The 115,343-nt window shown below is 32.6% G+C and carries 97 protein-coding genes, 3 pseudogenes, 1 riboswitch and 1 other annotated feature (1 of these 102 running past the window's edge); of the genes and pseudogenes, 18 read left to right on the forward strand and 82 right to left on the reverse strand.

What is annotated here, in order from left to right:
• Positions 1 to 130: 130 nt before the first annotated feature.
• From CN692_RS19335 to CN692_RS19360, 6 genes are all read right to left on the reverse strand, one after another.
• Positions 131 to 1,102 (reverse strand): phosphotransferase enzyme family protein, encoded by a 972-nt coding sequence (locus tag CN692_RS19335; RefSeq protein WP_098120750.1) that lies wholly within the window; start codon positions 1,100 to 1,102, stop codon positions 131 to 133.
• Between the two features lie 266 nt (positions 1,103 to 1,368).
• Entirely contained in the window at positions 1,369 to 1,662 is a 294-nt protein-coding gene (locus tag CN692_RS19340) for an antibiotic biosynthesis monooxygenase family protein (RefSeq protein WP_098120751.1), read from the reverse strand.
• A gap of 143 nt (positions 1,663 to 1,805) precedes the next feature.
• Complete coding sequence (locus CN692_RS19345; protein ID WP_098120752.1) at positions 1,806 to 2,264, reverse strand: DUF5063 domain-containing protein; 459 nt, start codon at positions 2,262 to 2,264, stop codon at positions 1,806 to 1,808.
• A 194-nt stretch (positions 2,265 to 2,458) separates the two neighbouring features.
• Positions 2,459 to 3,511, reverse strand: a complete 1,053-nt coding sequence (locus CN692_RS19350; protein ID WP_098120753.1) for an ABC transporter permease — start codon at positions 3,509 to 3,511, stop codon at positions 2,459 to 2,461.
• The gene (locus tag CN692_RS19355) at positions 3,508 to 4,386 is read right to left on the reverse strand and encodes an ABC transporter permease subunit (RefSeq protein ID WP_098120754.1); all 879 of its coding nucleotides are present in this window, start codon (positions 4,384 to 4,386) and stop codon (positions 3,508 to 3,510) included. Before CN692_RS19355 ends, CN692_RS19350 begins: the two co-directional genes overlap by 4 nt.
• Positions 4,386 to 4,907: a hypothetical protein gene (locus CN692_RS19360; protein WP_098120755.1), complete on the reverse strand. Its 522-nt coding sequence runs from the start codon at positions 4,905 to 4,907 to the stop codon at positions 4,386 to 4,388. Before CN692_RS19360 ends, CN692_RS19355 begins: the two co-directional genes overlap by 1 nt.
• A gap of 220 nt (positions 4,908 to 5,127) precedes the next feature.
• Here CN692_RS19360 and pepF point away from each other — a divergent pair, with 220 nt between their 5' ends.
• Positions 5,128 to 6,939 (forward strand): oligoendopeptidase F, encoded by a 1,812-nt coding sequence (gene pepF, locus CN692_RS19365; RefSeq protein WP_098120756.1) that lies wholly within the window; start codon positions 5,128 to 5,130, stop codon positions 6,937 to 6,939.
• Positions 6,940 to 6,992: 53 nt separating this feature from the next.
• Here pepF and CN692_RS19370 read toward each other — a convergent pair whose 3' ends face one another.
• The 5 genes from CN692_RS19370 to CN692_RS19390 all read right to left on the reverse strand — a co-directional run bounded on the left by CN692_RS19370 (position 6,993) and on the right by CN692_RS19390 (position 15,278).
• Positions 6,993 to 8,381, reverse strand: coding sequence for an APC family permease (locus CN692_RS19370; RefSeq protein ID WP_098120757.1), 1,389 nt, complete (start codon positions 8,379 to 8,381; stop codon positions 6,993 to 6,995).
• Between the two features lie 758 nt (positions 8,382 to 9,139).
• Entirely contained in the window at positions 9,140 to 9,787 is a 648-nt protein-coding gene (locus CN692_RS19375; RefSeq protein ID WP_098120758.1) for a nitroreductase family protein, read from the reverse strand.
• Positions 9,788 to 9,798: 11 nt separating this feature from the next.
• Positions 9,799 to 11,625 (reverse strand): ABC transporter ATP-binding protein, encoded by a 1,827-nt coding sequence (locus tag CN692_RS19380; RefSeq protein ID WP_098120759.1) that lies wholly within the window; start codon positions 11,623 to 11,625, stop codon positions 9,799 to 9,801.
• A complete protein-coding gene (locus CN692_RS19385) occupies positions 11,606 to 13,354 on the reverse strand; it encodes an ABC transporter ATP-binding protein (protein WP_373605047.1) in 1,749 nt (582 codons plus the stop codon). The genes CN692_RS19380 and CN692_RS19385 overlap by 20 nt, the downstream gene beginning before the upstream one ends.
• A 145-nt stretch (positions 13,355 to 13,499) precedes the next feature.
• The gene (locus CN692_RS19390; RefSeq protein ID WP_098120761.1) at positions 13,500 to 15,278 is read right to left on the reverse strand and encodes a M3 family oligoendopeptidase; all 1,779 of its coding nucleotides are present in this window, start codon (positions 15,276 to 15,278) and stop codon (positions 13,500 to 13,502) included.
• A 629-nt stretch (positions 15,279 to 15,907) separates the two neighbouring features.
• On the opposite strand from CN692_RS19390, the gene CN692_RS19395 reads away from it, so the two are divergent.
• Positions 15,908 to 16,462 carry a 3D domain-containing protein gene (locus tag CN692_RS19395; protein ID WP_098120762.1) on the forward strand — a complete coding sequence of 185 codons (555 nt, stop codon included), beginning with the start codon at positions 15,908 to 15,910 and terminating at the stop codon, positions 16,460 to 16,462.
• 12 nt (positions 16,463 to 16,474) lie between these two features.
• On the opposite strand, the gene CN692_RS19400 is transcribed toward CN692_RS19395, so the two are convergent.
• Entirely contained in the window at positions 16,475 to 16,837 is a 363-nt protein-coding gene (locus CN692_RS19400; RefSeq protein WP_098120763.1) for a hypothetical protein, read from the reverse strand.
• 135 nt (positions 16,838 to 16,972) lie between these two features.
• On the opposite strand from CN692_RS19400, the gene CN692_RS26275 reads away from it, so the two are divergent.
• A complete protein-coding gene (locus CN692_RS26275) occupies positions 16,973 to 17,110 on the forward strand; it encodes a hypothetical protein (protein ID WP_098120764.1) in 138 nt (45 codons plus the stop codon).
• 870 nt (positions 17,111 to 17,980) lie between these two features.
• Here the strand turns inward: CN692_RS26275 and thrB are convergent.
• From thrB to CN692_RS19445, 8 genes are all read right to left on the reverse strand, one after another.
• The gene (gene thrB, locus CN692_RS19410) at positions 17,981 to 18,889 is read right to left on the reverse strand and encodes a homoserine kinase (RefSeq protein ID WP_098120765.1); all 909 of its coding nucleotides are present in this window, start codon (positions 18,887 to 18,889) and stop codon (positions 17,981 to 17,983) included.
• Entirely contained in the window at positions 18,886 to 19,944 is a 1,059-nt protein-coding gene (gene thrC, locus CN692_RS19415) for a threonine synthase (protein ID WP_098120766.1), read from the reverse strand. The genes thrB and thrC overlap by 4 nt, the downstream gene beginning before the upstream one ends.
• Before the next feature lies 1 nt (position 19,945).
• Positions 19,946 to 21,241, reverse strand: a complete 1,296-nt coding sequence (locus CN692_RS19420; protein WP_098120767.1) for a homoserine dehydrogenase — start codon at positions 21,239 to 21,241, stop codon at positions 19,946 to 19,948.
• A 132-nt stretch (positions 21,242 to 21,373) separates the two neighbouring features.
• Positions 21,374 to 22,279 (reverse strand): homoserine O-acetyltransferase MetA, encoded by a 906-nt coding sequence (gene metA / locus CN692_RS19425; RefSeq protein ID WP_098120768.1) that lies wholly within the window; start codon positions 22,277 to 22,279, stop codon positions 21,374 to 21,376.
• A gap of 132 nt (positions 22,280 to 22,411) precedes the next feature.
• Positions 22,412 to 25,789, reverse strand: a complete 3,378-nt coding sequence (metH, locus tag CN692_RS19430; protein ID WP_098120769.1) for a methionine synthase — start codon at positions 25,787 to 25,789, stop codon at positions 22,412 to 22,414.
• Entirely contained in the window at positions 25,786 to 27,612 is a 1,827-nt protein-coding gene (locus tag CN692_RS19435; protein ID WP_098120770.1) for a bifunctional homocysteine S-methyltransferase/methylenetetrahydrofolate reductase, read from the reverse strand. The genes metH and CN692_RS19435 overlap by 4 nt, the downstream gene beginning before the upstream one ends.
• 80 nt (positions 27,613 to 27,692) lie before the next feature.
• Positions 27,693 to 27,796: riboswitch (SAM riboswitch) on the reverse strand.
• A 114-nt stretch (positions 27,797 to 27,910) separates the two neighbouring features.
• Complete coding sequence (gene shc, locus CN692_RS19440) at positions 27,911 to 29,776, reverse strand: squalene--hopene cyclase (RefSeq protein WP_098120771.1); 1,866 nt, start codon at positions 29,774 to 29,776, stop codon at positions 27,911 to 27,913.
• A 14-nt stretch (positions 29,777 to 29,790) separates the two neighbouring features.
• Positions 29,791 to 30,078 carry a hypothetical protein gene (locus CN692_RS19445; RefSeq protein ID WP_098120772.1) on the reverse strand — a complete coding sequence of 96 codons (288 nt, stop codon included), beginning with the start codon at positions 30,076 to 30,078 and terminating at the stop codon, positions 29,791 to 29,793.
• A gap of 233 nt (positions 30,079 to 30,311) precedes the next feature.
• On the opposite strand from CN692_RS19445, the gene CN692_RS26825 reads away from it, so the two are divergent.
• Positions 30,312 to 30,776: a hypothetical protein gene (locus CN692_RS26825; protein WP_257144083.1), complete on the forward strand. Its 465-nt coding sequence runs from the start codon at positions 30,312 to 30,314 to the stop codon at positions 30,774 to 30,776.
• Positions 30,777 to 31,103: 327 nt separating this feature from the next.
• On the opposite strand, the gene CN692_RS19460 is transcribed toward CN692_RS26825, so the two are convergent.
• Complete coding sequence (locus tag CN692_RS19460) at positions 31,104 to 31,415, reverse strand: DUF3892 domain-containing protein (RefSeq protein ID WP_098120774.1); 312 nt, start codon at positions 31,413 to 31,415, stop codon at positions 31,104 to 31,106.
• A gap of 312 nt (positions 31,416 to 31,727) precedes the next feature.
• Between CN692_RS19460 and CN692_RS19465 the strand changes: the two genes are divergently transcribed.
• Complete coding sequence (locus CN692_RS19465; RefSeq protein ID WP_098120775.1) at positions 31,728 to 32,798, forward strand: GerAB/ArcD/ProY family transporter; 1,071 nt, start codon at positions 31,728 to 31,730, stop codon at positions 32,796 to 32,798.
• Positions 32,799 to 33,051: 253 nt separating this feature from the next.
• Positions 33,052 to 33,501 (forward strand): DUF1569 domain-containing protein, encoded by a 450-nt coding sequence (locus tag CN692_RS19470; protein WP_098120776.1) that lies wholly within the window; start codon positions 33,052 to 33,054, stop codon positions 33,499 to 33,501.
• A gap of 200 nt (positions 33,502 to 33,701) precedes the next feature.
• On the opposite strand, the gene CN692_RS19475 is transcribed toward CN692_RS19470, so the two are convergent.
• From CN692_RS19475 to CN692_RS19515, 9 genes are all read right to left on the reverse strand, one after another.
• On the reverse strand, positions 33,702 to 35,264 hold the full coding sequence (locus CN692_RS19475) for an MFS transporter (RefSeq protein WP_098120777.1): 1,563 nt from the start codon (positions 35,262 to 35,264) through the stop codon (positions 33,702 to 33,704).
• Between the two features lie 67 nt (positions 35,265 to 35,331).
• A complete protein-coding gene (locus CN692_RS19480) occupies positions 35,332 to 35,661 on the reverse strand; it encodes an ArsR/SmtB family transcription factor (protein ID WP_098120778.1) in 330 nt (109 codons plus the stop codon).
• 212 nt (positions 35,662 to 35,873) lie between these two features.
• On the reverse strand, positions 35,874 to 36,425 hold the full coding sequence (locus tag CN692_RS19485; RefSeq protein ID WP_098120846.1) for a dihydrofolate reductase family protein: 552 nt from the start codon (positions 36,423 to 36,425) through the stop codon (positions 35,874 to 35,876).
• Positions 36,426 to 37,029: 604 nt separating this feature from the next.
• Positions 37,030 to 37,989: a formimidoylglutamase gene (gene hutG / locus CN692_RS19490; RefSeq protein WP_098120779.1), complete on the reverse strand. Its 960-nt coding sequence runs from the start codon at positions 37,987 to 37,989 to the stop codon at positions 37,030 to 37,032.
• Positions 37,970 to 39,193, reverse strand: coding sequence for an imidazolonepropionase (gene hutI, locus CN692_RS19495; protein WP_218923565.1), 1,224 nt, complete (start codon positions 39,191 to 39,193; stop codon positions 37,970 to 37,972). The genes hutG and hutI overlap by 20 nt, the downstream gene beginning before the upstream one ends.
• A 54-nt stretch (positions 39,194 to 39,247) precedes the next feature.
• Positions 39,248 to 40,906, reverse strand: a complete 1,659-nt coding sequence (gene hutU / locus CN692_RS19500; protein ID WP_098120781.1) for a urocanate hydratase — start codon at positions 40,904 to 40,906, stop codon at positions 39,248 to 39,250.
• 17 nt (positions 40,907 to 40,923) lie between these two features.
• Positions 40,924 to 42,432, reverse strand: coding sequence for a histidine ammonia-lyase (gene hutH / locus CN692_RS19505; RefSeq protein ID WP_098120782.1), 1,509 nt, complete (start codon positions 42,430 to 42,432; stop codon positions 40,924 to 40,926).
• 108 nt (positions 42,433 to 42,540) lie between these two features.
• A complete protein-coding gene (gene hutP / locus CN692_RS19510; RefSeq protein WP_098120783.1) occupies positions 42,541 to 42,972 on the reverse strand; it encodes a hut operon transcriptional regulator HutP in 432 nt (143 codons plus the stop codon).
• A 237-nt stretch (positions 42,973 to 43,209) separates the two neighbouring features.
• Positions 43,210 to 43,644: a VOC family protein gene (locus tag CN692_RS19515; protein WP_098120784.1), complete on the reverse strand. Its 435-nt coding sequence runs from the start codon at positions 43,642 to 43,644 to the stop codon at positions 43,210 to 43,212.
• Positions 43,645 to 43,994: 350 nt separating this feature from the next.
• On the opposite strand from CN692_RS19515, the gene CN692_RS19520 reads away from it, so the two are divergent.
• Positions 43,995 to 44,966: a glycine-rich domain-containing protein gene (locus CN692_RS19520; protein WP_098120785.1), complete on the forward strand. Its 972-nt coding sequence runs from the start codon at positions 43,995 to 43,997 to the stop codon at positions 44,964 to 44,966.
• A gap of 128 nt (positions 44,967 to 45,094) precedes the next feature.
• On the opposite strand, the gene CN692_RS19525 is transcribed toward CN692_RS19520, so the two are convergent.
• The 5 genes from CN692_RS19525 to CN692_RS19545 all read right to left on the reverse strand — a co-directional run bounded on the left by CN692_RS19525 (position 45,095) and on the right by CN692_RS19545 (position 48,996).
• A complete protein-coding gene (locus tag CN692_RS19525; RefSeq protein ID WP_098120786.1) occupies positions 45,095 to 45,496 on the reverse strand; it encodes a phosphate-starvation-inducible protein PsiE in 402 nt (133 codons plus the stop codon).
• A 53-nt stretch (positions 45,497 to 45,549) separates the two neighbouring features.
• Entirely contained in the window at positions 45,550 to 45,894 is a 345-nt protein-coding gene (locus tag CN692_RS19530; protein WP_098120787.1) for a DUF2294 domain-containing protein, read from the reverse strand.
• A gap of 481 nt (positions 45,895 to 46,375) precedes the next feature.
• Complete coding sequence (locus CN692_RS19535; RefSeq protein WP_142317553.1) at positions 46,376 to 47,110, reverse strand: SIMPL domain-containing protein; 735 nt, start codon at positions 47,108 to 47,110, stop codon at positions 46,376 to 46,378.
• Positions 47,111 to 47,728: 618 nt separating this feature from the next.
• Positions 47,729 to 48,385: an NAD(P)H-binding protein gene (locus CN692_RS19540; RefSeq protein ID WP_098120789.1), complete on the reverse strand. Its 657-nt coding sequence runs from the start codon at positions 48,383 to 48,385 to the stop codon at positions 47,729 to 47,731.
• Positions 48,386 to 48,429: 44 nt separating this feature from the next.
• A complete protein-coding gene (locus tag CN692_RS19545) occupies positions 48,430 to 48,996 on the reverse strand; it encodes a TetR/AcrR family transcriptional regulator (protein WP_098120790.1) in 567 nt (188 codons plus the stop codon).
• 209 nt (positions 48,997 to 49,205) lie between these two features.
• Between CN692_RS19545 and CN692_RS19550 the strand changes: the two genes are divergently transcribed.
• Positions 49,206 to 50,033 carry an oxidoreductase gene (locus CN692_RS19550; RefSeq protein ID WP_098120791.1) on the forward strand — a complete coding sequence of 276 codons (828 nt, stop codon included), beginning with the start codon at positions 49,206 to 49,208 and terminating at the stop codon, positions 50,031 to 50,033.
• Between the two features lie 118 nt (positions 50,034 to 50,151).
• Here CN692_RS19550 and CN692_RS19555 read toward each other — a convergent pair.
• The 5 genes and pseudogenes from CN692_RS19555 to CN692_RS19575 form a co-directional block, all read right to left on the reverse strand.
• A pseudogene (locus tag CN692_RS19555) lies at positions 50,152 to 51,066 on the reverse strand (IS1595 family transposase); the annotation flags it as partial.
• Positions 51,067 to 51,182: 116 nt separating this feature from the next.
• Positions 51,183 to 52,151 (reverse strand): DUF4822 domain-containing protein, encoded by a 969-nt coding sequence (locus CN692_RS19560; protein WP_098120792.1) that lies wholly within the window; start codon positions 52,149 to 52,151, stop codon positions 51,183 to 51,185.
• 55 nt (positions 52,152 to 52,206) lie between these two features.
• Positions 52,207 to 52,881 carry an ankyrin repeat domain-containing protein gene (locus tag CN692_RS19565; protein WP_098120793.1) on the reverse strand — a complete coding sequence of 225 codons (675 nt, stop codon included), beginning with the start codon at positions 52,879 to 52,881 and terminating at the stop codon, positions 52,207 to 52,209.
• A gap of 302 nt (positions 52,882 to 53,183) precedes the next feature.
• Positions 53,184 to 54,818 (reverse strand): peptide ABC transporter substrate-binding protein, encoded by a 1,635-nt coding sequence (locus tag CN692_RS19570; RefSeq protein ID WP_373605048.1) that lies wholly within the window; start codon positions 54,816 to 54,818, stop codon positions 53,184 to 53,186.
• Positions 54,819 to 54,951: 133 nt separating this feature from the next.
• Positions 54,952 to 56,136, reverse strand: a complete 1,185-nt coding sequence (locus tag CN692_RS19575) for an amidohydrolase (RefSeq protein WP_098120847.1) — start codon at positions 56,134 to 56,136, stop codon at positions 54,952 to 54,954.
• 164 nt (positions 56,137 to 56,300) lie between these two features.
• Here CN692_RS19575 and CN692_RS19580 point away from each other — a divergent pair, with 164 nt between their 5' ends.
• Positions 56,301 to 57,221 carry a S66 peptidase family protein gene (locus CN692_RS19580; RefSeq protein WP_098120795.1) on the forward strand — a complete coding sequence of 307 codons (921 nt, stop codon included), beginning with the start codon at positions 56,301 to 56,303 and terminating at the stop codon, positions 57,219 to 57,221.
• Positions 57,222 to 57,372: 151 nt separating this feature from the next.
• On the opposite strand, the gene CN692_RS19585 is transcribed toward CN692_RS19580, so the two are convergent.
• Complete coding sequence (locus CN692_RS19585; protein WP_098120796.1) at positions 57,373 to 58,059, reverse strand: response regulator transcription factor; 687 nt, start codon at positions 58,057 to 58,059, stop codon at positions 57,373 to 57,375.
• Positions 58,056 to 59,504: a sensor histidine kinase gene (locus CN692_RS19590; RefSeq protein ID WP_098120797.1), complete on the reverse strand. Its 1,449-nt coding sequence runs from the start codon at positions 59,502 to 59,504 to the stop codon at positions 58,056 to 58,058. Before CN692_RS19590 ends, CN692_RS19585 begins: the two co-directional genes overlap by 4 nt.
• Positions 59,505 to 59,825: 321 nt before the next feature.
• Here CN692_RS19590 and CN692_RS19595 point away from each other — a divergent pair, with 321 nt between their 5' ends.
• Complete coding sequence (locus CN692_RS19595; RefSeq protein ID WP_098120798.1) at positions 59,826 to 60,734, forward strand: nuclease-related domain-containing protein; 909 nt, start codon at positions 59,826 to 59,828, stop codon at positions 60,732 to 60,734.
• Between the two features lie 747 nt (positions 60,735 to 61,481).
• Here CN692_RS19595 and CN692_RS19600 read toward each other — a convergent pair.
• Positions 61,482 to 65,642: a S8 family serine peptidase gene (locus tag CN692_RS19600; RefSeq protein ID WP_098120799.1), complete on the reverse strand. Its 4,161-nt coding sequence runs from the start codon at positions 65,640 to 65,642 to the stop codon at positions 61,482 to 61,484.
• Between the two features lie 618 nt (positions 65,643 to 66,260).
• Positions 66,261 to 67,730, reverse strand: a complete 1,470-nt coding sequence (locus tag CN692_RS19605) for a long-chain-fatty-acid--CoA ligase (protein WP_098120800.1) — start codon at positions 67,728 to 67,730, stop codon at positions 66,261 to 66,263.
• Between the two features lie 218 nt (positions 67,731 to 67,948).
• Here CN692_RS19605 and CN692_RS19610 point away from each other — a divergent pair, with 218 nt between their 5' ends.
• Positions 67,949 to 69,028 carry a site-2 protease family protein gene (locus CN692_RS19610; protein ID WP_098120801.1) on the forward strand — a complete coding sequence of 360 codons (1,080 nt, stop codon included), beginning with the start codon at positions 67,949 to 67,951 and terminating at the stop codon, positions 69,026 to 69,028.
• Positions 69,029 to 69,165: 137 nt separating this feature from the next.
• Here the strand turns inward: CN692_RS19610 and CN692_RS19615 are convergent, their stop codons facing one another.
• The 12 genes from CN692_RS19615 to CN692_RS19670 form a co-directional block, all read right to left on the reverse strand.
• Positions 69,166 to 70,074 carry an aminoglycoside phosphotransferase family protein gene (locus tag CN692_RS19615; RefSeq protein WP_098120802.1) on the reverse strand — a complete coding sequence of 303 codons (909 nt, stop codon included), beginning with the start codon at positions 70,072 to 70,074 and terminating at the stop codon, positions 69,166 to 69,168.
• A 153-nt stretch (positions 70,075 to 70,227) separates the two neighbouring features.
• On the reverse strand, positions 70,228 to 70,695 hold the full coding sequence (locus tag CN692_RS19620; RefSeq protein ID WP_098120803.1) for an NUDIX domain-containing protein: 468 nt from the start codon (positions 70,693 to 70,695) through the stop codon (positions 70,228 to 70,230).
• Between the two features lie 152 nt (positions 70,696 to 70,847).
• Positions 70,848 to 72,011 carry an acetylornithine transaminase gene (locus CN692_RS19625; RefSeq protein WP_098120804.1) on the reverse strand — a complete coding sequence of 388 codons (1,164 nt, stop codon included), beginning with the start codon at positions 72,009 to 72,011 and terminating at the stop codon, positions 70,848 to 70,850.
• Positions 72,004 to 72,774 (reverse strand): acetylglutamate kinase, encoded by a 771-nt coding sequence (gene argB, locus CN692_RS19630; RefSeq protein WP_098120805.1) that lies wholly within the window; start codon positions 72,772 to 72,774, stop codon positions 72,004 to 72,006. The genes CN692_RS19625 and argB overlap by 8 nt, the downstream gene beginning before the upstream one ends.
• A gap of 15 nt (positions 72,775 to 72,789) precedes the next feature.
• Positions 72,790 to 74,013, reverse strand: a complete 1,224-nt coding sequence (gene argJ, locus CN692_RS19635) for a bifunctional ornithine acetyltransferase/N-acetylglutamate synthase (RefSeq protein ID WP_098120806.1) — start codon at positions 74,011 to 74,013, stop codon at positions 72,790 to 72,792.
• A gap of 13 nt (positions 74,014 to 74,026) precedes the next feature.
• Positions 74,027 to 75,058 carry an N-acetyl-gamma-glutamyl-phosphate reductase gene (gene argC, locus CN692_RS19640; RefSeq protein WP_098120807.1) on the reverse strand — a complete coding sequence of 344 codons (1,032 nt, stop codon included), beginning with the start codon at positions 75,056 to 75,058 and terminating at the stop codon, positions 74,027 to 74,029.
• A 179-nt stretch (positions 75,059 to 75,237) separates the two neighbouring features.
• Positions 75,238 to 76,458, reverse strand: coding sequence for a phospholipase D-like domain-containing protein (locus CN692_RS19645; protein ID WP_098120808.1), 1,221 nt, complete (start codon positions 76,456 to 76,458; stop codon positions 75,238 to 75,240).
• 1,181 nt (positions 76,459 to 77,639) lie between these two features.
• Entirely contained in the window at positions 77,640 to 78,461 is an 822-nt protein-coding gene (locus CN692_RS19650) for an MBL fold metallo-hydrolase (RefSeq protein WP_098120809.1), read from the reverse strand.
• A 481-nt stretch (positions 78,462 to 78,942) separates the two neighbouring features.
• Positions 78,943 to 79,713 (reverse strand): 3-hydroxyacyl-CoA dehydrogenase, encoded by a 771-nt coding sequence (locus tag CN692_RS19655; protein WP_098120810.1) that lies wholly within the window; start codon positions 79,711 to 79,713, stop codon positions 78,943 to 78,945.
• A gap of 28 nt (positions 79,714 to 79,741) precedes the next feature.
• On the reverse strand, positions 79,742 to 80,893 hold the full coding sequence (locus CN692_RS19660; protein WP_098120811.1) for a thiolase family protein: 1,152 nt from the start codon (positions 80,891 to 80,893) through the stop codon (positions 79,742 to 79,744).
• A 29-nt stretch (positions 80,894 to 80,922) separates the two neighbouring features.
• Positions 80,923 to 82,071 (reverse strand): acyl-CoA dehydrogenase family protein, encoded by a 1,149-nt coding sequence (locus tag CN692_RS19665; protein ID WP_098120812.1) that lies wholly within the window; start codon positions 82,069 to 82,071, stop codon positions 80,923 to 80,925.
• Between the two features lie 185 nt (positions 82,072 to 82,256).
• Positions 82,257 to 83,261 (reverse strand): zinc-dependent alcohol dehydrogenase family protein, encoded by a 1,005-nt coding sequence (locus CN692_RS19670; RefSeq protein ID WP_098120813.1) that lies wholly within the window; start codon positions 83,259 to 83,261, stop codon positions 82,257 to 82,259.
• 1,183 nt (positions 83,262 to 84,444) lie between these two features.
• Here CN692_RS19670 and CN692_RS19675 point away from each other — a divergent pair.
• Entirely contained in the window at positions 84,445 to 84,639 is a 195-nt protein-coding gene (locus tag CN692_RS19675) for a DUF6199 family natural product biosynthesis protein (protein WP_098120814.1), read from the forward strand.
• A 416-nt stretch (positions 84,640 to 85,055) separates the two neighbouring features.
• Here CN692_RS19675 and CN692_RS19680 read toward each other — a convergent pair whose 3' ends face one another.
• Entirely contained in the window at positions 85,056 to 85,904 is an 849-nt protein-coding gene (locus tag CN692_RS19680; RefSeq protein ID WP_179874495.1) for a DegV family protein, read from the reverse strand.
• A 249-nt stretch (positions 85,905 to 86,153) separates the two neighbouring features.
• The gene (locus tag CN692_RS19685) at positions 86,154 to 86,939 is read right to left on the reverse strand and encodes a TrmB family transcriptional regulator (RefSeq protein ID WP_098120848.1); all 786 of its coding nucleotides are present in this window, start codon (positions 86,937 to 86,939) and stop codon (positions 86,154 to 86,156) included.
• A 112-nt stretch (positions 86,940 to 87,051) separates the two neighbouring features.
• Between CN692_RS19685 and CN692_RS19690 the strand changes: the two genes are divergently transcribed.
• A complete protein-coding gene (locus CN692_RS19690; protein WP_373605049.1) occupies positions 87,052 to 87,813 on the forward strand; it encodes a sulfite exporter TauE/SafE family protein in 762 nt (253 codons plus the stop codon).
• Between the two features lie 128 nt (positions 87,814 to 87,941).
• Entirely contained in the window at positions 87,942 to 88,445 is a 504-nt protein-coding gene (locus CN692_RS19695) for an immunoglobulin-like domain-containing protein (protein WP_098120816.1), read from the forward strand.
• A gap of 106 nt (positions 88,446 to 88,551) precedes the next feature.
• Here CN692_RS19695 and leuD read toward each other — a convergent pair whose 3' ends face one another.
• The 9 genes and pseudogenes from leuD to ilvE all read right to left on the reverse strand — a co-directional run bounded on the left by leuD (position 88,552) and on the right by ilvE (position 98,883).
• On the reverse strand, positions 88,552 to 89,127 hold the full coding sequence (leuD, locus tag CN692_RS19700) for a 3-isopropylmalate dehydratase small subunit (RefSeq protein ID WP_098120817.1): 576 nt from the start codon (positions 89,125 to 89,127) through the stop codon (positions 88,552 to 88,554).
• Positions 89,105 to 90,499, reverse strand: a complete 1,395-nt coding sequence (leuC, locus tag CN692_RS19705; protein ID WP_098120818.1) for a 3-isopropylmalate dehydratase large subunit — start codon at positions 90,497 to 90,499, stop codon at positions 89,105 to 89,107. Before leuC ends, leuD begins: the two co-directional genes overlap by 23 nt.
• Positions 90,496 to 91,563: a 3-isopropylmalate dehydrogenase gene (gene leuB, locus CN692_RS19710; protein ID WP_098120819.1), complete on the reverse strand. Its 1,068-nt coding sequence runs from the start codon at positions 91,561 to 91,563 to the stop codon at positions 90,496 to 90,498. Before leuB ends, leuC begins: the two co-directional genes overlap by 4 nt.
• A gap of 41 nt (positions 91,564 to 91,604) precedes the next feature.
• Positions 91,605 to 92,726 (reverse strand): annotated as a pseudogene (locus CN692_RS19715) (2-isopropylmalate synthase); the annotation flags it as partial.
• A 3-nt stretch (positions 92,727 to 92,729) separates the two neighbouring features.
• Positions 92,730 to 93,740, reverse strand: coding sequence for a ketol-acid reductoisomerase (gene ilvC / locus CN692_RS19720; protein ID WP_098120821.1), 1,011 nt, complete (start codon positions 93,738 to 93,740; stop codon positions 92,730 to 92,732).
• A gap of 43 nt (positions 93,741 to 93,783) precedes the next feature.
• On the reverse strand, positions 93,784 to 94,299 hold the full coding sequence (ilvN, locus tag CN692_RS19725) for an acetolactate synthase small subunit (protein ID WP_098120822.1): 516 nt from the start codon (positions 94,297 to 94,299) through the stop codon (positions 93,784 to 93,786).
• Positions 94,299 to 95,987 carry an acetolactate synthase large subunit gene (gene ilvB / locus CN692_RS19730; protein WP_098120850.1) on the reverse strand — a complete coding sequence of 563 codons (1,689 nt, stop codon included), beginning with the start codon at positions 95,985 to 95,987 and terminating at the stop codon, positions 94,299 to 94,301. Before ilvB ends, ilvN begins: the two co-directional genes overlap by 1 nt.
• Before the next feature lie 99 nt (positions 95,988 to 96,086).
• Positions 96,087 to 96,320: a binding site (T-box leader), on the reverse strand.
• Positions 96,319 to 97,986 carry a dihydroxy-acid dehydratase gene (gene ilvD, locus CN692_RS19735; protein ID WP_098120823.1) on the reverse strand — a complete coding sequence of 556 codons (1,668 nt, stop codon included), beginning with the start codon at positions 97,984 to 97,986 and terminating at the stop codon, positions 96,319 to 96,321. Its footprint overlaps the feature before it by 2 nt.
• 6 nt (positions 97,987 to 97,992) lie before the next feature.
• On the reverse strand, positions 97,993 to 98,883 hold the full coding sequence (gene ilvE / locus CN692_RS19740) for a branched-chain-amino-acid transaminase (protein ID WP_098120824.1): 891 nt from the start codon (positions 98,881 to 98,883) through the stop codon (positions 97,993 to 97,995).
• 262 nt (positions 98,884 to 99,145) lie between these two features.
• On the opposite strand from ilvE, the gene CN692_RS19745 reads away from it, so the two are divergent.
• Positions 99,146 to 99,334: a hypothetical protein gene (locus CN692_RS19745; RefSeq protein WP_098120825.1), complete on the forward strand. Its 189-nt coding sequence runs from the start codon at positions 99,146 to 99,148 to the stop codon at positions 99,332 to 99,334.
• Positions 99,335 to 99,532: 198 nt separating this feature from the next.
• Here the strand turns inward: CN692_RS19745 and CN692_RS19750 are convergent, their stop codons facing one another.
• The 3 genes and pseudogenes from CN692_RS19750 to CN692_RS19760 all read right to left on the reverse strand — a co-directional run bounded on the left by CN692_RS19750 (position 99,533) and on the right by CN692_RS19760 (position 103,336).
• Complete coding sequence (locus CN692_RS19750) at positions 99,533 to 101,062, reverse strand: ABC transporter permease/substrate-binding protein (protein WP_098120826.1); 1,530 nt, start codon at positions 101,060 to 101,062, stop codon at positions 99,533 to 99,535.
• Between the two features lie 43 nt (positions 101,063 to 101,105).
• Positions 101,106 to 101,816 (reverse strand): annotated as a pseudogene (locus CN692_RS19755) (ABC transporter ATP-binding protein); the annotation flags it as partial.
• A 362-nt stretch (positions 101,817 to 102,178) separates the two neighbouring features.
• Positions 102,179 to 103,336: an alpha-hydroxy-acid oxidizing protein gene (locus CN692_RS19760; RefSeq protein WP_098120828.1), complete on the reverse strand. Its 1,158-nt coding sequence runs from the start codon at positions 103,334 to 103,336 to the stop codon at positions 102,179 to 102,181.
• A gap of 632 nt (positions 103,337 to 103,968) precedes the next feature.
• On the opposite strand from CN692_RS19760, the gene CN692_RS19765 reads away from it, so the two are divergent.
• Positions 103,969 to 104,445, forward strand: a complete 477-nt coding sequence (locus CN692_RS19765; RefSeq protein WP_098120829.1) for a nucleoside deaminase — start codon at positions 103,969 to 103,971, stop codon at positions 104,443 to 104,445.
• A 69-nt stretch (positions 104,446 to 104,514) separates the two neighbouring features.
• Here CN692_RS19765 and CN692_RS19770 read toward each other — a convergent pair whose 3' ends face one another.
• The 4 genes from CN692_RS19770 to CN692_RS19785 form a co-directional block, all read right to left on the reverse strand.
• Positions 104,515 to 104,970, reverse strand: a complete 456-nt coding sequence (locus CN692_RS19770; RefSeq protein WP_098120830.1) for a YkvA family protein — start codon at positions 104,968 to 104,970, stop codon at positions 104,515 to 104,517.
• 106 nt (positions 104,971 to 105,076) lie between these two features.
• The gene (locus tag CN692_RS19775; protein WP_098120831.1) at positions 105,077 to 106,699 is read right to left on the reverse strand and encodes an ABC-F family ATP-binding cassette domain-containing protein; all 1,623 of its coding nucleotides are present in this window, start codon (positions 106,697 to 106,699) and stop codon (positions 105,077 to 105,079) included.
• A 124-nt stretch (positions 106,700 to 106,823) separates the two neighbouring features.
• Positions 106,824 to 107,462: an SdpI family protein gene (locus tag CN692_RS19780; protein ID WP_098120832.1), complete on the reverse strand. Its 639-nt coding sequence runs from the start codon at positions 107,460 to 107,462 to the stop codon at positions 106,824 to 106,826.
• A 17-nt stretch (positions 107,463 to 107,479) separates the two neighbouring features.
• Positions 107,480 to 107,737 carry an autorepressor SdpR family transcription factor gene (locus tag CN692_RS19785; protein ID WP_098120833.1) on the reverse strand — a complete coding sequence of 86 codons (258 nt, stop codon included), beginning with the start codon at positions 107,735 to 107,737 and terminating at the stop codon, positions 107,480 to 107,482.
• A 158-nt stretch (positions 107,738 to 107,895) separates the two neighbouring features.
• On the opposite strand from CN692_RS19785, the gene CN692_RS19790 reads away from it, so the two are divergent.
• On the forward strand, positions 107,896 to 109,080 hold the full coding sequence (locus CN692_RS19790; RefSeq protein WP_098120834.1) for an alanyl-tRNA editing protein: 1,185 nt from the start codon (positions 107,896 to 107,898) through the stop codon (positions 109,078 to 109,080).
• 130 nt (positions 109,081 to 109,210) lie between these two features.
• The gene (locus CN692_RS19795; protein ID WP_098120835.1) at positions 109,211 to 110,434 is read left to right on the forward strand and encodes an MFS transporter; all 1,224 of its coding nucleotides are present in this window, start codon (positions 109,211 to 109,213) and stop codon (positions 110,432 to 110,434) included.
• 40 nt (positions 110,435 to 110,474) lie between these two features.
• Here CN692_RS19795 and CN692_RS19800 read toward each other — a convergent pair whose 3' ends face one another.
• The 8 genes from CN692_RS19800 to CN692_RS19835 form a co-directional block, all read right to left on the reverse strand.
• Positions 110,475 to 110,774, reverse strand: coding sequence for an SMI1/KNR4 family protein (locus CN692_RS19800; RefSeq protein WP_098120836.1), 300 nt, complete (start codon positions 110,772 to 110,774; stop codon positions 110,475 to 110,477).
• Between the two features lie 230 nt (positions 110,775 to 111,004).
• Complete coding sequence (locus tag CN692_RS19805; RefSeq protein WP_098120837.1) at positions 111,005 to 111,265, reverse strand: DUF1294 domain-containing protein; 261 nt, start codon at positions 111,263 to 111,265, stop codon at positions 111,005 to 111,007.
• A 21-nt stretch (positions 111,266 to 111,286) separates the two neighbouring features.
• Positions 111,287 to 111,763, reverse strand: a complete 477-nt coding sequence (gene ybaK / locus CN692_RS19810; RefSeq protein ID WP_098120838.1) for a Cys-tRNA(Pro) deacylase — start codon at positions 111,761 to 111,763, stop codon at positions 111,287 to 111,289.
• Between the two features lie 30 nt (positions 111,764 to 111,793).
• The gene (gene rarD / locus CN692_RS19815) at positions 111,794 to 112,729 is read right to left on the reverse strand and encodes an EamA family transporter RarD (RefSeq protein ID WP_098120839.1); all 936 of its coding nucleotides are present in this window, start codon (positions 112,727 to 112,729) and stop codon (positions 111,794 to 111,796) included.
• 24 nt (positions 112,730 to 112,753) lie between these two features.
• On the reverse strand, positions 112,754 to 114,193 hold the full coding sequence (locus CN692_RS19820) for an MDR family MFS transporter (RefSeq protein ID WP_098120840.1): 1,440 nt from the start codon (positions 114,191 to 114,193) through the stop codon (positions 112,754 to 112,756).
• A gap of 98 nt (positions 114,194 to 114,291) precedes the next feature.
• Entirely contained in the window at positions 114,292 to 114,810 is a 519-nt protein-coding gene (msrA, locus tag CN692_RS19825; RefSeq protein WP_098120851.1) for a peptide-methionine (S)-S-oxide reductase MsrA, read from the reverse strand.
• 292 nt (positions 114,811 to 115,102) lie between these two features.
• Positions 115,103 to 115,318 (reverse strand): hypothetical protein, encoded by a 216-nt coding sequence (locus CN692_RS19830; RefSeq protein WP_098120841.1) that lies wholly within the window; start codon positions 115,316 to 115,318, stop codon positions 115,103 to 115,105.
• Positions 115,303 to 115,343 carry the 3' portion of a hypothetical protein gene (locus tag CN692_RS19835; RefSeq protein ID WP_098120842.1) on the reverse strand. Its footprint extends 274 nt past the window's final position, so 41 of the gene's 315 nt are visible here — the last part of the coding sequence; its start codon lies off the right edge, out of view; it ends in the stop codon at positions 115,303 to 115,305. Before CN692_RS19835 ends, CN692_RS19830 begins: the two co-directional genes overlap by 16 nt.

Consider the following 115,343-nt stretch of genomic DNA (forward strand, 5'->3'; position numbering starts at 1 on the left):
AACTATTAGCTGGTTTAGTTCAATATCAAATATATTTATTTAGTAATAAAATTATCCCCTGCAAAATGAAATAAATAAAACCTCGGACACTCAATAGGGTTTCCGAGGTTTTTTATGAATATTTTTCAAATTAAATTTCAATAATTGCCTTATCACTAATAATTCTTTGACGAATTTCTTCACATAGTTCAATTATTCTTTGAGTTTTGTCTTCCCCTTCATATTTCATTGTTAATACATAAAACACTGTATGATCTCTTAACTTTAAAAACGCAGATATTCTATTATACCATTCATCCTCTAGTAGAAATTCCGTTTCATATCCTTTTTTAAATACTTCTAGTTGTTTTCGTGCAAATTGTGACTTTTCTTCAATTGAATCCTTACTTACCCAAGCAGAATAATACAATACGATTGCGATATCGGAAATAAAATAATTATAATGTAGATCATCAAAATCAAAAGCCGTAATTTTGCCCTCTTCATTTATAAAGAAGTTCTGAAAATGTAAATCACTATGAATCAAACCATATGAATCATCTTTTCTCTCGTAACCTTGTATTTCTTCCATAAGTCTTTTTGTATATAGACCAAGCTCTTCATGTTTTAGAATTCCATTTACGTACGCATTTTCAGACAAATGTTCTCTGTTTGTTGTTTTTGGGTAATTTACTGTTAAAGCGTGTAGCTTTCCAATTGTCTTCCCCCAAGCATACATCAAATCATCATTCCACTCATTTGGATTCATGCGGTCTACTAATTTTCCTTCTGCGAATTCAAACATTGAAGCAAAGAAGCTCGTCCCATCACTAGCAATGTGCTCTTCAACCAAATTCCCATGTAATGAAACTAATGATCCAGCCACGTTCGCATCGTTTTCACTTACAAATTTTACAAACATTAACTCTGCTTCAATTTCTTCCTTTAAACGATGAGAAGAATGAGTTAAACGTAATACTTTCGGAATTCCGTCCTTTGTATATCCTTTAAATATATAGTTTTCAAAATCACCGAGTGGCTTTTCATCGACGGTTATCCCAAATTGTGAAGCTGCATTTAGTAAAATTTCTTTCTTAAAAACTCGTTCAACAGCTTGCTCCATAATATTATCCTCCGTAAAGTTAATAACATTTTCCATCAATACTTAATTCTATTTCTATACAATCCGTTTAAGTCCTTCATTTTCGAATTGACTTTTCTTTATTCATTTAGTATTTCACACAAAATTAAGTGGACAGGTATATATTACTACTGGTTTTATTCAGATTATTAGATTGCAATCTAAACTGTCATTTAGTGCAAAAACAAATCGACTAAATAGTCGATCAGTCTGTAGAACTAACGCATGCTTTAGTTGAATAAGACTTACTAAAGTTTAACTCTTTTAAAATGTTCGACTGTCGGAAACGGGTCATAAAAATGATGTAATTGCTTTTTCCATTCTTGATACTCGTTAGATTGCCTAAATGCGACTGTATGATCTTCTAATGTTTCCCAATGAACTAGTAGTATATATTTCCCCTTTACTTCCATACAACGCTGTAATTCGTGAGATATGTAACCTTTCATTGAAGAAATTATTTCTGACGCCCCACGAAATGCGTCTTCATAGTCATTTTCCATACCTTCCTTAACTTGTAGCATAACGGCTTCCAATATCATATAAAATCCCCTTTTCATAAGTAAATCAATATTATTTTTTTAAGAGCCCTTTTATTAATCTATACTTCCAGAAAGTGAGAAAGGAACTGATCGTTCAGCCCCTAAGTGTTGTTCAACTAATGCATGCTTTAGTTGAACAAGGATTAATTAAAATTTATGGAATGTAATGCACGTATCGCATCAACAGCGTGCCTACCCCAGTGTGCTTGGAAATGAAATTTCCAATGCCAAATCGCTTCTAATTGTTCATTCTGGTCATATAATAAAATTCCTTCTTTAACATCTTTATAAATATCTAAGATATCGTCGGATAAACTTCCAAATACAGGTTCCTCTATATTGTTTAAATTGTATGGGTTAAAGAGCACCCAGTACCAATCGTATTGTTCAAAGTTTATTTGAGGAAGAAATACATCAAATTCATATGAATCGGCATTTTTAGGTTCAACATCTGGAAGAAGCAGGGCTTTGGAATATAAGTCCAATAGTGAAATAACAAGATTTTTTAATTTGTCATTTTCCTGATTGGAATTAAAATTTTCAACTAAGTTGCAATAGTAAATAGCTGAATTAAAAAAGTTGTCTACTGCTTTATTTTTCATTTTTTCCCCTCTCAGATTTTTAGTGTTACCTATTAAAATTCTACATTTTCCAAACGAAAACCTTATGCAACTAAACTGCCAGTTAGTTGCATAAGAAATCAAAAATATACATTAATAGTACAAAAAAACCCCATTTAGCTAAAAAAAATAAAACCTTTGCTCTAAATTTAGAACAAAGGCTCACGACAAATAAATCATCTACTTACAAGTTGTACACTTTGAGGTACTTTCTCTTTTAAATCAGTTGCTCCAGTTAATTTTTCCTTATTCACAAAATCAAAATCATCTAATTCAGGATAAAAGGATTTCTCTTCAATTGGTTGATTCTTTTTAATAGTAGGTCCCTGGTCCTCCATTAATCGTTCAATCCCTAATTTAATTAGGTTAAAAGCAAAAATTGAGACGATAAAAGCTATACTTGGTCCTACAATTACCCAGGTGTCTATCGATAGTTCTATATAATTGGCACCAATCATTGCTGACCATTCGTTTGCTTTAGACATCGGTCTGTCAACTCCGAGGTCTAGATAAAGAATTTTCACACCACCAATAAATAGTTTAAAAACAGCTAATTGAGTTAGTAAAAATAAAGTTTGAATTGTCTGTTGGACAAATAATAATAAAACACGGCTTCGAAGATATGGTAAGACATGTTTTCTTCTAATCCAGCTATTTCTAGCGCCAATGATTTTAGAGCTCGTTATAAAATCGTTTTTTAAATAGTCTCTTACTTCTTCACCAATTGAATTCATCAATACTGGTATTGAAATTATAATCAATAAAGAAAGTTGGATCGCAATTGTTTTTTCCTTTGTTGCTTCTGAAACATCATTTAACAATACAAAAAAAGGAAATAAAATGATGACTGCAGGAACAAAACGGAAAGCGTTTATAATTGGTTCAATAATTTTTAACCATTTACCATTTACAAAGCCAAAAAATGCCCCTAATATTCCTCCAAATACAACTCTCATTAATCCTACTATAATTGCAATGGATAATGTGTATTTAGCACCGTCAATTACCATCCAAAATACATCTCTTCCAAATCTGTCTACCCCGAAGATATATTTTAAGCTTGGAGGATAACCTGTTGTATCGATTAATCTTCCTTTAGCATTGTATAACAGCGAAGGGGGTGGCTTTAATGTATCTTTTATAAAGTACGTATAAATAAAACTAAAGATAATTAAACCTAATATGATAAAGCTTCCTATTAATATAGGTAAATACTTCTTTATCTTCATACTGCTTCTCCCCCTTTCATTTTATTAACAATTTGTTTAAAGATAATTTCTAATAGAAAGAAAGGGATAAATAGTAAAACTAGCGCCATAAAAAAGATTTCAGGAGAACCAGTATTATTAAATAAAAATGTAAAATAACCTTGCATATTAAAAAATTTTTCTACTATTAATAAATTCGAAATCATTAACCAAAATATTAACTTACTATTACTTAATAATGTAATCGTTACATTTCGTAAAATATGACGAATCATAATCCAAGAATTTGAGAGACCTTTTGCTTTTGCGTACTCTACATAGTCTTTAATTTTTTCTTCTTGAATAGCCAGACATAACATTTGGAATAGTTGAATTGTTGGAATGATTGAGACAAGAAAGATCGGTAATGCATAGGCTTTTGATTCAAAACCGTTTACTGGGTCTACAATTTTAACCCCCGTTTTGTTAAAAATCCATAAAAAGAAAATTTGTAATCCACAAATCATGATAACATCTGGTATTGATTGCATGAAAAATAGTACACTATTTATTATTTTTCTAACTGATTTTGGTCCAATATTAACAGCATAAGATAAAATTAAAGCTGCGATGATGGAAATTAAAAACGCAAAAAAAAGGATCGTAAATGAATACATATAAGGTTCTAAAAATACGGAAGAAAAAGGAACATATTGAAAATCTTTTAAGTATACTTCTAAATGACTGAAATAAAAAAAGCTCCAAAAAAAGATTTGTAGTTGGTTCCAAAACTCCACTAAGCGCTCTCCTTTTGGTAACAATAAAGTAAAAGAAGTCGCGGTAATTAAACCGATTCCAAATATGGTTAAACAAAATTGAAGAAGGTATTTAGAAATAATTCTACTTGTTTGTATCATTATTTTCCCTCCTTTATAGGCTTTATCTTTTCTTTGTAATAAATAATATTTCCTGAATTTCTCAACTTGCCAAATTTCAAGAACGTTCCATATTGCTTAATATACATATACTTTTCGTTATTCTTTTTCCCTACTGAATAACCAATTGCATTCGATCTAATGTTTTCACCATATTTACCAAATTTATCTTGGATTGCTATTGGTTGTTCTTCAGGCTTAAAAAATAATAATCCTGTTAATTTTTTATTGTTTATGTCTAATAAAATTTTCTTATATGCAGAACCCTTTTCGTCTGTTTTAATAGTAGTTTTATAGACTATACTCTTAGATGCATCATCTTGAAAAATTAGACTAAGTTTTGCGTCTTTTGGAAGTGACGAGTCCACTTTGATTCCAATACTTTTTGAATCAAAGCTACCATCTGCATGGATTGCCAAATTTTGTGGAGGCTTTTTAATTGTACATGCTGATAGCGCGACAGTTGCAAAAGCTAGAAAACAAATCATTTTAAATTTTTTCATCAGTTATTAAAAAACCCCTTTCCTAACATATAAAATTTCTTTCCAAGAATTTTTATAAATATTAAAATTTTCAACCAAATTCAATTAATTTTATCAAAATAATGACATCTTGTGCACTTTAATTGTTATAATTTTCAATTTTATCGAATAATTTCACCCTTATTTTGTTTTTATACAGTATAATAGACTCGTACCAACTACTATTAAAGGAGGCAATTTGATGGAAAAAATGTTAGTAAAGCGATTAAATCGTGTTGAAGTACCAACTGAAATGACATGGAAATTAGAGGATTTATATCCAACTCGTGCAGAATGGTTAGATGCTTTAGAGCTTATTGAAAATGATTTAGTTGAGGCAAAGTCATTAAAAGGTTCTGTTTTAAAATCCGCGGAATATTTAAAAAAGACATTATTAACTTATGAATCAATTATGCTTCAATTAATTCGTTGCGGTACTTATGTAAGCTTACGTCAGTCTGGAGATGGGTCTGATCCACAAAACCAATCTGATAGTTTACAGTTCTCAAGCTTAAGTACGAAAGCGAATACAATTTTAACATTTATACAGTCTGAACTATTAAACTTAAATAATGAAATGTTAGAAGCGTTTATAAAAGAAGAAAAAGAAATTGAAGTATTTAAATTATTATTAGAAGACATTATTGCATCTAAGCAACATAAATTACTTCCTGAAACTGAAGAGGCTTTAGCAGCACTTGGAGAAGTCACTTCTGCCCCATATCGAATTTACCAAACAAGTAAATCCGCTGATTTAAAATTCGAAACATTCGAAGATGATAACGGAAAAGAATTAGAAAATTCGTTCGCTATGTTTGAAAATTTATACGAATTCTCTCCAAATCATACAGTCCGTAAAGAAGCTTATCAATCGTTCACTAAAACTCTTAACCAATACAAAAATACATATGCTGCTGTTTATGCAACTCAAGTAAATAAAGAAGTTGCTTTAAGTAAATTACGTAAATATGATTCAGTCACTCACATGCTATTAGAAAATCATAAAGTTTCTTTAGAAATGTATCATAATCAATTAAACATTATTTATAAGGAACTTGCTCCACATATGCGTAAACTAGCAAACTTAAAGAAAAAACAACTTGGACTTGAAACGCTTCATTTCTACGATTTAAAAGCACCTTTAGATCCCGATTTCAATCCAAGTACAACATATGAAGAAGCTAAAGAAACCATCTTAAAATCACTAGAAGTCATGGGACCTGATTACATTTCAGTCATGGAAAAAGCTTTTGATGAGCGCTGGATTGATTATTGCGATAATGTAGGAAAATCAACGGGTGCTTTCTGTTCTAGTCCTTATGGTGTACATCCTTACATTTTAATAAGCTGGCAGGATACGATGCGAAATGCATTTGTACTTGCACATGAGCTTGGTCATGCTGGACATTTTTACTATGCAAATAAATACCAACGTGTTGTCAATACACGTCCTTCAATGTATTTCGTTGAAGCCCCTTCAACATTTAATGAGATGTTATTAGGACAATATTTACTAAAACAGACAAATGATCCACAAATGAAGCGTTGGGTAATCCTTCAATTATTAGGTACTTATTATCATAATTTTGTAACTCATTTACTTGAAGGTGAATTCCAACGAAGAGTTTATGAGCTTGCTGAAAAAGGTACTCCTCTTACAGCGTCAACATTCTGTGAGGTTAAAGGCAATGTTCTGAAGGAATTCTGGGGAGATTCAGTCGAAATCGATGAAGGTGCAAGCTTAACTTGGATGCGCCAGCCACATTATTATATGGGTCTTTATCCATATACTTACTCTGCTGGTTTAACTGCATCTACTGCTATTTCGCGAAGAGTTGCTACAGAGGGACAACCAGTTATCGACGCTTGGATCGAAGTTTTAAAAACAGGTGGATCAAAGAAACCAGTTGAACTTTTAAAAATGGCTGGTGTTGATTTAACGACGAGTGCACCAATTAAAGAAGCTGTAGACTATGTTGGTTCATTAGTAACTGAATTAGAGTCTCTTTTCTAAAGAAATTAAAAAAACACCTAAATTATTTTATTAAATAATTTAGGTGTTTTTTATTAGTTTTTCATTCGGTCTTTCTTACCTTTTGTTCCGTTAGCATATAGGATAAATCCGATACATCCAAATAAAATCGGCCCTAGTACAATTGGTAAATACTCTAATAAAGTTGTATCTGGTGCAGGAATTAGTGTTAATCCGATTGTACCAACTACTGAGATCATCCCTACTACCGCAACAAATATTGCAACTGAAGTTTTTTTAATTTTAAATGGTCTTTCAATTTCTTTGTCAGTCATGCGAAGTTTAATATATGCGCTAATTAAAAATACATATGGTATGAAAAATGCTAATGTTGACATTAAAATCAACATATTCAAAGCTTTAGACACACTAGGCACAAAAGCTGAAAGAATTAAAATTAACGTAACCGCACCCGCTTGACCTAAAACTAAAAATGATGGCATTCCATCTTTATTTTCTTTTAGTAAATTTTTAGGAAGTACATCTTTTGCACTTTCAGCAATCATGACACTTGGATTCAAAATTAAAAATGACAGAGATCCAACAAATGCTAATAGAAAGCAGATTCCTAAAATTTGTGAAAGTGAAAAATTCAATCCGAATTGAGATGTTACTTTATCTGCAAACAAGTAAAGTGCTGTCGCTGTTTGATCAGATGAAATTGTAATAACAAATTGAAATGCTACTGTTGCAAGGATATATACTGCTGCAATAATGATTGAAGTTATAAAAATTGCTCTTGGAAATGTTTTTTGAGGATTTCTTACATTCCCTGCAATTGTTCCAAGCATTTCTGCGCCTGAAAAACCAAACATTAATGTAGACAAAAACATAATTGTTCCAAACGATAGATTATTTGGCATGATTGAACTTTGAGTAAAGTGTGTTGCACTTGGCTCGCCACTAAACATACTATAAAAACCAAAACCAAAGATTAAAATTGCTGGCACTAATACCCCAAGTGGTGCACCGATTGATGCAAGTCTTCCACTCATTTTTGTACCTTTTAATGTTAGTAAAGTAACAATCCAAAATATCACACTAGAAATAATTGCCGTTTTCATCGGATGACTAGCCATTTGTGGCTGGTTAATTCCATATGCAATTGCAATAGTTGTTGTTAATAAAAGTGATGGATAATACGTAAAATTAGCAATCCAGAAAAACCAAGAACATAAAAATGAAGCCTTTTCCCCAAATGCTTTTCGAACCCAAACGCCCATACCGCCTTGATTAGGATAGGTAGTAGATAATTCAGCTACAATTAATCCAATTGGAATAAAATATATTAACGCTGCAACAATCCAATAAAATAACGCGGAAGGACCGATTGTTGAAGCAAAAGCAATATTACGTAATCCTAATATTGCATTAATACTTAAAAATGATAAACCCATTACACCTAATTTTTTTGATGAATCCATGATGATACTACACCTTTCAATATAAAAAATCTTCTACTTTTTAGTCACTTGAGTAATTATACAGATATACTTATATAAATTCAAACGTTATTTTATACTAGTATAATTTTTAGAATAGAAGTAAAATTGCATAATTTAATGTGTTAGCATGATTTTGAAATACGAACAAATTATGTACTTTGATCATAAAGTTGTGAACTTCGTGCATAAAGCAGGAAAATTTGTGCATAAATTGCTTGTTTTTGTTCATATTTCCTCACTTTTAGTTCATAAGACGCTCGACCTTATTTAATGCAGCTACCTGACAAATGAGACGCTATTAAAAACCACGAACACTAAGTGAACTATATTGATAAAGTTGTGAACTTCGTTGATATATTACTGAAAGTCGTTGATAAAGTATTAAAACAGGTTGATATATCACTAGTTCCCGTTGATATATTCGTAATTTCACATTATTCATCACGTTTTCTCTTTGATTTTTCATAATTTCAGGTTGTTCCACACTAATTCTTGTTAATCTTCCGTGATTTTACATTGTATATCACGATTTCTCTTCGATTTTCCATAATTTCAGATTGTTCCCCATGATTTCCCGTTGATTTTCCGTAATTTCACATTGTATATCACGATTTCTCAACAATTTTCCATAATTTCATATTGTTTTCGTTATTCCCCACCCACTTCTTCTTCAAGTTCACGAAAAAACAACAAAAAACCCACAAGGAATTGTATTTCCCTTGTGGGTCGATCAATAATTAATCAACGTAGCGGATAATTTCTGCTACATCTTTACGTGCAAGTTTTTTTGCTGGCTCAGATGGATAGCCAAGTGAGATTACCATGTTGATTTCACGGTTTTCTTGTATATCTAGGTACGTTCTTAGTTTATCTTGTGCTAGTAGGACTGGACCTGTCATTGGGCAAGTTCCTAATCCTAGTGCATGTGCTGCTAACATTAAGTTTTGTGATGCTAGACAGCTACTTTTAATTCCTTCTTCTTTCCAAACTTCATTTTCGACAAATCCGATTGGATCAAAGATTTTTGTTCTGAATTTTGATTCGTAAGGTGTTGCTAAACAAATGATTAAGACTGGTGCTTCTCTAAATGCAGTTGCGTATGGTCCAAAAGAACGAACTAGTAATTTCCCTTCTTTTTCTAGGCCTTTTTCTTTAGCTTTTTCAGCAACTTCATGTAATGAATCCCATGTCATTTCTTCAATTTTTTTAATTTTGTCTGTGTTTTTAATAATGATAAATTCCCAAGTTTGTGAGTTTGTATCACTTGGAGCATAACGTGCGCAGTCGATGATTTCTTCAATCACTTCATTTGAAACTGCTTGATCAGTATATTTTCGAATACTTCTTCTTCCGTGAATAATTTCTTTAAACGAATTGTAATCCATGCTTCCACCCTTTATTGTATATGCTCTTCATTCATCCCCTGATGTTTTACTAATTCATAGTAAAAGCCTTGTTTATCGATTAATTCTTCATGTGAACCTCTCTCAATACACATTCCATTTTTCAAAACAAGTATCTGATTAGCATTTTTAATTGTATTTAGTCGATGCGCAATAACAAAGCTAGTTCGGCCTTGCATTAGTCTTTGTAAAGCTTCTTGAATTTTAATTTCTGTGATTGTATCGATGCTACTTGTTGCTTCATCTAAAATTAAAATTGCTGGATTTGCTAGAATTGCTCTAGCAATTGAGAGAAGTTGCTTTTGACCTTGACTAATTTGCTGATCATCTTGTTGTAAAATTGTATCATATCCTGTCGAAGATTTCATAATAAAACTATGTGCATTAGCTAGTTTAGCCGCTTCTTCTACTTCCTCATCTGTTGCATCTAAACGACCATATCTTATATTTTCTCGAATAGTTCCTTTAAATAAAAATGAATCTTGTAAAACAAATGCCATTTGTTGTCTTAAGTTTTTTCTAGAATATTGATCAATACTTACACCATCTATGAGTATATCACCACTATTGATTTGATAAAAGCGTGAAAGTAAATTTACTACTGTCGTTTTACCCGCTCCTGTAGGTCCAATTAAAGCTACAGTCTCACCTGGTGACGCTTTGAATGAAACATTTGATAAAGTATTTGTATCTTTACCGTATGAGAAGCCAACGTTTTTATATTCAACTTCACCTAAAATTACTTTTTGATCATTTACGATGTGAGATTCGTCGCTTGCTTCAATATCTTCATCAATAATTGAAAATACTCGTTCTGCTCCAGCGATAGCGGATAGTAATGTATTAAATTGATTTGATAAATCATTTAGTGGACGTGTAAATTGTCTTGAATACTCCGTAAATACAACAATTGTACCGATTGAAATATGACCTTTATACGCAAAGTATCCGCCAATCCCTGCAATAATCGCAAAACTTACATTGTTTAAAACGTTCATGAACTTTGGAATCAATCCAGCGAAAATAAATGCCCAAAATCCAGAGTTTTTCAGTTTTTCATTTTTATTTAAAAAATCTCGAATCATTTTATCTTCTTGTGAAAAAGTTTTAATAATTCTTTGCCCAGATACAGTTTCTTCTATAAAACCATTTAATTCCCCTAAATTTCGCTGTTGGATTTTATAAAGCTGACCTGTACGATTTGTAATCCATCTAATCCCGACAATTAAAACTGGTACTATCGAAAGTGTCAGTAAAGTTAAGATTGGACTATACCAAAGCATAACTGAAACAGTCCCGACTAAAGTTAACACACTTGAAAATACTTGGATTACAGATGTATTTAATGTTGAGCTTACATTTTCTAAATCATTCGTAACACGACTCATTAATTCACCGTGTTGTCTCTTTTCAAAAAATGACATTGGCAACTTGTGAAACATATTAAATAATTCTGTTCTCATTTTAGTTACTGTATTTTGAGCAATATCGATCATCCAAAAATTTTGTAAAAATAATGATGCAGAATAACCTACATAGATGAACACTAAAGCGAGTATTAGCCAAGATAGACCACTTAAATTATTTTTTAAAATATAATGGTCGATTGAATATCCAACTAATACAGGTCCTAATAATCCAAGACCAGCACTTGCTAAAACTAAAAAAAGTACGACAACTAGTTTTCCCTTCATTAGCGCTAAATAATTCCAAATTCTTTTGACTGTTGATGAAACGTTGTTTGCACGTTCCTTTTGTTTCTTATTTTTGGTGAGCGCTAATTGTTTATATTGGAAAGGTTTAGTTAGCTCCTTTAACATTTTGAATTTCCTCCTTTCCGTATTGTGAATAGTAGATTGCTTTATAAAGTTTGGAACTTCTTAATAAAGTTTCATGCGTTCCTTTTTCTACTAGTTCACCTTCGTCAATAATTAAAATTTTATCTGCCTTTTTAGCCGTGCTAATTTTTTGAGTAATAATTAAAGTTGTACATTGGTATTCTTTTAAAGCTTCGAGTAAACTAGCTTCAGTTTTTAAATCTAATGCGCTTGTGCTATCGTCGAGTAATAAAATACTTGGCCTTCTAATAATTGCTCTTGCGATTGCAAGTCTTTGTTTTTGACCACCTGAAAGATTAACACCTTTTTGACCGATTAAACTCTCATATCCATTTGGGAAAGACAAAATTGTATCATGAATTTGAGCATGCTTTGCAGCTGAATAAATTTCTTCATCTGTTGCAGTCTCTCTCCCCATTAATAAATTCTCTTTAATCGTCCCAGTAAATAACAATGCTTCTTGAGGTACATACCCTATTTGTCCCCTTAACTGTTTACTATTTATTTTTCTACTATCTTGATCATCAATTAAAATAGTTCCAGAGTTAACATCATATAAACGAGGGATTAATTGAAATAATGATGTTTTCCCGGATCCTGTTGAACCTAATATAGCAATTGTTTGCTCTGGATAAGCAACAAATGAGATATTTTTTAAAACACTCGTTTCATCATTTGGATAACTGAAAGAAACTTGATGAAATTGAATTTTACCTTCTAAACGATTTTCGATTTTGTTTCCTTCGTTCTTTTCTACAAAGTCTTCTTCAATCGTTAAAATTTCATCGATTCGTTCTGAAGAGGCTCTCATTCTTGAGAACGCACTAATAATAAAAGAGAAAACCGAAAAAGATGAAGTGATACGAGAAATATAATTCACGATTGCAACGATATTTCCAATATTTGTTTCATGTGAATGTACTTTACTATTACCAAACCATAATACGATTAAAATACATGCATTCATAAACAGAAGCATAACCGGCATCGTTATTTCCATCGTTCTTAATGCAACTGATGTTTTTTGTTTTAGATTTTGATTTATATGTTGAAAACGTTTATTTTCATAGTTATTTCTTACGAATGCTTTAATTAATTTCATTCCAACTAAATTTTCTCTAAGGACGCTATTTACAACATCTACATTATCTTGAACATTTTTAAATAGTCTTCTACCTTTTTTTACCATCCAGTTTAGAAAGATAAATAAGAACGGCAAAATTAATGAAATTACTAATGATAGTTTCCAATCCAAAATTAATGCCATAACAACACTACCAACTACGATTAGTGGTGCTCTTAAAATGATCCTTAAACTCATAAATACTGCACTTTGTAATTGTGAAACGTCATTTGTAAGACGAGTAATAATTGACGAAGTAGGTAAATAACTGAAAGTCGTAAATGAAAATGATTGTACTTTCTCAAAAAGCGTCTTTCGTAATTTAAAAGAGTAGCTCTGTGCTATATGAGTAGCATAGAAAGTATTTAATACACCACCAATGAAGGCTACGATTGATAACACAATCATGACTAATCCCCATTTAGTAACATAAGACATGTCTTTTTGGACAATCCCGTTGTTGATGATATTCGATAAAATATAAGGTTGAAATAATTCAACAACTAACTCCAAAAATAAAAAAACGATTGCTGCAAAAATTGTAATTTTGTATGGTTTTAAAAACTTAAAACTATTCAATTTAGTCACTCCCCTGACTAAAGAGGTAATGATTAAAAAACCCCTCCATATTTTCTTATCTCTTTTTAATAAATCTTCAAAAATCTTAATAAAAGTACATAAAACAGGAAAAGAACTCGTATTTAAACGAGTCCTCTTCATAAAAAGCTATCATTTAAGTGATCGATAAAAATTCTTCTACGTCTTTAAGAGATAGTTTTACAGCTTTCTCCCAGAAATCACGTTTCGTTAAATCAACACCTAAATGTTTTTGAGCTAATTCTTCTACTGTCATTGAAGCAGTATCTTTTAATAGTGCAATGTATTTCTGTTCATAAGATTTTCCTTCTTCCAACGCTTTTGCATATATTCCTAAAGAGAATAAGTATCCAAATGTGTATGGGAAGTTATAGAACGGTACACCCGTAATATAGAAATGTAATTTTGATGACCAGAAATGTGGATGATACTCATCCAATGCGCCACAATATGCCTCTTTTTGAGCTTCTTCCATTAGTTCATTTATTCGATTTTTGCTTACAACACCATTTTTACGCTCTTCATAAAAACGAGTTTCAAATAAGAAGCGAGCATGGATATTCATGTAAAATGCAACACTTCGTTGGATTTTGTCTTCTAAAAGAGCAAGACGTTCCTCATCTGAATTTGCATTTTTAACTGCTGCATCAGCAACAATCATTTCTGCAAAAGTTGAAGCTGTTTCAGCAACATTCATCGCGTAATGTTTATTAAGTGTATGAACATCCTTCATCGCAAAAGAATGGAAAGCATGCCCTAATTCATGAGCTAATGTTGAAACATTCGATGGTGTTCCTGAATATGTCATAAAAATTCGAGATTGACCACTCTCAGAAAATCCTGTGCAGAATCCACCAGGACGTTTACCAGGGCGATCCTCTGCTTCAATCCAAGAATCTTCGAATGCCATCTTAGTAAAATCTGTTAATTCGTCTCCAAATTGCTTGAACTGATCTAAGATAAATTCTGCACCTTCAGAATATGAAATAGCAGAGTCAGTATCTGCAACAGGTGCATCTAAATCATACCAGCTTAATTTCTCAACGCCTAGTAATTTAGCTTTTCTTTGTAGATATTCAACAAACGGAGCTTTATTGTCAATTATTGCTCCCCACATTGAATCAAGTGTCTCTTGGCTCATACGATTAATTGATAACGGTTCTTTTAATACATTATTCCATCCACGTTGTCCATATACGCTCAAACGGAAACCAGCAAGATGATTTAATATTTTTGCGAAGTAATCTGACTCATTTCCCCATGTTTCTTCCCATTTCTCAAAAATCTCTTTTCGAACATTTCGGTCTTTAGAAGAAAATAGATTTGATGCTTGACCAACTGATAGAATTTTATCATCGTATTCAATTTGCATTTTTCCAACAACAGTGTCATACATTTGACCCCATCCGTGATAGCCATCCACAGAAAGTGCTGTAATTAATGATTCTTGATCAACAGATAATAATTCGCTTGATTTTTGACGTCGCTCATTTAATACAAACGAAATTTCTTTAAACTCATCACTTTCTAAAATAGTATTCCAAACAGAATCTTCTATTTTAGTTAATTCACTATGGAATTTTGTTAAAGAGGTAGAGAATTTTGCATGTAGCTGAGTTAATGTCCCTCTTAATAAATTAGCCTTTTGATCAGCCATGTCTTGAGCTTGCAGGCAACTTACAAATGCACTAGCTTGAGATAGTTTCTTTCCTATTACTTCAATATTACTAATGATATCATTTAATTCCTCAGTATCATCACTGCTTTTTGGAGCAGTAAACATTGAAACTTGTCTCTCTAATCTTTCTACTAAACTAGTTACTTCTATTATGTATGCTGCAAATTCAGGAGACTCACTTCCTCCTTTAAAGAAAACATCTATATCCCACGTAAGTGAATATGTATTCGTTGACATACGACCCCACCTTTTGGTTTGTTAAGTACATTAGTTATTATACATTATTCAAAATATTTAGTCTAATCATACTACTTTTTACCAAAATGAACTGGGACACAAGCTTGTTGAAATAATGTTCAATCAAACATTTTATGCATTTTTTTAAATAAACTTCCGTTTTAATATTAATTTTTTGTGTCCATCTAAATAGAAAAAATTAGTAATGAAATTTAGTAAACTTTACACGAAAATGATCGTCAAATATTACAAAACTCCACTAATTGTTACATTCGTTTTAATTGAACGTTAATAAAAGGGCTCTTTTTTGCTTCATTAACAATAGTTAATCGGTAAAAATAACGATTTTATTAATAAAAAACACTATTAATCCCATTAATTTAAGGAATTATCAGCCGCTTAATATGACAAAATTACACAAAACGGAGCGAAGTCCTTTAGCCTTCACACCTTACTATTACTGGTTTTATAAGCATTTTCTGTCGAATTTAACTGTTGTAAATAGATAGAATTGATAGAATATTATAAAAAAAGGTAATATATTTGTAACATAAAATAAAGTTACTGAAATCTTACTGTCATATTTCCATGGTAAAGTAGACACATAGAAATCGACAGGAGAGAGAAATATGAAAAAACTAATAACATGTTTTGTTACTACTGTTGTTCTAACAATGGGAATTACGACAAATACATATGCTGCAACTTACAAAGTAAAATCTGGTGATACTTTATCTGCAATTGCAAAAAAGCAAAAGGTAACAGTTTCTCAAATTAAAGTTTGGAATCATTTAAAATCTGATCTTATAAAAGTAAATCAAGTATTACAAATTAAACCTACAACTAAGAAAAAAACAACTAAAAAAACAACAGCTAAATCTGCTACTCCATACAAAGTAATTAAAATGAAAGCTACTGCTTACACTGGTAGTTGTAAAGGATGTAGTGGAAAAACAGCTACTGGAATAGATTTAAAAAAGAATCCTAAAGTAAAAGTTATCTCGGTTGACCCAAAAGTTATTCCTTTAGGATCTAAAGTATATGTAGAAGGCTATGGTTATGCTATTGCTGGTGATACTGGCGGATCGCTAAAAGGTAATAAAATTGATGTATTTATCCCAAGTCAGAAAAATGCCCTAAAATGGGGAGTTAAAACAGTAACTGTAAAAGTTTATAAGAAATAAAAAAAGCGAGCCTTAATTGAGGCTCGTTTTTCGATTTGAATTTAAATCAAATAATCGACGATCTAGTTCATTTAAAAATTCAATTCTTTTTTCTTCACTTGATAATATTTCATGCATATTTACTTTCAAAATTAACTTTTGAATACTTTTTCTTTGTGTTATTTCAAGAAAATATACTTCGTATGGTTTAAACCACTTTTCTTTCTTCAATAATTCCATTCGCTCTTGAATCAATTCAGTTTCTTTCTCATAAAACGAATAGCCAAAAAACTTTTGTGGCAAATATTCGATAAAAAAGGAAACGATTACTTGAGTAACAAGCCATGACAATATCCGAAAAACAAAACCTAATAGTCCAAATAAGATTTCATGCATTGTTTTATCTCCTACCTTTTTATTACCATTTATTTTAACATTTTTTGGATATTAATTTGTAGTTCTTTAAGAGCATATTTTCCATTTAACTAATAAACAATATTATTAAAGATTTTATTTTGGAGATGAAAACAAATGAAAGATAAACGATTTACTATAACAGGAACTGATATTACTGAAGTAAAGAGAAAAAATGCAGATTCTGGGTTAACTTATAATCAAGTTAAGCAATTGCTTGCTGAGAAATATATGAAGGAAAAAAGAAATAGATAAACTAAAAGTTATATTTACGACGAAGCTTGATCAATTTTAGTCTCCACTATAATTGAGATGGTATTTTCAAGATTTTTTTCAAAGTAAAGGAAGCTGTAAGTTGCTGATTTTCGCTAGAGGACTCTCGCTTTCCATGGGGTGAGATTCTTATGCCTCCTCGGCGCTCCTGCTGGTTCTCAGGTTTCCCCCATATACATAGGAGTCGAGAGCTATCCGCTCCTCTTCCCCTACTTAGACAAGTAAAATACTCGGCGATTTTGCTAATATTGTATATCAAATTTTTATATTCTGAAAAAGAGCAATCAATAAAGATTATTGTGATCCCACCAACAAATTATCTATTAAAATAAATAGCATCATCAAAAGATTAAAAATTTACCACCAAATAGATCTCTAACATATTAATAATTGACTATTTTATATTTCAACACTCCGAAAAAAAGTAATTTTTTGCTTTGAACTGTCTGACACTACTCATTTTTTTGTTATTTCTTACGATTTCCGCTTAATTTATTCATGATAAAATGACTTATTTGCAATTTTACTGAATTTAATTGCAGTTTGGAAAATTTTAATTGCAGTTTTGCTATTTTTATTTGCAGTTTTAGTCTTTTTATTTGCACTTACACTGATTTATTTGCAGTTTTATATTTTTTATTTGCACTCGCACTGATTTATTTGCAGTATCCACCGCTTTAATTGCATTTTACTTCTTTACTGGACTTTCAGTTTTAATAGCCCTTTTCAGCTTTTATTTGCACTCTACACTAGGTTATTTACTGTTTTAGCCTTATTATTTACACGCATTTTACTTTTTATCTGTACAAGAAAGAAACCACTCAACTTCAAAAAGAGTTGAGTGGTTTTCTTCTAATTAGAATGAATTGAGTGTTTAACTTTTGCACCCTCATTTTCAATTTTAATCTCACTTACTTCACAATTTGGAAATAAGTTTTTGAAATATGTAGTGGCTACTGAGCAACTTTCTATGGAAACAAAAGCTAGTACAGTAGGACCAGCACCGCTAAGCACAAAACCGTGTACAAATTCAGGTAATTTCAGTTTCTTAAGAGTATCTAATTCGTTTACGATTTTGCTGCGATATGGTTCATGAAATAAGTCTCTTTTCATCATATCGCCTGCTAATTTCCAGTCTTCCTTTAGTAGTGCTGTAATCAATAGATTGCTAAAACTACTAGATAGAATAGCATCCTTATACGGAATTGTTGCGGGCAAAATATTTCTTGCATGAATTGTTTCTAATTCGTATGTAGGGATTATTGCTACTACTGATACTTTATTTATAGTTGATTGTTGAATATAAGCTTTTCCGTCGATATAAGTCCCTATAACTAGCCCACCATAAAGTGAGGCACCAACATTGTCCATATGACCTTCTAATGCGGTTGCTATTTGTAGTTGTTCTTCTAATGATAAATTTAAATGGCAAAGTTCATTTGCTAATATAATGCCTCCGACTATTGCAGAAGCACTACTTCCTAAACCTCTTGTAAGCGGAATATCACTTTCAAGCTTTAGATGACAAGATGGCAATGTTTTGTTATTTGCTTTGGCAACTTCAATAGCTGTTTGAAAGATTAAATTTGTTTGATCTAGCGGTATATTTTTTAAATAATCACTAAATCCCTCGCAACTGTATTTATCATTTTCGAATACTTCAATTGTTAAATACCGATTAAATGCAATACCAATTGAATCAAATCCTGGCCCTACGTTTGCAGTGCTTGCAGGAACGGTTATTTGGAAAAGCTTTTTCATATAGAAACCACACCTTGTAAATGTTCTAATACAATCTTTTCTTCATTTGGTAATAAAATGGGTTCGATTTTACTTGACTCAATTGCGATATCAGGATCTTTTAATCCATTGCCTGTTAAAATGGCTACTACTTTAGTGCCTTTTTTAATTACACCAGACTGAACTTGTTTATAGACCCCGGCAATACTTGCACATGAACCTGGTTCTGCAAATACTCCCTCTTTTGATGCAATCCATTTATAAGCTTGTAAAATTTCGTCATCTGTTACACTATCGATTGCACCATCTGATTGCTGTATGGCATTTACTGCATATTCCCAGCTTGCAGGGTTTCCGATTCGAATAGCCGTTGCAATTGTTTCTGGATTTTCAATCTTTTTATTATTTACAATCGGTGCAGCACCCGCTGCTTGGAAACCATGCATTTTAGGTAATTTAATACCATGTTTTAATTGATATTCGTTAAACCCTTTCCAATAAGCTGTAATATTTCCAGCATTACCAACCGGGATTGCTAGTATTTCAGGTGCTTCCTCCAATTGTTCACATATTTCAAAAGCAGCTGTTTTCTGGCCTTCAATTCGATATGGATTAACTGAATTTACTAACGTAATTGGTTCAGATTCACTAATTTTTCTTACCATTTGAAGCGCGTGATCAAAATTCCCATCGATACTTATGATATGTGCGCCATACATTACAGCCTGCGCGAGTTTGCCGTATGCAATTTTTCCGTTTGGAATAATCACGAAACATTTCATACCAGCTCTAGCTGCATAAGCGGCAGCCGCAGCAGAAGTATTTCCTGTCGATGCACAAATAATTGCTGTACTGCCCTCTTCTTTAGCTTTAGCAACTGCCATAACCATACCACGATCTTTAAATGAACCAGTTGGATTTAAACCTTCTAGTTTTACATATAATTCGATACCCCACTCCTGTGACAAACGTGATAAATAAAGTAATGGAGTATTCCCTTCATTTAATGTTAATTGTGGCGTTTCTTCATTAATAGGTAAGTACGTTGAGTATTTTTCAATTAAACCCTTATACATCTCATTCTTCACCTGCAATTCGATAATAGCTACGAACTTCATCGACTACATCAGATGTTTCTAAACTTTCAATTACTTTTTTATAAGACGAGTATGAGGCATTGTGAGTTACTAAGATAATTTCAGCTAGCCCTTTATGCTTTAAAGGAACTTGAATAATTTTCTCAAAACTAATATCTGACTCTGTAAATAGAGAAGTAATTTTAGCAAACGATCCTAATTGATCTTTTACAGTAAATCGGAAGAATGACTTGAAATAAATTTCATCATCTTCTTTTAATTCTTTTGGATACTGAGGTAAGATAGCACTTGTTCCGTTTACACCTAAACGCATATTTTTCATCACTGCAACTAAGTCAGACACGATTGCAGTTGCTGTTGGCAAACTGCCTGCACCTGGTCCATAAAACATCGTTTCACCTACAGCTTCACCATATACATACACTGCATTAAATTCATTGCTTACAGATGCTAATGGATGATTGTGCGCAATTAAAGTCGGTCCAACACTAACTTCAATACGATTATCATTTCTCTTTGCATAGCCGATTAATTTCATTGTATATCCAAAGTATTTAGCGTAATCTATGTCCTCTGAAGAAACTGAGCTGATCCCACGTACTTGAACATCTTCAAGTTCAACATCCATTGAAAATCCTAATTTTGCTAAAATCGTCATTTTTCTAGCAGCATCCAATCCTTCAACATCAGATGTTGGGTCTGCTTCAGCAAATCCTAACTCTTGTGCTTCTTTTAAGACATCTTCATAAGCTTTTCCTTCATTGCTCATCTTTGTAAGGATGAAATTTGTCGTTCCATTGACAATTCCCATCAGCTTGTTTACACGATCAGATGCTAAACCATCTACTAAACTACGAATAATCGGTATTCCACCTGCAACGCTAGCTTCGTAGAATAAATCGCATTTATTTTCATTTGCTACACGGAGTAGTTCTGTACCATATAATGCCATTAAATCTTTATTTGCTGTTACGACATGTTTTTTATTTCGAAGAGCATGTAGTATATAATGTCTTGCATCTTCAATTCCACCCATTACCTCTACTACAACATCTATTTCAGCATCATCTAATATTTCGTATGCTTCTGTTGTTAGTAAATCCTTCTGAATCGAAACAGAACGCTCCTTTTCAAGGTCTTTTACTAAAACCTTTTTTACTTTTACAGAACAACCGATTTGATGAGCTAGTCTGTCTTGATGATCTTCAACAATTTTTACAACACCACTTCCAACAGTTCCAAGTCCTAATAGGCCAATTGAAATACAGTCCTTCATATGATCTCCTCCGTTAAAATTTGATATTATTTCCATTATGGGAATAGTTTATGGAAATAGCAAACATTTTTTTAAATTTTCCAATTATTATTATCTAAAATATTACAAAATTATGAACCTAAAATGATAAAATCATAAATTGTAAGGGGTTTCTTGGTAAACATAGTAATTTAACCAATTCGAAAATAATAGATTTCCATGACTTCTCCAGCGTACAATCGGTGACTTTTCTGGGTTATCATTTTTGAAATAGTTTTTTGGTATATCAATTTCCACGCCTCTTTGTACATCTCTTTCGTATTCAGATTTTAACGTATCAATACAATATTCATGATGACCTGTCGCAAAAATCTGTTTTCCGTCCTCACTCATAACAAGATGGACGCCTGCATCTTCAGATAAACTTAAAATCTTTAATTCTCCTACACTTTCAATATCTTCTTTTCGAACTTCAGTATGTCTCGAATGTGGAACATAGTACTCATCATCAAATCCACGTACGAGGTTTATAAATCGATCTTCTACTGTATGCGGAAATACGCCGAACATTTTTTTAGTTAATGGATATTTAGGCACACCATAATGATGGAAAAGTCCAGCTTGTGCCCCCCAACAAATATGAAGTGTAGACGTTACATTTTCTTTTGTGAATTCCATAATCTCTTTTAACTCTGACCAATATTCAACTTCCTCAAACTCTAATGTTTCTACTGGAGCACCCGTTATAATAAAGCCATCATATTTTGTATCTTGAATTTGTGAAATTGTTTTATAAAAGCTGGAAACATGTTCTTCAGACACATTTTTAGGCTTGTATGATTCAGTACCAATTAAATCAATATCCACTTGTAATGGAGAGTTTGCAATTAAACGTAATATTTGCGTTTCAGTTTCAATTTTAGTAGGCATTAAGTTTAATATACCTATTTGTAGCGGTCGAATATCTTGAGTCTCCGCTCGTTCTTTCGTCATATAAAAAACGTTTTCATTCGTTAATATTTCCGTAGCAGGTAGATCTTTGTTGATAATTACTGGCATTTTACTTCCACTCCTCTTTTTTCTTAGAAAAAAGGCAGTAGAATGATAAGTTAATTAATTACTACTACCTTATTAATTTTTAAAAACTAAAATTTAGATTTATTGATAACAATGAATAATTATTCTTTCTTTTTAAACTGAAAAATATCTTCCATCTTTATGCGAGAATACCATTGCAGTTACAGATGCTTCAGGAAGCATCATGAACCCTTCTGTCAATTTAATTCCAATATCGTTTGGGTTAATTAACTTAAATAGTTTTTCTTGGTCCTCGAGATTTGGACACGCTGGATAACCAAATGATACCCTGACGCCTTGGTATTTAGCTTTAAATCGTTCAGACATTGTAAAATCTGGTTGATCTGGGAATCCCCATTTTTCTCTCATTAACATGTGAGTTTTTTCAGCTAAACCTTCTGCTAATTCTAACGCTAGGGAGAATAGTACATGACTCTTTAAATACTCCCCTTCTTCTTTCAATCTTTCAGCAATATTTCTAACTCGTGGTCCTGAAGTTACTGAAAAGAATCCGACATAATCCATTTCTTCGCCAACTGGATTTAAGAAGTCGCTAATACATAGATTAGGTTCCTTTCTTTGTCTAGGAAATTGAAAGCGTTCAATCGGTTTAAGAGTTTCATGGTCATAGATAATAACATCATTTCCATCACTTTGAGCTGGGAAAAAATGATAGATAACTTGGCAATCAAAATATTCATTTCCGTCTCTTAAGAATGCTTGAACTAACTCGTATAATTCTTGACCTCGCTCTTGGTTTTCCCATTTACCCTTTACACCCAAATGATGTCCGATTAACATTTGATAATTAATAAAAGGTGCCACTTGAGCTACTGGTATATTCTTTAAGACAGTTTTAGTTAATGAAGAAGGTACTAGACAATCTGACTTTTGAATTGCTGATCTAGTAGTACTAATTTCAGGAACGGGCAATTCGATGACGTTATCAACTTTTTTTATTGCTTTTTTCTTTTCTTGTAGCACTTGTAATTCATTTGGATTAACAATTTTATTCGCTAAATCTAAACCCGTCATCGCATCATTTGAATAAGCAACTAGCCCGTCATATATTGGCTGAATGCGATTTTCTGTAAACTTTCTAGTTAATGCTGCTCCACCTACTAAAATTGGTGTATCGATCCCGGCATTTTTTAAATCGCCAGCAGTAATTACCATTTGTTGTGCTGATTTTACTAGTAAGCCTGATAATCCGATAATGTCTGGTTTATTTTCACGAATTTTTGTAATTAAATCGTCTGGTCGAATATTAATGCCTAAATTTACAACATCAAATCCATTATTCGTTAAAATAATATCAACTAAGTTCTTACCAATATCATGAACATCACCTTTTACAGTCGCCAATATGACTTTTCCTTTTCGAGAGCTCTCAGTTTTCTCCATAAATTGTTCTAAAAAGGTTACTGATGCTTTCATAACTTCTGCGCTTTGTAGTACTTCAGCAACAATTAGTTCATTATTATTGAAAAGTCTTCCAACTTCATCCATACCTGTCATAAGAGGACCATTTATAATATTTAAAGGTATGTCTCCGCGTTCGATACAAGTTTGTAAGTCTTCTATTAGTCCTTGCTTCGAGCCTTCAATCACACATGCTGCTAATCTTTCTTCAATTGGAAGCTGTTCTTTTGGTTTTTCTTCTTTTTTTACTGAATTTCTAAAATGCTCTACAAACTTATCTAATGTTTCTTGTGAAGTATGGAATAATAATTCCTCAGCAAGCTCACGTTCTTTTGCTGGGATAGAAGCAAATCGTTCTAGTTTCTCAGTATTCACGATTGCGTAATCTAGTCCCGCCTTTGTTGAATGGTATAAGAAAACTGCATTTAACACTTCGCGACCAGTATTTGGTAAACCAAACGAAATATTACTTAAGCCTAAAATCGTTAAACACTCTGGAAATTCATCTTTTATTAATTTAATGCCATCAATTGTTGCTTTTGCAGATCCAATATATTGTGTATCACCTGTTCCAACAGGAAAAACTAGTGGATCAAAGATAATGTCAGTAGCACGAATTTTATATTTTTCTGTTAATAATTGATAACTTCTTTTTGCAATTTCTAATTTTCGTTCAGCCGATACAGCCATTCCATCTTCATCAATCGTACCGACTACGACAGCAGCACCATATTTATGGATGAAAGGTAAGATTTTCTCAAATCGCTCTTCTCCATCTTCAAGATTGATCGAATTAATGATCGCTTTCCCTTGAATATAAGTAAGTGCTAATTCAATTACATTTTCATCAGTCGAATCAATCATGATTGGTACTTTCACTTTATTAACCAATTGCTTTACAAAATTCTCCATGTCTTCAACTTCATCACGGTCTGGATCTGCCATACATACGTCGATGACATGTGCTCCTTTTTTCACTTGAGCTCTAGCGATTTCTGAAGCTTCCTCAAATTTTCCGTCGGCTATTAATTTTTTAAATTTACGTGATCCGATTACGTTTGTTCTTTCACCTACAAATAGTGGTCTCATACTATCGTCATATTGAAGTGACTCTAATCCACTAACTGCGTGGTCCAATCTTTTTTTAGGCTGACGAGGGCTAATTCCAGATACTGCCTCTTTCATTGCTCTAATATGCTCAGGAGTCGTACCACAACAACCTCCAATAATATTAATCCAACCTTGCTCAGCAAAATCACGTACTTTTTTCGCTAATGATTCAGGAGATTCATGATAATGTCCATCTTCATCTGGTAAGCCAGCATTAGGATAACAAGATACAAATGTCTCAGAAAGATCCGACAATGAGCGTACATGATCCCTCATAAACTCAGGCCCTGTTGCACAGTTTAATCCAACTGAAATCGGAGAAATATGCTCAATTGCTAAATAAAAAGCATCAATCGTTTGACCTGCTAAAGTCGTCCCCATCGGTTCGATTGTTCCTGAGATCATAACTGGTAATTTTATATTTAATTCTGTAAAGGCATTACTAATTCCAATGCAAGCAGCCTTAACATTTCGCATATCTTGACAAGTTTCAACTAGTAAAATATCTACGCCACCATTGATTAATCCAGTTGCTTGACGATTGTATGAGGTAATCAATTCATCAAATGTTACGCCTCCTGTAACACTAATTGCTTTTGTTGTAGGCCCCATCGCACCTGCTACAAAAACATCTTTACCAGATGCTTCAACTGCTTGCTTTGCAATTTTTGCTGCTATTTCATTCAATTCAATATCTAAATGCTGTAAATTATAATCAGATAAAACAATATTTGTGGCCCCAAAAGTATTCGTTTCGATAATGTCAGATCCTGCGTTTATATACTCCTCATGAATCTCTTGAATAACATCTGGTCTAGTTACAACTAAATATTCATTACAGCCTTCATAATCTTCCCCACCAAAATCATCTGCAGTTAAATCACGTTGCTGAATCATCGTTCCCATTGCACCATCAAGAAGTAATATTTTCTCTTTTAAAACTATATCTAATTGTTTCATAGTTGTATCCCCTCTTTATTGCTGCTTTTAGTAAAATGAATTAAGTCTTCTGTTATTTCATACTTCAAAAATGGTGTAATTAAATAAATGCCATTAAATTTATCTTTTGCATAATTAATAAGTTCTTTTGCAATTTTTTTCCCTTCATCGATTGCCTTTTCTGGTTCAACTGATGAAATTCGGTTCCTTACTTCATCTGATAAAGTTATTCCAGGAACTTCATAATGAATAAAGTCGGCATTTCTTTTACTAACTAATGGCATAATGCCGATAAAAATTGGTTGCTTAATATGACGTGTCGCCTCGTATAACTTATCAATTGTTTCAAAATCATATATAGGCTGAGTTAAGAAATAATCCGCTCCTGCTTCAACCTTTTTCTCAAGTCTTTTGATTGCCGCATCAAATTTTCGAATATTTGGGTTAAAAGCAGCTGCGACTGAAAATCTCGTTCCATTTCCTAAGCTTTTACCTGAATAAAGTCTGCCTTCATTCATTTCTTTAATCATTCGAATAAGATCAAGTGATGCTACATCATAAACTGAAGTTGCGCCAGGAAAATCTCCGACTCTAGCTGGGTCTCCTGTAATCGCAAGAATTTCGTTTAAACCTAAAGTCGATAACCCCATTAAATGAGATTGAAGTCCAATCATATTGCGATCACGACAAGTCAAATGAGTTAAGACTGGAACGTCTAATCTTTGTAACAGCGAAGCCATTGCCACATTCGAAATTCTCGGTGAAGCTAGTGGATTATCTGCTAACGTAATCGCATCAGCTCCTGCAGAATGTAACGCTCTTGCTCCTTCAAAAAACTTTCTCGTTTGTAAAGTTTTCGGAGGATCAAGTTCAGCGATAATCGTCGTTTTCTGTTTTGCTTTTTCTGGCAAAGTCTCATCCTTTTGTTCTACTTGCTTTGGGATTGTAATTTTAATCGTTCTGCTCTTCACTTCTTTTTTTGTAACGGGTTGTAAAGTATCAATCTTTTTTCGTAAAGCCGCAATATGTGCTGGTGTAGTACCACAGCACCCACCGATTAGTCTTACACCTTGTTCGATAAATGGTTTAGCCATATCTTCAAAATATTCTGGATTCGATTTGTATTCGTATTTCCCCTCTGCATACAATGGTAAGCCTGAATTTGGAAATGCTGATAAGTAACCATTTGTTGGTAATGATACTGTATTTAGCGATTCTAGCATATGTAGTGGTCCTAAATGACAATTGATACCGACTACATCCGCCCCCAAATCCACTAATCTAGGAAGTATTTTCTCAATATATTGGCCACTTTGCATAATCCCAATTTCTTGTAGCGTTACTTGAGAAATAATCGGTAAATCCGTTCTTCCTCTTAGTAGATTTACAGCATCGTATAATTCATTTTCATCATAAAATGTTTCAAGCATGATTCCATCTACGCCTTCTTCTAGAAGTGCTGAAGCTTGCTCAAGCAACATCATTTCCCGTTCTAAAGGAGTTGTAAACGTAGATCCAACATATTTCATTCCACCAATACCACCAATAACTAAGGCTCTTCCCTTCGAAGCAGCTCTAGCATTTCTTACAGCCATTTGGTTGATTTGTTTTACTAACTTCTCTAACCCATATTGTCTTAGCTTTCCAGCATTTGCACCGTACGAATTTGTTTGAATTACTTCTGCACCAGCATCTATATATTGTTCATGAATATGAATGATTCGATCCCGTTCAGTAATATTGAGTTCTTCAAAGCAACTGTGTAGCCCTCCTGAATACAAAAGTGTACCCATTGCACCATCACCTAAAACAATTCCATTACTTAACTTTTCCAACAAGCCCATTTCATCACTTCCTGTTTATATAAAATAAAAAACGCCATTCTCTCAAAAAATGAAAGAATGACGTTAAAGTTTAATTTTACGCCTTATCTCTCATGTTTTAAACATGCTGGATTTAGCACTTTTTAGCATAAGCTAAAGTTGCCGGGTTTCAAAGGGCCAGTCCCTCCACCACTCTCGATAAGGATTATTTAGTTTTTTTATTCAATGAAGATAGTTTACTATATTTATATGATAAAAGAAAGCCATTTATTGAAAAATTTCCAAAAATAAATTTATTCACTTTACATAATGTTATTATTTAACTATTTTTAAAGTGTGCTAATGCAAGTAAAGGGTAGATTTCATTATAGCTATGATAATTAATATAAAACTGACCTGGTAGTCCAAGTCCTGTAGGATATGATAGCGCCTTATTAGAAATTTCATTTTGAGAGACTAAATAGTTAATCCCTCTTCTAATCACTTCATCATCTTTATTTCGAATTGTCAGTAAGGCATCAATTACCCAACCAGTTTGACTAGGTGTACTATACTTTAATGGAATATAAGAACCTTTAACCGTTGAAAATCCTGATTCTCCCCAACCTCCGTCCTCATTTTGAATCGAAACTAACCATTTCTCGGCTTTTTTAATTGCTTCATGATTTTTAGAAACCCCCACAGCTCTTAAACCAGTAATTGTTGCCCACGTACCATATAAATAACAAATTCCCCATCTACCATACCAACTACCATTTGATTTCTGGTTTTTAAACAACCAATCAACTGCTTTTTTAACAATTCGGTCATCATTAGAAATTGATGTATAGTTGCCAATAAACTCCAATATACGCCCTGTTAAATCAGGAGTAGAAGGATCAATAATCGCATCTTTTGCATTTTCAATCGGTAAATGAGTAAGCCACTTATTCGTTACGTTTTTTTCGAATGCTCCCCAACCACCATCGTCATTTTGCAATCCAAGTAAAAAATGAACGCCTTTTAACCAACTTTCTTGAAAGTTTGGTTGATCCATTGCACTTCTTGATAGTGCCCTCAACACGGCACCGGTATCATCATTATCTGGTATAAATGAATTCACATCAGAAAATCCCCAGCCACCAGGGCTTAAATTTTTAGCATGTACAGACCAGTCACCAATCAAATCTTGTTGTTTAGAAAGTAAGTAATGAATAGATTTTGAAATAATCGGATCATTATTTGAATAACCCGCTTCTTGAATTGCATATGACAATAAAGCTGTATCCCAAACTTTTGATGGCGAATTTTGAATATGAAGTCCAGCATCTGTATTCGTCGCATATGAAAGGAGTCCTTGTAGTGCATCTTGAATGACGGAAGATGAAACTTTATATCCTAAAGCCATCAAAGCATAAACCATATAAAATGTAGAACTAGCATAGCTATAAAAGGTTCCATTTGTTTCAATCCGATCTAAAATAAATCGTTCAGCCTTTTCATAGCCTTTTTGATGAAAATATAAAGGATAGGAAGCAAGCTTCTTCCCTTCTTCAAGAATAAATTGATAAAATGTCCCCCGCTCTTCGTTAAACCATTCCATTTCACTGTCTTCTAAAAGATTATCAATATTTAGATCATCTTCTAATTTCACTTTAAAACGTTTATTAATACATAGAATCATAGGTACTAAATGAACCCTAGCATAATTACTTAAATCAAATAAACTTAATGGCATTTTATCAGGCAATAAAAAATAGCTCATTGGAAAGTAAAACAACTTTGGATAGGCAATTAAACCGTGAATGGCAAGAATCATTTTAAGCATAAAATGTGTTTTTTTTATTCCACCATTTTCTCGAATGAATTTTTCAGCTTTCTTCATACTCGAATGATCTTTTGTATACTTTTTTGAGACTAATAAAGCTATGTAAGCTTGTACGGTTGCGTTTAAGTTACCATTTTTTTCATCCTCATATAATTTCCACGCCCCATTCGGATGTTGAAGATTGATAATACGATCAATAATTCCATCAATTAACTGATTGTTTTCGTAACCTAGATCCTTCATAAGTAAAATCATAAAGCTATCTGTTAATAAAGCTCCTTCAAACACAAATTCCCATGAACCATTTTCTTCTTGTCTATTTCTCAAACGTTTGATTCGCTCTTCAATATTTTGAATAACAATATTATCGAGGTCCATTAAACCACCTCAGTTCAATTATTTTCTGGCTGATGATATTTTTCCATTCTTGATGAATGCTCACTATTTATTTCTTCTACAAGTTCCGGTACATCTTCTTCCTCTTTTTTACTAAAATAAACAATCGAAATTACAAAAGCCAGGATGCTAAATGGTAAAACAATAATTTGAAATCCAAACCAAGTAAACGAATGCAAAACTTGAAAAATACTACCCATTACTAAACAAAATGTTAGTAAAAACAAGTCAAGGACAATCGTGCCAATAAATGATTTTAAAATGTTAATTAAAAAATGTTTCAACAATATCACACTCCATTACTAATCTATGATTTAAATATGAAATAATGAATATTCGATGTGATTAGTTATGTTTCAAAAAAAAGAATTCTACAATTATGAAGATTACTCCCATTAGTTTAAATGCGTATTTTTACCATTTTTCTGTAAAATTTCTTTAAAACTATTAAAAGTCTAATCAGAAACTACTAAATATGAATATAGTGAAAGTACAAATAAAAAAGGGGTTTTACAATATGGCAGCAGATTTTGAAGATTTCAAAGCTTTAAAAGATGAAATACAAGAGTTAATAGAAAGTAGTGCAAATGACTCAATCAACTTCAATTTTATCAATATTGAAATTAAAGAGAACCGCATCCAAGTTGAACAAAGAGCAGAAGGTGGCGGTCAGATTAATAGAAATGTTGGTATGAACGCAAACCAAGGCGGTCAAAATGCTAGAAACAACAGCCATACTGCAAATACAAAATCACAATTTGCAGATGGAAATGGCAGAAGTGGTATTGCTGGAAAAGATAACGATGAATTAGGTGGACAACAAGGAATTAAAATCAGAGATAGTAAAATAAAAGAAAGTAAAATCAGAACAGATTCTGAACACAACGAAGGCGCACAAGTTGACGAAGAAAACGCTGAACAATTCCAATTACCAAGATTAAATAGACTTAATAGAACAGATATAACGGATATAACTGAATAATCAAATAACGATTCACGTTCTAGTCTATGAGTCATGTATCTTTTTAAAATGTGGACAAGTTATTGAAATTTTTATAAAGTGGATGACTCAATCTATTATTAAAAAATGCGAACAAAAAGTGAACTATATTGATAAAGTTGTGAACTTCATTGATATATGGCTATTCTTCGTTGATAAATTACCAATTCTCGTTGATATATCGCTATTCTTCGTTGATATATCACTATTCTCCGTTGATATATTAATAATTGAACGTACTCATAGAAAAAATCCACAAGGAATATTAATTTCCGAGTGGATTTTCTTCATTATAATACTTTTTTTAGTTTAAAATTCCGGCAGATTACTTAAATTGTTTTCTGCAATGCCGTCCGGTTCACTTCTAAGAATGTCTCTGCCATATTTATGGATTACATCTACATGTGCTAAATTTCCATTTTTTGCTTCGCTTAATGCTTGAATGTAATCTAATTCTCGGTTAAGACTTGTTCTGAAGCCAATTAAATCGCCATCATCATTTTTACGAACTGCAACAATATGTTCCTTATCTTGATTTACAGTATCATCTTCCCTACCTCGTTGAATTTCACTTTGATTTCTATACTGATCATAGGCTTCCTCAAATCGATCTTGTGTCATTTTAATCTCCTCCTTTTTTATTTAGTCTTGCCATTGATGGATTATGTATAACTATTTGGACTGAGATGTATGAAAACGTTAATCTATCATAAATAAGTCTTTTCTGTTTTTAAAGTAAGATTTTTGCACTAGTTAAATCACTAAAATTTTTCAGTTTTTTTTAGTTTCCACTTCCTATAAACTATAACAAATTCTAGATGCCAAGGAATTTCCATACATATCCAATTCAGTTCAGGAGATACTATATTAAGCTTGGGGGATTCTTTAAGGAGTTGGTTTTAACTGGAAAGAAATGCAAAAAACTCAATCCAAATGATTAATAATAAACACCTCTTCTATTTAATGATTTTTACACAATTTGGTTCAGGTATGATCGGTATGCCTAATAATATTTATAATATAGCTGGTCACGATGGATGGATTTCATGCCTAATTGGAGGCGTGTTTGTTCAAATCCTTTTATTTCTTTATTATCGTTTATATAAAAAATTCCCTTCAAAAAGCTTTACTGACTATACAAAAATTATTACAAATCCATTCATTGGGACATGTATCAACATTTGCTATTATCTTTATTTTGTATATGTCGTGATTGTCGTATCATTGAGGTTTTCAGATATTATCACAATTTGGATTTTTCCAAAAAGTCCTTCTTGGTTAATTCTGATTCTATTTTTACTAACAGCGTACCAAATAGCGAATAAAGATCTCCAAACGATTGCTAGAACATATATACTATGCTCTTTTATCTTAATCTTTTATATTCTACTTCTTATATATGCATACAAAGACATTCATTTTGGCAGTGTTTTACCGATTGGTCAATCTTCCATTTCAAAGATTGGTTCTGGGTCTTATTGGTCTTTTATAGAAATGTTAGGTTTTGAAATCTTTTTATTTATAACACCAAGCTTTCAGAACTCTAATAAAAAAATTATGACTTTGACTTTCGCAAATATTTTCAACACTTTACTTTGCACTTTTACTATTTTTACTTCTTACATAAGGTTAAGCAATAAAGAAAATAGTTATATCATCGATCCGATTCTATATATCTTTAAAACATACCACTCAAAAATGGTTGAAAGTTTAGATACAATTTATTTAAGCCTGTGTACAATACAAATTTGCGCTACAATAGTTACTTATCTTTATATCATTAGTGAGAGTGTTCATAAGCGTTTATTTGTAATTGTAAAAAGCAGAAATAGTATTTTATTCACCATTATTTTAATTGTATTTGCATTTTACCCACTCATATCATTACGTGTGATAAAAAGAGAAGATATCGTTCATTTTGGAAATTATTTGGATCCTGTTTTTATTATCATGATTCCATTTCTGCTATTGCTAATACATAAAGTTAGGGCTTTAATTAAATAAACTTTCAAGAAATACGTTCATTCACAAAAAGGCACAAGTAAATCACACTTGTGCTTCTTTTTTATTTAATTTTACAAAGAACAAAACAGTGTTTTTACTCTCCCATATTTAAAAATTTATATCAATATGCAATTTTTTAATCTAAAAAAATATCATTTTACTTGCTAGAATTGTTATTCCACCAAGTTGAAGAAGGATTAAGTGTATTTTAAAATGAATATAATGATAGTTAACATATAAAGGGGAATTAACGATGAAAAATATTTTTAATCAATTGCATACAGAGGAAATTTTAAACCGTATAGACAACTTAACCCCAAATTCACAACCGCGATGGGGAAAAATGGATGTTGCCCAAATGCTAGCTCATTGCTCAGCATTCCAAGATATAGCAATGGGAAATTCTTTTCCCCCAAGAAGTTTGTTAGGTCGGCTAGTAGGTAGATTTGCGAAACCAATTTTTTCAAATGACAAACAAGTACCTCGTAATATGTCCACTATTCCAACCATTTTGATTACTGATCAAAAAGAATTCGAATTAGAAAAAGAGAAACTAAAGCAAAAAATTATTACATTTCAAAAAGATGGTCCAGAGAAATGTACAATTCATCCACATCCTTTTTTCGGTAAATTTAGCTCAAAGGAATGGGGAATTGGAATTTATAAACATCTTGATCATCATTTAAGACAGTTTGGGGTTTAGTCGTCTATATCTTAATTTTATAATTCCATATAACTAGGATACTCGAAATAACGTACAACCTTTTATTAACGCACTAATCTGATAAAAACAAAAAGGAGTCAATCATCGACTCCTTTTTTGTTCAACTAGATATGTTAAATTTTTCTTATTTTATAACTCATGGCCTTCATCAATACAATACCTTATTTTGATTAGAGCTTTTACTTATTATCCTTAATTGTTCTTTTCTCTTTTATTAGTAAAGTTGCTGCTAGTGACCCAATAAGTAAAAGGATCGCAATGGACAAATTTACATCTTTTATTCCAGCGTTGAAAGCACTATAAACAATATGTTTAATGTTTTCAAAGGCTGGCATTTGTTTGAATACTTCAGCCTGTTTGCTATCAAAAATTAGCGAGCCAGCAAAAGCTCCTGCATGATGAAAAACATTGAGCATTTGACTTTTAAATTCAGTATTAATAGATTGCATTTTCATAAAATGTTTATTCAATGAACTGTTATAACCTTCTGTCAATTTAATCCCTAGCATTACCACACCAAATGAAATACCAACTTGACGAAATACGTTTAAAATTCCTGAAGCCATACCAACCTGTTTTTTATCAACAGAACTCATAGCTGCATTAGCGATTGGTGGATTTACCAAAGCATTACTAATTCCTAAAAGTACAAAACCAGGCATTAGATAGCTCCATTCAAAAGGAACTTTGATCATATGGCGAATAAGCATGATGCCAATTGCTCCAATAAATAATGCACCACTAATCAACCAACGATTACCTATTTTCCCAGAAATAATCCCCGCTAACGGGCCCAAAATTATCGTAAACCCACTTATTAGTAGCATTTTAACGCCAGTTTCAAAAGCTGTATATCCCATATAATTTTGCATAAGGATTGTTAAATATGTGAATCCACCATATAAACCTGCACCTAAAACAAACGCCGAAATATTAGCGCCATTAAATGACCAATTTCTAAAAATTGATAATTCGATCATAGGTTGTTTTACAATTCTTTCAGTTATAATAAACGCAACTAATAATAAGATCGATAAAACTAATAGACTCAAAATATGCCAATCGGTCCACAAATAATTTTCATGTATTTCTTTTTGAATTAAAGCTAAAACCATCGTAAAAATGAATGCTGTACTTAAAACAAACCCTAAAAAATCGATTTTTTCATCACTTTTTCTTTCGCTTTCCTGAATGAAGAAAATTCCTAACAGTATTGCCACTATGCCAATAGGGATATTAACCAAAAAGATTGATCGCCATCCAAAACTGTCAACTAAGGCACCGCCAATAAGTGGACCAGCGGAAATTGCAAGCCCAACTACACTACTCCAAATTCCTAATGCTAGCCCTCTTTGTTTTTCAGGAAATGAAGCTGTAACAATCGTTAATGATAAAGACATCATTGCTGCTCCGCCAATTCCTTGGAAACCTCTAAAAATATTCAGCCAAAGATCACTACTTGATATACCACTTGTTAAGGAGCCAATGACAAAAAATCCTAACCCGAATAGAAACACCTTTTTACGCCCGATGATATCTCCTAATTTAGAAACTGGCAATAACATCGCAGCATAAACTAAAGTATAAGCATTCAATACCCATTGTAAATTTGAAAAATCAGATGAAAAATCTTTTTGAATCTTAGGTAGTGCTACATTCACAATCGTAATATCAAGCATTGCCATAAATACAGCTAAACTAACTGTGATTAAAACCCACCATTTTCTAATTGTATTTTCCAAAATAATATCCCCTCTCATGTTTACGTGCACACAAATGCACGTATTATATAAAATGAAAAGCACCCTTCTATTCCAAACTCATGAGTGCTTTCATATTATTTGCTGTCTCTTCAAAGATATCGACAATAAATTTTTTATTTGCTTTGTAGTAAATTCCCCGACCTTCTTTTCTTCTTTGTACTATATTAAATCGATTCATAAAATCCAGATGACGAGAAATCACTGAACGATTTTGAGGAAAATTCTCTGCTATCTCTCCAATAGTCATTTCCCCATTAATAGCAAGGAAGATCAACAGTTCAGTTCGAACTGGGTCTAAAATCGCTCTAAAAAATTCAATATTTATATTATCTTCAATCATTTGTTTACATTTATTTGGATCATGATTAATTCCCATCATCTCACCGCCTAATTTATATTATATGCATATGTGCGCACGTGTCAACGAATTAATTTTCTACTCAAAGGGATTTTTCTTATAATAGCAAAAAGCCATTCTGCAATATAAGTAATTTAACTATGTAAAAAATTTCTTAATAACTCGATTAATTTCTACTAATTGTAATGAAACTATATACTACTTTCAAGCAAAAAAATAATCAAATTCACTTACAACTCCCTTTGATAAATCACTTGTACAACGCCAGAAGAAAATGTTTTCGTGTTAATCAATTTTAAATTCATTCTCTGTTTTAAATCAATAAACAAAGGTTTACCTTCACCTAAAATGACAGGATGAATAGATAATCTAAATTCATCAACTAACCCCAAATTGATAAATGATGTAATAAGACTTGCACCACCGTATAACCAGATATCTTTACCCGACTGCTCTTTTAATTTATTTACTACTTCTGATATATTTTCATTTATATAAATTGCTTTATGCTCGTCATTAGTTTGAGTTCTGGAAAATACATATTTTTCTTTACTATGTACTAATTTCCACATTTCCTTATCGGCTTCAGATTCATCTATTCCTGGCGTATAATTTCCCCATAAATCGTAGCTTTTTCGACCATATAAAATAGTATCTATTTGATCAAGGAAATTAGTGAAATCCATTTCCGGATCCATTATGCACCAATCAATTTCTCCGTTCTTTCCTTCAATAAAGCCATCTAAAGTAACTGCTAAATCCAAGATTACTTTTCTCTTCATATCGACTTTGGTCAAAACACTTCCTCCTTTTTTATAGAAATCATCTCGAATCGAATGTTTGTTCTTATTTTTATTATAACAAGCTCTCTTGCCGTTATCAAATACATATTGGCCGTATCTAGGACTATACGAACAGTATGTGAACTTTATTGATAAAGTTGTGAACTTCGTTGATATATTGCCTATTTTCGTTGATAAACAGTCATTTCTCGTTGATATATCGTCGATCATAGTATTATTTCACTCAATTTCGTTGATAAACAGTCAGTCCTCGTTGATATATAGTCGATCTTCGTATTATTTCCCTCAATTTCGTTGATTAACAGTCCATTCTCCTTGATAAATCGTCGATCCTCGTTATATTTCCCTCAATTTCATTGAATAACAGTCCATTCACTTTGATAAATCGTCAATACTCGTTATATATCCCCCAATTTTCCTAAATCTGCATTTTTTATTTACACTTTGACTAATTTTGTTACGCTAAAGCATTATTATTTAAACTCCGACACTAATTTGACGATTCATCATCTTCCAACTCATCATACACCACTCTTCGAAAACAAAAAAACTCGCAAACAACTAAGTTTACGAGTTTTCCAATTTACTTATTTAACAATTTAACTTTCTCAACAAGGAAGTTTAAAATAACATGTGCTGCGATTCGGCTTGTCATGTCACGGAAGTCAATTGTTGGGTCGAGCTCAACAATATCCATTCCACAAACTTTTGGATGTGCTGCAAGATAACAGATGCCGTCTAATAGTGTTTGACTGTCCATTCCACCTGGGCCAATTGCTGGGCAACCTGGTGCGAAGGCTTGGTCTAGTACGTCCATATCAAGGCTAATGTATATTGCATCTACTTTGTCTGCTAAATGATTGATACTGTCATTAATAATTTTTGAGATTCCTAGTTCGCGAACATCACGCATTGTGTGGATCGTTACTCCGTTATTTACTCCGAATTCTGTGTATGGAGCACTATTTGAGAAGTTTCTGATTCCGATTTGAACTAAATGTTCACCTTTTAGAATACCAGCATCGATTAAGCTGCGGAAAGGTGTACCGTTTGAGCGTCCACCGTCTTCAGTATTTCTTAAGTCATGATGAGCATCAAATTGGATAACTCCTACTGTTCCTCGTTCTTTTGCAAATGCTGAAATGCTTGGAAAACTAATGCCATGATCCCCACCTAAAATGATTGGCATCGTTTCTTTATATTGGCCTAGCAATTCAGAGATTGTTGATCTAATACGATTTCTAGACTCTTCAAGATCTGTCACATGCATCGTGATATCACCAAAATCAGTTACTTTGAAATCTTTTAAATCAATATGGTCTTCAATATGATAAGTACTGTAGCTACTTAGCATTTTTCGAATTGACGCAGGCGCAAAGCTTGCACCTGAGTGACTTATTGATGTTTTAGATAAAGGTACACCGATAATTGAGAAATTTGATGCTTCTGTTCCATTCCATGTAGAGATGATTTCATTTGCTTTTGTAACTTTTGAATCTATGAAAATTGCATCTCCTGCTTTTTTAAGATGTGATAGCGACATCGTGTTCACCCCTACTTACTACTAATTTACCATTCTTAAATACTGATTCTACATGATTTACACCAAAATGGTAAGATACATAAGTATAGTTTGGTACATTCCAAATTACTACATCTGCCCTACGACCTACTAGTAGTTTACCTGCTTGGTCTCCACGATTAATCGCGTGTGATGAATTAATCGTAACGGCATTCCAAATTTCTTCAGGAGTCATTTTTAGCTTAAGCATTGCGATTGTCATAATTAATTGTAAGTTTTCAGTTGGACAGCTTCCTGGGTTGAAGTCAGTAGCAAGTGAAACTGCAACATTATTTTCAATCATTGCTCTTGCAGGTGCAAATTCTGGTTTATTTAAGTAAAACGTTGTTCCAGGTAAAATTACCCCAATCGTATTGCTCTTACCAAGCATTTCTACACCTTTTTCAGATGCTCCACATAAATGGTCAGCGGAAATAGCACCAATTTCAGCTGCCATTTCAGTGCCACCAAGAGGATCAATTTCATCAGCATGAATTTTAACTTTAAAGCCTTGTTCTTGAGCTTTTAATAAAAATTCTCTTGATTGTTCAACTGAGAATACACCTGTTTCAGCGAATACGTCTACGAATTCTGCTAGTTCTTCTTCTTTAATTACATCTAGTAAAGAAAGCATCTTTTCTAAGAAAGCTTCTTCGTTTCCTTTATACTCTTTCGGTACAGCATGTGCACCTAAGAAAGTTGAAACTAAATCAATCTCATGCTCTGCTTGTAATTCCTTAGCAATTCGAAGTTGTTTTAATTCCGTTTCTTCATCAAGTCCATAACCACTTTTTGCTTCAACTGTTGTTACACCAAATGAAAGCATCCTATTTAAGTGATGAACAGTTTTCTTTTTTAAGTCTTCAAATGAAGCTAATTTCGTTTGACTTACAGTTGAATGGATTCCTCCACCCATTTCTAGTATTTCTAAATAAGAAGCACCTTGTAATTTCAAACTAACTTCATGCTCACGTGATCCTCCAAAGACCACGTGAGTATGAGGATCAACTAATCCTGGAGTGACTAGTTTACCTTTACAATCAATTACTTCTTTTGCATCAATTTTTTCTACGTTCATTTGTCCGATATAAATAATTTCCCCATCTTTCCATGCGATTTCTGCATTTTCAAGAACTGGTAGATTGCTCATATCTTTTCCATGAATTGGACCATCACCATGATCCATCGTTAATAATTGACCTATATTTGTTAAAAGAATATCTGCTTTCAATTCTAACACCTACTTCATCATTGGGATGTTAACGCCTTTTGCTTTCGCAGTTTCAACAGCTAAATCATAACCTGCGTCAACGTGACGAACAACACCCATTCCTGGATCTGAAGTTAATACTCTTTCAATACGTTTTGCAGCTGCATCTGTACCGTCAGCAACGATAACCATACCAGCATGTAAAGAATAACCCATTCCAACTCCACCACCGTGGTGTACACTTACCCAACTTGCGCCATTTACACCGTTAATTAGTGCATTTAGAATTGGCCAGTCAGCTACTGCATCGCTTCCGTCTTTCATGCTTTCTGTTTCACGGTTTGGAGATGCTACAGAACCGCAGTCTAAGTGGTCACGACCAATTACGATTGGTGCTTTTAATTCGCCATTTTTAACCATTTCGTTAATGATTTTACCGAATTTAGCACGCTCACCATAACCTAACCAACAAATACGTGATGGTAACCCTTGGAATGCAACCTTTTCACGAGCCATACGGATCCAGTTACATAAATGTTCGTTATCTGCAAATTCACGTAAAATTACTTCGTCTGTTTTGTAGATATCCTCTGGATCACCAGAAAGTGCTACCCAACGGAAAGGACCTTTACCTTCACAGAATAATGGGCGAATAAATGCTGGTACGAAACCTGGGAAATCAAATGCATTTTTTACACCTTCATCTAATGCCACTTGACGAATGTTATTACCGTAGTCAAATGCAAGTGCTCCACGTTGTTGCATTGCTAAAATTGCTTCAACATGTACAGCCATACTATGTTTTGCACGTTTAATTACTTCATCAGGATTTTCTACACGAAGTTTCTTTCCTTCTTCCATTGTCATTCCGATTGGTAAATAACCATTTAATGGATCATGAGCTGAAGTTTGGTCAGTAATTAAGTCTGGTACAAAATTACGTTCTACTAATTGAGGTAAGATTTCAGCTGCATTACCTACTAATCCGATTGCTAAAGCTTTACCTTCGTTTTTAGCTTCAGTTGCAAGTTTTAATGCTTCTTCTAAATCGTGCGTTAATACGTCACAATATCTAGTGTCAATACGACGTTGAATTCTTGTTTCATCTACGTCAATTCCGATTACAACTCCACCATTCATTGTTACAGCTAATGGTTGAGCTCCACCCATACCGCCAAGACCTGCAGTGATTGTGATTGTACCTTTTAAGCTTCCACCGAAATGTTGCTTAGCTGCTTCTCCAAATGTTTCATAAGTACCTTGTAAAATACCTTGTGTTCCAATGTAAATCCAGCTACCAGCTGTCATTTGACCGTACATCATTAAGCCTTTTTCATCTAATTCACGGAAGTGCTCCCAAGTTGCCCATTTTGGAACTAAGTTAGAGTTAGCTAATAAAACGCGTGGTGCATCTTCATGAGATTTAAATACTGCTACAGGCTTACCTGATTGAACTAATAATGTTTCATCGCTCTCTAATTTCTTTAATGATTCAATAATTGCATCAAAGCTTTCCCAGTTTCTTGCAGCTTTACCGATTCCACCATAAACGACTAAGTCTTCTGGTCTTTCTGCTACTTCTTCATCTAAGTTGTTTAATAACATACGAAGTGCTGCTTCTTGAACCCAACCTTTTGTGTTTAGCTCAGTACCTCTTGGCGCTTTTAATGATCCTTTTGTGATTTCCATTATAATTCCACCCCTACTTAAATTTGTGTTTGCTTTGTATAGTTTCTAGCAATGAAATTTTCTTTTAAATAAGTAGTTAATTTTTCAATGTCTTTAGAGAACACGCGATCTCTAGTAATTGATGGAACTGTTTTACGAGCATCTTCCATAAATTTTCTAGTTGTTTCAGACATTTTTTCGATTCCTTTATATTCAACACCTTGCATTGCACAAATACATTCAATTGCTAAAACTCGTCTAGCATTTTGTAGAATTTGGTATGCGTGACGTGCACCGATTGTTCCCATACTTACATGGTCTTCTTGGTTTGCAGAAGACGGAATTGAGTCAACGCTCGCTGGATGTGCTAATGTTTTGTTTTCAGAAACTAAAGCCGCTGCCACATATTGCATAATCATTGCCCCAGATTGTAATCCTGGTTCTGGACTTAAAAATGGTGGTAAATCATTTAATTGTGGGTTAACTAAACGCTCGATACGTCTTTCTGAAATATTTGCTAGCTCAGCAACACCTAATTTAAAGAAGTCCATCGCAAATGCAATTGGTTGACCATGGAAGTTACCACCAGAGAATACATCATCACCAAATAATAATGGATTATCAGTTGCAGCATTCATTTCGATTTCTAATTTCTCTTTTGCGTAGTTCAGAACTTGCCAGCTAGCGCCGTGAACTTGAGGAATACATCTTAATGTATAAGCATCTTGTACTCTGATTTCACCTTGTCTAGTTGTTAATTGACTTGTTGCTAAAATATTGCGGTAACGCTCAGCTACTTCAATTTGTTCTTTATATCCACGAGCAATATGAATTCTTTCATCAAATACATCTGTAATACCATTTAATGCTTCAAATGTAATAGAAGAAATTAATTCACTTTGATAAGCTAGCTCTTCACCTTCAAGGTAAGTAAGAATACCCATTGCAGTCATTGCTTGAGTACCGTTAATTAAAGCTAAGCCTTCTTTTGCTTCTAGAGTGATTGGTAAAATTCCTTCTTTTGCTAAAGCTTCAGCTGTTTCCATACGTTTTCCTTTATAGAAAACTTCACCTTCACCAAGTAAAACTAAAGCTAAGTGAGATAATGGAGCTAAGTCTCCACTTGCACCTAATGAACCTTGAGATGGGATCACTGGGTGAATTTGAGCATTAATTAATGAAAGTAATTTTTCAACGACTACTAAACGAACACCAGAGTGACCTTTTAACATCGTATTTGCACGAAGTACTAACATTGCTCTTGAAACTAATTCAGGGAATGGTTCACCAACGCCACATGCATGAGAAGCAATTAAGTTATATTGAAGTGTTGAAACATTTTCTTTTTCAATTAATACATCACTAAATTTTCCGAATCCTGTAGTAATACCATAAACAACTTTGCCATTATTTACGATTTCTTCTACCTTTTCTCTACATGCTTTTACTGCAACTAAGCTATCTTCACTTGCTTTTACATATGCCATTTCGAATAAAATACTTTTCATTTGTTCCATTGTTAAGCTATTACCAGTTAAAGTTACCATTAATAAAACACCTCCGAATTTTGTAAAAAAACACAGAAGGAGGCTATGAGACGTAAAAATTTAATCTTACGAATCATAGCCCCCTATCATCTAATAAACTATGGGCAATTATATGTGATTAATACCTAGTCCTGCCGATTCATGCTCTGATCCTTTAATAGGAGCACCAATCGTACCGTAGAGTGCAACTGCAATCCAGTCACCCTCGTTCACGTTTTTATACGGTTTACCTCTAACAACAGCAAATCTAAGTCCTACTGTTCTAAGAACATCACCTAATTGAACGTGACCTCTTGTTACGCCTTGAATTGCTTCAAGAGTTGCATGATATAAAGAATGAACTTCTCTATAAAGAGCTCCATTAATTACACCATTTTGTTTGGCAGCGGTTTCAATCGCAGCAACAACTTTTTGTGAATCCATTGTACCGACTTTACCTACACACCAAACTACGTTTTCATTTTTCATTAATTCTTCTTCATGTTCAGTCAACGCAAGCATCATTGCTGTTCGACCAATTCGTTGATTTTGCTCTGCCATACGCTAATACCTCTTAGTTAATTCTCTAATAAACTAGTATCTGATTACATTATATGCCAACAATTAGTAAACTTCAATATTTTCAGATTATTATTTTTAAAAAATATTTTTTTATTAATTCTTGTTAGAACATTCAAAATATTCATCGGGAAATTATTATTTAAGAAACCTTGTTCATTTTTCTTCAATTAACAATAGAATTATTTGGTGATTAAACAAAATAGGATCGCCGTTTGTTTAAGATTTTTTTCTTAACACTAGCTGCCAAGTAACACCAAAACAATCAGTAACCCAGGTAACCTTACTAAAGTCATTCATTTCTACTGGTCCCATAAGTACTTTCCCATCACTCTTCAAGCCGTCAAAAATTAAATCGAACTCTGCATCGTTTTTACATTCTAAATAAAAGGAAACAGCCCAAGTAAAATCTGGGCAAGATTCTTTATCCATATCCAAGACCATAAAAGTCTGCCCTAAAATTTCAATGATGCCATTCATGATTTTTCCCTCTACACCACGGTCTTCTTTTGTAAATCTTCGAAGAGAAACGAGTTTTGAATCCGGAAAAGTACGAATATAATAATTCATCGCTTCCTCCGCATTGCCACTAAACGTAAGAAATGGAATAATCCTTTGCCCTGATACAGCTGGTATTACTTGTTCCTTTGTCATCTCACTAAAACCTCCAAACAATTTGTAATTACCACATTTTAGAACTACTAAAACAAACCAGTTCAAAATCATCTATTTCCGCTGGAGAAAAGCCTTTTAATATATAGATTGTACCATATTTTAACATATCAAAAAACTTCGCAGTTAATTGAAATAAAAACGAAGCTAAAATAGGCTGATCATACGATTAATGAAGTATTTTTCTGCCTAATGAATCCCTTTCCCAACCCATAAACTGATCTTATGCAACCTTTTTTAATATCCACAGTATTTCCTTATCTTAACAATTTTCTTCTTTTGTTTATTTATTATTATATAATTGTATTAAAAATAGATTAAAGGAGGTTTATATGAAAAAATTTTTCGGAAGATTTTTTAAAAAGAATTTAAAAAATGATAATGCATTTTATATCAATCTTTATGATCAGTTTTATACAAGTAACTTAATGGTAAATTCGAGCTTTGCTAATTTATCGTTAGTTTCTAGACTAGAAAACGCATGGAAAATGGAATTCCTAGCTAATGTTAAAGAAAGAGTTATGGAAAAAGAAGATTGGAGCAATGCAAAGTATACCTTTGTTGAGACAGAATTAAAACGCTTTTTCTTAATGGCAGCAATCTTTGAAAACGTTCCAATGTATAGTCAGGATGTTGATAAAATCTGGCATGAAATGATTCTATTTACGAAAAGTTATCAAAGTTTCTGCAAGTCTTTTACTGGTGAAATGATACACCATGAACCAAATATTATTAAAGTTCAAGTAGCTAAGACTGATGGCACTGATGTAAGAGCTGTTTACAATTTGTTGTATAATACTTTGTTTGAACCAACATCTGTAAATACTTATATTTTAGGAAATTTAGTTGTTAATTATAAAAATGCTAGTGTTATAGAATATTTATCGAGCAAAACAGTTCAAACCTTAAGTTTCGTTTCTCATATTAGCTCAGAAGCTAAATATAATTTTTTAAATGAGTTTGCTAGAATTCAAAAAATTTTAGTTGATAAAGATAAGGAAAAAGCCAGAACTAAAGCACTTAGAAAAACAGAAGAAATCACTAAACACCACTCACAAAAATCTAGCCAAAGTTCAGCTACTCGTTCAACCTCTAGCAAAAAATCAGATGAAGGGCATATTAATTCATCAATTTTAACTACAAGTTCTTTGTTTGCATTAAATGAAAGCTCAAATGATTGTTCAAGCAAGGGTGATAGTCATCATCAAAACTCGCACTCTTCATGCTCTAGTTCATCACATACTTCATGTTCTAGTAGTTCTCACTCTTCGTGTTCTAGTTCAAGTTGCTCAAGTTCAAGTTGATCTATTACTATTAATACTGACATCCAAGTATAATTACATTAACTCAACCTTAAGGTTGGGTTAATATCCAGTTTATAATCCACTGCTTTAATAAAAAAAAGATTTTTCCGCTCTTATATAAGATAATTTCAACCATTTCTCGTTTCCCCAAAAGGTAAAATGATATAACTAATTGTCAGTACTAAAATAATAATTGCTAACCAAAAATTATGGGCCGATTCTCCATTATTTACAATAATAAAACGAATAGTAGCTGTTATCCCAATATAAAGAAGATATCGTATTGGAAAATGATAGTTTTCTTTGAAATATTGAACAATAATTGAAATGAATCCAAAATATAAGAAAAAGATCAGAACCTTCCCAAAAATTTGATGAACATTTTTATTACTTAATAAAACATCATTAAAAATATAATAAAGCTCTCGAAAAAGAAAAAATGCAAGAATCAAGCTAAGTAGTAGTAATGATATATTTAACAAAGTTTGATGAAGCCTGATTAGCATTTTTCTATTTTTTAACCAACTCATTAAATCATTTCACTCCTCTTTTTTCTCCCTAATAACATCTAAAACCACTATTTCTATATAATATCTCGGTCAAATACAAAAACCGAAATGGCTATATTCTCTTCAACTTTCATATCTGAAAATAAATGAACTAATTTCGCTCCGACAAGTTCTTCTAAACCTTCGGGTGGTTGATTTAAGTATAGATCCTGAATCATTTTTGTTCGTGCAGTATGAACCATTTCAGCACCGTTCATTGTACCGGAAATAAATTTTTCAGTAGGAGTCAAATTACCATATAATGTTGAAACGGCCATGTTTTCAACAAAAACCGTATGAATTCGTTCCGGTCCTTTTCCAAACAAATCCTTTCGAAGTTTCCTCATCAGATCATTAAATTCATGTACTTTTTTCGTCATTTCTAATTCCCTCATTTTCAATAGTAAAAATGCTATACCTATATCTTTGCACCGATTTCAACAACCTATTTATATTTCTGTGAATAAAATGTAAGTACTATTCCATTAATTAACTTACTACCCTCTTTCCATTTTTTGAAAAAAAAAATTCCACCAAGGTGACAATTAGCCAATCTGGTGGCTTTTAAGTCATCTTAGTGGAATAGTTAATTAGCAAAAATTTACTAAAATACCAATCCAATTTAATTTAAATGAAAATAATAGACACATAACAATTACATTATTATGCTTCCATATCTTTCGAATTCATTATATCTCTAACTTTTTAATTAAACAATCATAATGTTAATATTAAATATTTCTAAATATTGATCCATTTAAAGATTAGATTAATTAACAATCATAACCAAAACTCAGGTGGCCGCTTCATCTAAATTAAAATCATCCTATAATCTATTTCTTCAACTAAATGTTTATTCAATTAATAACCTATATAATTAAACATCGCCTGTACAGATGCAGTAATTTTTATTTGCCCCTCTTGGATCGGCGTAGTTGGTCCGCTGAATGCCGCAGCAGTCATTGTTAGTGAGGATAGTGGACGGACAATTTGAATCCCTTCTTCAGCAATCCAAATCGGAATGCTATTGATTGATAAGCCTAGTGATTTTGCTATATTTTCTGCATTAGTTTTCGCATTCAAAGTAGCCTTTTGTAATGCCTCTTGATAATATGGATCAGGGTTTGACAGTTCAAAACTTAGATTTCTTACTTCATTTGCTCCATTTTCAACTGCAACATCAATAACTTTACCAACGTTTGCAAGATCTTTTACAATTACTTTAAAAATATGACTTACACGATATCCTTTAAAAATTTGCTGAGAATCTTGATATTCAACAATTCGGTCTATTGTATATGAATTCGTTTCAATTTCGTCTTGTTTAATGCCTATGCTTTTTAATGCATCGATCATTTTATTCGAAATAATCGCGTTCTGTGACTGAGCGTTTTGTACTCTCAAATCTTCAACTACAGCACCTAGTAAGACAGACGATTGGTCTGGCTTTACAGATACCTCTCCTTTTCCAGTTGCTTTAATCGTATAATTACGATTACTATTTCTTGTCATGAAGCCACTTTGATATTGTGGAGCTATATAATCAGATCGAATACCCGTTAAGTTATTACTATATACTGGATAAATCTCAATCACATCCTTTTAAGATGAAAAAATTTTATATTAATGCCCATTTATTGTATGTATTGAGCCCTCTTATCGTGAAAAAATCTAAGTTAGCTCGTATTTGAGAGTTCGTTTTAAGTAATCACATTTTTCCTGTCAAAAAAGCCTGTAAACTAGGAACTCCCACTAGTCTACAAGCTTTAACAAACTAAATTTATTCAAAAATGTTTTTTCACGTCAATCATTTAAGTTCTTTTTCATCAAAGTTTTCGTCAAATTGGTCAGCTTGCTTCCCAATTTCTAAAGGTACTTCGTATTCTGGTGCACTACAATTGTTTTGCATATAATTCCCCTTTTAAACAATAGTTTGTCAGTTATTAATTACTATAATTAAACTAGATAATTTATCTATTTACTATTGGGGGAATTTAATAATAATTAGGGGCCTATATCTTTTTATCGCAAAAGGAAAATTCGGTAAATGAAATTGCCTTTATAAAAAAGGCTCTGTTAAACTAAAATGTTGATATTTAATATTTCAAAAAGAACTGTCAATTTAGACAGTCCTTCTACGATCTTATTCAACTAATGCTTGAGTTAGTTGTATATAGATATAATAATTCCACCTAAGATATCTAATTAAAAAATTTATTCATAATTAACTTTAGCACATTCCCAAATTGCTTTACCCTCAAGTTTAAAAACTCCACCTTCTTTAGTTTTAGCAGAATTTATCATGGCTTGAGCCAATATATCTGTCGCAAGAGGTTTTTGAGAACGAAAAATTCCTATTTTATTTACAAACTGTATTACTTTAAAACTTACAGCTTCCATTGGTCGATCGGTATTTTGTCGTATTAATAAAGGTGGATTAAAGATTGTCAACTTTGGAAATCTTAATGCTTTTATAGCTTCTTCTAACTGTCCCTTCATCCTTGTATAAAAGAATCGAGAATTTGATGAAGAATAACCAGAAGATACTAATACATAATTATCAACACCATTTTCTCTAGCAAATTTAGCAAACTGGTATTGATATTCGTAATCAACTTTCCATTGAGCTTCTTTACTCCCTGCCACTTTAAGTGTAGTACCTAAACATGAAAACAAAACATCTCCCTTCACTAAATGTTTCCATAGCTCTTGTTTATCAAAGTCAATTACATGGACCTTTAATTTATTATGTTTGATATTAAGAGCACGTCTAACAAAAATATCTACATTATGAAAAGAATCATCATTTAATAATAATTCCAGTAAGTCTTTACCTGTGGCTCCCGTTGCTCCAATTACTAATGCTTTCATTTCCTTCCCCTCACATTCTCTTTTAATCTCCATTAAATCTTAATTTATTTCTTTAAATGTGGTTTATTTAAAGAAATATCGGCATAAATTCTGGCTAATTGTTCCGGTGTTTCTTTTGTGCCACTTTCAACCCATTTTCCAAGCATGTGCCAAATTCCAGCAGAATGAAATTCTGTATAATACTTTAAAAATGTTTCATCGAAATTTCTCATAGTATCAGCTTTGAATTTCACAAAAATGGTCGGTGCGTATTCTTGCAGTTGTTTAAGCAAGATTATAAATAAGTCATTTTTATGAAGAAGATTCAAAAACGGAACATGTTCTTTCCAAAATTCGAAATATATTAATGTCATTGTGTATGGTAAAAGCGATTCTAAAGATTCAAATTTTTTTTCAGCCTCCTGCATTAATTCACTAATATGTTCATACAGAACTTCTTCTTTAGATTGGAAATTACGATAAAATGTTTTTCGTACCAATCCTGCATCGTCCGTAATTTCCTTAATTGCTATCTTTTGAAATGGCTTTTCGTCCATTAGTTTTAGCAGTGATTGTATGATCCATTGTCTCGAACGGATTGATATCGGATTATTGCTTTTTTCATTTTGCATAACATGTAACTCCTTTTTTAACAAATGTCCCTTTCAAATGTCCCTTTTTCTCATATCTGTATCACTTACGCTCATCATCTTGACTTCAATTTCTATTTATCATTATAATTCAGTAGAACAAGTGACACAAGTGTGTATCGAGACACAATTGTATAATTAGATACAAATGGTACTATCAAAATATAGATTATAAATAAGGAGTGAAGAATATGAATGGGTTGGGTAAAGGAGTCGTACTAATAACTGGAGCATCTGCGGGAATGGGTAAAGCCACAGCAGAACTTCTACTAGAAAAAGGTTATGTGGTTTATGCAGCTGCAAGACGCATAGAAAATATGAAAGACCTAGAATTAAAGGGTGCTAAAATTTTAACCATGGATGTTACAGATGAACAATCCATGGTTTATGGTGTAAACCGTATTATTCAAGAACAAGGAAAAATCGATATATTATTTAATAATGCAGGATATGGCTCTTATGGTTCTGTTGAAGATGTTCCTTTAGAAGAAGCAAGAAGACAGTTTGAAGTAAATCTTTTTGGTCTAAGTCGTTTAACGCAATTAGTTATACCACATATGAGAAAACAAAAATCAGGGAAAATTATTAATAATTCATCGATGGGTGGAAAAGTGTATACACCATTAGGTGCATGGTATCATGCTACAAAACACGCACTTGAAGGATATTCTGATTGTCTCCGATTTGAAGTTGCTCAATTTAATATAGATGTAATCGTTATTGAACCAGGATCAATTGAGAGTGAATGGAACGATATTACTTTAAATAACCTTCAGAAAACATCTGCACATACAGTATATGCTAATATGACAAAAGCCTTTGTAGAGATGTCAAAAAAAGCACCAAAACCAACTTCTCCTAAAGTCATAGCAGAAATCGTTTTAAAGGCGATTGAATCTAAGAAACCAAAAACTCGATATGTAGCTGGACAATTTGCAAAACCTATGATGCTATTAAGAAAATTAGTCTCTGATCGAATGTACGATCGTATTCTCTATAAAATGTTTAAAATGAAATAAAGTTTAATTTCTAAAAAACACGTGACCTTTTGAAAAGGAAAACGTGTTTTTTACTTTGCGAAGAAATTTACTTAAACTAAACTGCCTATATGTTGAATAAGGAAGTGAAGATTCTTAATTAAATGATTAACCTCGATTGACGAATACCTTCATTTGTTAAATGATGGTCACAATGACTTGTTCGTACAAATACCTCTTTAATATTTGATGTGGTAGCATCGAATCCTTTCATTTCAAGGAACTGAAACCATGCCAAATAATGATCGAGATATTTGGTCACGACTCCTTTAAAACGATCCATCCATTGGCTTAAACGAGCGTGATAGCCATTGACATTTTGAATATAATAAATACCTTTAATGACATGCCCAGTCGTTTTTGAGTTGATTCGATAATGTTCTATGTTTTTTTCTTTTACATAAGTCATGTAAGCACGCCATGCATCAGTACAAAGGATGCTATCAGGTTGTAACAAATGTCCAATCGTTTCTTCGACTTTCGGTTTCACGATTCTGCCTAAACATGCAACCTTAGCTACGGTTTGTTTAGTTCGATCACGAGCTACTAATACGCAGACTTGCTCCTTGCTAATCCCACGATAAATAGACACTCCGCTACGCTTACGAGCTTGACGACCAGTAATTCCATTTTTTCCTTTTTCAGAGTAAAGGAAATACGTTTCATCCATTTCAACAATCCCGTCGAATCCATCAATTTTCATAACCTTTAATGCATTGAGAATCTTATGTCTCCAATAGAATAAACTAACCCATGAAACTCCAAGAATTTGTTCACATTTACGCAGAGAAATCCCTTGAAACATAAGTTTAATAAATTCACACCAATAACGAGGAAACCGAGTACCATGCATTGGCGTATTTGTCAGATCGTTAAATGTTTTCCGACAAGCCTTGCAACGATACCTTTGACGACCTTTATATTTACCAAAACGGACGATATGCTCACATGTGCAATGCGGACAGATGAATCCCTCTGCAAATCGAGTTTCACGAATCTCCTTCACAAGTGTGCCTGGTTGAACAACAGGAAATAGTGTGTTTTTCAATGTCCAAAAAAGTATCAACAATCTTTTTTAACAGAGCCATAAAAAAAAGAATGGATTTCTCCATTCTTTTTGATGAATCGTTTTTAGAAACTAAACATTGGTTTAAAATCACCTTTATAAGGTTCATGTTCTACGAATACTGTTATATCCTTACCATCTTTGTCCTTACCAGTTCTTTTATAAGTAAATTTCTTATTATTAAGTTCAGTTAGCTCAAGTACAGCACCATATTTATTCGTTCCAATCGAAACATGTGCTCTAATTTTATTTTCGTGGGCAATATCGAAGTAACCATAGTCACCGCGGCTTACGCCTGTATCAAGATTGAAAAACTCATATTTATTCGTTTTTTCATCAAATTTTGCTAAACTAATGAAATTCGTATTAAATTTAGTCACATCATTACCTTGTTCATCAACTACTTTTGTACCATTCCATAGTGTTCTACCTAAAATTTTATCTCCATCAACTTTTTTTACAATATCTCCTGTTGTTGAATTTAACTGCTTATCTGGATCGGTAAAGGCAAGCTTCTTTCCTTTAAATGGAACATGTTCTACAAATACTTCTACATCGTTACCTTTAGAATCTTTACCCATTCTTTTATAAGTAAATACATTTTTATTTATTTTCTCCATATCAACTACAGCTTGATAATTCATTGATTCTGAAATAAGAATTCTCTTTTTACCATCATTTGTAATAAAAAATGTCCCTTTATCCCCACGACTTTGTCCCGTTTTAGCATCAAAAAATTCATATCTACCAGATTTCGCATCGTATTTAGCAAGTCCAATAAAATTTGCGTTCTCTTTCGTTAAATCGTGATGATTCTTATCATATACCCTTGTACCTTGCCAATCTGTGCTGCTTAAAATTGCAGACATTTCTTGTCCTTTAGTTAATTTGTTTACTTTTTTAGGTATTTTATATGCCTTTTCGTGCTTCTGTTTGTTCTGTTCAACTTGTGCATTTGCTGCTGTATTGCAACCTGTTAATACTAATGTGACTCCAAGTAGTACTGATGAAATTGTTTTTGTTTTTTTGTTCATATTATTTTTCTCCTTTTTATAAGTTCTCCTATTTAATGGGGCTATTGAACTTTGTTTATTTTGCTCCAGCATTTATTAAAATCGCTTCGATCTCTTTAAATCCTTTTTCACGTGCATGTTGTAAAGGTGTGACATTTTCATGATCAGATATATTTACATCTGCTCCGTAATCTATTAAGGTTTGTACTATTTGCTGTTGTGTTTGATTTCCATTGTTTAAAATTATCGCTTCTAACAGGGCCGTCCAGCCAAGATTATTAACGTGATTAATATTAATCTTAGTATTTGTAAGAAGTTCTTTTACGACATTTATATACCCATGTTCTGAAGCGGGAATCAATGCAGTTCCATCATAGCGGTTTGTAATTGTTGGATCTGCACCTGCTTTAATTGTAAGCTTTAGAATATCGATTAATCCTTCTGCACCAGCATATAAAAAGGGATTGTTTTTCATCTGGTCTTGAATATTGACATCTGCACCTGCCTCAATTAGTACTTTTGCAGTTTTAACGTCATTGTTGTAAGTTGCAATCATTGTAGCAGTTCGACCATTTGAATCCTGTGCATTAATGTTCGCACCATCCTCAATAAGTTTTCTAACAGTATCTGCTTCTCCTAACTTTGCTGCTTGAAATAGTTGCTCATTCAATGTTTTTTCCCCCTTTTCAAATAAGGCACAACCTTGTAGCAAAAGTGTACAGCCTATTACAACTGCGATTAACTTCCACATAAAGTACAGTGTCCTCCTTTTGCAATTACATACCATCATGTAAAATTATCAATTATTCCTGGGAAATTTCACTCCATTCAATTTTCATTTTTTAGACCTTCGTTCGTCTGAAACCTATATTAAACCTCAAATAAAAACTCCTACTAAACAAATTCTTAACAAAGTATAAATTTTTTAATAATATTTATTTATAGCTAGGTTTTGCTTAAATAGTTGTTTATGAACAAAAAAATCGACTGTCTAATTAGACAGCCGAGATGAACTCAAAGACAACTAAAGCATATTTCCTTCAATTAAAGCATTTATTTTTTTATGTAAGCCCATTTATAGGAATTTTTCACCCCATATGGGTGATTGTATACATTTTTCACATAAGATTTTTCCAAATAAGCCACACCATTCTGATACATTGGTGAAATAGCTGCATCCTTTTCTAACAATTGCTTTTCAGCCTCTGCTAAAGCTTTCCATCGCGATTTTGGATCCTGAAGAAGAGTCGTTTTTGCTTTTGTGATCAATTCGTCATACTTAGGATTTGAATACGCTATGTTATTGTTTGTTATCCATTTATCCAAAAATGTCATCGGATCTGGATAATCAGGTCCCCATCCTGCAAGAGACATATCGTACTGAAGATTATCTTCGAGTGCAAATTTAGGTTGTGCAGGTTGCATCTTGATATTCACTGTTAAACCAGGAAGATTTTTTTCAAGTTCAAACTTCAAATATTGAGAAATTTTCTTATTACTATCGTCTTCTGCGATCAAAAGCTCTATAGCAACAGTTTGTTTACCAAGCTCCTGTTTTGCCTTTTCCCAATATTCCTTTGCTTTTTCAATATTCGTTTTATTGAAATCTCCTGTTGTATCATCGAAATCTTGCCCATCCGGACCATATGCCAAATTTTTAGCGACAAAGTAGTAAGCTGGTGTTGAACCGTTATTTAAGAGTACGTCTGTAATCTCTTTTTTGTTGTAGCCCATATCAATAGCTTTACGCGCATTCACATTTTTTAAAATAGCATTTTGGTTATTTAGCTTTAAATAAATAAGTCTTCCTTCTTGCGCTGTTTTAAATTCTTTATCGCTTTTATACTTGTCCACAAATTCAGCAGTTAGACTTACCCGATCAATTGCTCCTGTCTGATATAGATTGATAGCTGTGGCACTATCTTTCGCAATATTAAAATTGATTTCATCTAGTTTTACTGTATTTTTATCCCAATATTCTGGGTTTTTCACAAGTTTAAAGCTTTGTTCATGCTTCCATTCACTCATTTTGAATGGGCCGTCATAAACGACTGAGTTTGCTTCCATACCGTAATTCTTGCCCTGCTGCTCTACAACTTTTTCATCCTGAGGCATGAATGGGGCAAGTGTTGTCAAACTCAGAAAATACGGAACTGGATTATCAAGTTGTACTTCTAGCGTATGATCATCGATCGCCTTTACGCCCAATTGGTCTACAGGAAGTTGCTTTTCATTTATCTTCTTTGCGTTCTTTACATCATACATGATGTAGGCATATTGTGAAGCAGTTGCTGGATCTAATGTGCGTTTCCATCCATATTCAAAGTCATGCGCTGTCACTGGATCCCCGTTCGACCATAATGCATCTCGCAGTTTAAATACATATGTCTTTTTGTCTTTACTTACCGTATAGGATTTTGCAATTCCTTGTACTGGTTGGCTGTCTTTTCCTTGTCTGAATAAGCCCTCCATCACATTGTTTAGCACACTAAGAGTAGTAGAGTCTTCCACAAGGGAGGAATCCATTGATGAAAGCTCAGATGTTTCAACTAAACGAAGCGCTTGTTTATCATGTGATTTACTTAAGCTCTCGACCGTTGTTGCCTTATCTTTTTGAGTTGCACATCCAGAAAGTACAATACCCATGCTAAGTAGTATAGCTGTTAACTGTTTGGTTTGTTGATTCACTGAAAACTTCCTCCTTACATCCATATAATATTCTGTATAATTATTATAATATTCTGTATATTGAACGTATTACCTCTTTAAATATTCAATTTATCGAACAAATCGAACGAAGTGCCTACTCAAGATTCTGCAACTAGTTATTACTCAAAAGATTACAAGCTGCTTGCAGGAACATGTTAACGCCAATAACAAGAGATTCTTCATCAATAGTAAATCTTGGATGATGATGTGGATACGTACTTTCACTTTCCTCTGCTCCTGAACCAATTTTAAAGAAACACCCATCTGCTTTTTGTAAAAATGCAGAAAAGTCTTCTCCACCCATAGATGGTTTGATATATTCAACAGACTCACTTCCGTATACCTCAATTGCTGTTTGTTCCAGTACTTTTGTGACTGCATCGTGATTTATAACCGGTCTGTACCCATATCGGTAATGACAGGAATAATTTGCTCCATGGGCTTCGCAAATCCCTTTTACAATTTGCTCAATTCGTTCTTTGGCATCGTGTCGCAATTTTTCGTCAAAGCAACGCACTGTACCAACAATTTCAGCAGTATCAGGTATGATATTATCAGCTGTTCCTGCATGAAATTGAGTAACAGACAGGACCCTTTGTGAAAATGCATCTGTTGTCCGCGAAACAATATGCTGCAAATTTGTTATAATTTGCGCACCAATTGCGATGCTGTCCACAGTATCTTCAGGATGCGCGGCATGTCCACCTTTGCCTTTGATTATGATATGAAACGCATCAGGGGCTGCCATCATCGGACCGTATACGATCCCGATTTTCCCGACTTCCAAGCCAGACATGAGATGCAAGCCAATTACGAAATCAACACCATTCATTACTCCAGCTTGCACCATTTCCTCGCCTCCACCTGGAAATTGTTCTTCAGCATGTTGGAAGAGGAAACGAATTTCTCCATTAATTTCATTTTTATGTTTTGCCAAAATTTCAGCCGCTCCAAGTAAAATCGCCGTATGACCATCATGACCACAGGCATGCATTACGCCAGGTACAGTAGAAGCAAAATCAAAGCTGTTTTCTTCAACAATCGGCAGAGCATCCATATCGGCACGAATTGCCAGCGTTTTACCTGGCTTTCCACCGACTAGTCTGGCCATTACGCTATATTCGGTCGGACGCGAAATCTCTAAATTCCCGAATGAACTCAACGTATCGAATACAAATTGTGAGGTTTTTTCTTCTTGAAACGAAAGCTCTGGATATTTATGCAGGTGTCTTCTCCATTGCACTAGCTTATCTTTTGAAATCTCAGTTTTAAATATTACATTTTCTAAGGATTTCACTTCAACATCTCCCTTGCTTATTTTCAATTGTTAAATTCTATTTCGTACAGATAATCCCCTCCTAATATATATATTATATTTCTTAATAAAAACTAACTTAGATGAGGAAATTGCTACTAAAGATAGAATATATATAAGGTGGCATTCAAATTGGAGGGAAAAAAATGCGAAAACCGAATGGATTGAATTTAGGTGATACAGTGATGATTATTGCTCCATCAAGCCCGCCGAATATTGACAATGTGATGAAGATGAAGTCAAAAATAGAAAAAGCAGGCCTGCATGTTTTGATTGGTAAAGGAGTGAAAGAAAAGCGCGGCTATCTAGCCGGAAGTGATGAAAACAAAGTATCGGACTTACATGTTGCCTTTTCCAACGCCGAAGTTAAAGCTGTGCTTTGCGCAACCGGAGGATATGGAAGCGGCAGATTACTACAAGACATAGACTTTGGACTCATTAAAAACAACCCTAAAATCTTTTGGGGTTACAGTGACATTACAGCCCTGCATATTGCTTTTCAACAAAAAGCTAATTTAGTGACGTTCCACGGACCTATGATACAAGAATGCGGCGCAGATCATGTTCTTGCAGAGACAATCGCTTCTTTTAAGCAATTATTAGAACCTCTTTGTTTCACCTTCACAGCTTCTGAAAAAAATACATACCCTGCTTTTTCACATTCTGTCACTGCCCAGATGACTGGTGGCAATCTAACGGTTTTAACAAGCACGATCGGTACACCGTATGAAGTGGACACAAAAGGAAAGATTTTATTTATTGAAGACATACAAGAAGAACCTTACCGAATTGATCGCATGATTAATCAATTGCGTTTGGCAAAGAAGTTTGATGATTGTGTTGGAGTTATCTTTGGAGACTTTAATGATTGTGGACCGCAAAAACGCCAAGCATCCCTTACGATACCGGAAATAGTGTATGATCATATTGTCCCGCTTGGATTGCCAATTCTTAGTGGATTCCCTATTGGTCACTGTTCTCCAAATTACGGTGTACCATTTGGAGTCCCTGTTACAATGAACGGAGCGGACCAAACTTTATCATTTGAACCTGGAATACAGAAATAGAGATTGTATGTAACAATATTTACTATTCAATTATTGTCCTATTCTTATAGAACTGATTTCTAGATCAACAGCTGCTGATAGAAAGAAATTTTCAAATTCAATAATCTTCTAAATAAAAAACCGTCACTTAGTGGCGGTTTTAAACTGTTCGTTATACATTAAATCGATACCCCGCTCCCCAAACTGTCTCTAAGAACTTTGGGTTTGCAGGGTCTCTTTCTATTTTTTCACGTAATCTACTAATATGAACCGTCACAGTTGAAACGTCTGCTGCTGACTCGAGCCCCCAAACCTTTTCATAAAGCTGTTCTTTGCTTAATACTTGATTAGGGTTCATCACAAAAAACACCATCAAATCAAATTCCTTTGTCGTAAATGGTACTTCTTTTTCGTTAATAAAAATTTTACGAGCTGAGCGGTCAATTGATATACCATGAACAAAAATTATTTTTGAAACATTATTGTTTCCTGCAAGTCGATCATATCGTGATAAATGCGCTTTTACTCTTGCAACTAATTCACTTGGACTAAACGGCTTTGTTATATAATCGTCCGCTCCTAAACCAAGCCCTCTAATTTTATCAATATCCTCTTTCTTAGCAGAGACAAATAGTATAGGAATATTTTTTACTGCACGTATTTCTTTGCAAATTTCAAAACCATTTTTTCCTGGAAGCATAATATCCAAGATGATTAAATCATAATTTCCGTTTAGAGCATGCTGGAGACCTTCATCTCCATTATGCTGAATATCTACACGAAAATCATTTATTTCTAAATAATCTCTTTGCAATTCCGCAATACTTACATCATCTTCAATTAGTAATATGTCTTTCACTTTTTCTCACCTTTCTTTAAGGAGAAGAATATACTTGTCCCTTTACCAAACTCACTTGAAGCCCAGATTTTTCCTCCATGCTCTTCAATAATCTGTTTTGCGATTGCAAGTCCTAAACCGCTACCGCCAGTTTGAGAATTTCTTGATTGTTCTGCACGGTAAAAACGTTCAAAAATAAATGGTAATGCATCCGAATCGATTCCTTGGCCATTATCTGTAACTTTTACAATCACTTCATTCAATTCTTCCTCAAGTAAAATTGAAATTTTCTTTTCTTCTTTGTTCATATATTTCACACAATTACTGATTAAGTTTGACAATACTCTTTTTAATTTCTCTCGGTCTGCTGTCACATTAATTGATTTATTCAAAAGAATGAATTCTATATTGATACCTTGATGAAATAAATCCAAATAAATTTCATCTACGTAGTTTCCTAAATATTTATTAATCTCGACAGTTTCAAAATGAAACGGTTCTTTTTTTAGATCCAGTTTAGAAAATAAGAATAATTCATCAATCAATGAATCCATATCCTTCGCTTTCGAATAGACAGTCGATAAATACTTATCCATTTTCTCAGGTGTATTTGCAACACCATCCTTAATCCCTTCCACATATCCAATAATTGAAGTTATCGGTGTTTTTAAATCATGTGAAATATTCGACAAAAGCTCCTTGCGATTTTCCTCATATTGAATTTGGAGATTGATTGACTCTTTTAATTTTATTCTCATTTCCTCAAACGCCTTATTTAATTCACCAATTTCATCAGTAGAATTCGTAACAATTTCAAAATTCAAATCACCAATTTTAATTTTTTTCGCACCTTTTTTAAGTTTAGAGATTGGTTTAATGATGCTTCGGGAAACTAAATAATTTAACATACCTATAATGATGATAAATAATAAAAGCAATAACCCTATTAATATTGGAAACAAATTTCGTATAACCTCTGTATATGAACTTGCCTTCTTTAAGACGAAAATGCTCCCTTGACTTTGATCTGGGAAATAAAAATCAAATTTGACATAAGTAAAAAATACATCATTTATTTTTATCGTATCGCGAGTATTAATATTCGTCTCCTCAAACCCAGGCAGAGCTTGTACCAACCTTTTTTCATCAAGCGATTGTGAAGCATACTCAATATTTTTTCCTTTTCGAACAACAATACCGATATTTTTATGCTCAATCCTCTTAATCTCTTGCTTATTTAGTAATTGATTTGGATTATGTTTAGCAAGAAGCTTCAAATCAAGAAACACACTTTCTTCAACTGTAGTCAAAGGTTTTTGAACATAAGTCTTTTTGTAAAGTCCTTCTACTGACTTTACATCCCCTGTTATCGCAAAAATAATTAAAAAACCTGCTGCCAATAATAATGTGAACGAAAAAAGGATCACCCCAACATATGACAACAGAAACCTCATTTTAATTGACATTTCTTTCACTCACTTGGTATTAAAATTTTATAGCGATCATTGTTTATTCTTAGCATAACATTTAGCTTCGTAAACTCCTCAATTTAGAATAAATGATCAATTTCTTTAGAAATTAAGTGAACTATATCATATAAATCTTAAAAAAGTGTAACATTTTTATGAAATAAGTCTAAACAAATCCTTTAAGTAAAGTTTAGTTAAATCGAAAAGAGATTACCTTATTTAAAATAGCCCTTTTCTAACCTTGGACAGAAAAAGTCATCAAACCTTCAAATTATTAGGATTATTAATATGTAATAATAGATTGAAAGGACGTGAAATATGAAAAATTTAAAAGAACGAATTGAATCAAATCATTTGAGGATTTACAGGAGTTTGCATGTTAGGAATGGGCTATCAGATGAGGATATCACATACTTATCCTTTTTAGAAAAAGGGTACGAAGGTGAAAAGAAATTTGATGCATGGACGTCTGAATTGTCAGATAATTGGCTTTTTTTAAATGATTTATCATTCGAATGTAACAAATCAGAATTCCAAATTGATTCGATGGGAATAACTGGAGATTCGATCTATTTATTTGAAGTAAAGAATTACATTGGAGATTATTTTATAGATGAAGATAGATGGTATACAAACCCAAAGTCCGAAATAAAAAACCCCTACGACCAACTTAAAAGAACCGAATCCATGTTTCAAAAATTACTATCTGACCACAAGATTCATTTCAAAATTAAACCATATCTAGTTTTTGTTAACCCCGAATTCTTTTTATATCATGCCCCTATGAATCTACCTATTATTTTCCCATCACAATTAAACCGCTTCATAAACCAATTAAAAATGCAACATTTCAACTTAAATGCGAATCATTTTAGAGTGGCCGAATTATTATTATCACTACATAAAACGGAGTCGAAGTACACGCACTATCCGGATTATTATTATGATCGGCTGGTGAAGGGGATTATTTGTGTTAAATGTAGTACTTTTTACACAGAGGTAATTAATGGTAAACTAACCTGTCAGTACTGTGGCTATGATGAAAAACTATGCAATGGTCTATTAAAGAGCATTGGCGAACTTAAATTCCTCTTTCCAGAAAGAAAAATTACAACTAATTCTGTTTATGAGTGGTGTAATATTTATAAATCAAAGAAAGGTATTTGGAAAATCCTTCGTAAAAATTTCAAAAAGAATGGACATGGGAAATATAGTTATTTTGATTAAGTGTATTAGCTTTGATACCATTGCAATGCTATAATTTTTGCTTGTCTTCCTACTTATGAATACTTTATAAGTAGGTTTTTTTATTTTTTTGATTACTGATGAGGGTGTTACTAGTTAGTTATTTATTATTTGCTTTTTTATTTACACTAGAAGCCCTTATGAGTAACTCTTTTTCTGTTTTGGGCGTTTCTACTTACTCATGAGCCCTTTATGAGTAACTCTTTTTCTTTTTTTGGCGTTTCTACTTACTCATGAAGCCTTTATGAGTAACACTTTTTCTGATTTTTGCGTTTCTACTTACTCATGAACTATTTATGAGTAATACTTTTTCTGTTTTGGGCGTTTCTACTTACTCATGAACACTTTATGAGTAACACTTTTTCTTTTTTTTGCGTTTCTGCTTACTCATGAAGTCCTTATGAGTAACACTTTTTTATTTTTTAACGATTCTGCTTACTCATGAGCTCTTTATGAGTAACACTTTTTCTTTTTTAGCCGTTTCTACTTACTCATGAAGCCTTTATGAGTAACTCTTTTTCTTTTTTGGCCGTTTCTGCTTACTCATGAAACCTCTATGAGTAATATTTTCTCAAATTTTTGTGCATCTACTTACTCAATATCCTTTTAAGAATACAAATATACTCCTTCCGACCACTCCCCCTCAAAATCCACTAAATCCCCCTAAAACAACACAAAAAAACCACCAGCATAAAGCCGGCGGCCAATTCAAATCCATCTAAACAAAATTCACCCTAATGGTTTAATATAATCGTCAATCGTTTTCCCTTTGTATTTTGTAACGGGTTTGATAATTTCTGTTGAATCAGGGTTTACAATTAGATAGTTTCTTTTTACATAATCAAGATCTTTGTAATCTACGATGCCGTCGAAATTGATGTCTGCACTACGTTTGTTTGTTCCTAAATATGTTTCAATATAAATCACATCCATCAGGTCAATTACATTATCTTGATTTACATCTCCAGCTCTCATTGTAGCGTAGTAGAAATATTTTAATTTTCCGGCATCCATTAAATCATATGAATCTACTAATTCGTCAACTTTTATATGTCTAACGAAATGTCCAGGTATTTTGATATAGATTTCATATGGTTGATCAATTAATGGAAGATTTGGTACGGAGAATCTAGCTGCGCTGTTGATGGTTGCATCATAACGTTTTCCGTCTTTGCCTCCGATGAGATACACTTCTGCACCGACTTTTGAATAATCTTTATTTGGATCTAACCAAATTGAATTGCTAGGAACAAAACCGTCTGGTAGGAAGCCGCCTTCAAGAATTGAATATGATGGAATAATGTTAACGCCTTGTCCAAATTTATTGTTAATTGTCATTTGTGGTTGACCTAATATATTAGCTTTTGCCGTTTGGAAGCCTAATTGTTGAATCCATTTTGTGTATACGCTTGGTTTATCTTTTACTTTTAACGTAATGGTAGCTACTGGCATATTCGAGTTGATTCCAGCTACAGGTGTAGGTCCATCTAAGGTTGTTGTTAATTTAAGCCAATTGTTTGACGTATCAGTTTTTTGATCTTGAGCAGTTAGATTAGCAGTTAGCCCCATAGCCTTTGCAGCATTTACGTATTCGCTACTTAATTCAGTTCCTTGGTATTCAAATACATCTTTAGGATAAGTAAGTGTAAATTCCCCACCCATTAAGTTTTTTATGTTATGTTCACTTAATGTTACCTTTACAGTATCACCGTATTTTGCGTCAAACTTGTCAGTTACTAACTTAATGTAAGGTTGTCCTTTTTTAACCAATGTGTATGTTTGGTTTGGATGATTTTGTATACCGTTTGTAGCTATATCTTGTCCAAGTAGAGTCATAGTTGAGAAATTTTTCTCTGCTTGAATTGTTCTTGTGTATTGAAAGTTCCCTTTACTATCAACAACTAATGGTACATTACCAATAGGATTTTGAGCACCAGTTACTTTTACTGTATTTTGTGATTGGTCAATGTTACCACCGTTTTTGTTAATTTGATCAATGCTTGCATCTGAAATATTTCCACTAATTTTTAGACCACTATCATCAACCTCGTAAACTCCACCAGGTATATTCATTTTCATTGTTGGTAGTGTATTATCAATAACAATTTGCTCCGACTTTTTGAATACGCTTCCTTTTTCGTTGATTCCTACAATTTCTATTTCATATCTTCCTGGTGATGCAAGTGCTCTCGTAATATGAACAGGTTGCTTTGCATTTCCTGTAAACGGGAAGTAAAGTCCATTAAATCCGCCATCTAAACCATATGTCATACCTTCATTAAATCCACCATCAAATGCATCGATCAGTCCTAATTCTTCACCAGTATCTGCATTCTTTAATACTACGTCTACTGTTTCCATACGACTGTTTAAATTAAATGCAATTCCAGTAGAGCCAGAGATTGGAAATGGTAAATCTCTTCTTGTATTAAAGGCTTTTGTTGTAAGTAAAACTTCATTAATTCCTTGCTTCATTTTATTTAATCCAAAAGGAATTTGGTATACTTCACTGCTATCTTCTTTATTTGTAAAAGTAATATACCCTTCATAAATTCCTAATTCAGCTGTTTGTGGAACAGTAAGAATAGGTTTAATTTTTGAAATATCATTCGCTTTTGCTTTTACTTTGGTTGGCAAATCTAGTGAGATTCCGTTCTTTGTTGCATCCTTATCATAACTATCAATATTATTAAATTGAACGTTTACATCAAATACTTTATCTTTGTTTGAATGATTTGTAATTTCAATCGTCTTTTTATCTGTATAATCTTCGTCAGTTGAAATAATCGCTCCATAGCTTAAATCACCAGCGTTTTCTTGGATCATCATTTTTTTACCATTTTCATCAAGCGTTGGAGCCTTATCTTTCACATCAATTTGAATTGAGGAATGTACTGCCTCATCTGCATCAATTCTTCCTGATCCTTCTTCAAATACACTATATGATCCATTTAAAGGATCTGCCGTATTCATTAAAGCAAGCTTAACTTGTTCAGGAGTATAGTCAGGATGTGCTTGTAATATTAAAGCAGCAGATCCTGTAACATGTGGTGCAGCCATTGAGGTTCCATCAAAACGTGCATATGCATGTTCATAGTCATCTTTATGTGCTACTCCATTATAATAAGCAGGGATTGAAGAAAATACTGCCACACCCGGTGCGGTCACTTCAGGTTTTATATCATAGTATCTTCTCGCTGGTCCTCTTGAACTAAAGTCAGCCAATTTATCCCCTTCAGTATCATAAGATCCAAAATCATTCATTGTTAGATTTACTTCACCTTTTGATAACATACTAACAAGTTTTGTACCTTGATCATTTGGAATACTAAAAGTTGGGATAAAGTCAAAATTATTTCCAAAGTAATAAGGAATATAAGTTTCACCATTAATATTATTGAACATGATCACAGCCTTGGCACCTTTTGCTTTTGCATTTTGAATTTTTACATTTAACGTTAAATCGCCACGCTCCATTAAAACAATCTTGTCCTTCACATTTTTACCAGTATAATCTGCAACTTGACCCTTACCAACAAAAACAACAGGAAGGCTAGTCCCTTTCAAAGTATTTAAATTAGAATAATCTGTACCCATCAATCTCATATTATCTAATTTAGTTGTTTCAGTTGTTGAAGTTGCGACTGCATTACTAGTTTGGACTGTTATTGGAGAACTGTTTGCGCCAACTGTAATACCAAGTGCTGATGAAGCAGGGCTACCAATCGTATATTGATTAGGTCCAGCATTTCCTGCAGCAAGTACACAAACTGTTCCAGCTAAAGTTGCATTATTGATTGCAACGGCTAAAGGATCCAGCGGGTTGGCAACAGGGGCACCTAATGAAAGATTAATGACATCCATCTTATCTTCTACAGCTTTTTCGATTCCGGCCAGAATTGTATCTGTTGATCCACTACCATATGGTCCAAGAACTTTATAACCATAAAGTTCAACTTCTGGAGCTACACCAGTTATAGCGTAATCTGATTTATTTTTACCCGTTCCAGCGATAATTCCAGATACGTGAGTACCATGGGCTGTATACCAAGGTTCACCTGAAGTTGGATTTAATTCGGGTTGGCCTGATTTTTTCCAGTCATCATATGTAGATTCCATCGGGTCTGAATCGTTATTTACAAAATCATAACCACCCTTATAAACATCTTTTAGGTCAGGGTGAGTATAATCGATACCTGTATCAATGACGCCTACTTTAATACCTTTTCCAGTAATTCCTTCTTTGTGAAGCTTCTCCGCACCAATTTGTTCGATATTATTTAATTTTATCGATGAATTATTAGTTGGTTCACCATTTTGTTCTACAAATGGTTCAACTGTAACATTCTTATCTTCATAAACTGCATTTACCGTATCTAATGTTAATAGCTCTTTTACTTCATTAGCTGGTAACGTCATTGCAACACCATTAAAAATACTTTTGTATTCTCTATTAACACCAATATTTTTTAATTTTTTATTATCTTTTAACTGTTGTTTGAATTTTAAATGTGATTCCTCTACTTTATCCCTTGATTCATTAATAGAAGCTTTAAGTCCGCTATTTTGATTGATTTTAAAATCAATTTCCGATGGAGCTTGTTTAAACTGAACAATTACTTTTAAAGGAGTATCCGCATTTAAATCTACATCAGGTGAGATTTTTAGACCTTCTGAATTATTATTCTCTTGCATGCTGTGAATCATTTCCCGATCAGAGTTTGAAATATTCTTAATGTAACTATCAATATCTTTTATGCTAGTGTTTGAACTTGTTCCGTTTGACACAGCGAATATTTTGTGTCCAGGAATACTAGCGGAAAATAAACTTGAGGTAATTACCCCAGCAGTCATTACTTTGACAATTTTTATATTACTACTCTTCTTCATCAGCTTTCCCCTTTTTCTTATAATTCTGAAAAATCTTACAATTATTATTATAATCAGACAAATTCCTTAAGTGTATTGGGGGAATTTCAGGAAAAAATAATCTTCATTTTTCAACAAAAATTACAATTGTTACCAACTGTTTTTGTTATAACTGAAAGTAAATCTCCCAAATTAAGCATATTTCAAAAGTCGAAAATTAACCTTTTATACTAATCTATTTAGCAACTAGTTTAAGTTTTCAACTAAGTTTTATTTATCTACTAATTGGCTATATAAAAAAACAAAAAAGCAAAACAACATCACAAAAAGAAGTTTTTTGTTGTTTTTTGTAAGATTTTTTAAGGTTAAAAATAGTAGAATTCTAGGGATTCAATTCAAAATTCAGGATTTTTTGGTAAAATTATTTTCTTATTTTTAATAATTCATAGGATTCTCCCAACCAACAAGAATTAATAAAAACAAAAAACCACCAGAAATGCATCTGGTGGTAAAAATATCAAACTTTATTAAGATTCAACTCATTCAACAGCAATTTGGCAATTGAAAATTGATTTAGTTGGAACAAAAAAAGAAAGTTCAATTATTTAAAATTGATCTTTCTTTCACACAGCTAAAAAATTACTTAAGTAATCTTTTTAAAATTTTCCCAGTACTATTTTTAGGCAGTTCTTTTATAAAACAAATCTGCTTAGGTACTTTGTAATATACTAATGATTTTCTACAAAAATCAATAATCTCCGCTTCTGATACCGAATCATTTGAAACGACTAAATAAGCGCAAACACTTTCACCAATTAGCTGATCAGGTTTTCCGACTACCGCTGCTTCAATGATACAAGGATGTTCATATAGACGTTCTTCGATTTCTCTAGGGTAAACATTATATCCATTCGTAATAATGACATCTTTTTTTCGGTCCAATAAGAATAGATAGCCGTCCTCATCTTTTTTACCAAGATCACCTGTTTTAAACCATCCGTTAATAAATGCTTTTTCAGTTGCTTCTATATTATTTAAATAACCGCTCATTACATTTGGGCCGGTGGCAACAACTTCTCCAACTTCACCGGTTGGAACTTCTTCACCATTTTCATTAAATATTTTTGTCTCAACACTTGGTAAATCAAGTCCTACGGAACCAGGTTTACAAATTCCACGATACGGATTGAATGTTAGTACTGGTGCAGTTTCAGAAAGCCCATAGCCTTCTACTATTAATAGATTGTATTTTTCTTGAATAGATTGTAATAACTCGATTGGTATCGATGCCCCACCAGATATACAGGCTCTCAAACAACTAAAGTCATTTGAAGTAGCCGTTTTTAATTGATGTAAATAATTATAAATCGTTGGTACTGCAGCAATTAAGGTAGCTTTTTCTTTTTTTATTACTTCAACTAATTCAGTTGGATTAAATTTTGGAATAATGATTGTTGATGCGCCATTTAATAAAATCATATTGACACACAAAGTTAAGCAAAATGAATGAAACATAGGAAGGACGGCAACCATTTGATCATTTTCTCTTAATTCAATTAACTTAGAAAAATCATTAGCATTTTCAATTAAGTTAACGTGTGACAACATTGCCCCTTTTGGATTTCCGGTTGTTCCTGACGTATATAAAATAACAGCCGTATCGTCTTGTTGAATTTCAATTTCTTCAATTTTATTTTTTATTTTCTGAAGTGATTGTATTTCATCGATTAATAAAATATTTAATAATGTAGTACAGTCATTTATAAGATTTTTTAGTTTTTCCTTCTGTTCGCTAGTAGCAATCACTAGTTTAGTCGAAGAATCGTTTAATATATATTTAATTTCACTTTCCGTAAAGGCTGGATTTAATGGAATAACAATCGCACCTAGCTTTAATATTGCTAAATACGTTTGAATAAACTCAGGTGAATTTCCTAGTAATATTGCAATTTTATCTCCCTTTTCAATCTTATTCTCAAGTAAAATTTGAGCTAGATTTTCGCAAGATGAAATGAGATCTTCGTAATTCGTTTTATTTCCATTGTAGCTATAAGCTAAGTTTTTGCTTTTATTGTTCGCTACATCTTTAATTAGCCCAAATATATTCATTCTTTATCAATCCTCAGTTACTTTCATGTAATTATTCTTATAAAATACAAAAGGTAGAAAGAAAACTTTCTAACCTATCGTAAATTTTTTCATTTGATTTAAGTGAAAGTACCGACTTTAGTCCCGATTTCACTATTAGTCTATCAAACAAATTAATCTTAATGATATAATTTTAATACTACATCATAATATCATAATTTGCGAGAAGGTGATAATGAATGGCACAACCTATTATTAATAGTAAAACGAAAAAGTCGTTAACAAGAGTTGGTGTTGTAATCGCATTAATTGGCACTAAATTAAAGCTAATTTTACCACTATTAAAAGCTGCAAAATTTTTATCATTTTTAAGCATGATTTTGTATCTATTTGTTTATGGATTTACATTTGGATGGTATTTTGCATTCGCCCTTCTTTATTTATTAATTTGTCACGAAGGTGGGCATTTAATTGCTGCAAAACAAAAGGGGCTTCCAACTTCACCAGCATTTTTTATTCCATTTGTTGGAGCTGTCATCTCACTAAAAGAGATGCCAAAAGATGCTGTTACAGAATCTTACGTAGCATTCGGTGGGCCGTTTTTAGGATTAATTTCAGTACTTCCAGCAATTCCACTATATCATTACACACATAATGAGTTTTTTGGTTTAGTCATTGCCTTAGGCTGTCTATTAAATTTATTTAACTTAGTTCCGATTTCTCCTTTAGACGGTGGCAGAATATTAAGCGTATTACCTCCAATCTTTTGGTTTATCGGTATTATGATGATGTTAGTCTATATATTTTATCAGCCTAATTTCATCGCTTTTTATATTATCATTTTAGGTATTAGTACCTTTATCAAAAGAATTAGAGAAGCTTATCAGTTAAAGGTCATTAAAGAAAAAATAAAACTATATGAACATACGATTAAACAGTTTCAATTTCGCATTTTAAATGATTACACTGATCGTACATATACAAAACGATTCTTTATCCCATTTTTTGAGGATCAAAAGAAACTAGAGTTAGAAATTCATAAAGAACGCTTGGAAATTAATTATATCATTCGTACAGTTCGAGCACGTTTATTTGAACAAGACTTAGACGTTCGAAGCTATCTCGAAGAAAAGATACAAGAAATTAGACAAAGAAAAATTGCACCTTTATTAAAACAACAAGAAACATTAGAAACTTACTATGTTTCTAGCAATCGAAAAAAGTGGCAAATTTTCATTGCTTATATCGTTTTAGCAGGCAGTTTAGCTTTACTTGGATTTTGGAGTTTTGGATTAATTGAGCATGTTTTAGGAAAATAAAAGAAGAACCTATTTTGAATTTTTCAAGATAGGTTCTTCTTTTTCTATAGGATAATTTTTTCTTTCTTATTTTGTGACATAACTTTGAAGAGAATCCCAGAATTCCAGAGGAAGTGTTTAATTTAGTTACATTTATGTTAATAAAATTCCCTATGTAATTGTTTAAAAATATTTATAGCATTAAAAAAGTTTTCATTATAAGTTCCCTCATCTTCTAAACTCCAGCATGTTGATAATACCGCATGTGAATAGCCCCAATGTAGCAATCTTTCTTTATTTAGATTCAATTCGCTTACGAGTAGTTCAATACGTTTTTCTAGAGTTGTTGAAATATCTTTTCCTTCTAAGTTGTTCAATAAAAACTGGATGAGGTCATATTCTCTTTCCCCAATTAAACCTTTTGGGTCGATTACTTTCCATGAATCTTCTCCAGCATTTAATAGATTGTAGTGGTGTAAGTCTCCATGAAGTAAATATTGAGTTGATTGAGATCTATACATTTCTTTAAAAGTCGAAAATGCCTCTAATAGCAATTCTTTTGAAATAGGGCCTAAGCCATTAGGAAATTTCTCAACAATTCGACTAAAACTTTTTTCTCTGTTGAAAATCGTAGGTAGTTTACTAGATGTAGATGGTTTTTTCCAAAGATTTTTCATCACTTTAACTGCTATTTGCATTTCTAATTCTTCATTTTCGATCGAAGCAAGTGTATTGCCAGGCAGTAGTCTTTCTAAAATTAAGATTCCTTCTTTAAGATCGTAATCAATGACTTTTACAAAATCAGCGTCTTTAAATTCATATAACGCTTCGATTTCATCGTTAAATTCTTCATTTGGGACTGCTAACTTGATTACTGCATTTTTATTCCCTTCGATGATAATAGGAGCGACAAAATTATAAGATAATGCAAAGGGAGATAAAATTTTCATATTCCATCGATTTTCACATTTATGACATAAGTCTCCGAAATTCTCTAACCATATTTCCCCTTTTTCCTTATGAATATCTTTAATCGTTTTGATAAACTGCTCTGGTAACGTTATCAACTAATCACTCTTTTCTAAAAATTATAGTTTTTAATAATTATAGTTGTGTGAACAGAGTACAATTTGGATCTAGAAAAGCAAAAAAAGTTGAGTCCTCTACTCTTTTCTAGTTTTACTTGAGGGACCTCAACTTTTATTATATAAAAAATAACATTAAATAAATTGTTCTTTTAGTTTGTGCTCTTCAATTAAACGATTATTTTGATACTCACCTTTAACATATTGAATAATTTCTTCTTTAATATTTGGAAATAAAACAATATTTTCTAATTCATTAATTGGAATCCACAATACATCTGTTTGATTTGGATCTGGGTTAATTGGTAAAGTTGGAACTGAACCTTCTTTAATATGACAGCGGAACATTAAACTTAATCCGTGAACTCTATGCCCAGTCATATGCGGAGCATTTTCAGATACAAATACTAAATCTCCAACTTCTACTTCTACGCCTGCTTCTTCAAAAGCCTCTCTTTTTACTGCTTCTATAATTGTCTCACCAGGTTCAGTACCACCGGCAGGTAAATTGTAATGAATCCCGTCCTCATCCGTAAATTGAATTAATAAAACTGAATCATTTTCAACGATTAATGCACAAGCTCTTACTCGAATATGGTACATAAGCCTTCCTCCAATCATAGTGATTATTCAATTATGTTAAAATTTAATTAAACTTTCAATCTATTTTTGCGAATCACTTAAAAAGACCTACGCGATAAAGAGGCATCATGGAATAAGTCCATTGATGCCTCCTAGTTATTACTTACTTCTTATTATTTAACATGGCTATTTAGAAAATAGGAAGAAAGTACTTGCTTCATAATTTGAATTGCTTCATCTATTTCTTCGTAAGATAAATTAATTGGTGGTAATAACCTTAAAACATTAGCTCCCGCTGTACCCACGATTAAACCATTCTTTAAAAATTGTTCCACAAGTTGATCAACTGGCCCAGTTAACTCAATACCGACCATTAGGCCTTTACCGCGTATTTCTAAAATTTGTGGAAACTCCTTTTTTATGTCGGTTAATTTATCAAATATATAGCTTCCTTTTTCTTTTACTTCATTTAAAAACACACCATCGTTTATAATGTTGATTGTTTCAAAAGCTGCCGCCATTGCTAAATAATTTCCTCCAAATGTGGAACCATGAGCACCTGCTGAGAATGTACTCGCTAATTTATTTTTACCAAGCATTGCCCCTACAGGAAAACCATTCCCTAACCCTTTTGCTAGCGTAATAATATCTGGATTTAATGGAGTTTGTTCATAGGCAAACATTGTTCCTGTTCGGCCCACTCCGGTTTGTACTTCATCAACAATGAGTAATAATTCATGTTTTTTACAAAGAGCTTGAACCCCTTCAAAAAAATCATTATTACCAACGATTACACCACCTTCGCCTTGAATTACCTCCAAAATGATTGCTCCAGTATTTTCATTAATTTCATTTTGTAAAGCATTTAAATCATTGTATGGTACATATGTAAAACCATTTAACATTTCACCGTATCCTTCATGAATTTTTGGCTGACCTGTTGCTGCCATTGATCCAAATGTACGACCATGAAAGCTTTGTTTAAAACTAATGATATGAGATTTACTAGTATGTTTTTTTGCTAATTTTATTGCTGCTTCGTTTGCTTCTGTCCCGCTATTACAAAAGAAAGCTAATCCGTTTTTGAAGCTTTTTACTAAAAGTTCTGCAAGTTCCTCTTGTTTTTTTATTGTGAATAAGTTCGAAATATGCCAAATCGAATCAACTTGTTCTTTTAATGCATTTGACACTTTCGGATGACAGTGACCTAAATTACAAACAGCAATTCCACTTAAAAAATCTAAGTACTTGTTATTTTCGTCATCAAACAGATAAGTACCTTTTCCATTAAGAAAATTTATTGGTTTTTTATTATAAGTAGGAAATAATTTACTCACTTAACACAACTCCTTTTGTAAAAACTGTACCGTTAATCATTCCATATTCATTTAAGAAATTTTCACCAACAATAGCAACTGAATTTACATCATTTAATGCATTTATAGCACTCGTAACTTTCGGAATCATACCTCCATAAATTGTTTTATCCTCAATTAACTTTTCAACTTCACTTGCCGTAATTTGCTCAATCAATTTATTTTCTTGATCTAATACTCCTTTTGTATTTGTGATAAAACAAAGTACTTCCGCATTCATTACTTTAGCGATGCTTTTTGCTGCTTCGTCTGCATTAATATTGTATTTTTGACCAATTTTATCGACGCCAACAGGTGAAATAACTGGTATATAATCATTAGTAAGTAATAAATCTAGCAGATTCGTATTAACACTTTCGATTTCTCCAACCCAACCTAGTTTTCCTTTCTTAAATAATGAGGCTTCTAATAATAGATTGTCACATCCGGAGAGACCAATTGATTTAAGATTAAATTGATTGCAAATAATTGTTAAATCCTTATTTATTTTGCCATTCAGAACATACTCTACGATTTCTAAAACTTCTGTTGAAGTCTTGCGAATCCCGTTTACCATTTCAACTGGGATTGAAAACTTTAATAATAAATTATTGATGAGTGGTCCACCACCGTGAACTAAAATAACCTTTTTTCCACTCATTTTTAATTGATTTATATTTTCAAAGAATGTATTCGATAAGTTATGGATTAAACTACCACCAAGTTTTATGACTACAGTTTCCATTGATCATCCTCCCCTTTATGAGCGATAGCTTGCGTTAATTTTCACATAATCATAAGTTAAGTCGCATCCCCATGCTGTACCAACCGCATCTCCACTGTGTAAATGAACATCAATATATACAATTTCATTTTTTAAAGCTGCTTTTGCTTCTTCTTCATCAAATTCAACTGGTTTGCTACCAAATAATACAGTTACACCATTAATCGAAATGTCAATTTGATTAAATTCTCCTTCAATCCCACTATATCCAATAGCACCGATTATTCTTCCCCAGTTAGCATCTTCGCCATAAACCGCTGTTTTCACTAAATTTGATCCGACAATCGTTTTAGCGATTTTATTAGCGTCTTTTTTATTTGTTGCTCCGTTTACATTTACTTCGATTAGCTTAGTTGCCCCTTCACCATCTCTTGCAATCTTTTTAGCTAAATCCTCACAAACTAGTTGAAATGCTATTGCAAAATTTGCCCAATCTGGATGACTTTTAGTTAATTCTTCATGCTCCACTGCCCCATTTGCCATTACTAAAACCATATCATTTGTTGAAGTATCCCCATCAACTGTAATTTGATTAAATGTTTTATCGGTCACTTCTTTTAGTAAATCCTGTAATTGCACTGAATTAATCGTAGCGTCAGTTGTTACAAAACCAAGCATTGTTGCCATATTCGGGTGAATCATACCAGAGCCCTTAGCAGCTCCCGCAATCGTAACAACCTTTCCGTCAATCATAACTTCATAACAAGTAGTTTTAATGACCGTATCTGTTGTTAAAATGGCATGACCGAAATCTTCACCATCTCCTAACGTGTTACCAAGCGTTAATTGATCAATGCCACTTTTTAATCGATCCATTTTTAAATATTCACCAATTACTCCAGTCGATGCGATTGCGACTAAGTGCTCTGGTAAATTAAGATGCTCTGCACACCAAGCTCTCATTAAATAGGCATCGTCCTCTCCTTTTTTACCTGTACACGCATTTGCACAACCACTATTTACTAAAACAGCTTGAAGCTTATTACTATTTGTAATGCTTTTTTTCGTAACACTTATTGGTGCAGCTGGAAATAAATTCAATGTATATACTGCAGCAACTGATGCTGGTTTCTCTGAATAAATTAAACCTAAATCTTTACGTTTATAACGTAAGCCTGCGTGAACTCCGCTCGCATAAAAACCGTTTGGTGAAGTAATTGTTCCATTAATTTTTTTTATATTTTTTTCTTTAGTAATCAATTTTTATCTCTCCTCAAGGAAATAGTGGTGTAAATTGTAAGCCGGTTTCATCTGGCAAATCTAGCATAATATTCATATTTTGAATCGCTTGACCTGCCGCACCTTTTACTAAGTTATCAATGACTGAAACGATCGTAATTCGATTTGTACGCTCATCATAAGTCGCATAAATATCGCAAAAATTTGAACCATAAACATCTTTTGTACAAGGTATCCCGTCTCTTACTCTTACAAAATAGGAATCTTCATAGTTTTGGTTATATAAATCTTTTAATTCTTCGTTACTAATTTCACGAGTTGATTCAACATAAATTGTAGACAATATGCCTCTTGTCATTGGAACAAGGTGTGGTGTAAACGAAATAAAATTTTGTGTTGAATCGAGTGTTCCAATAAATTGTTCGATTTCAGGTATATGTTGATGCTCAGTTATTTTATAAGCAGTTAAATTCTCGTTTCGATTCATAAATTGAGTAATTTGATTAGCATTTTTACCAGCTCCAGAAATACCCGATTTAGCATCTACTATGATTGTATTTTTTTTTACAATTCCAGCTTTTAATAATGGTGCAACTCCTAAAAGTGTTGCCGTTGGATAACATCCAGGGTTTGCTATGTTCGTTGATTTTTTTATTGCTTCTCGATTTAGTTCAGATAGACCGTATGTAAATTCATTTGTTTTTGGAAAACAAGGATGTGTATGTTTATACCATTTTTTGTATTGTTCTTCTTTCTTTAATCGAAAATCCCCTGAAAGGTCAATTAATTTCGTTTTCGAATAATCGAGATCTCCTATTAATTCACTACTTACTCCATGGGGTGTTGCAAAAAATAAAATATCATTTTCTGAAACAGATCTATTTTTATCCCACTTTTTTATTGGCCCACTAGTATTCGTAGCCAAATGTGGATAATACGCAGACAAATCATCAGTATAATCTGATGTTGAATAAAAATTCATACCACTAATTTCCGGATGCATTGATAGCAGCCTAATTAGTTCAAGACCACCATAACCGGTTGCTCCCATAATACCGACTTTCATTTTAATATCCCCTTTAACAAAATTATATTACTCATTATAAATATGAATAATTATAAAATCAATTGTATTTTTATAAATATTTGAAAATAAAAAAAGATTAACCATTTTCCATGATTAATCTTTGATTATTTTGTTATTGTATTCTTCCGATATAAAAAAAGTACAACTAGATACTTTGTTTATAAATAAAACTCAAATACTTTTGCTATTTTTTCTTTTACTCGATCTTTAAAAGGTAATTTCTTTATATAACTAGGCGTAATTTCAAATGCTTCGTTAAATACATCAGCTAATTCTGGCTCAACTTGTTTTATAAATTTTTGATCATATATATAACAATTCAATTCATCTGTTAAATGAAATGAGCGTGAGTCAAAATTCGTTGTCCCAATCATTAGTACCCGATCATCTATTTTCAGTACTTTCCCATGAAAAATACCTTTTTTAAATCCATATACTTTAATATTGTTTTTCCAAGCCTGTTTTATATATGGTATGGCTGCTTGTTCTACTAATAGCGCATCAGACTTATGTGAATATAATATTTTCACATCAATGCCACTGTTAGCAGCATCTATTAAAGTATTCCATATTACTTTATTATTCGGGATAAAGTATGGAGAGTAGATTGTAATGGAATGCTTTGCTTGTTTAAATAATTTGCTATACTCTTGTTCGATTCCTATTTTAGTATAAGAAACAAATTGATGTTGGCTTTTCCCAATTTTTTTACTAATTACCATCGGAGTAATTTTTTGATCGGAATTTTTTCTCCAATCATATACAAATTGTTTTTCTAATCCTTCCACACCGCTTCCTTCTAATCTAAGTTGAACATCTTTCCACGGCTTTAATTCTTTTTTTTCATCAATATATTTTTTTCCAATATTGAATCCACCAATATAGCCAATTTCACCATCAATAATCGTCATTCGTCGATGATTTCTATGATTTATTGAAGCAAAAAAGTAAGATAATTGAGGTTTATTAAAATACGTAAAATGTACTCCATGATCAATTAAAGATTTTCGTTCTTTTCGTTCTAATAATATTCCACCAAGTCGATCTACTGCATAATAAACTGGTATTCCTTCATCACTTTTCTTTTTTAAAACATCTAAAAATTCATGAGATATTTGGTCATTAGAAACTGAAAAAAAGTAGATATGTACTTCTTTTTTGGCATTGCTTATATCTTTAAATAACTGTTCGTCAAGCTTTTTCCCATTCGTATAAATCGATAAATCACTTTTCCCGATTGGATACGTAATCGGTTTATAAGCAAAAATATTTCTTTTTTGAGCATGTTCCATTTCAATCTCATTTAAAGCAAATAATATAACCAATAATGAAAAGATCAGTACTAAAGCTTTAAATATGAATTTTATTATTTTTTTCATAGTTTCCTCTTACGAATTTGGCATAAGAGTATTTTTTGAAAAAAATGCCTTAAATATCCATATTTATTTTAATTGTGGATAAACTTTTATTAAACTCATACACTTCATAAGTTCAATCAGGGTATTTTTAATTAGTTAATTGAATGTAACCAATTCTGCACTTATTGCTACAAAATGTGACAACTAACAGACAGAGTTTTAATTTTAGTAAGATAAATAATTTTAATGGGTAAAATATAAAGGATTGTTAGAAAAATGATAAGAAAGGACGGATAGGATGGAAAATTCAAAAGACAATTCCCAAAAAACGAGCAGTAATTGTCCAAACTGTAATTCAATGAATGATGGCGAATATTCAAATACTAGCAAGGTAATTCAAGATCATTATGAGTATGAGTGCCCAAATTGTGGAAAACCAGACCTTTTTTATAATAAAAAATAATTTAAAACGACTCTTATGAGTCGTTTTCATGTTGTTGAAAAATGAGTTTGTCAATCAAGGAGTAATTTGTATCAATGTAAAGAAAGCTGAATGATGTTGATTTCCACTACAGGATTCTCGCTTTCCATGGGGCGAGACCTGAGCCTCCTCGGCTTGGCTTGCCTGCGGGGTCTCAGCCTTCCCGCATCTCCCATAGGAGTCGAGAACCCCTCCGTTCCAATCAACTTCTTCAAAATAAAAAAGCAAAAATCTTATTGATTATCTTTACTTAGAGAAAAATAGAAATTAAATTCTCGATTATACTGCTAATATCGGTAAATCGTCTACTTATAAACTAGTAATTGAATTTCTTCTTCAAACAATTAACATTTCAATATTTTTTATTCTGAAAAAGATTCATGACTAAGTTTATTGGTATTGCACATACAAATTATCTATTAAAACAAATAAATAATATCATCAAAAAATTACAAATCTACCTCAAATAGTTCGTCTAATAACATTTTAATTATTGACTATTTTATATTTCAAAACTCTGAATACTGAGTCGTTTTTCCTAAATAAACATGGAAAAAGAATTGCTATTTCAGTCCTATTACCGATTAAGAATATATGAAATCATTTATTGAATTAAATATTAAGTGTGGTGTAACTGTAATTTAAAATTTTCAAAGAATTAACGTGTTTCACTTTTGGCAATCGTTAGTTGTTAAAGAAAATCATCATAAATCAAACCGACTTATAAATCGAGTTTATTTTCATTTATGATCGATGTGATAATATGAAGTGAATCCCATTCTCCGCTTGAAAATTTTATAATTGGGTATTTTTTTGGAAATAGTTTATTTCGGATAACTTCAGCTGAATTCCCTTCTTTTTGTAAACTTAATACTTTGTGTTTAATAGATAATAAATAGTCTAGTTTTCGTTCAAGCGCTACGCGACCATCTTCTACAAACCCTGCATGATTACAAAATACATCTTGAAAATCATACGATAATACTCTCTCTAATGAGTGAATAATTGTAGGTATACTTTCTTCTGCTAATACGACTTTTGTCCTGTCACTTACAAATAAATCTCCCGTAAATAATTGACCTGTTTCCTGATTTAATAAAGCTTTATGATCTAAAGCATGACCAGGTGTATCAATTACTTTCCATGTTGCATTTCTGGATGTAAACGTTTCAGGGATAGCCTTAGCACGAAACGGCTTTCTTCTCCCCCAAAAGAGTTGCCTATATAAAGGATAATCTGCCCGTAGTGCGCAATAATCAATTGTTTTTTCATTTAAATAAATTGGCAGTTTCTTTGTTTTTTCAATATAAGCTGCACAACCTGAATGATCTTCATGAGAATGAGTTATCATTACTTGATCAAAATCTGCTTCATCAATAAAAGATTCGAAATATCTATGTAAGGACTGCGATCCCGTATCAATTAATACACCATCCACTAAATAACTGTAAACATTTAATGAAACACTTAGAAATTTAACTTCTCCATTCAAGTATGAGACGCCATTTTTCTCTCCTAAGTATGATTTTTTCTTTAAATACATCGGCTTTCATCTCCTAACTATTAAATCAAAAATCATTTTCAACTAGTTATCTATAGTAACGATTTATAATACGTATAAAATTCCGACCACAGTTATCTCATCGTATTTTATTTTTAAAATATTCTGTATTTTCACTTTATCATAAAAATGAATGAATAACCACTCATTTTTTATTTAAAACTGCCTAATACTCAAATAAAAAAAGTCGCATAAACTGCTTCTCATCTTATTGAACTAATACGCTAGGTTAGTGGCTTAAATACATTTTTAGAATGAAACCAACTCAGGGCTTAGTGCTATAAAATGTGGTAACCAAATTCGTGTATTTCTTTTTCAATTAACCTTCTAAATTAGTAAAATAAAAAATCAACAATCTCCTTTAACAGCTATCATTTAAATACTAATTCAGAATCTAAACAAATAAAAAAGCAGGAGAGCAAGATCAATCCCTGCTTCTCCAGCTTTTATAGTTAGTACTAAATCACTTTGGTTGCATACGAATTGCACCATCTAAGCGGATTACTTCACCGTTTAACATTGGATTTTCAACGATGCTTTTCGCTAAATGTGCGTATTCTGATGGCTTACCTAGACGTGATGGGAATGGAACCATGTTTCCTAATGATTCTCTAGCTTTTTCTGGTAATACATCAAACATTGGTGTTTCAAATATACCAGGAGCGATGCTCATTACTCTGATGCCATATCTTGATAAGTCCCTAGCAATTGGTAATGTCATACCAGCTACAGCGCTCTTTGATGCACCGTAAGCTGCTTGCCCCATTTGGCCATCAAATGCTGCAACTGAAGCAGTGTTAATAATAACACCTCTTTCACCAAATTCATTTGGTTCGTTGTTAATCATTTGTTCAGCTGCTAAACGAATAACGTTAAATGTACCAACTAGGTTTACATTTATGATTTTTTGGAATGATTCTAATGAATGAATTCCTTCTCTTTTAATTACTTTTTCAGCTAAAACAATACCTGCACAGTTTACTACTGTATTGATTGAACCATATTTAGTTAAAACATTCTTAAGTGAGTTTTTTACGCTTTCCTCTGATGATACATCCGTTTTTTCAAAACAAACATTCTCTTCACCCAATTCAGCTATTAAGCTAGTAGCTCGCTCTTCATTTAAATCGAAAATAGCAGCTTTACCACCATTTTCTACGATCATTCTAACTGTTCCCGCACCTAAACCTGATGCTCCACCTGTAACGATTGCGATACTTTCACGAATGTTCATTATAAAATCCCCCAATGTTTTGTTAAAATTAATTTAATCTCTCGATAATTGTTGCATTTGCCATACCATGACCTTCACAAATCGCTTGTAATCCATAGCGGCCGCCTGTTTTTTCTAAGGCGTTACACAATGTCACCATAACCCTTGCACCACTAGCACCAAGAGGGTGACCTAATGCGATCGCTCCACCAAAAATATTTAATTTTTCAAAAGGTACCCCTAGTTCTTTTTGCCATGCTAAAGGTACAGTTGCAAATGCCTCATTTATTTCAAACAAATCGATTTGATCAATTGTTAAACCACATTTTTGCAGAACTTTTTGTGTAGCTTGAATTGGCCCTGTAAGCATTAATTTAGGGTCTGATCCGATCACAGTTCTCCCTATAATTCTAAACTTTGGCTTAAATCCTAATTGATGAGCTTTTTCTTTACTCATTAAAAGTAGTCCTGCTGCACCGTCACTAATTTGACTTGCATTTCCAGCAGTAACCGAACCAGTTTCGATAAATACTGGTTTTAAAGTAGTTAATTTTTCAATTGATGAGTTTTCTCTCGGTCCTTCATCCTTTGTCACTTTAACAAGTTCACCATCTTGATTATGAACAGAAACCGCAACAATTTCGTCTTCAAAGTAGCCTTGCTTCATCGCTTTTAATGCTTTTTGATGGCTATTATAAGCAAATTCATCTTGCTCTTGTCGAGAGATGTTCCACTTTTCATTAATTCGTTCTGCAGAGATTCCTTGATTAAAGTCACCAAACATACTTGTTAACTTCTCATTCCACTTTGATCCTTTTAAATTTGAAAACATTGGTACTCTTGTCATGCTTTCCACTCCTGCTGCAATGACAATGTCCATATCTCCACTTAAAATTGCTTGCGATGCAAAATGAACAGATTGTTGACTTGAACCACATTGACGGTCAATGGTTACACCGGGCACTTCAATTGGTAGACCCGCTAATAAAGCTGCAATTCTACCAACATCACCTGCCTGTTCACCAACTTGCGTAACACAGCCCATAATCACATCATCTATTTCTTTCGGATCAAATTCATTTCGACTTACTAATTCCTTTAGTACAATCGCAGCTAAGTCATCAGGTCTTGTTTCGCTAAAGCTGCCACCTCTTTTACCAATCGGTGTTCTTAAAGCATCCACAATAACTACTTCTCTCATAAATATGATCCTCCAAATTTAAGTTAGGATTAATTCAAATCTAATTGTTTCGCAATAATTGTCTTCATGATTTCATTTGTACCTGCATAAATTGACATGATTTGAATATCTCTGAAACGTCTAGCAATCTCGTATTCTTCCATATATCCATATCCACCATGTAATTGAAGACACTCAGAAGCCACTTTTTTACCTAAATCAGTAATCCACCATTTTGCCATCGAAACTTGTTTAACAACATTTATGCCTTCCATATGCTTATAAATTAAATCTTCAATGAAAGTGCGACCAATTTCAATTTCAGTTGCTAATTCTACAAGCTTAAATTGAGTATTTTGGAAACCTGCAATTGATTTTCCAAATGCTTTTCTACTTTTCACATATTCAGTTGTCACTTTTAGCATTGCTTCAGCTGAAACTAATGCTTCTAAAGAAACGACTAATCGTTCTTGTTGTAGTTTTTCCATTAAGTAGTAGAAGCCTTTTCCTTCATCACCTAGCAAATTCTTTACAGGCACTTTCGCATCTTGGAAAATTAATTCAGCCGTATCTTGACTGTGTAGTCCTACTTTATTTAATTTCTTCCCTCTAGAAAACCCAACTGTATCTTTTTCGACAACTAATAAGCTAATTCCTTTATGTGCAGGTCGAATTGTCGAATCTGTTTTCACTGCAATAATAATTAGGTCTGAATGGATTCCATTTGTAATAAACGTTTTTTCACCATTTACAATATAGTAATCTCCTTGTTTTACTGCAGTCGTCTTAATATTAGCTAAGTCTGATCCTGCGCCTGGTTCAGTCATAGCAACTGCTGTAATATACTCACCAGAGATACATTTTGGTAGCCATTCCATTTTTTGCTCTTCATTTCCATATGCAGTCAAATAAGGTACAACAATATCATTGTGTAATGCTACACCTACAAAACTTGATCCAACCTTTTCAAGCTCCTCTATAATAATGACAGAATAGCCGAAATCAACACCTAATCCGCCATATTTCTCATCAACATATGGACATAAAAATCCTTCGTTGCCTAATTTATCCCAAAATTCTCTCGGAATCATTTTATTTTGTTCCCACTCTTCATAGAATGGTACAGCTTCTTTTTGTAAAAATTTTCTAAGAGCCGTGCGGAAAATTTCATGTTCTCTCGTTAAGTAAGAATGTTTCATAATAAGCCCCCCTAAAAAAATATCACACCATTAAAACGCTTACAAAATTCAAAATACTAAATTTTATAAATATTACATTTGTAATAATCATATGATGTTAAATATAATTTATCAAGGAGCAAAATAAAAAAGAACTGGCTAACCAGTTCTTTTGATAGGAGACAAACTCTTAAAAATAAATCGAATTACCCAATTTTAATCGTAATTTTTCCAAAATTATTACCTTCACCCATTTTTTGTAGCGCACTAATTACATCCACAAATTCAAATGATTGATCTAAAATTGGTTTAATTTTATGTTGTTCAAAGAAAGCTACCATTTGTTCAAACTCTCTTGGACTTCCCATCGTCGTCCCTCTAATATCCATATTTTTAAAGAATACTTTAGGTAAAACTGTTTGAGGAACAGGACCATTCGTTGCACCATATGATACAATTCTTCCGCCTTGCGCAGTTAATTCAATTAAACGATTAAATGACTCACCACCAACTCCATCGATTGTCAGATTAACTAAACCGAATTCCTTACGGAGTTTCTTATACCAATCATTTTCTCGGTAATTAAAACCGGCAATTGCACCTAACTCGATTGCTTTTGCAATTTTTTCCTCACTACTTGAAGTCACGATTACTTTTGCTCCAAATGCAACAGCAATTTGTAATGCGTATAACGCGACTCCGCTTCCAATTCCAGGAATTAATACCACGTCATTTTTCTGTAATTGACCACGGGTAATTAATGATCTGTAAGCAGTAAGTGCCGCTAATGGAATTGCTGCCGCTTCTTCCCATGACAGATATACTGGTTTTTTATAAACATTTTCAACTGGTAGTTTAAGATATTCAGCAAATGTGCCATTTGAAGGCATACCAAGTACAGTAAATTCCTCTGAATTGATATCGTCACGATCTCCCCAGTTTAAGCTCGGGTTCATAATCACTTCATCACCAACAGAAAAACCCTTTACCGCTTCTCCAACTGCCTCTATAACTCCAGCCCCATCTGAACCTAAAATTGCATCTAATTTCATCCCTGGATACATACCATGAGTAATAAAATAGTCACGTCTGTTTAATGATGCTGCTTTTATTTTGACTACTACTTCATTTCGGTCTAATGTACCAATCTCGACATTTTCCAATTTTAGCGACTCTGGTCCTTTTGTGTCTCTTAAAATATAAGCTTTCAAATCAAATCACTCCTTTTAATAATTTTAAATAAGTCGTAATACCCTTTTTATGTAAATTAAATCTTATTCAATTTTTATTTTACCAAAAAAAGTTAAAATAAGTTTATTTAATGAATTGAGTATGAATAATGGTAATATGAAAATGGATTGATATAGACATAATCGGCACTTTGCTTGGAAAATTTAATCGTTTTGCTTATTTTTTTTGAATTATGTAGATTCAGCTAACTTCGGTACGTGAAATTCCCATAAATTATAATGATGGATTTTTCGAGTCTCGGCCATAATGTGTACCTTGATCAATATATTTAATAAAAACTGGCTAAAAGTTTTGCTAACAGCTTATATTTTTGCTAGATTTGAATTTTTTTTGGAGATTAGCTTGTTTTTATGCTTATTTAACTAATTTTCCATTGATGGGAAGGGCTTATTTGCAGTTTTATATTTTTTAATTGCAGATTAGCTAGTTTTATTTGCAGTTTCATGATTTTTGTTTGCACTTTTAACGATTTTATTTGCAGGTCACGAAATTTAATTGCACTTTCAACAAATTTAATTGCAGTTTCACGATTTTTATTTGCACTTTTGACGTTTTTATTTGCACCAATTTTATTGCTCCTACTATGTTAATTTTAAACTCCTCAAAATACAGCAAGTTAATCTCTAAAATAAATAGCTGTTATTACCCATCTCTATCCTAATATATTAACAAACCATATGTATGAAACTCTCTCTTAGATATATTTTCACTATTAAGAATTAAAACACTGTAAAATTTTTCCAATCGTTGATATAATCTAATTGTAATTAATTATTAGAACTTTCTAATCACTAAGAGTCTTCTCTAGTCAAAGAGGATCTTAACGTTATTTTGTTCTGAGATTGATATCTTAATTGATCAATTGGAGAGTATAGAGTAACAAAATCGAGGGAGTTAGGAGATGAACTGGTAATAGACTAATGTGAAGGTCTATTAAAAAGTCACTAGCATCACAACTATCAAATTTAGGTGTTTCTGAGTTAAATGAGTGTAAGTAAATTGTTTAGTGATTCTAATACTCGAAATCCTAATGTTGTGATTCTGAATATTTCAACTCCCACCTAGTAAAAATGCTGTAAAATGGTACATTAGCCCTTAAATCCCATCTCAAATTAATTAAAATTATTAAGGAGGTATTCAAATATGATTATGGGGATTATTCTTCTTTTGTTTGGCGGATTACTAATAGCAAATCCTAAATTAATATGGTTTATTACAGAAAGTTGGAAAACGGAAAATTCAACTGATCCATCTAGTTTCTATACTGTTACTACACGTATCGGAGGAATATTGTTAGCACTATTCGCAATATTTACAATCTATGTTTCAACATGGTGATTAGGGGCATTAGATAGAACAATATAAGTAAAACAAATCATTTTTTCAATCCGTCAATTCACCCAATTCAATAAACTTTTCACTCTAGTTTTTCACAAGTTCTTTCCTGTTGAAAGAATAGTTACTTAAACTTCTATCCTACTAAAATTAATTTCCACAGGAATAATCTACTTAATTTGAATTAGTACCCTAACTTTATTAAATCACTGCTATTTTCCTACTAATTTAATATCTCATCTTGTCAAAATCTGTTTGATTATTACTAAACATGTCTTTTAGTAGTAGTGAAATAGATGTTTGTTATTTCCTTTATTTCCTCATAAACTATTTATTGTTATTACGATATACTTTCTAAATCTATTAATTTAATATAAATAAAAAAACTCTCACCACTTTGAGAGTCGAAATCAGTTTTCTTATTTTGATAAGAAAAAGATGCCAAGTGCGCTAGGGCCAGTATGGACACCGACTGCTGCTCCAACTGAATTTTCAATGATGTTTTCACTGCCTAGAATCTCCTGTAGCTTTTTTATAAATTGTTCAGTAGAATCGTCTTTTACTCCATACACAACTCCAACAGTTCGTTTAAGTTCATCTTTTCTAATTTTCATTAATTCAAGCATGCGATTTATTGCCTTTTTTCGACCCCGTACTTTTTCAAGTGGTTTAAACTTCCCTTCACTTACTTCCATAATCGGATTTATATTTAACATTCCTCCGAGGAATCCAGCAAATTTACCGACCCGCCCTCCCCGTATTAAATATTGGAGATCTTCTATTGTAAAAATATGTTGTATCTTATTTATATTGTTGTTTAATTCATTGAGTAGATTTTCAAATGGTTCTTCATTATTTATGCTTTCGATTAATTCCATTACTAATACTCCAATTCCAAGTGATACTGATCTAGTATCGATTATTTGAATTGAAGCATTTGGATTGTTTTCCATTATATCTAGTTTAACTAATTGCGCGAAATTATAAGTTCCTGATAAATCCCCTGAGCATGTTAGATATACACAGTTTTGCTCTGCGCTACTTGCGACTAAAGTCTGATAAATTGCATCGTAAGAAGGTAAAGATGAAGTGAAATTCTCTCCATTTTTCATTCTTTCCATTAACTCATGGGCTTTTAAATTTACACCATCCAAATATTCCTTTTCAAATTGGTCATAAACTCTTAAAGGGATTACTGAAATATCGTATTTCTTCAATATTTCAGTTGGAAGATCAGCAGAGCTATCTACAATTAATTTAAGTTTCAATTTAATCACCTCTTCCTAAATTAATCATGTATTTTTAATCTTATTAAATATTATTCTAAATATTCAATTAATTATTTTTCATTTAAATTTATTTTTATCGACAAATTTAAGTTAAATGAATTTGAATTTAGTTGAGAAAGAATAGTTCATTTTGTTACACGGTAATTTGAGTAAACTCCATTAATCAAAATAAAACATAAGCGCATTAAGTGCCTTATGCTTTATTTTTTTGTTCTATAAATAAGCTTCTTATTTTTCCATAAAAAAGGCTTTTCGTTCAGCAGTAATCCATTTCTCTAAATCGTCCTGACTACGTCGCACAAGCCTATTCACTAACACATCGTGCCATACATAGTCCTCTAATAAGTAAATATGAACAGGGTCATCTGTATAAAATGCAATACTTCGCTCATTGGTTGATGGTCCATAAATCATTTCTTTAGAATCTATGGACAAAATAAACCAATGTTCTGTGGACTTTGTTTCGGTAAAAGGTGTAATGCGATGGATTTCTAGATTTTCAATTGGATCTTCCACGTGTAAAGTAATACCTTGAATGGTTACTGTTTCACTCGCCTCAATTAGTTCCTTTTTCAAAACCTCATACATTTCGTCCCACATCGAAATAACTATACGTTTTTCTGCTTTTTTAATCAATGTCACGCAATAGTTAATAATCGTTTTATAGTCTTTTAAAGAAATCACACGGTTGTCCATTTTTTCACTAGAGTTTTCTAGACTTTTTAAGGAATCGCTTATTTCTGAATACGTTGATTGCCACTCAGATTGGGCCTTTTGCAAAAAGATTTCAACAGGCAGTGGCGAATATCGAGTCGTGTCATTTATTTCTTCCCGCAATACAATACCTTTTTCAACAAGATTACTTAACACATCATAAATTCGTGCTCTTGGTATTCCTGAGTCCTTGCTAACTTGGTAAGCTGTAACCGGACCTTGTTTAACGAGAGATAGATATGATTTAGATTCATACTCGTTAAAACCTAGTTTTTTGAGTTGTTGCACTATATTGTCCACTTTCATCACCTTCCTATTATTTTCTTATGTAATAAATTTACAATAACTATTTACAGATAGCAATTAGTTAGTTACTATTTCAGTAGTAACTAAAGTTGAAAGGTTGATAGAAATGCATTTAGACTCATCATTATTAATTATTTTAATTGTTTTTGGATTTTTAGCTTCATTTATTGACTCTGTTGTAGGAGGTGGTGGACTAATTACATTACCAACATTATTATTTACAGGGTTGAATCCCGCTGTGGCAGTAGCTACTAACAAATTAGCATCGACTATTGGCTCCTTAACAAGTACATTTATGTTTTATCGTTCAGGTAAGCTCGATCTAAAATCAGTGTTTAAATTTTTTCCCCTCACGTTTATTGGTTCATTATTAGGTGCATACACCGTTCATTTGCTAAATCCTGAATTGCTTAAGCCATTGATGCTAATCATGCTGGCAGTAGTAGCTATTTTTACTATTTTTAAGAAAGATTGGGGAAGCCTTTCATCTCCAAAAAAGTTGCCCACCTATCAGTTCATTATTTTTCTAGTTACCATATTTGCGATTGGCTTCTATGATGGATTCATTGGCCCTGGAACAGGATCATTTTTAATTTTCTCTTTTTTACTGATTGGTTTTGATTTTTTAAAGGCTGCTGGGAATGCAAAGTTTTTAAACTTCTGTAGTAATATCGCTGGTTTAATGATGTTTATGTTTTTAGGTCAAGTAAACTACACTTATGGAATAATTATGGGAATTGCACAAATTGCTGGTGCGATTTGCGGTTCAAAATTTGCGATAAAAAAAGGAAGTGGATACGTTCGTACACTGTTTATTTCAGTGACATGTTTATTGTTAGCGAAGAATGTTTATGATTATTTTCAATAAGCTTACTACCCGCAATTGGTATTATATTTTATTTATACTAATAGAAAGGTGATTCATTCGTCTGCATTAACTTATAAAAAGGAACTTCTTCTATTCTGTTGAATTTTCTTTTAAGAGGTGAAAATGAAATGAAAAAAGGCTTATTTCTCAGTGTTTTTGTATTATTATGTTTACTGACCGCTTGTTCAACGAATTCAAATGAACATGTCTTTAGTCGGCAAATTTATCTATCTTTTGTTGGTTCGCCGCATAATACGATTCCAGACACAGTTCATGATGGTACAATTCAAGTATCAATGAATCTTGATGGACAATATTACTCGAAAGGCACTAAAACCATTAAACTGTCTATAGCCAATAATGGAGAACAGCTATTTTATGGAACACCGTATTCGATCGAGCGATTTGATGAAAAAACAGAAACGTGGAAAGAGGTACCCTTTCGAAAAGATTCCCAGTTTAAGCAAATTGGTCTGGTTATTAACCAATCAGAAATAAAAGATGAAACGATTACAATTAGTTCAGCACGTCTTTCAAAACTACTTGAACCAGGTTTTTATCGAGTGATCAAGTCGTTTTCACTAAATGCAGACAAATACGTTAAACTATCTTCTATTTTTCAAATAATTTAATAGGCGTTTGAAACCTTACATATTCTAATCATTCATTCAAAACATGGATGTGGAAATAAAAAAAGAAGTGTCTTATAAATTCACATATAAGACACTTCTTTTTTATTTATGCATTTAACTTTTCGTATTTTCCTATCTCATTTTCATATTTCATCGTAATGGCAATATCATCTAAACCATTTAGTAATTTCTCTTTCCAAACTGGATCGATTGAAAATTCATAGTTTCCAAATATTGTTTTTACTTCTTGTTTTTCTAAGTCTACTTCAATTTCTTGCGTTCCATTTAATGTGGATAATTGAGCGCGAATCTCATCATTTAAGACGATTGGCAACATGCCATTTTTGATACAGTTATTGTAAAAGATATCTGCGAAGCTACCCGCAATAACAATGGTAAAGCCATAATCATTTAATGCCCAAGGTGCGTGTTCCCTGGACGAGCCGCAACCAAAATTATTTCCACTGATTAAGATAGAAGCGTTTTTTCGCTCTTCGTAATTTAAAGCAAATGTTTTATTTGGTGAGCGATCGTCATGATATCGCCATTCATCAAATAAGAATTCTCCAAAACCAGTTCGCTCGATTCGTTTTAAATATTGTTTTGGAATAATTTGGTCTGTGTCGATATTGTCTAACATGATTGATACTGTTGTACCTTTATGCGTACGTAACGGTTTCATTTGCTTGCTCCTTTCGAATGTCAATAAAATGACCATGAACTGCAGCAGCCGCTGCCATTACTGGACTTACTAGATGTGTTCGTGCTCCCTTACCTTGTCTTCCTTCAAAGTTTCGATTAGATGTAGATGCACAATGTTCTCCAGCTGGTACTTGATCCGGATTCATTGCTAGGCACATCGAACAACCGGCTTCTCTCCATTCAAATCCTGCTTCAATAAATATTTTATGTAGTCCTTTTTCCATTGCTAGATTTCGGACTTTTTTAGAGCCTGGAACAACTAATGCTCGCACGTCTGATTTTACTTTCTTCCCTTTAAGATAATTTGCTGCTTCCTCTAAATCTGATAATCTAGAATTTGTACAAGAACCGATAAATACATGTTGGACAGGAATTTCGTTAGGTGTAATTTCAGGTTTTAATCCCATATATTCATAGGCACGTTCGTAGTTTTCATCTTTAGCTTTTGGAAGAACTTCGTCAATTCTTACGCCCATTCCAGGATTTGTTCCCCAAGTTACATATGGTGCAAGTGTTGTCACGTCAACTTCGATTGACTTGTCATATACTGCGCCTTCTTCTGTATATAATTTCTTCCATTCTATCAATTTTTGATCATATGAATTTACTGTAAATTTTCGACCTTTTAAATAATCAAATGTTTTTTGGTCAGGTGCAATCAATCCTGCTTTAGCTCCACCTTCAATCGCCATATTGCAAAGTGTCATACGTTCTTCCATTGTCATATTGCTAACTGCCTCACCGTAAAACTCAATGACATGACCTGTTCCCATTGAAACACCGTAAGTTGCTAATAAATGCAGAATGATATCTTTTGCATATACACCTTTTGGCAGCTTACCATCAAGTTTTACACCCATTGATTTCGGTTTAACTTGCCATAATGTTTGTGTTGCTAATACGTGTTCAACTTCACTTGTTCCTATTCCAAATGCTAATGCTCCAAATGCACCATGTGTAGATGTATGACTATCTCCACAAACAATTGTTTTTCCGGGTTGTGTTAAACCTAGCTCAGGACCAATTACATGGACAATACCTTGTTCTTCATCAGTTATATCGGCTAAAGGAATATTGAATTCATGACAATTATTTCTTAACGTATCCATCTGTTGTTTTGCGATTAAATCTGTAATCACTAATTGATTTACGGTAGGGACATTATGATCCATTGTCGCAAAAGTTAATTCTGGTCTTCTTACATTCCGATTAGATAATCTTAATCCTTCAAATGCTTGTGGTGAAGTTACTTCATGAACTAAATGTAAATCGATATACAAAAGCTGAGGTTTACCTACTTCACCAGTTACGACATGATTTTGCCAAAGCTTATCAAACAATGTTTGTTTCATCGAATTGTACCTCCAACCGTTTGAAATTGTAACTCTTTTAATACTTGATCAGTAAATTCAGTCGTTGAACTTTTTCCGCCTAAGTCACCTGTTAAGTTGCCGTTATTTATTGTATTAACAATCGCATTTTCAATAGAATTTGCTTCATCGACTAAATTAAAATCACGTAGCATCATCGCAACAGACCTTAACATCGCAATAGGATTCGCTTTATTTTGTCCTGCTATATCTGGAGCAGAGCCATGAATAGGTTCATACAATGAAGGTCCATTTCCTGACTTACTTGTCGAAGGTAGCATACCTAGTGAACCTGTAATCATGGAAGCTTCATCACTTAAAATATCACCAAATAAATTTTCAGTAACGATTACATCAAATCTTCTTGGGTTTCTAATTAATTCCATTGCAGCTGCATCGACAAGAATATGCTCAACTTCCACTTCTGGGTAATTTGAACTTAATTCATTGACAATTTTTCTCCAAAGCTTACTAGATTCTAATACATTTGCTTTATCAACTGATGTAAGTTTTCCTTTTCTCGTTTTTGCTAATTCAAACCCATAAGTTACAATTCGTTCAATTTCCGCTCTAGTATAGGAAAGTGTATCTGTCGCTTCATTTTCATTATGAAAACGTGGTTCTGAGAAATAAATTCCGCCTGTCAATTCACGAACAACAACAAAGCTTACATTTCTAACTTGTTCTGATTTTAAAGGCGAATGATTGACTAACTCATCGTATACATCGACTGGACGAATGTTAGCATATAAATTAAGTGACTTTCTTAATCGTAATAAACCACTCTCCGGCCGTTCAACACCTTGATCCCATTTCGGTCCACCAACTGCCGCTAATAACACGGCATCCGAATTTAAACAATTTTCTAATGTTTCTTTCGGTAAAGAAGTACCTGTTTCATCAATAGCATGACCACCAAATAAATTTGTAGAAAAAGTAAAGTTATGTTGATATGATTGTGCAATTTGTTCTAAAACTTGCACAGCTGAACTCATAATTTCTGGTCCGATTCCGTCTCCTGGAAGACATGCGATATTTAATTTCATTTTAGAACCTCCTTTTCGCTCCACTTACTAATAATGTTTAATAAATCTGCATCTGTAATGTCTTTCTTTGTATCTGTTAAAGTCTTAAATTGACTAAAAGCCTCGTTAATAATTTCTTTTGAAAAGTCAAATCCAAGTTCTTTTAGTTTGTCGGAAAAAGCATGACGGCCTGAGTGCTTACCTAATACTAATGAATTAGTAGAAAGCCCAATTAATGATGGCGGAATAATTTCATATGTTGTAGGCTCTTTTAAAACGCCATCTTGATGAATTCCTGATTCATGAGCGAATGCATTTGTACCAACAATCGCTTTATTCTTCTGGACAACCATACCGGTTAGACGACTAACAAGTTCACTTGTTTTCGTAATTTCATGTAATCGTAAATTCGTATTTTTACGATATACATCTTCTCTAATATGTAGTGCAACTGCAATTTCTTCTAGTGCTGCATTCCCTGCTCTTTCGCCAATTCCATTAACTGTACACTCTACTTGATTTGCTCCAGCCTGTATTGCTGCTAATGAGTTTGCTACTGCCATACCTAGATCATCATGACAATGACAAGAAAAAATCGCTTTATGGTAAGAAGGAACATGTTCTTGTAAATATTTAAATAAATCGTAGTATTCAGTAGGACTTGTATACCCTACTGTATCAGGTATATTGATAACATCTGCACCGGCTTTAATCGCAGTCTCTGCAAATTCTGCAAGAAATGCCCGATCAGTGCGACATGCATCTTCAGCTGAAATTTGTACTTTTGGAAAAAAAGATTTAGCTAATGAAACACAATGTTTAGCAGTTTCCAAAACTTCTAATCTCGTCATATTTAACTTGTATTTCATATGGATATCACTTGTCGCTAAGAAAATATGAAGTCTCGGTTCTGCTGCATTTTTTAACGCATCCCATGCTGTTTTAATATCTGAATCTTTTGCGCGAGAAAGGCTAGAGACAGAGACAGAACGAATCTGTCTCGCAATCTCTTGAACACCTAAAAAGTCACCTTCTGAGGAAGCGGCAAAACCAGCTTCAATGATATCAACACCTAAAGACTCTAGTTGTCTTGCAATTTCGAGTTTTTCAAATCGATTTAAATTAACCCCTGGAGATTGTTCGCCATCACGTAATGTTGTATCAAGAAACTGAATTTTACTCATTTTTTATTTCACCTCGACCTTTTCTTTTCTTTGGATAAATGGCATCATTGCACGAAGTTTTTCGCCTACTTCTTCTAATTGATGTTGTTTTTCACTTTCGTTAATTTCATTGAATACAGGACGACCATTTTTATTTTCGTTAATCCAGCCTTTTGCAAATGTACCATCTTGAATTTCTGCTAAAATATCTTTCATCGCTAATTTTGATTCATTAGCAACGACTCTTGGACCAGAAACGAAATCGCCCCACTGAGCAGTATCAGAGATCGAATATCTCATGTAGCTCATTCCACCTTCGTACATTAAATCAACGATCAGCTTTAATTCATGTAAACATTCAAAATATGCTACTTCTGGTTGGTATCCTGCTTCTACTAACGTTTCAAATCCTGATTTTACTAATGATGTTACACCACCACATAATACCGCTTGCTCTCCAAATAGATCTGTTTCAGTTTCTTCTTTAAATGTTGTTTCAAGTACTCCTGCTCTTGTAGAACCAATTCCTTCAGCGTAAGAAAGAGCTACGTTTTTTGCTTCACCAGTTACATCTTGGTATACAGCAAATAATGCTGGAACTGCTGCACCATCTACAAAAGTACGTCTTACAAGATGTCCTGGTCCTTTTGGAGCTACTAAAAATACATCTACATTTGCTGGAGGAACAATTTGATCAAAATGAACATTAAATCCGTGTGCAAACGCAAGCGCATTACCATTTTCTAAGTAAGGTTCGATTTCATTTTTATATACATTTGGTTGATGCTCATCTGGTAATAAAATCATTACTACATCTGCCGCCTTTGAAGCCTCTGCAACAGTAGTTACGTGTAAACCATCACCTGCAGCTGCATCCCATGATTTTCCAGGTCGACAACCAACTACAACCTTATGTCCATTGTCATGTAGATTTAAAGCGTGTGCGTGACCTTGTGATCCATACCCAATTACTGCAATCGTTTTCCCTACTAATACGTTTTCCAACACATCTGTACCATAATAAACTTTAGCCATTTTTAAATTCCTCCAATTTTTTTGTTTGTTTTATTTTTTTATTTTAATAAGAGAGTAGCTTTTGAGCATGCTCCTTATGTTTAGCAGATCTAGTAAATGCAGTTACACCTGTACGAGCTATTTCTTTTAGTTCGAAAGGTCTTAATAATTCAATCAAAGCCTCAACTTTATCAGAGGTACCAGTTACTTGAACGACAATCTGATCTCGACTTACATCAATAACGGATGCTCGAAATGGTTCAATTAAGCTGTAAATTTCATTTCTAGTAGTAGCATTTGTACTTACTTTTATTAATGCTAGTTCTCTAGCAATAACTGAATCTTCAGTTATATCAGCTACTTTTATGACATCAATTTGCTTATGAAGCTGTTTAATCAATTGTTCAACTTGTTGAAGATCATCTACATGAACGACAAACGTAATTCTCGAAATATGATCTTGTTCTGTATGACCTACAGAAATACTTTCAATATTAAATCGCCTTCTGGAAATAACCCCTGTAATTCTATTAAGTACGCCACTGTTATTTAATACAGTCGATGTAATGACTCGTTTCATTATTTCACCCCTTCCATTTCGTGAATCCCTTTACCTGGTGGAACCATTGGTGTAACGATTTCAGCTTGATGTACTCTACAATCAATTAATACTGGTCCATCAAATTCAATAGCTTCTCTTAATTGATTTTCAACTAAATTTGGATCTGATATCGTTATTCCTTTAATGCCATATGCTTCTGCAAGTTTAGTAAAACTAGGTTGGCAGTCTAATAGAGAACTAGAGAAGCGGTCATTATAAAACGCTGATTGCCACTGTCTTACCATTCCTAGAGCAGCATTGTTTAAAATTAAAATTTTGACTGGTAAATTATGTTCCTTAATCATGCTCATTTCTTGCAATGTCATTTGAAATCCAGCATCACCAACGATTGCTACAACTAGTTCATCGGGTTTTGCAAATTGTGCACCAATTGCTGAAGGTAATCCAAATCCCATCGTTCCAAGTCCACCAGATGTGATCCATTTATGTGGTTCTTTAAATGGATAATACTGAGCAGCCCACATTTGATGTTGACCTACATCTGTAGAAATAGTAGCTTTCCCCTTTGTAATTGAGTGGAGTAAAGTTAAGACCGTTTGTGGTTTAATCACCTCACTACTTGCTTCATACTGTAAAGGAAAGTCTTCTTTACGATTTTTAAGGATCTCAAGCCATTCACTATGATTCTGTTTATCTACCTCTTGTTTTAACAAAACCTTTAGTACTTCTTTAGCACAACCAACGATTGGAATATTTGTTGGAATAACCTTGTTTATTTCCGCTGGATCGATATCGATATGTGCTACGACTGCATTTTTAGCAAAGTGTACTAAATTGCCCGTTAATCGATCATCAAATCTTGCTCCAATATTAATAAGCAAATCACTTTCGTACATTGCCATATTTGCTGTATAAGTACCGTGCATCCCACCCATTCCAAGGAATAATTCCTCATTTGCTGGAAATCCACCTAAGCCTAACAATGTATTAACTACTGGGAGATTAAACTTTTTTATAAATTCAGTAAACTCTTCTGCCGCTTTTGCATGTAAAATGCCTGCACCTGCTAAGACAACTGGTTTTTTTGCTTTTTCAATCGCTGCTACGAGCTTTGTAATTTGAATAAAATTTGGTTCATATGTCGGTTGATAACCTGGTAATTGAACTTCTACTTCGTCTTTTTTCACTCCTTTTTCAGCCATCATATTTTTAGGTAGATCAATTACAACTGGACCTTGTCGGCCGGTTGAAGCAATATGAAATGCTTCTTTTACGATTTGTGGAACATCTTCTACATTTCGAACTTGGTAGTTGTGTTTTGTAACTGGCATTGTTATTCCAATAACATCTGCTTCTTGAAAGGCATCAGTACCAATTACATTTGTAGCAACCTGGCCAGTGAAAACAACTAAAGGTAGGGAATCCATCATCGCATCTGCTAGACCTGTTACCACATTTGTTGCCCCAGGACCACTCGTAGCAATTACTACACCTGGTCGACCAGTTACTCTTGCATATCCTTCTGCCGCATGGATTGCACCCTGTTCATGTCTTGATAGAATGTGGGGAATATCAGCATCATAAAGTGCATCATATAATGGTAATACTGCCCCTCCAGGGTAACCAAAAATCATTTCAACATTTTCTTCTTTCAAAGCATCAATTAATAAATTTGCACCTGACTTCTGTTTTGACAGAGTTCTCATCGAATGATGACTCATTTCTAAATTTCCCTCCATTTTCGGATAAAATTTATCCATTTATTCGCAATAAAAAAAGCCATGACTCCACACTTCAGCAGATGCTGAAGGGGCGAAAGACTTTTCGCGGTACCACCCTTCTTCTTAGGTTAATAACCTAACTTTGGGATTTTGGATAACCAAAATCTAGCTATAACGTCGCCAACGTTCAGGCCTACAAATAATTTTTCAGCCTGACACTCAAGAGTGAGTTTCATTAATCAAGGCCATCGGTTCACACCATCCACCGACTCTCTGAAGATCCTTTTCATAACTACTTTTCTCTTTCAATGCTTTTTCATATTTTTAAAATTCCACCTGTATTAGCAGAAGTAACTAATTTTGCATATCTTGCTAAATAACCTGTTTTTACTTTCGGTTCATGCAATTCAACTGATTGTTTTCGAGTTTCTAAAACTTCATTTGAAACTGATAATGTAATACTTCTTGATAAAAGATCGATAATAATTTCATCACCGTCTTCAATATATGCGATTGGTCCACCTTCAGCTGCCTCTGGAGAAATATGTCCTATCGCAATTCCTCGGGTAGCACCTGAAAAACGACCATCTGTAATTAAAGCAACCTTTGTTCCTAGTCCTCTACCAACAATTGATGATGTTGGTGCGAGCATTTCAGGCATTCCAGGTCCTCCTTTTGGACCTTCATATCGAATTACAACGACATGCCCTTCTTTTACGAGCCCTCCATCAATTGCTTCAACCGCTTCATCATGTGAGTTAAAACAAATTGCTTCGCCTATAAATGTTTGAATTGAAGGGTCAACAGCACCTACTTTAATAACTGATCCATCTGGCGCAAGATTACCATGTAATATTGATAATCCTCCTGTCTCAGAATAAGGATTTTCTTTTTTACGAATTACTTCACTATTTGAGATTGTAGCTTCTTGCACATTCTCGAATAAAGTTTTTCCTGTAATCGTAATGCGATCACTATTAATTGCTCCTGGTATTGTAGTAAGTTCTTTAATTATTGCTGGAACTCCGCCTGCTAAATGCACATCATGCATTGAGTAATGCGAAGCGGGACTAATTTTTGATAAGTAAGGTACTCTTCTCGCTACGTCATTAATATCTTTTAAGTCGTATTCAATTCCTGCTTCGTTTGCAATTGCCATTAAGTGTAAAACTGTGTTTGTCGAACCACCCATTGCCATATCTAATGCAAACGCGTCATCAATTGCCTCTTTTGTAATAATGTCTCTTGGCTTAATATCTTTTTCAATACAGTCCATTAAATGATTGGCTGCATCACGAATTAATTTATGTCTGTCTTTACTAGTTGCAAGGATTGTTCCGTTGTATGGTAGTGCTACACCAAGCATTTCCATAATGCAATTCATTGAATTTGCAGTAAACATTCCTGAACATGATCCACATGTTGGACATGCCGATTTTTCAATATCGAGTAATTCTTCAACACTCATTTTTCCTGATTTAAAAGCTCCAACCCCTTCAAATACTGAAACAAGAGATAAAGCCTTTCCGTCTTTAGAAAGCCCACCAGCCATTGGTCCACCAGATACGAAAACCGCTGGTACATTTGTACGAACAGATGCCATCAGCATACCCGGTGTGATTTTATCACAATTTGGCATATAGAATACTCCATCAAACCAATGTGCATTAACGACTGTTTCAGCAGCATCAGCAATAATTTCCCTACTAGGGAGAGAGTACCTCATTCCAATATGCCCCATTGCGATTCCATCATCGACACCAATCGTATTAAACTCAAATGGTACTCCACCTGCATCTCGAATCGCTTGTTTTACTACATCGGCCATTTCTCTTAAATGAATATGACCTGGTACTATATCAATATATGAATTACAAACTGCAATAAACGGTTTATGAAAATCTTCTTCTTTGACGCCTGCCGCTAATAATAAACTACGATGCGGCGCTCGATCGATTCCTTTTTTTATCATGTCACTTCGCACAATTCATCACCCTTGTTTTACGTAAATTTTTTCTCCGTCTTCTACTACTAATTGACGAAATGCTTGTAATAAACGCTGTGTATTTGGACCAGGTTTACCATTACCAATCACTCGACCATCTACTTTAGATACACCAATTACTTCGGCTGCTGTTCCTGTTAAGAAAACTTCATCTGCAATATAAACATCATGTCTAGTAAATAATTTTTCTTCTACCTCATAACCTAATGTGTCGCCTAGTTCCATAATTGCATTTCTTGTAATTCCTTCTAATGCACCTGCTGAACTTGGTGGAGTTATTAACCTATTTCCTTTTACTAAGAAAACATTATCTCCTGACCCTTCAGCTACGAAGCCTTGATCATTTAGCATTAGCGCTTCTTGAACACCTGCTAATTTAGCTTCAATTTTTACTAATATATTATTTAAGTAATTTAAAGACTTAATTTGTGGATTTAATACATCACTTCGATTTCTTCTCGTTGCTACTGTTACAATTTCCATCCCATTGTCATATAGTTCTTGTGGAAAAAGTGCTAGTTGTTCTGCAATGACAACTACATTTGCTCTTAAACATGAAGCTGGATCTAATCCTAAATTTCCTTCACCTCTTGAGACTACGAGTCGAATATAACCACTATGTAAGTTATTACGATTGACTGTTTCAACAACAATTTGAGTTAATTCTTCCAAAGAATAAGGAATCGTTAATAAAATTGATTTTGCTGATTCGTATAATCGAATTAGATGTTCTTTTAAGCGAAATACATTACCTTCATATACGCGAATTCCTTCGAATACTCCATCTCCATATAGATATCCATGATCATATACAGAAACTTTAGCATCCTGCTTTTGAACGAATTCACCATTTAGAAAAATCTGCTGGGCTGTCACGGTTAATCCTCCTCAAGAGTTAAAATATTTGTACTTACTTTATTCCAATCTCAGAAATTAATCAACAAGTTTTTAGAAAATTTAAAATTCACAATTTATTCAAAAACAGTTTAAATATTGATAAATCAACAATGAAAACCTTTACATTTTTTCAAAATAATTTTTCGACAAAATTTTTCACTTGAAACATTTTTTCAAAAGGATTATCATATGGTTAATTTAAACAGAATTTTCTGTAAATTAAAAATCGGAGGCGAGTAAAATGGCTACTTTACAAATTAATGGAACTGTTAACGAAATCAATGAAGTGTTGAAGGTAATGAGTAATCATTTTGACATTCAGATTAGAGACGAAAAATCCGATCAGGAGTATTCAGTCGATTTCTTAAACGAAGAATGGGAAAATGATTCTTTTGTAAGCGAGATGTTAACTGGAGCTTATAACGATTAAACAGCAATTATTTTATCGTATAATAAAAAAATGAGGGATCCCAAAAATTAAGGGAACCCTCTTTTTTATTAGTTTAAAAGAAATAGAAACTAATAGTACATTTGAACTATCTGAATAATAGAAAACTAACTTTCTCCATTCAAAAAAGGGAACCCTCATAGATCAGTTCCGCTGACTTATGAGAATCCCCATCTAAAATCATTTTTTCAACAAGCCTTCATCCTTCAAAAACTCCTTGGCAACATTTTCAGCAGACTTTCCTTCAACATTTACTTTGTAATTCATTGCTCTCATTTCATCATCTGTTATTTTATTGTTTAATTTATTTAGTATTTTTTCCACTTTAGGATATTTTTCAAGTGTTTCTTGTCTTAAGAGTGGAGCACATTGATATGGTGGAAATAAGTTTTTATCATCTTCTAACACTTTCATGTTATAACTTTGAAGTTCACTATCAGTAGAATACGCGTCGATTATTGAAAGATCACCTCTCTGTATGGCCTCATATCTTAATTTTGGCTCCATCGTTTTTAAATTTTGAAACTTCAGTCCATATAGTTTTTGCAAACCTAAATATCCATCTTCACGATCTGTAAATTCTAAAGTGAACCCTGCCTTTAATTGATTTTCAACTCGGGTTGCATCTGATATCGTTTTAATACCCAATTGTTTTGAAATGTTTTCTGGTACTGCTAATGCATATGTGTCATTAAATTTCATAGGTTCTAAATAAGTTAAATTATACTTTTTCGCTAAACCTTTGGCAGCTTGTTCATACACTGCTTTTGCATCATTACTTACGGCCTTTTCTTTTAAAAATGTAGAAACGACAGTACCTGTGTATTCTGGATAAATATCAATATCGCCTTTTTTTAATGCATTAAAAACAAATGTCGTTTTACCAAAATTAGGCTTAACTTCAACATTTAAATTTGTTTCGTTCTCAATCATTAATTTATACATATTCATAATAATTTCTGGTTCAGCACCTAATTTCCCAGCGATAACAAGATCTGTTTTATTCCAAGATTTAATGGTTAATGGGGAAAATAATAATGCTAATAAAATAAAGCAAATCGTAATTATTCTCAAAGAAAAACTCTTAAAACTCGATTTCTCAATTAATCTTAAAATAAAATCAAATAAAATTGCTAAAAGTGCTGATGGAATTGCCCCTAAAATAATTAGATTCATATCATTTCGGTCAATTCCAAGTAATATTAAGCTTCCTAAGCCCCCAGCTCCAATTAGTGCTGCGATTGTGGCAGTTCCAATAATAATTACCATTGCAGTACGAATTCCTGCCATCATAACTGGCAAAGCTAACGGTAATTCTACTTTAAAAAGCCTCTGCCTACTATTCATTCCCAATCCGGTAGCTGCTTCTAATAAAATTGGATCAATCTCCTTAATACCGGTATATGTATTTCTCAAGATCGGCAATAATGCATATACACTTAACGCGATTACCGCTGGAATTTTTCCAATACCGACTAATGGAATTAATATGCCTAACAATGCCAACGAAGGGATTGTTTGGATAACCGCTGTAGTTCCGATTACAAATTCTGCGAGACCCTTTTTCTTCGTTAAGTAAATTCCAATCGGTACAGCTAAAAGAATTGCAATGATTAAAGCAAATACTGAAATTTGAATATGCTCTAACAAAGCTGTTAATAATTGTTCTTTTCTATTTGCAAGAGTCGTTGTAAATGAAGAGAGAATCATCTTAAATCCCCTCCTTCAATACAGCTTTACTACGATAGTTGTATATAAATTGTTCAACGAATGGGTTAATTGGATTATTTAACACTTCATCCTTCGTACCTACTTGAACTAATTCACCTCCGTGCATAATCCCTATCCGATCTCCTAAATAAAATGCTTCATCCAAATCATGTGTAACGAATAGGATTGTTTTATTTATCTTAGTTTTTAATAGATTCAAATCTTTTTGTAATTGCAATCTTGTAATTGGATCTAATGCACTAAACGGCTCATCCATTAGTAATAGGTTTGGATTTCCTGCTAAAGCTCTCGCTACACCTACACGCTGTTGCTGCCCACCTGATAATTCCGAAACTGATCTTTTACTATATTCCAGCGGATTTAGTTTTACTAAATCAAGTAATTCTGCAACTCGAGCTTTAATCTGTGCTTTACTCCATTTTTTCAATTCAGGCACGATCGAAATATTTTCTTCAACATTCAAATGTGGGAATAAAGCAATTTGTTGAAGTACATATCCAAAATCTCGCCTCAACTTATGTTCATCATAATCTTTAATATTTTTATCATTATAAAAAATTTCTCCATCTGTCGGCTTAATTAATCTATTTATTAATTTAATGGTTGACGTTTTTCCACATCCACTTGGTCCAATCAAAACAAAACATTCACCTGCTTGAATTGAAAATGATAAATCTTGAACTGCATAATTTCCATTTGAAAACTTAAAAGATACGTCATGAAATTGAATCATTCTAGTCCTCCCTTTTTAAGATACTTATTAATATATATAGTTAGAGGACAAGTTTTCTTATGCTTTAAGTAGAAAAAATTAGGACATATGAAATTTGTGAGGATTATTTTATTTTGTAGTCGTGCAGTTCAATGGCTGGAATTTATAGTTTAATAGTTACTAATTCAAATTTTTTAAATAATGGTCTAATTGATTTTCGTCAATCAAACCTCTGCAAAGTAAAGGATTATGTTGGGTAATTCTTGTTTTATAATGGGGAATATTAGATATGCTGATATAAAAGGCGCATCTTAAATTATATATTCTAAAATAAAGAGCGGCTCAAAAGTCAAACTACTTTTGAGAACGCTCTTTTTAATTTTTTAAAACTGCTTAACTAATATAGAAGGTTTCAACTCACTTATATTTTTTTGTCCTGATAAAGCCATCGTTAGATCAAAATCAGCTAAAATATTTTTCATTACTTGCACTACTCCATTTTTACCCGCAAGTGCTAAGCCATACATATATGGTCTGCCAATTAAAACTGCATCAGCACCAATTGCTAATGCTTTATATATATCTGATCCTCTTCTAATGCCACTATCCATTAAAATTGGTAATCTACCTTTTAACTCACTACATATATTTTCTAATGCATCTAAAGTACTAATCGTTCCATCAACCTGTCTTCCACCATGGTTCGAAACGACAATGCCATCCATACCAAATTCAAGCGCAAGCATCGCATCATCCTTGTGTAAAATTCCCTTTAATAAAATAGGTAATTTCGTTTGACTTCGTAAAAATGATAAATCATCCCACGTTAATGAAGGATTACCAAATAATTTTGTCCATAATAGAATGGCAGATTGTGGATCCTCCTCAGGTGTACTATTTAATCTTGAGCGAAACACAGGATCTTCTAAATAGTTACCAATACCTTGTCCTTGTAAAAATGGTAAATAGGCATTTTCAATATCTTTCTCTCTCCAACCCATGATTGAAGTATCAAGTGTAATAACAATTGCTTCGTACCCATTTGCTTCGGCACGTTTAATCATACTTGCTGCAATTTCCATATCACTACTACAATATAATTGATACCATTTCGGAGCATCTCCTAATACATTTGACACCTTTTCCAATGAATAAGTTGATGCTGTACTAGTTATATAAGGAATTTGCAATTCAGCTGCTGCTCTAGCAGCTTCAAGTTCTCCCTCTGGATGTGCAATAGACTGCACCCCAATTGGAGCAAATAAAACAGGCGAATTATATGTTTTACCAAATAAATTTATACTAATATCACGCTCTGCTACATTTCGTAGCATTCTCGGTACAATTTTCCACTTATCGAATGCTAATCGATTATCATTCATCGATCGCTCATTACCCGCGCCACCCGCTATATAATAAAAAGGCTCCTCTGCTAATGTCTCTTTAGCTAACCTCTCTAAATCTTCGAATCTAACAGGAATCTCACTTTTCTTCCCACTACTATATACTTGCAATTGAATATTATTTCCGAAATTATTCATTCGAAACACATCCTTAAAAAATATTGTAACCGTTTACGTATTCTAATTTATATCTGATAATTCCTTTAATTTTCATAATAAACCATTCGACATTTTATGTAATTTGTAAAATAGCTCTTTAATCGGTTTGTTTAGGATCACTTGAAGCACTATTTTTTTCTCATTACAAATCTTCAAAACTTGCATTAATCCTTTAATTTACAATTTTATATAAAATAAGTATACATGCGTCATTTTAGGGCTATTATCTTTTTTCATTTCAAGAGTGAATAAAGGTAAAAGATCTTTGCCATAAAACAGATGTTTTAATTTGTTCTTTAAGCAGTTTAATTACAATCAGCCTATATTCACCTCTCCATCTCTTAGCAAAGTAAAAAATAATCACAAATTCCATTTAATTAAGAAGTATTTTCTTACGCTTGAAAGATTAATTTGTTCTTAAATATTGTAAATTCGTGTACAAATAGAATAAGTTAATTTTTTTAACATATAAGGATCTTGGAATGATTGTGGTTTATCAATACATTTTATAAGAGTTCTTATTTAATAGGAGAGATTGTGGAGAGATTTTAATAAATAACAATCAAACCTTTTTATTTTTTAGGATATAAAAATACTAAGGTGGTGTTAGTTTGAAGCACTCCGATTGGATAAAACTAAGTGTTAGACTAGCTTACGAAAATTTATTAAATCAAAATGGTGGGCCATTTGGGGCAGTAATTGTAAAAGATGGGAAAGTAATTGGTGCCGGTGTTAATGGCGTAACAACTTTAAATGATCCAACTGCACATGCTGAGGTGCAAGCCATTCGAAATGCATGTCAGAATTTAGGAACATTTTCCTTAAAGGATGCTGTTTTATATACTAGCTGTGAACCATGTCCAATGTGTCTAAGTGCTGCTTACTGGTCTAGAATTTCAAAAATATATTATTTTTTCACTAAAAATGATGCTGCGAAAATTGGATTTGATGATGCACATATTTACAACGAACTTTCGCTGCCTTATGAAGATCGAACGATTCCAAGTGAACAAATAATAATTAGTGTAAAAGATGATGAAAACCCTTTCAAAGTTTGGGCTAATGATGATATCCATGTGAATTATTAAATAAAATTCAAAAAGGTTGCCTATTAGCATTTAATGGCAACCTTTTTGGTTTATGAAATTATGCAAATATTAGTCTAATTTTTGGTCTTGATCTGTCGGTTCAATTTCCACTAAATTTACAGAATCCACTTTTTCCTTCTCAATCTCTTTCCAAATTTTATACTTTTCAATATCTTTATTTAATTGTTTAAAAGTATACGCTAAAATTGTTGCATCATCTAAAAAACCTAACCCTACTATAAAATCAGGTATTAAATCAAACGGACTTACAAAATAGATTAATGCACCTATTACAGTTAAAATTGATTTCGTTGAAATATCTCGATAGCTGCCGTTAATATATGCTTTAAATAAATCAATAAACAAATTGACTTTTTCCCAAGCTTCACCAAGTGCTCCTTTTTTAGTAGGTGCTAACTTTGCTGCCTTTTTCAATAAATGTGTAGATTTTTCTTTATTCCCTAAATAGGAAGAAGCCTTCTTTAAGTATTTTTGAAAAAATTTATTTTTATTTAACTCAGACATTCTTTCTCCTCCCTTTTTTCTATTTTATCAAATATGAAAAGAAGATAAAAGTCCGAAAAAAACCACTAATCTAATGATTAGTGGTTTCAGTTATTAAAATTCGTAATTACATTTTGTATAAAGATTCTACTTGCTTTTGTAAATCTTTATTTTCTAAGAACTCATCATACGTACACTCTTTATCAACTAAACCGTTTGGTGTTACTTCAATGATACGGTTTGCAATTGTTTGAATGAACTGATGGTCATGTGATGTAAATAATGCAGTACCTTTGAATGCAATTAAACCATTATTTAATGCTGTAATTGACTCTAAGTCTAAGTGGTTTGTAGGATCATCTAATACTAATACGTTCGCTCCACTTAACATCATTTTTGAAAGCATACAACGAACTTTTTCTCCCCCAGAAAGTACAGAAGCTTTTTTCATTACTTCTTCTCCTGAGAATAGCATGCGTCCTAAAAATCCTCGTAAGAAGCTTTCAGACTCATCTTGCGGAGAGAATTGACGTAACCATTCGATTAAGTTCATATCACTTTTTTCAAAGAACTCAGAGTTATCTTTAGGGAAGAATGCTTGTGAAGTTGTTACACCCCATTTAAATGAACCAGAATCTGGCTCAATTTCACCCATTAAAATTTTAAATAAAGTTGAAATTGCAACATCGTTTTTACCAACGAAAGCAATTTTATCACCTTTATTTACTGTAAAACGCACATTATCTAATACTTTTTCACCATCAACTGTTTTTGTAATTCCATCAACAGTTAATAAATCATTTCCAACTTCTCTCTCAGGCGTAAATCCAACGAATGGATAACGACGAGATGAAGGTCTGATGTCATCAAGAGTAATTTTATCTAAAAGTTTTTTACGTGAAGTAGCCTGTTTTGCTTTTGAAGCATTTGAGCTAAATCGTGCAATGAATCCTTGAAGTTCTTTAATTTTCTCTTCTTTTTTCTTATTAGCATCAGACATTAATCTTTGAGCTAATTGACTTGATTCATACCAGAAATCATAGTTACCAACATAAAGTTGAATTTTACCGAAATCTAAATCAGCCATATGCGTACAAACTTGATTTAAGAAGTGACGGTCATGGGATACTACGATAACTGTGTTTTCAAAGTTAATTAAGAAGTTTTCTAACCATTGAACAGCTTTAAGATCTAAGTTATTCGTAGGCTCATCTAGTAAAAGAATATCTGGTTGACCAAATAATGCTTGAGCAAGTAAAACTTTTACTTTTTCTCCAGCTTGTAATTCGCCCATTTTTTTATAATGTAAGTCTTCAGTAATACCAAGACCCTTTAATAAAATGGCAGCTTCTGATTCAGCTTCCCAACCATTTAATTCTGCAAACTCACCTTCAAGTTCTGCAGCTTTCATGCCGTCTTCTTCAGTGAAGTCTTCCTTCATGTAGATTGCATCTTTTTCTTTCATTACTTCGAATAAACGAGTATGACCCATAATAACAGTTTGAAGAACTTCAAACTCTTCATACTCAAATTGGTTTTGTTTTAATACTGCAAGACGCTCACCTGGTGTTACAATTACATCGCCTGTTGAAGGCTCGATATCACCAGATAAAATTTTAATAAACGTCGATTTACCCGCACCATTTGCACCAATTAAACCGTAACAGTTACCTGGTGTAAATTTTATATTAACATCATCAAATAATTTTCTGTCCGCAAAACGCAAACTAACATTAGAAACAGTAATCATATTTATTTTATTCCTCCAACTCTTTTGCTCTACTCTTTACAATACCATATTTTAATAAGAAATTAAATTTTTTCTAAAATAATTTCAAAAACAATATCCATTTTTTACAAAAATCATACATTTATTAGTTTTTCATCTCTTTCTTAAAAGCGATATATGAATAAATTGTCGGAACCGCGACTAATAAAATAATCAATGGAATCACAACCATTCCCTTATTGCTCACCGGAATCACATAAAGCAATAAGAAACATAGTCCAATGACCATAAATAATCTTCCACTAACGCGATGTGTTTTTTTCCAAACATTTTCGCTACTTAATGTCCACGGTGTACGGACGCCTATAAAATAATTCGAACGAACATGTGGCATATAATTTCCAAGAAACATAAACAAAAATCCAATAAATAAAAAACTCATCTGCCCAATATGAATGTTATAACCTAAACCATAAAATAAAACACTCATATTAATTAAAAAGAAAATAAATAAGATTCCTGTTGCCATAAAGGATAAGCTTTTTTGGAAAAATTTATAATTCTCTTTTCTAGGATCAATCTTTGGTGTAAAAACTGGTAATAAATAAACAAATATCATAATGACATGCAACTCAATAAATGTTTGTATTTTCGAATCGTAATTATTAACATGACCTGAAAAATCCCAATGAACAGGAAGTTGACTTGGTAGATCATGAAAGTTAATGATCCATAATACTAGTGAACAAATAAATAGTAAAATTGCTATTATATGTTTTTTCAAGATAAGTCCCCTCCCACTTATTTTTCTTTAAAACTATATGCCCAACTAATAATTTCTTGAAAAACTGTCATATTTAAAGAATAGATAATAAACTGCCCTTTCTTTTCATCTTGTATTAACTGGGCTGACTTTAAAATTTTAAGATGTTGAGAAATACTTGGTTTTGACATATCGAATTGTTCTGAGATTTCTCCGGCAGTTAAATCGTTCTCTTTTAATAAATCTAAAATTTTCCTTCGTGTTGGATCCGAAAGTGCTTTAAATAGTTCATTCACATTTCACACCTCAAATAAGATTTAGTATTTAGTTAATTAACTAAATACTAAAATCTATTTATGCAATTGTCAATTATGCTAAAATTAGAACTATATTATTTTTAGTTTTTAAATAGTTTCTATATAAAATAAGAAATTAAAAGATTAGAGGGTTTAAAATGGCAAATAAACTATATTATGAACAACCAACATTAAAAAATTGGATTACTAAAATTACAGAAATAAAAGAAGTTGATTCATTATTTCATATTAAGCTTGAGGATTCTGCATTTTATCCTGAGGGCGGAGGGCAACCTTCAGACTTCGGTACAATTGATGGATTTGAAATTGTTGAATTATTAGAGGATCATGAGGAAGTTATTCATGTTTTAAAAGAAAAACCAACTAAACTGGAAGTAAATTGTGAAATAAATTGGGATCGCAGAATTGATCATATGCAGCATCATAGTGGCCAGCATTTACTTTCTGCTACAATTATCGAATTATTTGATATCCCTACAGTTAGTTTTCATTTAGGAAAAGAGACCGTTACGATTGATTTAGATACTCCTTCTCTTTCTGCTGATCAATTAATTCAAATTGAACGAGCAGTTTATGGAAAGATTCTGGCTAACGAAAAAATTAAAACCTACTTTGTTAATAAAGATGAATTAAACTCGCTTCAGCTACGCAAATTGCCTAAGGTTGAAGAGAACATAAGAATTGTTGAGATTTTACATACCGATTTATCTGCATGCTGTGGTACTCACGTAAAGCAAACTGGTGAAATTGGCTTAATAAAACTAATTAAGACTGAGAAAGTTAGACAAACAACACGACTTCATTTTAAATGTGGCTACAGAGCACTAGAAGAAATTCAAAAAACTAGTAAAACATTAGCAAATATTAATCAATTATTGAATTCACATTCTGAAATCTTAGTCGATAAAGTTGAGCAAACGATTAACGAATTAAAAGACGCACAAAAAGAAATCGAAAAAATGAAAGCGACTATTTTTGAGTCAATTTCTAATGAGATACTATTAAGTGCAACAAATGATATTGTCATGAAGTCCTTTAAAGAAGAATCAGTAAAAGACTTACAATTACTTGCAAAAGCAATCCAAGCTAAAAAGCCGTCATTACTTGTTTTATCAAGCGTAAAAGAGAATAAATTATTAGTAATTAATCAGCTTAAAAATGATGTTCATTGTGGCGAGCTGATCAAAAATTTACTAAAACAAGTTGAAGGTAAAGGTGGCGGCGGTGCTCAACAAGCACAAGCAACATTTGAAACTTCACTTCAATTAAATGATGCAGAAAATTTAATAAAAAGTATTCTTTATCCTCAAGTAAACGCATAAGTGAGATTTAAGTAGAAGCACTCGCTTCTACTTTTTTATTTTTATTTAGATTTTACATAGTCTTTTTATACTATTGATGCGATAATAGAATTTGTCGAATAATATTTAGGGTAGATGGGGAGAAATTTATATGTGGAAAAACCGCAACGTATGGATTGTGTTGTTCGGTGAATTTGGGGCTGGTATAGGTCTATGGTTCGGAATAATCGGAAATTTAGAATTTATGCAAAAACATGTACCTTCTGATTTCTTTAAATCGTTAATTTTATTTTTCGGTTTGTTAGCTGGTGTATTAGTTGGTCCATTATCAGGCCGTTTAATTGATCAATTTTCAAAGAAAAAGATTTTATTAATTAGTGGATTAGGTCGTACTTTAAGTGTCATTCTTATGTTTTTTGCATTAAAGTATGAAAGTATTATTTTCATGGTCTTATTTTTAATTATGCTACAAATTTCTGCTGCTTTTTATTTCCCAGCGCTTCAAGCGGTTATTCCAATGATTGTGAAAAACGAACAATTATTGACACTAAATGGGATTCATATGAATATTTCTACAATTTCTAGAATAGCTGGAACATCAATTGGTGGGGTTTTAGTTGTATCTACGAGTTTATCTAATATGTATGGAATGAGCATGATCGCATACGCATTTTTATTTTTAATGACCTTCTTTTTACGAATTGAAGAACCAACTAGTAAACCAATAAATGTGAAAAAGCAAAAAAAATCGAAAGAAGATAAAGGATTTTCAGAAGTATTTGCACTTATTAGAAAAAGTCCAACAATATTAAATTTATTTATTTTGAATCTGATTCCGGTTTTATTCCTTGGTGGATTTAATTTAATTGTAATTGAAATAAGTGATCTTCAGCATGACCCTTCAATTAAGAGCCTGATCTATACAACTGAAGGTATCTCTTTCATGATTGGTGCATTTGTCATTAAACGTTTAACAAAAAGGTTTACTAATAAACAGCTATTATACTTTTCAACATTTTTAGTAGCCTTTGCACAACTTACACTATTTTTTGCGAATCACCATTATATGACATTGATTTCATTTGCAATTTTCGGATTCTCAGTTGGATGCTTCTTTCCTGTTTGTTCAACAGTTTTCCAAACATCAATTGATAAATCATATCATGGACGACTTTTCTCATTTAGAAGTATGTATGACCGAGTAACTTTTCAAATCGTACTTTTAGGCACTGGCTTATTTTTAGATACGATTGGTTTACGCTATATGGTTTTAATCTTTGGAACTATTTCGTTAATCATACTTACTAGATTATTATATGTTGAGAAAAAATCTAAAACAGAATTTATTAATAAGGATCAAAAAATATCTGTATAATTGAAAAAAGTATGAATTCAAGTTGAATTCATACTTTTTTTTAATAACCATATGTAGCTAAAAATTCATTCACGCTTGAATACAAAGTCACTACTTCCCACTTTCGTTCAAATTCATAGGCTGTACAAACTTCCCCTGATTCCTCATTAATAAAGATTACATCATCAGTCTCATCGTCAAAACCGATTATTAACCAATTGTCATTCCATTGTATTTTTTTACTTAAGTCTTTTTTTGCTTCGCTTACATCTTCTTCTTTAATAAAATAAATTGTCATATTTTCATTAGAAACTTCTTCTATGCCAAGACCTTGAATTCTTGAATACCATTCGTTTTGCATTTTTACTCCTCATTTCCAAAAAAGAAAGCCTGTATCAACAAAGTGATAACAGGCTAACTGTTTTACTTTTGTGCTTTTTTTGATTCAGATAAATTTGACTTATCTTCATAGTTCGGTTGTTTTTGACTTGAGTTATTTTTTCTTCCACCATTCCCACGACCCATTTCATTCGCCTCCTTAAATTGTCATAAAAATATTTTATACAAATTAAAGAGGACTATCCCATGAAATTAAAGTAAGAAAAAATAGATAACAAATTGAATAAATAGGATAATCCAATAACCGAAAACAAATTTTGGATGTTTTGTTTTATGCCTAAAATAATACATCCCTAATATTGAACCGATTGATCCTCCTATAATAGCAAATAAAAATAAAATACGTTCAGGAATTCGCCATGCTTTTCTTTTTGCCCTAGATTTATCGATACCCATGATCGCAAATGAAACGATGCTAACTATTACTAAATAAAAATTAAAATACCCTACCATATGGACCTCTCAAACCCACGTTTATTTTGAAATTTTTGCTGTTTTGCTACGGGTTGTTTGTATTAAATCATTTACATTCAGTTGGAGTTGTATACCTATTTTTCCTCCACTAACAATAATCTCTTCTAAATTATTAGCAGATTCCTCAATAAATGTAGGATATTGCTTCTTCATTCCTATTGGTGAGCAACCACCTCGAACATATCCCGTATTAGCTAAAAGATCCTTAACCGGTAATAATTCTACTTTCTTTTCTCCAGCAGCCTTTGCAGCTAATTTTAAATCTAATTCTTTTTCAACAGGAATGACAAATACATAAATTGCTTTAGATTGACTAATTGAAACAAGTGTTTTAAAAACTAATTCTAGATCTTTGTTTATTTTAGATGCAACTGAAACACCGTCAATCTTACCATCATTCGATTCGTAATTTAACGTTGTATAAATTACTTTTTTTGAATCTAAAATTCTCATTGCATTTGTTTTACTTACAGCCATTTTTACTCCTTTCAAAGCTTCAACATAATTTTAAGCAGAGATTGATTGCTTTTTATTTCGTTTTTTAAGCTTTTGTTCAATTGATTTCATAAACGGCGTAGTTGACACAGCAAATACGATACATGCTAGCCAAATAAATGAAAATGATACAAAATCTTTCTTTGAAAAACTTTCATTATATAATAAAACCCCTATTATCAAACTAATAGTTGGCGAGATAAATTGCAAAAATCCTACATAAGTATACGGGATCAATTGTGCAGCTTTCCCGAAAAATAATAATGGAATGATTGTTACTAAACCTGCACCTACTATTAATAATTGCTCGGCTGGGGCACTATGAATCAGTCCCGCCTGTCCTTTAGATGATAGATATCCAAAGTAAAATAAGGCAACAGGAAAAACTAATAGTGTTTCAATTGTAAGACTTAAAAAAGCATCGATATTAAGGATTTTCTTTAATAAACCATAAAATGCAAAAGTTAATGATAAAACGATCGCAATGATTGGTAAAGTCCCTGACATAATTGTTAAATAGACTACTCCAATTGTTGCTAAGCAAACTGAAACAATTTGCCAAATTGATAATGACTCTTTTAAAACGATTACACCAAGTATAATACTAACTAATGGATTAATATAATAGCCTAAACTCGCATCAAGAATATGATTTGAATTGACAGCCCAAATATAAATTAACCAATTTGAACTAATTAATAATGAAATAGCAATCATTGAAACTAATACTTTTTTATTACTTACAACTTGTTTCCAAGTAATTTTAAATTGTTTTAATTTTTTTGTAAGAAGAATGAAAAGTAGTAAAGTTACAAAAGACCATATAATACGATGTGTTAATATTTCAAAAGGTGAAATATCTTGAATTAGTTTCCAATAAATTGGTAATACTCCCCAAACCACGTATGCAAGTACACCGTACAAAATCCCTTTAAGTGTGTTGTTCATTCTCTCCCAGCTTTCTATTCATTATTAATGTGCTATATCAACCTTTTTTTCTTCTGATTGCTCAGACGGTAGAAAAAAGACGAAAATAAACGTAATGATACTAAAGACCACCATAAATAAAGTAATGATTTCAAAACCAGCTGTTACTGCTTTAACCGTTGATAAATGATTGATTTGATTTTGAGCACCTAAAACTAATTTATGGCCATTCAATACTTCGGATGTCTTTATCGTAAAAATGGTACCTAAAACAGCAACCGAAATTGTCTGAGAAAAAGTATTTAAAAATGAATTTGCAGCAATTGCTATCCCCCTTTGATTCATTTCGACAGCAGAAGAAATTAGAATCATATAGATTGGGAAGGATAATCCAAAGCCTAGGCCTAAAAATGCATTAAATGGATAAAGTAATACTTTTGAATCGTGGAAAATGTTCATCCCTAATGCACCGATTATACATAAAAAAGCACCTAATAAGATGATACTCTTTGCTTTCATTTTCTTTATTAAACGACCAGATAAAAATGAACCTAATGTCCAAGCGAATGAAAGTGGAATTAACATTAAACCAGATTCCGTTGCGCTTAATCCAAACACACTTTGATTATAAACAGGTAAATATACTTCAATCGATATTAGAAGTGCGTGTGCAATAAACATAGCTGCATATGTAACGACTAAATTTCGGATTTTGAAAAGAGAAAGTGGTAATAATGGTTCCTTTGCTCTTGTTTCAACAAAAAGAAATAATGCAAATAAAATAATGGCAAATGCAAATAGAAACATTAGATTTGGAGAAGTCCAGTTATGTTGCTCTCCGCCTACTACTAAAGCATATAAAGCAGATAAAGTACTTAAGATAAAAAGTATTGAACCTAAATAATCTATCGAAATAGCATTTTTACGCTCAATTTTTTGATGATAATATTTCCAAAATAGAATAGTAGAAATGATACCAAATGGAAAATTAATAAAAAAGATATAACGCCAAGAAATGAAGTCTACGAAAAAGCCACCTACTAATGGCCCAATTACACTTGAAACTGCCCACACCGCGCTAATATACCCTTGAACTTTAGCTCGTTCCTGGTAAGGATACAGATCGCTTATTACTGTCATCGTTAAAGGTAATGCAGCACCTGCACCTAGTCCTTGAATTGTGCGAAATAAAATTAATTGCCCCATATTTTGCGAAAAACCACATAATACTGAACCAAAAATAAATAGAATAATCCCAAACATTAATAAATTTTTACGACCAAATAAATCCGATAGCTTCCCATAAATCGGTGTCGTAACAGTCATTGCCAACATATAAGCCGCAAAAATCCAACTCATCAGCTTAACACCAGATAATTCTGTCGTAATGGTTGGTGTAGCAGTTGTAATTATTGTCCCTTCAATAGCAGACAAAGTAACAGCTACAAGCAACCCTATTGTTACCAACTTTCGATTGGTTTCCATAATATACCCCCGTTCTAAAGCAGTGGTCAGAAAAACTCTTTCCCAGTACTGCTTTAAAAATAATAGAAGCTCTAATGGAGCTTCTATTATTTCTTAGCCTACTTTTTCCAATTTTCTTCTATAAATTCATCTCTACCAGACATAGCTCTGTCTTCTTTATAGTGTTTTGGATTTTTTTTATGATAGTCTTGATGATAATCTTCAGCCTCATAAAAAGTAGATGCTTGTAAAATTTCAGTGACAATCGGTTTCTTAAAAATATTACTTTGAATTAATTTTTCTTTTGATTCCATTGCTTCATTAAGATGAGATTCATTATGAACAAAGATTGCAGCTTTGTATTGTGAACCTCTATCTTGGAATTGACCGTCTGGATCTGTTGGATCAATTTGCGGCCAAAATAATTCTAACAGTCTGTTGTATGAAAATAATTCATCATCAAAAGTAATTTGAACTACTTCATAATGACCTGTAGTTCCCTTTTTAACTTCTTCATACGTTGGGTTTTCTAACTCTCCACCCATATAACCTGAAACAATACCATGTATACCAGGTAAATCCTCAAACGGTGTTACCATACACCAAAAACAACCACCAGCAAATGTAGCTTTTTGAATCATTTTAAATCCTCCTTACAATACCTAGTTTACATAATATTATTATGTAAAACCCACATATTTCTTTAATCTTATCTTATCTCTTTTAAATGAATTTTTAAATATTTTAGCTCAAAATAACGATGCTTTTTCAATATTATTTAAAAGTTATTAAAAAGTATGATTATTAAAGAGTTTCATTATAAGGTTAAAGAGTTTTGGCTTTGTATGAGTGGATATCACCTTATACTGTTCATTTTTCAGCAAAGTAAAAACCCTAGTCAATAATGTGACTAAGAAGGTTTTCATGTTTTTATTTATAGTGTTTGTCTTTAACAATAAGATAAGATTGATTAACGTTTGAATATGGTTTAATAGAACTTATTTTATAGTCCCACTCTTCTACACTATAAAATGTTCCAAATTTATCTTTGTAAATTGTAATATGAACTGATTTATTTTGATTAGTTAATTTTCGGATGTCTTTTGCTGCATAAGTAGCTCGTGTATTAGTTAGATTTCCAGACACTGAATTATATGGCCCTTGTATTTAA

The sequence above is a fragment of the Bacillus sp. AFS002410 genome, from assembly GCF_002556365.1.
In the GTDB taxonomy this organism is placed as follows: domain Bacteria; phylum Bacillota; class Bacilli; order Bacillales; family Bacillaceae_G; genus Gottfriedia.

Bases quoted from the DNA above. Each gene is read 5' to 3' on its own strand.
- CN692_RS19335 (WP_098120750.1), bottom strand. From the start codon at position 1,102: ATGGAGCAAGCTGTTGAACGAGTTTTTAAGAAAGAAATTTTACTAAAT.
- CN692_RS19340 (WP_098120751.1), bottom strand. From the start codon at position 1,662: ATGATATTGGAAGCCGTTATGCTACAAGTTAAGGAAGGTATGGAAAAT.
- CN692_RS19345 (WP_098120752.1), bottom strand. From the start codon at position 2,264: ATGAAAAATAAAGCAGTAGACAACTTTTTTAATTCAGCTATTTACTAT.
- CN692_RS19350 (WP_098120753.1), bottom strand. From the start codon at position 3,511: ATGAAGATAAAGAAGTATTTACCTATATTAATAGGAAGCTTTATCATA.
- CN692_RS19355 (WP_098120754.1), bottom strand. From the start codon at position 4,386: ATGATACAAACAAGTAGAATTATTTCTAAATACCTTCTTCAATTTTGT.
- CN692_RS19360 (WP_098120755.1), bottom strand. From the start codon at position 4,907: ATGAAAAAATTTAAAATGATTTGTTTTCTAGCTTTTGCAACTGTCGCG.
- pepF (WP_098120756.1), top strand. From the start codon at position 5,128: ATGGAAAAAATGTTAGTAAAGCGATTAAATCGTGTTGAAGTACCAACT.
- CN692_RS19370 (WP_098120757.1), bottom strand. From the start codon at position 8,381: ATGGATTCATCAAAAAAATTAGGTGTAATGGGTTTATCATTTTTAAGT.
- CN692_RS19375 (WP_098120758.1), bottom strand. From the start codon at position 9,787: ATGGATTACAATTCGTTTAAAGAAATTATTCACGGAAGAAGAAGTATT.
- CN692_RS19380 (WP_098120759.1), bottom strand. From the start codon at position 11,625: ATGTTAAAGGAGCTAACTAAACCTTTCCAATATAAACAATTAGCGCTC.
- CN692_RS19390 (WP_098120761.1), bottom strand. From the start codon at position 15,278: ATGTCAACGAATACATATTCACTTACGTGGGATATAGATGTTTTCTTT.
- CN692_RS19395 (WP_098120762.1), top strand. From the start codon at position 15,908: ATGAAAAAACTAATAACATGTTTTGTTACTACTGTTGTTCTAACAATG.
- CN692_RS19400 (WP_098120763.1), bottom strand. From the start codon at position 16,837: ATGCATGAAATCTTATTTGGACTATTAGGTTTTGTTTTTCGGATATTG.
- CN692_RS26275 (WP_098120764.1), top strand. From the start codon at position 16,973: ATGAAAGATAAACGATTTACTATAACAGGAACTGATATTACTGAAGTA.
- thrB (WP_098120765.1), bottom strand. From the start codon at position 18,889: ATGAAAAAGCTTTTCCAAATAACCGTTCCTGCAAGCACTGCAAACGTA.
- thrC (WP_098120766.1), bottom strand. From the start codon at position 19,944: ATGTATAAGGGTTTAATTGAAAAATACTCAACGTACTTACCTATTAAT.
- CN692_RS19420 (WP_098120767.1), bottom strand. From the start codon at position 21,241: ATGAAGGACTGTATTTCAATTGGCCTATTAGGACTTGGAACTGTTGGA.
- metA (WP_098120768.1), bottom strand. From the start codon at position 22,279: ATGCCAGTAATTATCAACAAAGATCTACCTGCTACGGAAATATTAACG.
- metH (WP_098120769.1), bottom strand. From the start codon at position 25,789: ATGAAACAATTAGATATAGTTTTAAAAGAGAAAATATTACTTCTTGAT.
- CN692_RS19435 (WP_098120770.1), bottom strand. From the start codon at position 27,612: ATGGGCTTGTTGGAAAAGTTAAGTAATGGAATTGTTTTAGGTGATGGT.
- shc (WP_098120771.1), bottom strand. From the start codon at position 29,776: ATGGACCTCGATAATATTGTTATTCAAAATATTGAAGAGCGAATCAAA.
- CN692_RS26825 (WP_257144083.1), top strand. From the start codon at position 30,312: ATGGCAGCAGATTTTGAAGATTTCAAAGCTTTAAAAGATGAAATACAA.
- CN692_RS19460 (WP_098120774.1), bottom strand. From the start codon at position 31,415: ATGACACAAGATCGATTTGAGGAAGCCTATGATCAGTATAGAAATCAA.
- CN692_RS19465 (WP_098120775.1), top strand. From the start codon at position 31,728: ATGATTAATAATAAACACCTCTTCTATTTAATGATTTTTACACAATTT.
- CN692_RS19470 (WP_098120776.1), top strand. From the start codon at position 33,052: ATGAAAAATATTTTTAATCAATTGCATACAGAGGAAATTTTAAACCGT.
- CN692_RS19480 (WP_098120778.1), bottom strand. From the start codon at position 35,661: ATGGGAATTAATCATGATCCAAATAAATGTAAACAAATGATTGAAGAT.
- CN692_RS19485 (WP_098120846.1), bottom strand. From the start codon at position 36,425: ATGAAGAGAAAAGTAATCTTGGATTTAGCAGTTACTTTAGATGGCTTT.
- hutG (WP_098120779.1), bottom strand. From the start codon at position 37,989: ATGTCGCTATCACATCTTAAAAAAGCAGGAGATGCAATTTTCATAGAT.
- hutI (WP_218923565.1), bottom strand. From the start codon at position 39,193: ATGGATCATGGTGATGGTCCAATTCATGGAAAAGATATGAGCAATCTA.
- hutU (WP_098120781.1), bottom strand. From the start codon at position 40,906: ATGGAAATCACAAAAGGATCATTAAAAGCGCCAAGAGGTACTGAGCTA.
- hutH (WP_098120782.1), bottom strand. From the start codon at position 42,432: ATGGTAACTTTAACTGGTAATAGCTTAACAATGGAACAAATGAAAAGT.
- hutP (WP_098120783.1), bottom strand. From the start codon at position 42,972: ATGGCAGAGCAAAATCAACGAATTGGTCGAACAGCAATGATGCTTGCG.
- CN692_RS19515 (WP_098120784.1), bottom strand. From the start codon at position 43,644: ATGACAAAGGAACAAGTAATACCAGCTGTATCAGGGCAAAGGATTATT.
- CN692_RS19520 (WP_098120785.1), top strand. From the start codon at position 43,995: ATGAAAAAATTTTTCGGAAGATTTTTTAAAAAGAATTTAAAAAATGAT.
- CN692_RS19525 (WP_098120786.1), bottom strand. From the start codon at position 45,496: ATGAGTTGGTTAAAAAATAGAAAAATGCTAATCAGGCTTCATCAAACT.
- CN692_RS19530 (WP_098120787.1), bottom strand. From the start codon at position 45,894: ATGACGAAAAAAGTACATGAATTTAATGATCTGATGAGGAAACTTCGA.
- CN692_RS19540 (WP_098120789.1), bottom strand. From the start codon at position 48,385: ATGAAAGCATTAGTAATTGGAGCAACGGGAGCCACAGGTAAAGACTTA.
- CN692_RS19545 (WP_098120790.1), bottom strand. From the start codon at position 48,996: ATGCAAAATGAAAAAAGCAATAATCCGATATCAATCCGTTCGAGACAA.
- CN692_RS19550 (WP_098120791.1), top strand. From the start codon at position 49,206: ATGAATGGGTTGGGTAAAGGAGTCGTACTAATAACTGGAGCATCTGCG.
- CN692_RS19560 (WP_098120792.1), bottom strand. From the start codon at position 52,151: ATGAACAAAAAAACAAAAACAATTTCATCAGTACTACTTGGAGTCACA.
- CN692_RS19565 (WP_098120793.1), bottom strand. From the start codon at position 52,881: ATGTGGAAGTTAATCGCAGTTGTAATAGGCTGTACACTTTTGCTACAA.
- CN692_RS19580 (WP_098120795.1), top strand. From the start codon at position 56,301: ATGCGAAAACCGAATGGATTGAATTTAGGTGATACAGTGATGATTATT.
- CN692_RS19590 (WP_098120797.1), bottom strand. From the start codon at position 59,504: ATGTCAATTAAAATGAGGTTTCTGTTGTCATATGTTGGGGTGATCCTT.
- CN692_RS19595 (WP_098120798.1), top strand. From the start codon at position 59,826: ATGAAAAATTTAAAAGAACGAATTGAATCAAATCATTTGAGGATTTAC.
- CN692_RS19600 (WP_098120799.1), bottom strand. From the start codon at position 65,642: ATGAAGAAGAGTAGTAATATAAAAATTGTCAAAGTAATGACTGCTGGG.
- CN692_RS19605 (WP_098120800.1), bottom strand. From the start codon at position 67,730: ATGAATATATTTGGGCTAATTAAAGATGTAGCGAACAATAAAAGCAAA.
- CN692_RS19610 (WP_098120801.1), top strand. From the start codon at position 67,949: ATGGCACAACCTATTATTAATAGTAAAACGAAAAAGTCGTTAACAAGA.
- CN692_RS19620 (WP_098120803.1), bottom strand. From the start codon at position 70,695: ATGTACCATATTCGAGTAAGAGCTTGTGCATTAATCGTTGAAAATGAT.
- argB (WP_098120805.1), bottom strand. From the start codon at position 72,774: ATGGAAACTGTAGTCATAAAACTTGGTGGTAGTTTAATCCATAACTTA.
- argC (WP_098120807.1), bottom strand. From the start codon at position 75,058: ATGAAAGTCGGTATTATGGGAGCAACCGGTTATGGTGGTCTTGAACTA.
- CN692_RS19645 (WP_098120808.1), bottom strand. From the start codon at position 76,458: ATGAAAAAAATAATAAAATTCATATTTAAAGCTTTAGTACTGATCTTT.
- CN692_RS19650 (WP_098120809.1), bottom strand. From the start codon at position 78,461: ATGTATTTAAAGAAAAAATCATACTTAGGAGAGAAAAATGGCGTCTCA.
- CN692_RS19655 (WP_098120810.1), bottom strand. From the start codon at position 79,713: ATGAACATTCGTGAAAGTATCGCAATCGTTACAGGTGGAGCATCAGGT.
- CN692_RS19660 (WP_098120811.1), bottom strand. From the start codon at position 80,893: ATGAGAGAAGTAGTTATTGTGGATGCTTTAAGAACACCGATTGGTAAA.
- CN692_RS19665 (WP_098120812.1), bottom strand. From the start codon at position 82,071: ATGAAACATTCTTACTTAACGAGAGAACATGAAATTTTCCGCACGGCT.
- CN692_RS19675 (WP_098120814.1), top strand. From the start codon at position 84,445: ATGATTATGGGGATTATTCTTCTTTTGTTTGGCGGATTACTAATAGCA.
- CN692_RS19690 (WP_373605049.1), top strand. From the start codon at position 87,052: ATGCATTTAGACTCATCATTATTAATTATTTTAATTGTTTTTGGATTT.
- CN692_RS19695 (WP_098120816.1), top strand. From the start codon at position 87,942: ATGAAAAAAGGCTTATTTCTCAGTGTTTTTGTATTATTATGTTTACTG.
- leuD (WP_098120817.1), bottom strand. From the start codon at position 89,127: ATGAAACCGTTACGTACGCATAAAGGTACAACAGTATCAATCATGTTA.
- leuC (WP_098120818.1), bottom strand. From the start codon at position 90,499: ATGAAACAAACATTGTTTGATAAGCTTTGGCAAAATCATGTCGTAACT.
- leuB (WP_098120819.1), bottom strand. From the start codon at position 91,563: ATGAAATTAAATATCGCATGTCTTCCAGGAGACGGAATCGGACCAGAA.
- ilvC (WP_098120821.1), bottom strand. From the start codon at position 93,740: ATGGCTAAAGTTTATTATGGTACAGATGTGTTGGAAAACGTATTAGTA.
- ilvN (WP_098120822.1), bottom strand. From the start codon at position 94,299: ATGAAACGAGTCATTACATCGACTGTATTAAATAACAGTGGCGTACTT.
- ilvB (WP_098120850.1), bottom strand. From the start codon at position 95,987: ATGAGAACTCTGTCAAAACAGAAGTCAGGTGCAAATTTATTAATTGAT.
- CN692_RS19745 (WP_098120825.1), top strand. From the start codon at position 99,146: ATGGCTACTTTACAAATTAATGGAACTGTTAACGAAATCAATGAAGTG.
- CN692_RS19750 (WP_098120826.1), bottom strand. From the start codon at position 101,062: ATGATTCTCTCTTCATTTACAACGACTCTTGCAAATAGAAAAGAACAA.
- CN692_RS19760 (WP_098120828.1), bottom strand. From the start codon at position 103,336: ATGAATAATTTCGGAAATAATATTCAATTGCAAGTATATAGTAGTGGG.
- CN692_RS19770 (WP_098120830.1), bottom strand. From the start codon at position 104,970: ATGTCTGAGTTAAATAAAAATAAATTTTTTCAAAAATACTTAAAGAAG.
- CN692_RS19775 (WP_098120831.1), bottom strand. From the start codon at position 106,699: ATGATTACTGTTTCTAATGTTAGTTTGCGTTTTGCGGACAGAAAATTA.
- CN692_RS19790 (WP_098120834.1), top strand. From the start codon at position 107,896: ATGGCAAATAAACTATATTATGAACAACCAACATTAAAAAATTGGATT.
- CN692_RS19795 (WP_098120835.1), top strand. From the start codon at position 109,211: ATGTGGAAAAACCGCAACGTATGGATTGTGTTGTTCGGTGAATTTGGG.
- CN692_RS19800 (WP_098120836.1), bottom strand. From the start codon at position 110,774: ATGCAAAACGAATGGTATTCAAGAATTCAAGGTCTTGGCATAGAAGAA.
- CN692_RS19805 (WP_098120837.1), bottom strand. From the start codon at position 111,265: ATGGTAGGGTATTTTAATTTTTATTTAGTAATAGTTAGCATCGTTTCA.
- ybaK (WP_098120838.1), bottom strand. From the start codon at position 111,763: ATGGCTGTAAGTAAAACAAATGCAATGAGAATTTTAGATTCAAAAAAA.
- rarD (WP_098120839.1), bottom strand. From the start codon at position 112,729: ATGAACAACACACTTAAAGGGATTTTGTACGGTGTACTTGCATACGTG.
- CN692_RS19820 (WP_098120840.1), bottom strand. From the start codon at position 114,193: ATGGAAACCAATCGAAAGTTGGTAACAATAGGGTTGCTTGTAGCTGTT.